We start from the raw sequence: 104,207 nt of genomic DNA, 5'->3' as shown, positions 1-104,207 counted from the left end.
GTGGGCCCAGGAGATCAGCCGGGACCACCCCGCAGCGAGCTCGACCAGGTCGCCCGCGTCCTGCCCGGCCGGGGCCACGCCCGCCAGCACGACCGCGAGGTCCATCCCCACCAGCTCACCGGCCCCCTCCACCACCGCGCCCACCCCACTCGCGGCGGGCACGGCGGCACCGGCCGGGTCCGCACCGGCCGGGTCTGCGTCGGCCGGGTCTGCGTCGCCCGGGTCTGCGTCGACCGAGGCGTCGGGCACACGGGCACCGCGCATGTCGGCGTCGGAGGTATCGACACCGGCCGGGTCGGCCTGGTCCGGGTCCGCACCGGCCGGGTCGGCGGCGCCCGCCGTAGCCGCAGGCTCGGGCGGGGCGCTTCCCGCCTGCGCGTCCGGGGCGGCGGGCGCGGTCCCGGGCGCGGCGGCGTCGCTCGGACCGTGCCAGCCGGGGCGCGGCAGCACGAGGTCGACCACGGACCCGGTGGTGCGCCCGACCGGGGCGCCGTCCGCCACCCGGGCCACCCGGGCCGCCTGAAGGAACACCGACAGCACCGCCTCCAGGGCCCCCGCCCCGGCACGCGGCCGGGCCCCGGGGGCCTCACCCCCGGCCGCGCCCCCACCCGCCGCAGTATCGAACATGTGTACGAGTCTATCACGTGTGACGGACACCACAAGAGGTAGCGGGGATGTGCACAAGGGCAGTCACGCGACCTGCCACCGACGGTGAGGTGGCGCGCGGCGTGTAGGGCGAACCGCTGTGACGCGCCACGTGCGGGGAGTCCGTACGCGCACGCCGCGACGACGAGGGCAGCCCCGGCCGACCCGCCGAACGTCCGCGCGGCCTGGTCATCACCACCTGCCCGCGCCACCGCCTCCGGGGCGACGTCATCGTCAGCGGGGCGTTCCTGCCGCGCTGCAGTACCGCCGCGCCACCCGGACTGTACGGACGATGGTGGGGAGGAGGACCACCAACCGTGGCACCGCCCACGACCACAGCCCCATGGCAAGCAGCCCGACGTTGCACCCCCATCGTGACTTCCCATAGCCGCTCGAGCGGTTCTGGGGCGCCCATCCACTCGCCGAGGCCGGCGTAGGGGTCTGACGCCACCACGATGAGGATCGTGTCGAGGCCGGCGCCGCCGACCACTATCGCGCCGGCTACCCGGGCGACGCGTCCGGGCCACGCGGGCTCGGCCCGTGCGAGGCGGGTGCGGTCGAGGGTGGTGGGCATCGCGGCCTTCTGCAGTGAAGCGTCGACACCCTCACACAAGCAGCGGCCATGCCGTGGACTAAGGGACGAACGGCCCGCTTGCCGCCGGGCAGGCTCGTACGGCCCGGTGTTCGCACCGAGACGGCGGAGGTTCGCGACCGCCTCATCGACATGACCGTGCGGTTGCCCGTTCCGGCCGGCCACGCACCATTGCGGACCGGCCGGCCACTCACGCCTGGCCGGTGGCCTCCAGCCCGACCTCTCGCGCGACCCACGGGGTCAGGAAGCGCACGTAGCTGGCGGTCGCGTGGGTGGCGTCGCGGTGGACGAGGTAGTTGCCCACCACCTCCGGACACCCGTCATCGGTGCAGAACCACCCCAGCGGGTCGACGACGCCGGCACCGGCGGCGGTGACCGCCTCGCGGACGGCCGCCGCGACGTCGGCGTGCGGGGTCGCGGCGGACCGGCCGACGGCGCACGGGTCCACGTCGTCGAGGTTGGCGGCGACGCAGTCCGGGCCCGAGCTGGACCGGACCGGGATATCCTCGATGAGCACCACGCGTCCGGCCGCCTGGGTCAGGCGGGTCGTCGTGGTCGTCATGGCCGCGGCCCACGCGTCGGGATCGTCATCGCCCAGCCCGTACGAGGCGCCCATGACGACGAGGTCGGGCCGGAGCTCGCCGATCTCGGCGAGGACCTCCTCCCGCCACGTGTCGCACTCGGTGTACTCGCGCCCGAGGTCTCCCGAACGGATGGTCATCGTCGCCGGGGTGCAGGCCGACTTCGTCCGGTGCACCACCTTCCACCCCGCCTCGGCGGCGGCGTCATGGATCGCCGGCTGCCACTGGTCCGCGTGGGAGTCCCCGAAGAGGACGACGGTCCGCGCCGCGTCGCCGTCGCCGTACACGCACGGCTGGGCGGGGGCGTCCTCGAGTAGGTCCGCGTGGCAGCCGTCGGCGCGGGACGCGGGCAGGTCCGTCTTGGCCGCCTCCACCCGCGGCGTGAGGTTCTGGGGGACCGGCCCGCCGGCGAGGGCATCCGCGATGACCGGCGCCAGGCTGGAGCCCGCGGTCGCCACGGCGGTGACGTCCACCCGCTCCCCGCGCGGTGCCCCACCCGGGACGACGAGCGCGGTCACCCCGACGAGGGCGACCACGGAGGAGACGGCGAAGCCCAGCGCGAGACCGTCGGCCGGCGAGGAGAGCGACGGCGACAGGCGGACCGGGTTCTCCACGAGGTGGAGCGTGAGCGCGGCCAGCACGAGCGAGAAGGCCGCGGCACCAAGCAGGACGGGCAGCGACGCGGGCAGCCCGAACGCGGCGGGCAGCAGCGTCAGGGCCGGCCAGTGCCACAGGTACCACCCGTAGGACGTGCCCCCCACCGCGGTCAGCGGCCGCAGCGCGAGGAAGCTGGCGATCCCCCGGTCCGAGGCGGCCCCCGCGGCGATGATCGCGGCGGCGCCACCGACCGGCAGCGCGGCGGCGTAGCCCGGGAACGCCGTCGACCCGTCGTAGGTGACGGCCGCGACGACGACGGCGCCCAGCCCCGCCCAGCCCATCGCGACAGCGGCGGGCGCCCACAGCCGCCGCACGGCCGGCAGGCCGACGGCGAGGAGGGCGCCGACGGCGAGCTCCCACGCCCGGGTGTGCAGACCGAAGTACGCCCAGGGCTGGGCGACGCCGGTCTGCCACACGCTCAGCGCAAGGGACGCCGCGACGACGAGGACCAGGAGGACTGCGACCCGTCCCATGCGCACCCGGGCCTGCCCGCCGCGCCGCGCACGGTCGGCGGCTCCCCCGCCGAGCACCGCCGACCGCGCCCGCCGGACCGCGAACGTACCTGCCGCGGCGACGAGCAGCACCGGCCACAGGAGGTAGAACTGCTCCTCGACGGCCAGGGACCAGTAGTGCTGCAGCAGGGAGGGCGCCTCCTGGGCGTTCAGGTAGTCGGTGCCGTCGGCGGCGAGCTTGATGTTCAGCGCGTAGACGAGCGTCCACAGCCCGTCGACGGCGACCTCCTTCCCGGCCAGCGGGGACTGCAGGAACCACGCGCCGACGACGGTTGTCACGACGACGAGCACGGCCGCCGGCAGGAGACGGCGCACCCGCCGGGCGTAGAAGCGCGGCAGGTCAACCCGCCCGGTCCGGGCGACCTCGCGCAGCAGCAGCGAGGTGATGAGGAACCCGGAGATGACGAAGAAGATGTCGACCCCGACGTACCCGCCCGGAAGGAACGGCACCCCGGCGTGGCCGAGGACGACGAGGCCCGCGGCGACCGCGCGCAGTCCCTCGATGTCGGGCCGGAAGCCGTCCCTCGGTGCGGTGCGAGACCTGTGCACCGCCGGCGCGGGGGCGGCGATCGCGGGGGAGGCCATGGGCACCTCCGGATCAGTGGGTCGGCGCTGCCGAGAGCTGGGTCGCCGGGGCGGGCCACGAGGCGCCTGCGATGAGCCGCTGCATGGGCGCGGGGATGGTCGCCGTCGGCGCCGGGCGGCCCATCCCGCGGTACGCCCACCCGGCGTCCGCCCACCGCTGCGGGTCGAGGACGTTGCGGGCGTCGACGATGCGTCGATAGGCGACCTGCTGCCCCAGGTGGCTCGGGTCCAGCGAGGTGAACTCCTCCCACTCGGTGGCCAGGACGATCACGTCGGCGCCGGCGACGGCGTCCGCGGTCGTCGGGGAGTAGGTCAGGGTGGGGAACCGGGCCGCGGCGTTCGCGTTGGCCTGAGGGTCGTGCACGACGACCTGCGCCCCCGCCAGGTGCAGCGTGGCAGCGACGTTCAGCGCCGGGGAGTCGCGGACGTCGTCCGTGTTGGGCTTGAACGCCGCTCCGAGGACCGCGATCTTGGAGCCGAGCACGGACCCGCCGAGCAGGGACCGGACGAGGTCGACCACCCGGGTGCGGCGGCGCATGTTGACCTCGTCGACCTCCCGGAGGAAGTTCAGGGCCTCGTGCGCACCGAGCTCGCCGGCCCGGGCGGTGAAGGCCCGGATGTCCTTGGGCAGGCACCCGCCGCCGAACCCGAGGCCGGCCTTGAGGAACTTCCCGCCGATCCGCTCGTCGTGGGCGAGGGCCTGCGAGAGCTGGACGACGTCGGCGCCGGCGGCCTCGCAGACCTCGGCCATCGCGTTGATGAATGAGATCTTCGTGGCCAGGAAGGAGTTCGCGGCCACCTTGACCAGCTCCGCCGTCGGCAGGTCGGTCACCACCAGCGGGGTGGCGACCTGCAGGACGGAGGCGTAGACCCGCTCGAGGACGGCGGCGTCGACGGCGTCGCGGATCCCGAACACCAGGCGGTCCGGCCGGAGGGTGTCCTCGACGGCGAAGCCCTCCCGGAGGAACTCCGGGTTCCAGGCGACGTGGACGTCCTCCCCCGCGGGGGCCGCCGCCGCGACCCGGGCCGCGAGCTGCTCGGCGGTGCCGACCGGGACGGTGGACTTCCCGGCGATGAGGGCGGGCCGGTGCAGGTGCGGGGCGAGGGCATCGATGGCGGCGTGCACGTACCGGAGGTCCGCTCCCCCGCTGCCCGGCTGCTGCGGGGTGCCGACGCAGAGGAAGTGGACGTCGCCGAACTCCGCCGCCTCGGAGAACGAGGTGGTGAACCGCAGCCGCCCCGACCCGACGTGCTCGGCCAGCAGCGGTTCCAGGCCGGGTTCGAAGAACGGCGCCCGGCCGTCGTTCAGCGTGGCCACCTTGTGCTCGTCGACGTCGACGCCCAGGACGTCGTGCCCGAGCTCGGCCATGCCTGCGGCGTGGACGGCGCCGAGGTAACCGGTGCCGATGACGGTGATGCGAAGTGCCATGTCAGATCCTTCGGTGTTCGAGCCGGTGTCGGTCTCTGGGGCGTGGTCGGGTCGGTCGTCCGGGGTCGTCATCGGGCACCTCCGGTGGTCGCGAGCTGCGGTGACCGCGGCGGCGTCGGATCGCCGTCGTCGGCGACCGTCCTCCGGGCCGCCGGGGTGGTCGGTCCCTCCGTGGGCTGGTCGGTGGGTATGGGTTGCGGGGCGGGCGTCGGCTGCGCCATCGGCTCGTCCGTGGGCTGGTCGGTGGGGGTGGGTTGCGGGGCGGGCGTCGGTTCCTCCGTGGGCTCCGCCGTCGGCCCAGGCGTCGGCTCATCCGTGGGCTCCGCCGTCGGCTCCTCCGTGGGCAGGGGCGGCAGCGCCGGCTTCGGCTGGACCGGGCGGCCCTCCCCGAAGCCGCCGTTGCGCAGCCCGTGCCGGGCGACGAGGGTCACCTCGGGTGAGGAGGTCAGCCGCCAGTCGTTGGTGACGGCCTTGGACTCGCCGATCGGGATGGCGGTCACCTCGCGCTGGAACCACGTGAACCCGATGATGTCCGGGTTCTGCGCCAGGGCCTCGAAGAAGCTCGTGACCCAGTCGACCTTGTTGCCCCCCTCCTCGGTGGCCCCGACCTCGGTGAGCCAGATCGGCTTGCCGGGCGCGAGATCCCGGAGCGCGGCGAGGGACTTGCCGTAGGTGTGCTGGAACGACGCCTCCTTGCCCTCGATCGGCTTGCGGTAGTAGCCGACGAGGCCGGCGATGTCCACGTACTCGTCGCCGGGGTAGAGCTCGTCGAGCGGCTGCGCCTGGGGGAACTCGATGACGTTCGGCGACCAGATCCACAGCACGTTCTCCGCGCCTGCCTCGGTGAAGATGTCGTGGACGTGCTGCCAGGCGGCGACGTACTCACCGGGCTTGTTCCCGTTGACCTGCTCGGCCCACGGGTACCAGATGCCGTTCATCTCGTGGTTGAGCCGGATCCCGACCGGCAGGGCGAACTCCGCGACGTCGGCGGCGTATGCGCGCAGGTAGTCGTCGTACGTGCCGTCGATGATGTCGGCCAGCTGGTAGTCCGGGTTCACGGAGTTCTTGCTGTCGGGGCTCATGTCGGTCTCGTTCGGGCGTGCCTCCCACGCGATGATCGGCAGCATCCCGCGCGTCCAGGCGCTCGTGGCCGCGTCGGTGCGGAAGTCCTGGTCCCAGCCGGAGAAGTAGGTCACCGAGCTCGGCATGTGCCCCAGCGTTCCGGCCACGTCGTCCACCTCACCGAAGTGGTACGGCGACTCCTCCGTGAAGATCCCGAAGAACTGGTTGGCGGGGCGGAGCAGCTCGTCGGCGGGCGGTGCGGTCGGGACGAACGGCCACACGGGCTCGCTCGCCGGCCGACGCGGGTCGTCGAGCAGGTCGCGGCAGGCGATGCCGTCGTCGTCCCGCGGACCCGGGTTGCCGTCCAGGCCGTGCGGGTCGGTCGGGTCCGCCGCGTAGGCAACCTGGGCGTCCTGCTGCCAGGTGAACTCCCAGCACTTCGTCGGCGCCTTCGGCGTGCTCGGCACCCAGCCGGCCGGGGCGGGGTCGTGCTCGGTGCTGTCGGGACCGGCCTGCCCCGACGTGCCGTCGCCCGCCACTCCCATGCCGACGGCGCCCGCGCGGTCCCCCGACCCGCCGGAGCCGCCGGAGCTGCCGGAGCCACCAGAACCGCCGGAGCCGCCGTCGCGCGAGCCGCCGCTCCCGGACGCACCCGAGCGGTCACCGGATGTACTCCCGGACCCGCCGCCGGAGCCGGTCGAGCCGGAGCCGGCCCCGCCGGAGCCGCCGGCCGCGCTCCCGGATCCCCCGCCGTCCCCGCTGGTGGGCCGGGAACCGGCGGGCACATAGCCGGTCTCCGCGAGCAGCTCGTCGAACGACCGGGCCGAGCCGGAGCCGGCGATCCGCCACAGCTGGTCCACGGTCAGGTTGATGTCGGCGAGCATCTCGCCCAGCATCGGGTCCTCCCGGGAGATCTCGAGGACCTGGCGCGCCAGCCCGGCGGCCGTCTCCCGGTCTGCCGCGGTGAGCGCCTGGGCCAGGGCCGTCAACGCCGCGCGGGTCTCGGCACGCTGCGTGCGCAGCTGCTCATCCTGGGTGGCCGCGGCCGCCGGCGGGGCGGCCATGGCGCTCACCGCCCGGGTGACGGGCTCGCCGACGCTCGCCCGCAGCGACGGGGTGCCCCAGATGACGAGGGTGGTGGCCACCATCGCGGCTACGAGGCCGACGGCGATGAGCCCGGTCCGCAGGCTGGTCCTGCTCGCTGCGGCAACCGCGGCGCCGAAGACGTTGGCCGGGCCGGACCACGTGTTCCTGCCCTGGGTCAGGTCAGACAAGGTAGATCCCCTCGATAGCGAAGACGGTCAAGCCGATCAGGTACGGGATGGCGGCCAGCGGGTTCAGGCGCCGCCGGGTCGAAGGTGCGGGCGCGGTCCTGACGGCGACGGCCGGCCGGGTGCGGGTCGTGACCGCCCCGTGCTCCGCCGTCGTGGTGGCGGGGCCGCCGGCGGACGGCTTCGGGAACTCGTCCGTTCGGTCCACGACGTCCACGGGTCCCGCGTCGCCGGTCGCCTCGAGCTCGGCGATGAGGTCGTCGGTGGCGTCGTCCGTGCTGGTCCCCGCGTAGGCGTCCTTGCGGGTGCCCCACCCAGCGACGTGCGCCATCCGGAAGAAGCCGAGCAGCCGGATCGGCATGAGGAACACCGTGGAGAACACCACGTACAGCGGCATCCGCCACCAGTCCCCGGGGACCTCGACCAGGTGGCGCAGGTGCCGGACGCCCATGGACAGCCCGGTCGCCAGCAGGGTGAGGACGACCACGGACGCGACGCCGATCGTGGAGCCGTACTCGCTGATCAGCGCGCCGTAGAAGTTCACGCCGGTGCCGGTGACCACCCGGTGCACCGCGCCGATGACGGCGCCGGCCAGGAGGAAGGGCAGGATGATGTCGGTGAGGAAGAACATGGCCAGCACGGGAGTGTTGGCCAGCATCCAGGGCAGCATCCGCAGGGTGTTGTACTGCGACCCTCGCGCCCACCTGAGCTGCTGCTTGGCGAGCTTGCGGATGTCGGTTGGCGCGTCCGTCCACACCATGGACGTGGACTGCAGGACCGTGCGGTAGCCCTGCTTGAGGGTGAGGTTGGTCAGCGTCCGGTCGTCGCTGACCTCCAGGAACACGCCGAGGAAGCGGGCGTGCATGAACTCGTCCATCACATCGAGGACGATCTGGCGACGGAACGCGATCGTGCGTCCCGGCAGGCAGCCGATCTGCCCCAGGGCGGACTGCGCCGGCATCGAGTACTTGACCCGGCTGTTCTCCAGCCAGTCGGCCCACCGGGTGACGAACGCCCGGGACGGGTCGAGGATCCGCTGCGAGGTGCTCGCCCCGCCGATGCGCGGGTCCGCGAACGGCTTGACCAGCTCGGTCAGCGTGTCGCGTGCCCAGATGGTGTCGGAGTCGACGAGGACGAGGATGTCGCCGGTGGCCATCTCGGTCCCGACCTTGACCGCGTTGCGTTTGCCGGGGATGGGCGTCCACGTGAACACCACGCCGTCGTCGGCGAACTCCGCGCACACCTGCTCCAGCTCGACGTTGCGGGGCCCGTTGATGACCACGATCGTCTCTGTCGGTGACTGCGCGCAGATCCGCATCAGGACGTCCCGGAACAGGTCGAGCGGTTCGTCGACCACGGGGATGACGACGCTCGTCGTCGTCACGTGCGGCTTTGTCCACGGCCGGTACCGGCGTGAGAGGAGGATCTTGATCAGCCACAGCGCCCACACGATCGCTGAGAAGACGGCGAACAAGTAGACGGTGCCGTCCTCGACGAAGGCGTGGCGCAGCATCAGAAGGAATACGAACATGTAAAAATCTCCTGACGGGCGCGCGGCGCCCACGTCAGCGGTCAATGGCAGCACCACGCGCACCTTTTCAATAGGCGCTGCTCACGCCGAGGCGCCAGCCTTGTGCGCGTGGTGAAAAAGCCCCGAGGCGCGGTGCGCCGGAAATTTGGGGCGGTAGGGCTCAGCGCGACGCGCCGGTATCCCCAGTCTTGCGGCGTCGGCAGCAGAATGGCCATCTGTAGCGCATCTGGTCGTTCACGGCACCCCCCTCACGTGCTTGGCGCGTTCGGGGTCGGGCCCCTCAAGCGGACAGCCGATCTAAGATACTGACTGTCCGTAACTTGTTATCGAAACGTAGCAAAGTCACTCGGGAATGTGAAATGCGAGACGGTTGCCGGAGCATGAACTCTTCGTGAACGCGATTTCATCAGCGCTCGTCGCTGAATTCTCGGAAATCGGCTGCAGCCGTCGCCAATAGTTTTTCGGCGCCGCCGGCAGCCGTCGCAGAGGTCGGCCGGAATGCACGGTCGTCGGCGCCCGCCCCCTCCTCGACGAGCCCACCTCGGGCCTCGACCCGCCTCATGGAGGCCGTCTTCACGGACGAGGAGGTGCCAGCCCGATGACAGCGACCACCCCCGTCAAGCGTCCCTCGACCGGGCGGCGCGTCCGCGGCACCACCCAGGCTTGGGAGGCACCGGGTCCCTGTTGCGCCTCTACCTGCGCCTGGACCGCATGCGGGCGGTCGTGTGGGCGCTGGCGATCTGCGTCGTCGTGGCCGGTTCGGTCGCCTCGCGTCCGCGCGGTCCCCCTGCTCCTGATGGGTCTGGGGCGACCCTCGTCGGCGTGGGCCTCGTGGCCTACCGGCGCCGGGACGTCGTGCCGGGCTGAGGTCAGCCCTCCGCGAGGAGGGCGTCGAGCTGCTCGTAGCCCTCGATCACGCCCTGCTCCATCCCGCTGGCGATGATCGAGTCGCGGCCCTCCATCGTGTCCATGACCGAGAGGGAGGCGACCCGGCTGCGCCCGTCGCCGAGGTCCTCGAAGGAAATCGTCTCGAGCATGACGCCGTCGGGCACGTCCACGTAGGTGAACGTCCACACGATCCGCTCGTCGGGGCGCACCTCGTGGAACGAGCCGTAGAAGCCGGCGACCTCACGGCCGCCCTGCCACGCCGTGTAGCGGTAGCTGCCGCCGGTGCGCGCGTCCCAGGTCTCGATCCGCATGTCGCCGTCGCGCGGGCCCAGCCACCGGACCACCAGGTCCGGGTCGGTCCAGGCCCGGAACACCCGGTCGCGGGGCGCCTCGAACTCGCGGACGATGGCGATGGTCGGCAGGTGCGGATCGGCGTCGATCCGCGTCTTGTTGGTGCTGGTCGAGGTCATGATGCCGCTCCTTGATGGTCGCTGGTCCCGTCGTCCATCGCCGCCAGCACGCCGTCGAGGCGGGTGAACCGCTCCTCGGCCTGCTGGCGGTACCGCTCGATCCACTTCGTCATGAGGTCGAACACCCCCGCCTCGAGATGGCAGGGGCGGCGCTGGGCGTCCCGCGTGCGGCTGACCAGGCCGGCCTCCTCCAGCACCTTGATGTGCTTGGAGACGGCCTGGGCGGTCACGTCGTAGGACTCGGCCAGCCTGCCGACCGTCTCGTCGCCGACCGCGAGCCGGGCCACGATGTCCCGCCGTGTCGGGTCCGCGAGCGCCGCGAAGACCTTGGAGAGCTCGTCGTCGTCCATCGCCCACCGCGCATCCACAACCGATCGGTTGCCGACGACGGTACGCCGCCGTCGTCCCAACCGCAACCAGTTGGTTGTGGACGGACACACGTCCCGTCGGGCTACAGCTGGGCGGCGAGCGCGTCGATGAGGCCCCGATCGGCGTCGCGGTCGACGACGGTGCGGGCGCGGGCGAGCGGGACCCACCAGAGCCCGTCGATCTCGTCGTTCGGCACGAACACACCGTCGTCGCGCACGGCCATGCGCCAGTAGTGGGCGACCTTCGGGGCGTCCGTCTCGTCGAGGTAGGTGACCTGGCCGAGGGACGCGACCAGCTCGCAGCTCAGCGCGGTCTCCTCGCGCACCTCGCGCAGCGCGGCGTCCGCGAGCCCCTCCCCCGGATCCACCTTCCCCTTCGGGAAGGACCAGTCGTCGTACTTGGGCCGGTGCACCAGCACGAGGTGGTCGGCGTCGCCCACCCGCCGGACGACCAGCCCTCCCGCGGCGAGGATGGGCGAGGGCGCGGCGTCATGGGTCATGGCGGCGAACCTCCCTCCGGCAGAGAATCGGTGCCGTGCTCCAGGATGCCGCGCCCGCCGTCGCCCCGCGCCCCGCCGGCCGGGTCCGGGACGCCGCCGGTACGCACCTACGGGCGCGCTCGTCGGGTCGACGGGCGAAGTTGCCGATCGGTGTCGATCCCGGCGCCGCCCGTTCGTCTCGATGGTGAGGACCGGCGCGCACCGATGTGGGCGGCGGCCGACATACTCGAACCCGGGAGGCAGTGATGAGGCAGTACCTGCTCAGCGTCTACCAGCCCGACGGCGACGCCCCGCCGCCGGAGGTGCTCGACCCGATCATGGCGGACCTCGCCCGGGTCGCCGAGGACATGAGGGCCGCCGGCGTATGGGTGTTCAGCGTCGGGCTGCACCCGCCCGGCAGCGCCACGGTCGTGCGTGCGACGAGCGACGACGTGCTGGTCACCGACGGCCCCTACGCCGAGGGCAAGGAGCACATCGGCGGTTTCACCATCATCCGGGCCCCCGACCTGGACGTCGCGCTCTCCTGGGCGGGGCGGATCGCGCGGGCCGCCACGCTGCCGGTCGAGGTGCGGCCGCTCGCCGGCGAAGTCGTGGCGTGAGGCGCCCGCCGTGACTGTCGTCCTCGCCGAGGAGATCGCAGGCATCTTCCGCGCCGAGCACGGCCGCGCGGTGGCCGTCCTCGTCCGCGTCCTCGGTGACATCGACGCAGCCGAGGATGCGGTCCAGGACGCGTTCACCACGGCGGTGGAACGGTGGCCGGTGACGGGCCTGCCGCCGAGCCCGGCCGGCTGGATCATCACGACCGCCCGCAACAGGGCAATCGACCGCATCCGGCGGGAGTCGTCCCGCGCGGACAAGCAGACGCGGGCCGCCCTCATGTACCAGGCCGGCCCGGAACCACCCCCGGAGGGTCCCGTGCACGACGACCGGCTGCGGCTGATCTTCACGTGCTGCCATCCTGCGCTCGGCAGGGCCGCGCAGGTCGCGCTCACGCTCCGGCTGCTCGGCGGCCTCACCACCGCGGAGGTCGCGGGCGCCTTCCTGGTGCCCGAGGCGACCATGGCCCAGCGCCTCGTCCGGGCGAAGCGCAAGATCCGCGACGCCGGCATCCCGTACCGCGTGCCGCGGGAGGCCGAGCTGCCGGACCGGCTCGCGCCGGTACTCGCCGTCGTCTATCTCATCCTCAACGAGGGCTACACCGCGAGCGCGGGCGACCACCTGGTCCGGGCGGACCTCTGCGCCGAGGCGATCCGGCTGGGCCGCCTCCTGGCCGAGCTGATGCCGGACGAGCCGGAGGTGCTCGGGCTCCTCGCGCTCATGCTGCTGCTCGAGTCCAGGCGCACCACCCGCACGACGCCGGAGGGTCAGCTCGTGCCGCTGGCCGAGCAGGACCGCCGCGGCTGGGACCGAGCGCTCATCGCCGAGGGGCACGAGCTGGTGCGCCGCTGCCTCCGGCTCGGCGCTCCGGGCCCGTACCAGATCCAGGCGGCGATCAACGCCGTCCACGCCGACGCCGCCACGGCGTCGGCCACGGACTGGTCGCAGATCCTCACGCTCTACGACCAGCTGCGGGCCGTCGCGCCGAGCCCGGTGGTCGAGCTGCACCGGGCCGTGGCTGTGGCGGAGGTCCACGGCCCCGGCGCGGCCCTCGCGATCGTCGACACCCTCGACCTGCACCGCTACCACCTCCACCATGCCGTGCGGGCCGACCTGCTCCGGCGCCTCGGCCGTGACGACGAGGCGCTGGCCGCCTACGACGCGGCCTCCGCGCTGGCCGGGAACGCCGCCGAGCGCGCGTTCCTGGAACAACGGCGCCGCGAAGTGACCCGGGGCATGGCACGGCACCCGGCGCGTGAGCCGCCGGCTCCGTGCACGGCGGGTGAGCCCCGAGGCTCGGCGCCCGACGGGTGAGCCGCCGGCTCCGTGCACGGCGGGTGAGCCGCCCGCTCCGTGCACGGCGGAGGGGCCCGGCGATCGCTCGCCGGGCCCCTCTGGTCACCCGCGGGTCGTGCCCGCGGGGGCGGTCAGGCTCAGACGCCCGCCATCACCGCCTCGGTGTCGAGGCCGACCTGGGGGTCGCCCTTGCCGGCGTGGACGGCCGCCTGGATGCGGTCTCCGATGACCTTGTCGACGTTCTTCCAGTACTGGAAGGCGTTCTGCAGGACGACGTCGTGCTCGATGCCCATCAGGGCGCCCGCGACGGTCTCGACGAACTGCTCGCGCTGGGCGTCGTCGAAGACCTCGCGCACGAGGGTGCCGGCCTGGCCGAAGTCGTCGTCCTCGGCGTGCAGGGCGTAGGCGCTGCGGACCAGCTCGCCGTCAGCCTCCCAGCCGTCGGAGACCGGACCGGTCTCGTCCGACCACGGGCGGCCGAAGGAGTTCGGGGCGTAGACCGGCGCGCCACCGGAGTGCTCGAAGGTCATGTTGCCGTCGAAGGTGTAGTTGTTGCTCGACGCGACGATCGGCTTGTTGACCGGCAGCTGCTGGTAGTTCGTGCCGATGCGGGCGCGCTGGGCGTCGGCGTAGGCGAACACGCGACCGAGCAGCATCTTGTCCGGGGAGACGCCGATGCCCGGCACCGTGTTCGACGGCGCGAACGCGGCCTGCTCGATCTGGGCGAAGAAGTTCTCCGGGTTCCGGTTCAGCGTCATGGTGCCGACCTTGATCAGCGGGTAGTCCCGGTGGGACCACACCTTCGTCAGGTCGAACGGGTTGTACCGGTAGGTCTTGGCGTCCTCGTAGGGCATGACCTGGACGGAGAGCTCCCATGAGGGGTTCTCGCCGCGCGCGATGGCGTCGAAGAGGTCGCGGCGGTGGTACTCGGCGTCCGAGCCGGCGAGCTGCTCGGCCTCCTCGTTGCTGAGGAACTCCATGCCCTGGTTGGTGTGGAAGTGGTACTTGACCCAGAACTTCTCACCGGCGGCGTTGATCCACATGTAGGTGTGGGAGCCGTAGCCGTTCATGTGGCGCCACGTCTTGGGCAGGCCGCGCTCGCCCATGAGGTAGGTGACCTGGTGGGCGGACTCGGGGTTCTGCGTCCAGAAGTCCCACTGCATGTCCGCGCTGCGCAGCCCGGAGGAGGGCAGGCGCTTCTGCGAGCGGATGAAGTGCGGGAACTTCATGGGGTCGCGCACGAAGAAGACCGGGGTGTTGTTGCCGACGAGGTCGTAGTTGCCCTCGGGCGTGTAGAACTTCAGCGAGAAGCCGCGGACGTCGCGCCAGGTGTCAGGCGAGCCCTGCTCGCCGGCGACGGTGGAGAACCGGGCCAGCATGTCGACCTTGGCGCCGGGCTGGAACATGGCCGCCTTGGTGAAGCGGGAGACGTCCTCGGTGGTCTCGAACGTGCCGAACGCGCCGGCCCCCTTGGCGTGCGGGTTGCGCTCCGGCACCCGCTCGCGGTTGAAGCTGGCGAGCGTCTCGACCAGGTGCACGTCGTGCAGCAGCAGCGGGCCGTTGGAGCCGATGCTCAGGGAGTTGCGGTCAGAGACGGCAGGGGCGCCGAACTGGGTGGTCGAGGGCGCCGCGGCGCCGTTCGTCTCGGTCAAGAGATCTCCTTCGATGGTGCGGATCCGGACAGGCAGGAGGGGCAGGTGCCCCAGTAGATGACCTCGGCGGTGTCGATGACGAAGCCGTGGTCCTCGCTCGCGTGCAGGCACGGGGCCTCGCCGACGGCGCAGGGCACGTCGACGACGGCGCCGCAGCTGCGGCACACGAGGTGGTGGTGGTTGTCGCCGCGGGCGAGCTCGTAGCGGCCCGGGGAGCCCGCCGGCTCGATCCGGCGCAGGAGGCCGGCCGTGGTGAGGGCGTGGAGGACGTCGTACACGGCCTGCGTGGAGACGGCGCCGAGGCGGGCGTGCACCCCGGCGCGGATGCTCTCTGCGTCCGCGTGCGGATGCGCGCCCACCTCCGTCAGCACGGCCACCCGCGGCGCCGTCACGCGCAGGCGCGCGTGTCGGAGAAGCTCGGGATACGCCAATGACATGTCCGCAATTAAACCACTCTTTCTGGAGTCATTCAAGTTTAGGAACCGTTCACCATCCAGATGTCTTCGCGTCCCCAACCTGCCGCGATGCGGTGGCACCGCTTCCGCGGGCGCAGGCGTCGGCACAACCGGGCGCACTCGCGATGCCGCGCGCCCCAGATGCCGGGTGCGCTCGGGACGCCGCACGCCCCAAGTTCGGCGCGCCCTCCAGAACGCCGCGAGCCCGCAGCCGGTGGCTGCGGGCTCGCGGGGCGGATCGGTCGCGGTCAGGCCCTGGGGGCGACGGCGATGCGCGCCGACATCGTGTGCGACTGGCCGGCCGGGAGCGTGACGGCGTCGTCGAGGGCGTTGGCGGTCTCGACGCAGACCATCGCGGGCCACTCGGCGTCGTCGTAGTCCGGCATCGCGGCGGCCTTGGCGGTCCAGGGGTTCCACAGCACGGTGTTCGCCGAGGAGCTCTTGGCCACCGTGATGATGCGCGCGCTGCCCGGGTCCACGGCCGTGACGCTCGCGGCGGAGTGGTAGACGCGGTCGGTCTCCCCGGTGAACGTGACCGGCCCCTCCTGGGTGACCAGGTCGGGCCCGGCCCCGGGCGCCTTGTCGAGGTACCGGACGCCGTCGAGCCCCTCGACGGTCACGGCGGTGACGTCCTTGACGTGGAGGTAGGTGTGCAGCGCCTCCTCGAAGGAGTACTCCTCCTCGCCGGTGTTGCGCACGGTGAGCTCGAGGCCGAGCTCGGCGCCGAAGGTCACGGTGTAGGTGGCCTCGAAGGGGTGCGCCCACGCCTGGACGCCGGGCAGCCCGGAGACGTCGGCGTCGGTGAGCCGCAGGGTCAGGGTGACGACGCCGTCGGCGTCGTCGGCGCCGACGAGGGACCAGTCGGCCAGGCGGGCGAAGCCGTGCGCGGGCGCCATGCCGGGATCGCGGCCGCCGCCGAACCACGGGAAGCAGATCGGCACGCCGCCACGGATGGGCTCGGCGGGGGCGAACATGCTCTTCCTGCTCATCCAGATCACGGGGTCCGCGTGGGCCGGGGTGTAGGCGGAGACGTGGGCGCCGTGGAGGTACACCTCCCCCGACGCGACAGCGCTGGACACGCGCAGCACGGGCAGGCCGCCGCCGCCCTCGGCGAGGGTGACGGACGTGGGCAGATCGACGGTGATCGAGTCTTCGGGCATGCCATGACGCTAGCCCGGACCAGCTGGAGGCTCACACCCGTTGCACGATATTGCCACCACACCGGCACAGTGCGGCACGCGCCCTTCCTCCGCCGGGCGCGAATGCCGGGGTGCGGGGAGGTGGGGGTTTGCGCCGGTGGGACGTGCGGACGCCCCGTGGGTCGTGGTGACGAATTGGCCCACCGTTCACCCTGTCTACAGGTGTCGTTCAGTGACTACCCTGGGAACCCCCAGCAATAGCGGGGCCGTTCGAGCGCGGGGGCTTCCTCATGGCCAGTGTCCTGCTCACCGGCGTGGCCGGGTTCATCGGGAGTCACGTCGCAGAACAGCTCCTCGCACACGGGTGGCGCGTGCGCGGCATCGACGCCCTCACCGAGAACTACGACCCCCGGATCAAGGTGCGCAACCTCGACCTGTTCGCCGGCGACCCGGCGTTCACGTTCGTGCGCGACGACCTCGTCACCGCGGACCTCTCCCCGCTGCTCGACGGTGTGGACGCCGTGGTCCACCTCGCGGCCGAGCCCGGGGTGAGCCGGTCCTGGGGCGAGCAGTTCCCCATGTACGTCCACCGCAACGTGCTGGCGACCCACCGCCTCCTCGAGGCGGCCACGGCGGCTGCCGTCCCGCGGTTCGTCTACGCCTCGAGCTCCTCGGTCTACGGCCCGACCTCCGACGCGATGCGCGAGTCGAGCCGGCTCGCGCCACTGAGCCCGTATGGGGTGAGCAAGCTCGCCGGCGAGTGCCTCGTCGCCTCCTACGCCCACGAGCGGGGGCTGTCGACGGTCGCCCTGCGGTTCTTCTCCGTCTACGGGCCCCGCCAGCGACCGGACATGGCGCTGCACCGTTTCATCGAGGCGCTGCTCGACGGCGGGGAGGCGGTGGTCTACGGCGACGACGTCCAGATGCGCGACTTCACCTACGTCACCGACGTCGCCGAGGCGGTGTCCGCCGCGCTGACCGCGCCCGTCCCCACTGGGACCGTGCTCAACATCGCGCACGGGACGCCCGTCTCCGTCCCGGACCTGCTCCGCATGGCCGAGAAGGAGGTGGGCAGGGAGCTGCCCGTCTCGCGGGAGCCGCACAGGGCGGGCGACACCGCGCGCACGCACGGCGACACCACCGCGGCGGCCGAGCTGCTCGGGTGGCGCGCGACGACGGACCTTCGCACCGGGATCGCCCGCCAGGTCGCGTGGCACCGCAGCCTGCGCGAGCCCACGGCGACGGCGCCCCTGGCGGTCCCCGCCCGGGTGGGCCGGAGGCCGCGGTGAGCACCCACGAGCCCCGCCTGCTGATCTACTCCCAGGACGGGCTCGGGCTCGGGCACATGCGGCGCACGTCCCTCCTGGCGGCCGAGTTCCTGCGCCAGCTCCCGGGCGCGAGCGCGCTGACGCTCTCGGACTCCCCCCTCGGGCAGTTCTTCACGACGGCGGCCGGTCACGACTACCTCAAGCTGCCGAGCATCCGGAAGGCCGGCCCCGGTCAGTGGGACGCGGTCTCCCTCCAGGCGTCGTTCCAGGACGTGCTGCGGCTGCGCAGCGACGTCATCGCCCGCGTCATGGAGGACTACGACCCGGAGGTGCTGCTGGTCGACCACATGCCGCACGGCGCGATGGGCGAGCTGGTGCCGGCGCTGCGCACCCCGGGCGGCCGGCGTACGAGGGTGGTGCTCGGGGTGCGCGACATCATCGACGCCCCCGAGACCGTGCGCCGGCGGTGGGGCGCCGAGGGCGCCTACGACGCGCTCGAGGAGTTCTACGACGACGTCCTCGTCTACGGCACCCGGGACGTCCTGGACGTGGCCGCGGAGTACTCCTGGCCCGCGGGCGTCGCCGACCGCGTCACCTACTGCGGGTACGTGTGCGTGCCGCCCCACAAGGGCGCCCGCTCGGCCGCGCCCGGGCCGTGGGTGCGCCCCGCGGGTCCGCCGCGCGTGGTCGTGATGGCGGGAGGCGGCGCCGACGCCTACCCGATGTTCGACGCCGTCCTGGGCGCCGTCGACGGTGTGCACGCGCAGACCGGCGCCGAGTTCCTCGTGGTGACGGGCCCCTTCATGCCCCGCGACGACGTCCGGGCGCTCAGGCGCCGGGCATCCCGCCTCACCGCCGTCAGCGACGTGCGCCGGAAGGTCCACGGCCGCGGCCGGGTGGCCCGCGCCGACCTCGTCGTGTCGATGGCGGGGTACAACACCACCGTCGAGGTGCTGGGCGCCGCCACCCCGGCGCTGCTCATCCCGCGACGCGGGCCGAGCGCCGAGCAGCGTATCCGCGCGCGTCTGTTCGCCGAGCGGGACTGGGTGCGCTGGCTCGACCCTGAGCTGCTCGACCCTCCGACGGTGGCGGGTGCCATCGTCTCGGCGCTCACCGAGCCGCCTGTGCCGGCCGCCCGGCCAGACCTGCGGGGGCGCGAGGTCGCCGTCGGGCACCTCGCCGCCCGGCTCGAGATGGGCTCCCGGGCCCAGCGCGGCTCCCTGGTGACATGACCGGCTCACCGGCAGCCGGCGCCGCGGGGACCGTCGGCGGGGTCCAGGCGCTCATCGACTGCCGCCGGGGGGCGCCGGCGGTCGAGCAGTTCCTTGCGAAAGACGGCCCCCAGCTCGTCGCCGGAGCCCTGCGGGCCGTGCTGCCGGACGGCGCCCGCGACGTCCGGTGCGAGGTCACCCGGTCACGGTTGCTGCCCCACCGGAAGCTGAGCGCGTACGTCGACGTCCACGTCCCGGGCGCCCCCGCCCGGCCTGCGGCGGTGGTCTGGACGGGCGACCCCGGGAGGATGGAGGTGCTGGTGGCGCCCGTCGACCCGGCCTTTCCGCAGCTGGCGAGCCTCTACAACCTGGCACACCTCGCCGAGCTGCTCACGGGGGCCGGCCAGCGGGGGTTCGACAAGGGGCTCGCCGTCAGGGCCCTGCGGTACCGACCAGGGCAGCGGCACGTCCTGCGGATCGACGGCACCGACCCGCAGGCGAGCCTGTACGCCAAGTGCTACCGGGACCACACGGGTGCGCGCGCGGTCGCAGGCAGTCACCAGGTCGCCGCGGCGCTCGCGTCATGGGGCGGTCCGGCTCGGGTCGCACACGCCCGGGCCTACCTCGGTCCAGAACGCGTCGTCCTGTGGGCCACCGCGGACGGGGCCCCGCTCTCCCAGCTCGTCGCCCACGACCCGACGCTCGCCCGCGCCGCCGGCGCGGCGCTGCGCGCCCTGCACGACGCCGGGGGGCGAGCGGGCGGGGCGTCGAGCCCCACCGCCGAAGCCGCCGCCACCCGGCGGGCCTGCGCGCACGTCATCGCGCTGCACGAGAGGAGCGGGTCGCGTCTGCTCCAGCTGCTGGAGCGCACGGTCGCCGACCTCGAGGACATGCCCGCGGAGACCGGGTATCAGCTGCACGGCGACTTCAAGTGCGACAACATCCTCGTCGACGGGGACATCCTGACCATCCTGGACTTCGACCGGGTCACGACCGGAGACCCGGCGCTCGACCTGGGCAAGCTCCGCGCCGACCTCCGATGGTGGGCGCTCGCCGGCGGGACCGACGGGGACGGCCTGGTCGCCGCCCTCCTCGACGGATACGGGCCGATGCCCCGCCCGCGCGCCGCCCGGGCGGCGCGCTACGACGTCCTGTTCCAGCTCCGGTCCGTGGGCCGGCGTGTGCTGCTCCACCAGCCCCGCTGGGCCGAGACGGTCGACGCCTGCCTCACGCTCGCGGCGCGCACGGCCAGGAGCGGACGATGACGACCACCTGGCCCCCGGCCGCGAGCGCGGTGGACTGGGGCGGGATCGACCGCCTCGCCGGCCAGGCCGGCCGGGTGGTCGACGCCGAGAGCCGGCGCGGTGGCGTGCACCAGGTGCGCTGGGACCCGGACCGCGGCACCCGCGTCGCGTTCGACCGCCCCGACGGCGAGGTCGTGGTGCTCGAGGTCACCCCGGCCGCGACCACCCGCAGCACCCTCGCCGAGGACCCGGCGCTGCCCGGGCTCCGGGCGATCCTCGACCCCGAGCACGCCAAGGACCGGTTCGGGCAGCTACTCGGAGAGCCGGTCCGGCGCTGCGTCACGTCCACGGCGAGCTACCGCCCGGGCTCACGCTGTGTCGTGCGCGCCGCCGTCGAGACCGGCGTGGGAACGCGGGACGTCTTCGTCAAGGTCTTCGCCGGCGGCGTCGAGGAGTACGTCGAGAGCCACGAGTCCCTGGCCGGCGCCCGCGGCACGCCCGTCGTCCCGCCGCTCGTGGGCTGGTGGCCCGACCTGAGCGCCGTCGTGACCGCGGCCGTGCCCGGACCGACCGCCTCGGCCGTGCTCGGCGACAACGCCGTCCCGGCCGGGGAGCGGGGCGAGCTGGCCCGGTCGGTCGGGTCCCTTCTCGCGCGCGTGCACGAGGTGCGGCCAGGGCGCCGCACCGCGACGCACGTCCATACCGCGCACGAGGCGCTCGACGAGCTGGCGGGATACCTGCCGGCGGCCTGGCACGCCGACCCCGCGGTGGCCCTGTCGATGACGTGGGCGGTCGGCCTGCTGCGCAGGGCCGTACCGGACAGCACCGAGCCGGCCTTCAGCCACGGCTCCTTCCGGCCCGGCCAGGTGCTGGTGCCGGGCGGTGGCCTGGTCCTGCTCGACCTCGACGGCGCCGGGCTCGCCGACCCGGCCCGAGACCTCGGCAACGCCCTGGCCTACGTCGACTGGCAGCACCTGAGGAATCCCGCTGCCCCGCCCGGCCTCTCGTCGGCGCTGCGTGAGGGGTACGCCGACGGCGGCGGCCGCGTCGCCCCCGGCTCGCTCGACTGGTGGCACGCGGCGGCGCTGCTCAAGATCGCCGGCCGGCGCTACCGCAGCCTCGACACGACCCGCTGGGCACAGGTGGCTGCGCTGGTTGCGACCGCGACCGCGCTGATCCAGCGCCGGGAGGCCCAGGGACGGGGACGGGACGACTATCTGCGGGCCGGCGCCCGGCCCGCGCTCACAGACCCTGTCTCGATGACCGCGCTGCTGCGCCCGCTGCTGGCCGGCCGCGGCGCCGGGCGGGCCACGGTGACCTCGGCACGGACGGTGAAAGTCGCGCCCGGGCGGCGCGTGGTGGCGCGCTGCCACGTCACCTGGGACACCGGCGGGGAGCTCGACGTCATCGCCAAGGCGTACGCCGAGCCGGGGCTCGCCGCGGTGACGCACGAGAACCTCACGCTGCTGCAGGGGGTCGTCGGCGGCCGGGTCGGCACGCCCCGGCCCCTCGGCATGCTCGCCGACCGGGGCCTCATCCTGTGCGCGGCGGCCGACGGCCGCCCCCTGTCCGACCCGTGGTGGGACGACCGGCCGGCGGAGGTGGCCGACGTCGCCCGCCGCTGCGGCGCCTGGCTCCGCGCCGTCCACGCGAGCCCGATCCCGCTGCGCCGGACGCTGGACGTCACGCACGAGGCGGAGAACCTGACGCGGTGGGCGGAGGACATCGGCCGCGCCGACGACCGGCTGCGCGGCCCGGCGCGCGAGCTCGCCAGGCGGTTGCGTGCGGTGGCGGCGGACCTGCCGCTCGTCGTCGGCTCGCCGATCCACAAGGACCTGCACCTCGGCCACGTGCTGGTCGACGTCGACGGGACCGCTACGGTGATCGACCTGGACGAGGCGAGGATGGGAGACTCGGCCCTCGACCTTGCGCACCTGTGCGCCTACGCCGACGAGACGCGCTCTCCCGCGGCCGGGCTGGCGAAGGCCTCGCTCCTCGAGGCCTACGGCCCCCCGTCGGGCCCCGCGCCCCGGCTCCGGCTGGACTTCTTCTACGCGTACTCGCTCCTGAAGATCACCAAGCAGGAGGCCCGCGGCGGCCTCACCGACGCGATGGTCGACCGGGGGGCGTGGCGGCTCGAGCGGGGGGCGTCGTGGCTGGGCGGTTGATGTACGTGACGCGGAGCTGGCCGCGGCTGTCGCAGACGTTCATCGTCAACGAGGTGCTCGCGCTCGAGCGGCTCGGGGTCGACCTGGAGATCTTCGCGATGGCGGCCTCGGGCGAAACCGTCCGGCAGCCCCAGGTGGACGAGGTTCGCGCACCGGTCATCTGCCTCGGCCCCGCGCCGGCGGCGGGCGACCATCGGTTCCTCGCCGCCCGGGAGCCTGAGCGCTTCGCCGCCGCCGCCCGGTTCGCGCGCGCAAACCCCGACCTGGCGAGCGGGTACGCGACGGCGACGACGTCCGAGTGCTTCGAGCACGCCGTGCGGATCGCGGCGCGGGCCCTGCGGGCGGCGGAGGCTGGGGTGCCGGTCGCGCACCTGCACGCGCACTTCGCCCACGACCCGGCGCTCGTCGCCCACCTGGTCCACCGACTCACAGGGCTGCCGTACAGCCTCACGGCGCACGCCCGTGACCTCTACCAGATCCCACCGCGCAGCCTCCGCGTCCGGGCGGACGGCGCGACGAGCGTGCTGACGTGCTGCCGGGCGAACCTGGACTTCCTGGGCGGCCGGCTCGGCGCGGCCACCGCGAGCCGGGTGCGCCTGATCCACCACGGGGTGGACCTGCGGCGGTTCGCGCCCGGGCCGCCCCGGCCGGCGCGCGCCGTCGTGCGGGTGCTGTCCGTGGGCCGGCTGGTCGAGAAGAAGGGTTTCCCCGACCTGCTCCGGGCCTGCGCCGGCATCGCCGCGGACCGCTCCTTCACGCTGACCGTCCTTGGGGACGGTCCGATGCGCACCGCGCTCGAGCGCCTGCGGGACGAGCTCGGGCTCCGCGACGTCGTGGCGTTCGCGGGGGAGCACGACAGCGACGCGGTGGCCCTGGCCATGCGAGACGCCGACCTCTTCGCCCTGACGCCCTTCGTCACCGCCGACGGCGACCGCGACGGTCTGCCCAACGTCGTCGTCGAGGCGCTCGCCTCCGGCCTGCCGGTGGTGGCCACGGCGGCCGGGGGCGTCGGTGAGGCGGTCAGGCACGGGCACAACGGCCTGCTGGCGCAGCCGCGTGACGTCGCGGCCATCGGGGCGAACCTCGCCGCGCTGGTGGACGACCCGGCGCTACGACGCGAGCTGGGCGCGCGGGCCCGGGTGACGGTCGAGGAGAGCTTCGACGTCGACCGGGCGGCCCGCGAGCTCGTCGAGGTCTTCGGTCTCGGGCAGGTGGTCCCGTGACCGGCCCGGCCGCGACCGCCCCCTCGCCGGGGGTGCGCCGCCAGTACGTCCGGTTCCTCGACGCGATCGACCCGGACGTGATGCGGCCCCTGCTGCTCGCCGCACTCGGCGGCGACGCGGAGGAGGGGTGCGAGGTCCTCGACGCGAAGTACGAGCCCGGGAAGCCGGCCGCGGTCCTGTACCGGCTCGGCTCGCGCCTGGTCCGTGGCACGGTCGCGCCGGACGGCGACGCGCCCGGTGTGCCCGTGGCCGAGGGGATCGGCGCCACGTGCTTCCCGGACGACCCGGGGCTGGCGACCCTGCCCGCGGTCGTCGACCCCCGCACGTTCGTGCCCGCCCTCGACGCCGCGCTCCCGGACACGGTGGCCGAGGCGCGGATGGAGCTGCTGCGGTACCGGCCGGGACGGCGCGTGACGTTCCTCGTCACCGCGGCCGTGCGCCACGGCGGCACCACCACGCCGACGCGCTTCGTCGCGAAGGTCTACCACGACCCCGCCAAGGCTGCGGCCGTCGCCGCCGAGGGACGCGCGCTCCTGCAGGCGCCTGCGGACCCCGACCTGACCCTGGCACCGGTGCTCGCGCACCTGCCCGAGCTCGCCGTGGTGGTCCAGGGCTACCTCCCGGGCCACCCGCTCGACGTCGCCGTGAGCCCGGCGTCCGCGGACCCCGGGCTCACGACCGGCGTCGCCCGGGCGGGTCGCGCCCTCGCCGCGCTGCACCGCCGCTCCGTGCCCGCCCCCAGGCCACGCCTCGTGGACAACGAGCTCCGCCGCTTCGTCGCCCGCGCGGGCGCCGTCCGCTCCGTCGACGCCGCCGCCGGGGACACCCTGCTGGGGCTCGCCCGCCGCCTCCTCGGGTGGAGACGACCCGACGGGACACTCTCCGTGGTGCACGGCGACTGCAAGCCCGACCAGTTCCTGCTGCAGGCCGACCACGTCGCGCTGCTCGACCTCGACCACTGCGGGCTGGCCGACCCGGCCTCCGACGTCGGCACCTTCGTGGCCTCGCTGCGCCAGGAGGCGCTCCGCACGGACCACTCGGCGCTGGCCACGGCGGCCCGGCTGGGGACCAGCTTCGTCGACGGGTACACGGGAGCCGCTGCCCCCGCCGGGGTCACGGCCACGGCCCGGCCGGCCGGCGGGCTCCCGGCACGGGCGGAGTTCTACGTGGCCGTCGCACTCATGCGCAAGGCCCTGCGGGCGCACGCGCGCGCACCGCTCTCCCCGCTCACGCGGGACTACGTCGAGGACGCGCACTGGGTTCTCGACCACCTCGACGGGAGGCAACGATGACGGTCGACGCCGAGCAGGGCCCCGACGCCGCCGCCGCTCCCCCCGGGCCGGCCGCGGCCACCGCCACGCAGGAGGCCGGGCATCCCGCCACGCCGGCGGGAGGGCCGCCCACCCCGACACCGGCGGCCAAGCCCAGGGCCACCGCGAAGACCCCGGCCGGGCGGCCCACCAAGAAGAAGCCGGCCGGGGGGACCATGAGGAAGCCGGCCGGGCGGCACAGGGCGACGCGGCGGTCGGACCTCCGCCGCGCCTTCGAGCTCATCCGGACCCACCACGGCAGCAACACGCCGTACATCCAGGCGCTCATCCTGCTGGTGCTCGAGGCCCTCACCGCGGTGCTGGAGCCGCTGCCGATCGCGTACACCGTCGACTTCGTGCAGGGCAGCGTCCCGAGCCTCCGGGAGCACGGGTTCCCGGCACTCCTCGCGTCCGAGCGGTGGGAGACCGTCCTCCTGCTGGGTCTCGGCATCATCGCCATCGCGGCCATCAACACCGGCGCCGACTCCCTCTCGGAGGTCGCGATGGCCCGGGGTGGTCGCGAGCTCGGCTACAACCTGCGGGTCACCATGTACGACCGCCTGCAGAAGCTGTCGATGGCCTTCCACGACAAGCGGCGCACCGGGGACGTCCTCACCCGCGTGACGGGTGACGTCCTCGTGGTGGAAGACTTCATGATCACGTCGCTGAGCAAGATCATCGCCAGCGGCCTGCTCCTCATCGGCTCGTTCGTGGTCCTGCTGGCCCGCTCCCCGGAGGTCGCGCTCATCGCCCTCGTCGTGGTGCCGTCCCTGGCCCTCGTGGCCAACTACTTCTCGCTGCGGCTCAAGCGGGTCTCGAAGGAGCAGCGCTCGAAGGAGGGTGACCTGGCGTCGACGGCGCAGGAGATGCTCTCCTCGATCCGCCTGGTGCAGAGCTACGGCCGTGGCCACGTCAACCTCGAGCAGTTCTCCGCCCAGAGCGACCAGAGCATGCGCGCATCGCTGAAGATCGCCACCATCCAGGCGCAGTTCGGCTTCGTCATCGCGGTGCTCGAGGGCCTGACGATCGCCGGCGTGGTGTGGCTCAGCGTGTGGCTCCTCGACCGCGGCTCCATCTCGGCCGGCACGCTGGTCCTGTTCGTGCTGCTCATCCAGAACATGTTCAAGCCGTCGCGGAAGATCGTCAGCGAGTGGTACAAGGTCGGCAAGGTGCTGGCCAGCACCGACCGCATCGACGAGCTGCTGGAGCGCGAACCGGCGGTCAAGGACTCCCCCGGCGCCCGGCCCGCGCCGCCCCTGAAGGGCAGGCTGACCTTCACCGACGTCACGTTCAGCTACCAGCCTGAGCACGAGGCCCCCGGGGAGCCGCCCCGCACGGTCCTCCACGACGTGACGTTCGCCGTGGACCCCGGCGAGGTGGTGGCGCTGGTGGGTTCCAGCGGCGCCGGCAAGAGCACCATCGCACAGCTCGTCCCGCGCCTGTACGACCCGGACTCCGGGACCGTCGCCATCGACGGAACCGACGTGCGCGAGTTCACCCTCGCCTCGCTGCGCCGGCAGGTCAGCCCGGTGCTCCAGGAGACGCTCCTGCTCACCGGCACGGTCGCGGAGAACATCGGCTACGGGATCGATGACCCGGACCCCGAGCGCATCACGCGCGCCGCCCGGCTCGCCAACGCGGACCGCTTCATCGAGGACCTCCCCGAGGGGTACGCGACCGTCCTCGGCGAACGCGGCTCGACGCTCTCCGGCGGCCAGCGGCAACGGATCGCCGTCGCCCGTGCGTTCGTGCGCGACGCCCCCGTGCTGGTCCTGGACGAGCCGACGACCGGGCTCGACCCGGAGTCGGCCGGCCAGGTCATCGGGGCGCTGCGCACCCTCATCGCCGGCAAGACGACGCTCATCATCTCCCACGACGCCGACCTCATCCGCTGCGCGGACCGCATCCTCGTCCTCGACGACGGCCGGATCGTCCAGGAGGGCCCGCCCGAGACGCTCGCCCGGGTCGACGGCCCCTACGCCGCCCTCTTCGGCTCCCGCGGTGACCCCACCACCGCCACGGTCCCCGCGCCGCACAGGGCGACATGAGCGGCCAGCTGCTCCGCCTCCGCGAGCGGGTCGCGGCGGCCGACCGTGCCCTGGACCCGCGGTTCGCCCGCGCGGTCGCGCAGCAGTGGGTCGACGAGCACCTACCGGGTCGCTCGCTGAGCCGGACCACCACCCACACGGCGCTCTACGGCGAGGACGACGCCGTGTCGGTGCGCATCTCCGTCGAGCTCGACACCGACACGCCGGACATCGGCGGCCTGACGCTCCTGGTGCGCGTGCGCGCCGCGGACCTGTCCGTCACGGCATTCCCCGACGACCCCACGCTGCCCACCCTGCCGGCCATGCTCGACCCGGGCCTTGCGGTGAAGATCCTCACCGCCCACCCGGGACTCGGCCACGTGGACGCAGCGTCAAGCTGCCGGGTCACCGTCGTGCATCACCCGCGCACCGGCGCGTGCGTGCTGCGCTACGACCTCGTCCCCCTGCGCGCCGGGACACGGCCCCGGCAGGTCTATGCCAAGGTCTACCCCGGCCGTGAGGAGGCGGTGGCGACGGCGCGCGCGGTGCGGGCGCTCGGCGCCATCGCGATGCCCGGGGAGCCCGGGATCCGGGTGCGCCTGCCCCGGCTGCTCGGCCTCGCCCCCGAGCGGCACACGATCTTCCTCGAGTCGCTGTCACCGCCGCCGGAGGCACCCCGCGCGGGCGCCTACCGTCCCGTGACGGTCCACGAGGCGGCTCAGGCCCTGCGCGCGCTGCACCGGCACGCCCCGCGTGGCGCCCTGCCAACCGGCTCTCCGGCCGCCGAGCTACGACGGGTCGACGCCGAGCTCGCCGTCGTCGCCGGCCCGTGGCCAGACGTCGCCGACCACGTGGCGCAGGCACTCGGGCGAGCTCGCCGCACCCTCCAGGAGGAGGACGGCGGCGCGCTCGTGCTCTCACACGGCGACTTCACACCCAGCCAGCTGGTGCGCCTTCCCCGTAGCATCGGGCTCGTCGACCTCGACACCGTGTGCCTGAGCGAGGCCGCGTCCGACGTCGGGCGGTACCTCGCCTACCACGACCTCGCGGCCGCCCGCCGGCACGACGCGAACGCCGTGGCGGCCCGCACCGAGTTCCTTGCCGCGTACGCGCGGGCCGACGCCGCCTTCGCCGCCCGCGTCGACGCCTACCGCAGGCTCAGCCTGGGGCTGCACGCCCTGCGTGCCGCACGACGCTTCAAGGACGACCGCGTGATCCGTGCGCTCACCATGCTGCAGGACGACGCGACCGGGGGGAGCCGCCCATGACCACCACGACCGATGAGGTTGTCGCCGCGCTGGAACGGTTCGCCACGCTGCCCGACTGGCTCGCGGCGCCGATGCGCCCGCACGCGCTCGAGAAGTCGCTGCGCCGGCACGTGCCCGAGATCGCCGACGGCACGCTCGAGCTCCTGGCCTGCGAGATGGACCGGCTGCGCGCCAAGGGCGCGCAGTGGCCCGCCCGCTGCCACGTCCGCGTCGTCGCAGGCGCCGAGGCCCGCGACGTGGTGCTCGCCGGCCTCCTCTACCCGCCCGACGTCCCGCTGCCGGCCTCCCGGTCCTCGGTCCCGTTCGGCCGGCCCGGCTACGACGTCGTCCTGCCCGACCTGCGCCTGCACCTGGCCCCGGCGACGGCCGATCCCGGGCTGCCCGCCCTCCGTGACCTCTCGGACCCCGCCGCATCGGCCCGGGTCGTCCAACGGGTCCTGCGGGCGGGCAGGCACCCCGACGCGACGGTCACCGCCGCCACCCCGTGCATCGCCCAGTACAAGCCCGGCAGCCGGTGCACCATCCTCTACGACGTCACCTACGGCTCGGGTCCCGCGGCGCCGCCACGCCGGGTCGTCGCCAAGACGTACCACGGGGACAAGGGCGCGGTGGCCCACCAGGCCATGACTGCCCTGTGGGACACGCCGCTCGCAGCCGGTGACGTCGTGCTCCTCGCCGAGCCCCTCGGCTATCTCCCCGGCGAACGCATCCTGCTGCAGGCGGCCGTCCCGGAGGACCGCACCCTGAAGGAGCTCGTCCGCGAGGCGTTCACGGGCATGGAGCCGGCCGCGCTGGACCGGCTGCGGACCGAGCTGCGGCGCACGGCCACGGCGCTGGCCGCGCTCCACCGCAGCGGCGCCGTCTTCCGGGACACCTTCACCTGGACCGACGAGGTCAGCGAGACCCGCGAGATCTTGGGCCGCCTCTCCCTGACCATCCCCGGGCTGCGTTCCGCCGCCGAGCCGGTGCTGACCATGCTGGAGGCGCTGGACCGGGCCGTGGGGGCGGACCCCGTCGTCAGCGCGCACCACACGTTCCGCCCCGCGCAGGTTCTCCTGAGCTCCGGCACCGTCGCGGTCATCGACTTCGACGGCGCGGCGATGGCGGAACCCGGCCTCGACGTCGGGCGCTTCCGGGCCGTCCTGCGGGAGATCGGCGCGACCGCTCCGTGGGGCGACGAGCCGTGCGAGGCGGACCGGCTTGCGGCGCGCCTGAAGCTGCTGGACCAGCTCTGCGACCTGTTCCTCGTGGAGTACGAGCGGCACGCCCCGGTCACGCTCGAGCGGGTGCTCCTGTGGGAGACCCTCGACCTGCTCACCGAGGTCGTGCACGCGTGGTCGAAGGTGCGGCTGACGAGCGTCGGGCCCAGGCTGGCCGTCCTGCGGCACCAGCTCAGGACGGCGGCCCTCGCGACGTGACCGGCCGGCCCGCCGGTCAGGGCTCGATGGTCCGCGCGTCCTCCTCCTGCTCGTCGATGTAGGCGGAGAGGATCTGCTCCGAGAGTGCGTCGATGCGCGCGTCGACGTGGCGCTCCTCCTGCGCCGCCTTGTGCCGGCTCATGGCGCTGAGCAGCGGCAGGGAGGCCTCGAGCTTGTCGAGCTGGCGGCGCCACTCGGCGGCGCGCCGGCGCTCGCCGTCGTCGTCGGCGGAGGCGGTGAGGTAGGCGACCTGGTCGCGCAGGACGCCGAGGCGGCGACGCAGCGCCTCGGGCCCCCTCGCCTCGCGCCGGGTCGTCGCCAGCCGGGAGACCTGGTCCGAGATGAGGCGGTAGACCTCGGGGTTCTCCTGGCGCAGCCGCTCCAGGACCGGCCCGTAGCGACGGACCGCCTCCCAGACGGCGGGCCCCGCCGCGACGGCGATCTTCATCAGCGTTCCGACCTTTCCCACGCGTCTCCCCACCTCTCGTGAACGGCACGCGCCCGCACCATCGCCAGCGTGCCACGAGCGGGGTGCGGGCGCCTTTCGCGGTGGCGCCGCCGTGGCGTGCCCTCCCGAGGGCCACGCGGGCGCCCTCGCCGCCGGCTGGACGTGGCCATCACCACATCCGCGGCGGGCCGCCGTCCGCCTACCCTGGGAAGAGGACCATCCCCGACGACCCGAGGCGAGCCCACCCATGACGTCCACCACATCCGGCACCACCCTGACCACCACCGCCGTCGCCGACGCCGACGAGGCGTGGCTGCGCCCCACGGCGGTGCTCTTCGACCTCGACGGGACGATCACCGACTCCGGCGGCGCGGTCACCCGGTCCATCGCCGAGGCCCTCGCGCACTTCGGCTACCCCGAGCAGACGCAGGAGGAGCTCCTGCGCTTCGTCGGCCCGCCGACCCGGATCGGGTTCCGTGAGTTCGCCGGCGTCGCCCCGGAGCAGCTCGACGAGGTCATCGCCTGGTACCGCGCGGCGTACCTCACCCGCATGCTCGACGTCAACCTCTACCCCGGCGTCCCCGAGCTCGTGCGGGCGCTCCACGCCGCCGGCGTGCCCCTGGCGATCGCCACCTCGAAGATGCGCCACCTGGCCGTGGAGATCCTCGAGCACGACGGCCTCGCCCAGTACTTCACGGTGATCTGCGGGGCGACCCGCGACGAGAGCCGCAGCGCGAAGGCCGACATCGTCGAGGACGCGCTCACCGGGCTTCGGGAGGCCGGGGTCGACGTCTCCGGGGCCGTCATGATCGGCGATCGGCACCACGACGTCGACGGCGCCACCACCCACGGCGTGCCGGCGGTGCTGGTGCGCTGGGGCTACGGGCGGCCCGGCGAGGAGGACGGCGCGGTCGCGACCGTCGACGACGCCGCGGAGCTCGCCGCGCTCCTGGGCGTGACGCTGCCATGACGACGCGGCGGCCGTCCGCGCCGCCGCGGGCCCGGCCGTGCTGACTACCGGGCCCGACGCCGTCACCGTCCCGGACGGCCTGCGGCGGGAGCTCGGCGCCACCGCCGACGGCGCAGCCTGGCTGAGGCGTCTGCCCGCGCTGGTGGACCGCGCCCGCACCCGCTGGGGCCTTCGCCTGGACGCTCCGTTCCTGTCCGGCCGGGCCGCGTGGACCGCGCCGGCCCGGACGCGGGACGGCGAGGACGCGGTCGTCAAGATCGTCTTCCCGCACGACGAGGCGGCCGGTGAGGCCACCGCGCTGCGCACCTGGGCCGGCACCGGCGCGTCCGCCGAGCTGCTCGACCACGACGGCGAGGCGTGGACGCTGCTCCTTCGCCGATACCGGCCGGGGCACGACCTGGAGGAGGACCGCGGCCTGCGCGATCAGCGCGTCGCGGTCCGGCTGAGCCTCGCCGGCGAGCTGCTGGCGCAGCTGCACGCCGCGGGCACCCGTGCCACGACGCCCGGCGCCGGCCCGGCGGGCGCCCCGGGCTCCGCCGTCGGGCAGGGCTCCGCCGTCGGGCAGGGCTCCGCCGTCGGGCAGGGCGACGCGAGTGACGGCGCCGGGGCCGACGCGCCCGTGATCCCGTACCTGACCGCCCGCGCCGCCGGCTACGCGGATCTGCTGCGGGAGCGCACCCAGCGCCACGCCGCCACGCTGGACGCGGACCGCGGCCTCCTCGACGAGGCGGCCGGGCTTCTCGAGGACCTCCCGGCCACAGGCGCGCGCACCGTGCTCCTGCACGGGGACTACAACCCCGGCAACCTCATCGCCGCCGACGACGGCGCGCGCCGGCGCTGGGTGACGATCGACCCCAAGCCCCTGATCGGGGACCCCGCGTTCGACCCGTGGCCGCTGCTGTCCCAGGTGGGCGAGCCGTTCTCGGAGGACAACCCGACCGCCGTGCTGCGCGCGCGCCTCCGGGCGCTGTGCGCCGCCGCGGGGCTCGAGCCCGACCGCGTCGCCGCCTGGTCGATGGCGCGGGCCTGCGAGTCGGCGCTCTGGCGCGCCGCCGAGACCGGCGACCGCGACGGCGCCCTGGACGAGCTCGCCCAGGCCCGGACCTGGGCCCGGCTGTCGGGCTGACGCGGGGCGCGCGCGACGCGTCGCCACTGGTAGGGGCGCCCGGATGGTGCAGACTTGGCCGCGATGGCATCTGTGGGCGATCGTTCGAGAAAGCTGCTGGGCCGGATCGGTCGGCAGGTGAGCGGGCGTGTCACGAGGCGGATGCGTCCGTCCAGCCCGAGCATGATCGACCAGATCATCGCGCAGCGTCAGGCGGCACCGCCCCCGGACAAGGAGGCCGGCGCCCGTGGGATGCGCCCGTCCACCGCGGGCCGGCTCGCCGTGCGGCGGATGCCCGAGCGGGCCGTCCGTGCGGAGACCTACGCCGACGGCGTGCCGCGGTGGATCCGCAGGTACGGGATGCTCGCGTGGCTGCTCATCGGCATCGTCATCGTCATCGGGATGGTGGTCTTCGCGACCACCCGCATCCAGGTGGTCTTCATCGCGGTGTTCATCGGCCTCGTCGTCACGTCGTTGCTGGACCCCTTCGTCACGAGCCTCGCGCGGTACATGCCCCGCCCGCTCGCGACCGTCCTGTGCCTGCTCGGGGGCTTCGCCGTCGTCGCGGGCCTGCTGACGTACGTCATCAGCTCGGTCGCCGGCCAGTGGGCCACGCTGGCCACCCGGTTCAGCGACGGCATCGACACGATCCTGCAGTTCTTCGAGACCGGACCGCTGCCGTTCCACTTCACCCAGGCCGAGATGAACACGGCGATCAACGAGCTCGTCACCCAGGGCTCGCAGTATGTCCAGGAGAACGCCGGCAACCTCGCGGGCCAGGTGCTCAACAACGCCGGGGCGGTCGCGCTGGTGTTCACCGTCCTCGCGCTGAGCCTGTTCGTGACCATCTTCTTCCTCGCCCGCGGACAGTCCATGTGGCGCTGGTTCCTCAACCAGCTGCCGGCGCGCAACCGCGAACAGGTGCACCAGGCCGCCGGGGCGGGCTGGTACACGTTCTCCGGGTACGCCCGCGGCACGATGATCGTGGCGCTCTCCGACGGCGTGCTCGCGTTCATCCTGCTCGAGATCGTCGGTGTCCCCCTCGCCGCGCCGCTCGCGGTGCTGGTCTTCATCGGCGCGTTCATCCCGCTCGTCGGCGCCCCGGCGGCGATGATCATCGCCGCCGTCGTGGCACTGGCCGCCGAGGGGTTCATCGCGGCGCTCATCGTGACGGTCGGGGTCGCGCTCATCGGCCAGGTCGAGGGACACATCCTCCAGCCCCTGGTCATGGGCAAGCAGGTCTCCCTCCACCCCGTCGTCGTGGCCCTGGGCGTCACCGCCGGCACGTTCCTCGGCGGCCTGCTGGGCGCGGTCATCGCCATCCCGGTGATCGCGGTCGTCTGGGCGGTCTACTCCACGCTGCGCCAGCAGGACCCCCCGATCGAGGGCCCGCTGCCGCCCACCCGGGCCCTCGCGCACCGGACCAAGGAGATCGTGGACTAGCCCTACCGGAAGTCGCGAGAGGCGGAGGGCACCACCAGGCTCAGCGGGGAGACCTTGTCCGCCACCAGGTTGGTCACGCCGTCGGCCCGCTCCAGCGTCCCGCGGACCACGAGCGCGGCGCTCGTCCGGGCCACCCGCCGGTAGCGGGCCCACAGGCCCGCCGAGCAGACCACGTTGAGCAGCCCGGTCTCGTCCTCCAGGGACAGGAAGGTCACGCCCCCGGCGGTTCCCGGGCGCTGGCGGTGCGTGACCACGCCGGCCACCTGGAGGCGCTCCCCCGGTTCGTGCCCGGCCAGGTCGGCCACCGCGCACACCCCGCCCGCCGTGAGGTCCGGCCGGCGGAACTGGGTCGGGAAGGAGTCGGTGGAGACCCCGGTGGCCCACACGTCGGCCACGGCCGTCTCGACCTCGTCCATGCCCGGCAGGTCGGGCGCGTCGGCGCCCACCGCCGTCCCGGGCAGGGGCGGCTGGTACCAGACGGCGCCCGCCTCCTCCGGGGCGGCCGCGCCTCCTCGCCCCGACGCCACCGGCGGGCGACCACGACGCCGGCCGGTGTGCCGGGTGCCGTGCTCGCCGGCGAGCACCCCGGCGGCCCACAGGGCCTCGCGACGCTCGAGCCCGAAGCAGCCCAGCGCCCCGGCGGTGGCCAGCGCCTCGAGCTGGGCCGCGGTGAGGTCCACCCGCCGCGCCAGGTCGGCCAGGTCGCGGAAGGCCCCGGCCCGCTCGCGCTCAGTGACGATCCGCTCGGCGACCTTCGTCCCCACCCCGCGCACGGGGTCCAGCCCCAGCCGCACGGCGAGGTCGGCGCGGGCGTGGACCAGGCGCGCGACCTCGGGGACGGCCGTGGGACGCTCCGCGGTGCGTCCGGCCAGCGCCGCCGGCCGTGCCGCCGCGAGCGCCGCCAGCCCCCTTCCCGCCAGCTCGGCCCCAGCCGGCGGCACCCTCTCCACCTGCGCCTGCGCCGCCGAGGCGTTGACGTCGGCGCGCAGCACCGACACCCCGTGCCGGCGCGCGTCGGCCACGAGGGACTGCGGGGAGTAGAAGCCCATCGGCTGGGCCGCGAGCAGCGCCGCGTAGAAGGCCTCGGGGTGATGGACCTTGAGCCAGGCGCTGGCGTAGACGAGGTAGGCGAAGGAGAAGGCGTGGGACTCGGGGAAGCCGAAGTCCGCGAAGGCTTTGAGCTTGTCGTAGATCGCCTCGGCCACCTCCGTGGCGATCCCCTTCTCCTTCATCCCCGCCAGGAGCCGCCCGTGCAGCGCCTCCATCCGCTCGGTCGACCGCTTGGACCCCATGGCCTTGCGCAGCTGGTCCGCCTCGGCCGCGCTGAACCCGGCGACGTCGATCGCGATCTGCATCAGCTGCTCCTGGAACAGCGGCACGCCGAGGGTCTTGGACAGCGCCGGCTCGAGCAGCGGGTGCAGGTAGGTGACCTTCTCCCGGCCCAGGCGCCGGTTGATGTAGGGGTTGACCGAGTCGCCCTGGATGGGGCCGGGCCGGATGAGGGCGACCTCGACGACGATGTCGTAGAAGCACTGCGGCCGCAGGCGCGGCAGCGTGGCCATCTGGGCGCGGGACTCCACCTGGAAGACCCCGACGGTGTCCGCCGCGCACAGCAGCTCGTACACCGCCGGGTCCTCCTGCGGCAGGGAGTGCAGGCCGAGCTCTCCGGCCGGCGCGCCGGCGGCGCCCGCGTCGCCGCCCGCGCCGCCGGCCCCGGCCGCCGCTTGGCGCTGGGCGTTGATCGCGTCGAACGCCAGCCGCAGCGCGGTGAGCATGCCCAGACCGAGCAGGTCGAACTTGACCAGGCCGGCGTCGGCGCAGTCGTCCTTGTCCCACTGCAGCACGGTGCGCCCGGGCATCGTCGCCCACTCCACGGGGCACACCTCGATCACGGGCCGGTCGCACAGCACCATGCCGCCGGAGTGGATCCCCAGGTGCCGGGGCAGGCGCAGCATCTGCTCGGCGACGTCGAGCACCTGGTCGGGGATGCCGCCCAGGTCGTCCGCCGGCAGGGTCGCCCGCCCGTCGCGGGTGGTCAATGCCGCGCCGGACTGGCCGTCGTCGGCGCTGCGCAGGCTCCCCCACCGCTCGATGCTCTTGGACCACGCGTCCTGCTGGCCGACGTCGTAGCCGAGCGCCCGGGCGGCGTCGCGGACCGCGGAGCGCGGCCGGTAGGAGATCACGTTGGCCACCTGCGCGGCGTGCTGGCGCCCGTAGCGGCCGTAGACGAACTGGATGACCTCCTCGCGCCGCCCCGACTCGATGTCCAGGTCGATGTCCGGCGGGCCGGAGCGCCCGGGCGAGAGGAAGCGCTCGAAGAGCAGGCGGTGCTGGACGGCGTCGACCGCGGTGATGCCCAGCGCGAAGCACACCGCCGAGTTCGCCGCCGAGCCGCGGCCCTGGCACAGGATGTGCTGGTCGCGGCAGAACTGCACGATCTCGTGGACGATGAGGAAGTACCCGGGGAAGTGCAGGTCGGTGATGATGCGCAGCTCGTGCTCGATCATCTCGTACGCCCCGGGCACCCGCTCCGCGCCCGGCCGCCCGTACCGCTCGGCGGCGCCGCGGAAGGTGAGCTCGCGCAGCCAGCTCGCCTCGGTGTGCCCGGCGGGCACGGGGTGCGGCGGCAGGTCGGGGGCGACGAGCTGCAGGTCGAAGGCACACTCGGCGGCGAGCGTGACGGAGGTGGGCACGGCGCCGGGGTGACGGCGGTGCCGGGCGGCCATCTCGGCGGCGGAGCGCAGGTGGGCGGGGGCTGCGGGCAGCCAGCCGTCGATCTCCTCCAGGCTCGCGCGGGCGCGGGTGGCGGCCAGGACGTCGGCGAGCATCTGGTCGCCGGGCCGGGCGCAGTGCACGGCGCCCGTGGCCACCAGCGGCAGGCCCGCGCCGCGGGCCAGGCCCGCGAGCGCGTCGCCCAGCGCGGAGTCCAGGGGCGAGCCGGTGTCGGTGATCTCCACCGCGACGTTCTCCCGCCCGAACAGCGCGGCCAGCCGGTCGAGCTCGGCGCGGGCCGCGCCCTCGCCGTCGGCCGCGAGCGCCTGCCGCACCGCCCCCTTGCGGCACCCGGTGAGCACCAGCCAGTGCCCGTCCGCCTGGGCGGCGAGGTCCTCGAGGTCGTAGTCGGCCCGCCCCTTCGCCCCCGCTGACAGGTGCGCCAGGGCGATGGCGCGCGAGAGCCGGTGATACCCCTCCGGCCCGCGGGCGAGCACGAGCAGGTGCGAGCCGTCGGGGTCCATCTGCCCGCCGCCCCCCGCGGCCGTGCCCCCGCCGGCACGCCCCGTGGTGCCCAGGTTCAGCTCGGCGCCGAGGACGGTCGGCAGGTGGAGGGCGCGGGCCGCCTCGGCCAGGCGGACGACGCCGTAGAGGCCGTCGTGGTCGGTCAGCGCCAGCGCCTCCAGCCCCAGGCGGGCGGCCTCGGCGGCGAGGTCCTCGGGCTGGTTCGCGCCGTCGAGGAAGCTGAAGGCCGAGTGCGCGTGCAGCTCGGCGTATCGGGGTGTCCCCACAGGTGGCTCCCCCTCTCGTGCGCGACCCGCGACCCGCGGGATTGCACTCCGACGCCATGCCCAGCTGTCGTGTCTACGAACGTACGTTCGAGCAATACGTTACCTTGTTGCACGTGACTCACGGCGCAGTGGCAACGCATTGGCCCCCGCCGCCGAGTAGGAGCCGAGCAGGTACAGGGTGACGCACTGGTCGAGCCGATTGCTGGGCCGGCGGGGATCAGCAACGGCACGATCGCCAAGGCGGGCGTGAGTACGGGGTCCAGCGGTGGCGCTCGTAGACGTCCAAGTTCTCCACCGATCCCATGCTGCTCGCCAAGGTCACCGACGCCGTCGGGCACTACCTGGCGCCACCGGGAACGCGATCGTGCTGTGCGTGGACGAGAAGTCCCAGATCAGGCGCTGGACCTGACCGCACCAATATCGCCGATGCGGCCCGGGCTGGCCGAACGGCGCGCCCACGACTACGTCTAGCACGGGACCTCCGACGCTCTTCACGGCCCTGGAAATCACCACCGGCACCGTGACCGCGGCGTGCAAGTCAGCCACCGATACCGCCACCAGAAGTTCCTCGCCTTCCTCAAACAGGTCACCCGCGCGTATCCCGAGGACGGGACCGGGCGCGATCTGCATCTGGTGAGGGATCACTAAGTCGCCCACAACACGGCCGAGGTCCGCGTCTGGCTCGCCCAGCACCCGCGCCTCCACGTCCACTTCGTCCCGACCTTGGCCTCCGAGCCCAACCTCGTCAACGTCTGGTTCTCCATCATCGAACGCCAAGCCATCCACCGCGGCAGCTTCGCCTCCGTCAAGGACCTCAACGCGAAGATCTGCGCCGTCATCGACGACTGGGACGACCGCTGTCATATCTTCGTCTGGACTAAGACCGCAGACGAGATCCTCAAGAAGGCGAACCGTCAGACCACTTCAAACGCGGACCACTAGCGAACTCCGCAATCGTCGAGCTTACGTAAGAGCAACGACACGAGCGCAAGGTAGTCCAGAGCTTCGTCCGGGTTATCGACAAGGTCTACCTCATGGCCCCGAGGGTTCCGTATCCCTGCCACGGCTCCCGCAAACAGGTGCCTGAAGCCCGACTGTTCGTCCACCTCTGACTCCGTCTGCAAGTCGTTCAGCTGAATTTTTGGTGCGTTCTCGTTGAACGCATCCATCATCAGTGGGAACCCCGTCTTTCGCACGCCACTCAGACGCTTGATCTCTTTCTCGATGTACTTGAAAGCTTCGAAGACCGCATGGTTCGGATGCCCGTCGTCAAACAGCTTCCGAACTTTGATGGGAAGATCGGGATGGATGTTGCGGGTCTCGAAGGGGTGTGTCTCCGCCGGGTCTAACAGTTCAGAGTCTCCCTGTCTCGCCTCCGTGGCGGGGAACTGTCGAACTATACGCTCGAACTGAGCGAGTAATGAGGTCACGACATCAGATGCTTCCTGATGCTCGCGAAGATGGCGTCGTAGGTGCCGGCGTCCCCTCCAGCGGGAAGGTTGACCTCGATCCGCACTGTGAGGCCCACTCCGGCCTGATGACTCGGAGCTGCGAAAAGTTCGCTTTTGATGGCTCCTGTCTCGGACTGGTTGGGGCTCTGAACCGATGCCTTCGCGGTGGCGCGGCCGTTAGAGGGTGGACTCTTCTTTGTGGAGCCGTTTTGCCCCTTGGGTGTGCTCACTCTGACTGCCGGCAGGTCTCCATGGCCGGCGAGAGCGGCGAGCGTGCCGAACGTTGTGGCCTGACGCTTCCCGACCAATTCAGACGTCTTGTCTGCCCCACGAAACCACTTACTGAGAGGCTCGCGCGTGTTGCCGAGCGCGTCGTCTCCCATCTCCGCGAAGAGTTCCGAGTAAACCTCGCGGAGAAGCTGCTCGAGGCCGGACTGAAACGCCTCGTCGTCACTGTAGAAGAAGCCCGTCTTGTCATCACTCTTGCGTCCGTCCTCCCCGATGAGGCCTAAGAACCGCAAGATGTTGATCACGTAGGACTCGTTGCCTGGGGCCAGGTTGAACCGCTGAAACCACCCAGCGTCCACCTTGTTTGGGACCTGCTTCCTCAGTTGCTCGAAGGTGTCAACGATGACTTTTGAGCCGGAGACGTACGGATAGGTCGCCATGGTGGACTTTCTCTCGACGGTCGGGACATCCATACAATAGCGCCGATCACTCTCGGTAATCGACACCCACGCAGCAGCCTCCTATTGCCCCACTTGCGTCACACTCCAGCCATGTATCTCAGTCCGATGGAAAGCGCTCGGGCGGGCCTTGGACACCATCGTGCTCATCCAGGTCTAGGGCCAGGCGAGCCACAATCCCGGCCAACTGCTCGTCGGGATCGCTCCTTCTGCAAACCGGTCAACTCCGAAGTCGAGCCGGATGCGTGGACAGAGAGTGAACGACGCGGAGTTGTTGTTAACTAGCCGCCAGGTCGCGCCCCAGATGAGGATGGTGAGCGCAGCCATAACCTCGGTTTGAGATGGGCACCGGCCAGGAGCGTGAGCGTCGCCCGCGACGAGGTTGGTCAACCAGTGCGCCCGCGTGACGTACTTGCGAACGTTCACACCCCCGGTGATGCCGTGTTGTTAGGACGATGCCATGCCCCGCTGCCTTCGTCGGGACTAAACAGCGTCCACCACCAACGCCGTGCAGGCCCGTCACGTCTCGTCGTCGTGGTCCCCGCGCACCCAGGCCATGTGCCGGTCCGCCGAGCGGCGCACGGCGGCCCGCGCGTCCATGTCGATGACGCCGCCGAAGTTGCCGTAGACCCGGTCGAAGTCGAGCTGCTCAAGCGTCCGGGCGATCCGGTCGACCACCGGCGCCGACATCGGGATCAGGTTCGGGTAGCTCCGCATGAACCCCACGGTGGCCCGGTCGGGGTTCGGGAACACCGTGTCGCCGCTGAGCAGCGCGCCCGCGCCGGCGGCGCCGGCCGCCCACCACGCCACGGCGCTGCCCGGGAAGTGGCCGCCGACCTGGTGCAGCACGATCCCCGGCACCACCTCGACCGAGCCCGACCAGTGCTCGATGACCGAGTCCGTGCGGGCCACCCAGCGCGCGTCGCCCGCGTTGACCAGCACGGGCACCCCGCCGAGCGCGCGGCTCCACTCCACCTGGACGCCGAACATGTGGGGGTGGCTCGCGGCGACCGCCACCACGGGACCGAGGTCGCGGACCTGCCGGGCACCGTCGTCGTCGAGGTAGCCGGTGGGGTCCCACAGCAGGTTGCCGGCGCGCGAGCGCACGAGGAGGGCACGCTGCCCGATCCCCACCCGGGGCTCGACGCTGATCCCGAACAGGTCCGGCTCGACCTCCTCGACCACCATCCGGCGACCGTCGGCGGCGAGCTCAGCCAGCGTGGTCCACTGCTGCCCGGCGGCGGGCACGTACTGGCGCTCGTCGGCGCAGATCGCGCACACCTCGGGCGGGCGGTCGGTGTCGGGGTGCTCGACGGCGCAGGTCCGGCAGATCCAGGCGGTCATGACGCGATCCTGGCACGGCGCGGGTCTATCGTCGGGAGCACGGGATGTCGAGAGCGTCTTGGGGACCAGCCATGGACCGTGCAGCGGGGCTCGATCCGCGTGAGGCCAGCCCGGTGCTGGACCTCACCCAGGTGGACGCGGACATGGGCCCGATGGTGGGCGGCAAGGGGGCGAACCTCGGGGCGCTCCTCGCCGCCGGCCTGCCGGTCCCGGACGGCTTCTGCCTCACGACGACGGCCTACCGCGTGGCCGCCGTCGGGGCCAACCTCGGGCCCGTCCTCGCGGCCCTGGAGGTGACGTCGGCGGGCACGGACCGGGGCGCCTCGGCCGGGGCGACCGCCTCCCTGGCGCGGCTCGCCGGGCAGGCCCGCACCGCGCTGGAGGGCGCCCCCGTCCCGGCGACCATCGCCGAGGCGGTCCGCGCCGCGTACGCGCGGCTCGGCGCCGACGTCCCGGTCGCCGTGCGCTCCTCGGCCACCGCCGAGGACCTGCCGGAGGCCAGCTTCGCCGGCCAGCAGAACACGTACCTCAACGTCGTCGGGGCGGACGCGCTGCTGGACGCGGTCCGCCGGTGCTGGGCGTCGCTGTGGACGGAGCGGGCGGTGGCCTACCGCAGCGACAACGGCGTCGGCCACCGCGCGGTGAGCATCGCCGTCGTCGTCCAGGAGATGGTGGACGCCGAGGTCTCCGGGGTGCTGTTCACGGCCAACCCGGTGACGGGCCGGCGCGGGGAGGCCGTGATCGACGCCGCCCCGGGCCTCGGCGAGGCGCTGGTCAGCGGCGCCGTCAACCCGGACCAGTTCGTCGTCGACGTCGCGACGGGCGAGATCCTCCGGCGGACGCTCGGCGACAAGCGGGTGGAGGTCAGGGCGGTTCCCGGCGGGGGGACAGAGGTGCGGGAGCGGCCGGCGGCGGGCGGGCCGTGCCTGACGGACGCGCAGGTCCTCGCCCTGACGGCGCTCGGTTCCCGGGCGGAGGAGCACTTCGGGCAGCCGCAGGACCTGGAGTGGGCGATCGAGCCGGGCGGGCGGATCCTGCTGGTGCAGTCCCGCCCCATCACCACCCTGTACCCCCTGCCGGAGCCGAGCGGCAACGACGACGGGACACGGGTCTACCTGTGCGCCAGCCTGATGCAGGGGCTGGTCCGGCCGCTGACGCCCATGGGGCTGTCCGTGTTCGACGTCCTCATCACCAGCAACGGCGCCGCCCGGTGGGGCACGCCCCCGCTGGGGACCTACCGGTACGCGCAGCCGGGGCTGCGTCTCTTCATGGACATCACGGACTCGCTGCGCAACGCGGGCGGCCGCAGGATGTTCTCCACCGCGATGACGGTCGGGGACGTCCGCGCCGTGGAGGTGCTGCGCTACCTCATGGACGACCCGCGGTTCTCCGTGAACCAGAAGGCGGACCTGCACTCCTTCGCCCGCACGTACCGCGCGGTGCCCCAGCTCTCGGCCGTGCCCGACGTCGCCCGCGCCATCCTCCGCCCGCGGGCCGCGCTGGAGCGCAGCCGGCGGGCGGAGCAGGAGCTGCGCCGCGCCCTGGCTCGGCCGGAGCCGGCCACCGCCGCGGCGCGGCTGGACCTGGTCGAGCGCATGATCTCCCGCGAGCTCATGCGGGCCGTCATCGCGCAGCTGCCCCCGGCGGCCGCGGGCTACGTCTGGTTCGGGATCGCCCGGTGGCTGCTGGGCCCGCTGGCCCGCCCCGGCGAGCTGCCGAGCGTGCTGCGCGGGCTGCCGAACAACGTGACCACCGAGATGGACCTGGAGCTCTGGCGCTCCGCCACCCTGATCCGTGACGACCCCGAGTCCGCGGCCACCCTCCGCGACGGGGACCCGCAGGACCTCGCCCGGCGCTACGCCGAGGGGTCCCTCCCCGCGACGGCGCAGCGCGCGCTGAGCGACTTTCTCGCCGCGTACGGCCACCGTGCCGTGGCCGAGATCGACCTCGGGGTCCCGCGCTGGTCCGAGGACCCCGCGCACATCCTCAACGTCCTGGCCAACTACCTCCGGCTCACCGACCCGGACCAGGCCCCGGACCGGCAGTTCGCCCGCGCCGCCCGGGAGGCGGGGGCCATGGCCGCGGAGCTGGCCCGCCGGGCCCGCGCCCGGGGCCGGCTCCGCGGGGCGCTGGTGGGCTACGGGCTGCGGCGCGCCCGCGAGTCGGCCGGCCTGCGGGAGCAACCCAAGTTCGACCTCATCCTGTTCTTCGCCGCGCTCCGCCGCCAGCTCCACCGGGTCGGCGAGGAGCTGGCGGCGGCCGGGCGGATCGGCGCGCCGGAGGACGTGTTCTTCCTCGACCTGACCGAGGCCCGGGTCGGGCTGCGCGGCGGGGACCTCCGCGACATGGTGGCCGGCCGCCGCCACACCTACGAGCGGGAGATGCGCCGTCGCCACATCCCCCGGATCCTGCTCTCCGACGGCACCGACGTGGAGGCCGCCATGGCCGCCCGGGAGTCGGCGACGACGACGGCCGGCGCGCCGCTGCCGCCCGGCACCCTCGCCGGGGCGCCCGCCTCCGCCGGCACCGTGACCGGCACGGCCCGCGTGATCCTCGACCCCTCCGGCGCCCGCCTGGAGCCGGGCGAGATCCTCGTCGCGCCGTCCACCGACCCCGGCTGGACCCCCCTGTTCCTGACCGCGGGCGCCCTCGTTATGGAGATGGGCGGCGCGGTCTCGCACGGCGCCGTCGTCGCCCGCGAGTACGGCATCCCCGCCGTCGTCGGCGTCCCCGACGCGACCACCCGGATCAGGACCGGCGACACGGTCACGGTCGACGGCGCCGCCGGGACCGTCACCGTGGGCGTGGAGGAACCCGCGCCCGTCGCCGGTGTTCACCCGTGACGGCCGACCCGGACATACCGGTACCCGTCCCGGATCTCGCGGTTGAAGTAGCGGCCCTTGGAGGGCGCGGCCAGCATGTCGGCGAAGACCTGTTCCGGGACGTCGAAGTACCGGTAGAGGCGCCCACCGGTGAACCGCAGCTCGAGCGTGCGCGACGACGGGTCGTAGCCGACCTCCACGATGGTGGAGGAGACGACACGTTCGCGGTCCATGACCCCTCCTTCGGTCCGCGACCTCAAATCACAAGAGCACACCGGGGCTCGTTCGTAGTGTGTGCGCCGTGACGGGCACCCGCGAGAAGGCGGACCAGCTCGTCGAGGGCCATGCGGACGCACCGCTCGCGCCCGCGGGTGGCCTGCCCGCCTAGTCGTAGACCCCCTCCACCCGCCAGGCCCCGCGCTCGACGGCGAGGAGCAGCGCGGGCGCGCCGTCCGGGACCACCTGGACGTAGGCGCGGCGGCTCGCCTCCGCCGCCCACCAGCGCTCCGTCGCCGGCCACGGGCCGGCCCAGGCGAGCAGCGGGTACTCCCCCGGGTCCACCGGCGCCGGCGCGGCCGGCCGCTCCGCCGCCCCGGGCAGGGGCTCGGGCGCGGGCACGACGACGCGGGCCGGGGCGGCGCTGGCCGTCCCCCGGGCGTCCACCCGCACGGTGGCGCCCGCGGCGTCCAGGAGCAGGATCGGCAGCGGCTCGGTGGGCACGGTGGCCGGCCACGGGGGCGGCACCCGGCCGGGCCAGGGGGCGTCCGTGCGGCGCAGCGGCGCCGGCTCGTCCCCCCAGGCCACGAGCCGCGCGGCCGCGCGCGGGTTCCGGCCACCCTGGAGCACAGGGACGAGCACCCCCTCCGCGCCGAGCAGGCCCTGCACGCGCAGGGCGGCCCGCTCGGCCTGGACCTGCCCGCGCCGGGAGTGCCCCCACAGGCCGTCCTGCACCGCGCCGGCGGGGCCGACCTCCTGCGCGGTCAGCTCGAGGTGGGTCAGCGGGGCCGACGGCGGCCGGCCGCTGCGCCCGGACAACCAGCCCTCGAGCTGCCAGCGCACCCGGTCGGTCAGCTCGGCGGCGGTGGGCGCCCCGTCGATGCTCCAGGTCCGCGCCAGCTCGTTGCCGTCCTCGGTGCGGGCCGTCACCTGCAGGCGCGCGCAGACCACCCCGCGCCGGAGCATGCGCTCGGAGAGCTGCTCGGCCAACGCGCGGGCCGCGAAGGCCGCGACGTCGGCGCGCTCGGCGGGCGGGTCGAGCTCGGTGGCGGCGACGACGTCGTCCTCGGGCCGGCGCGCGACCGGGGGGCGCATGTCCAGCCCCCGGGCCAGGCTGTGGGCGGCGAGCCCCCGCGTGCCGAGGCGGGCGGCGACGTCCCCCGTCTCCAGCCGCGCGAAGGCTCCCAGGGTGCGCAGGCCCAGCCGGCGCAGCAGGTCCACGAGCTCGGCCGTCTCGACGCCCGCCTGGCGGGTGCTGGCCGCCAGCGTGAGCGCGGCGACATCCTGGCCGGCGAGGAAGGTCGTGGTGGCGCCGGGCCCGGCGGGCACGAGCACCCCGGCACGCGCGGCGAGCATGGCGGTCAGCAGCCCGTCACCGATGCCCACCTGGCACTCGGCGCCGGTCTCGGTGGCGACCGTGCCCACGAGCAGCTCGGCCAGCGCGTCCTCGGAGCCCACGTGACGCACCGGGCCGCGGGCGAGGAACACCACCATGCCGGGGCGGACCACCAGGACGTCGGCGACGACCGTCTCCACGGCCTGCACGAGTGGCTCGAACGCCCGGGCGTCCCGCACCGGGTCGACGCCCAGCAGCACCAGCTCGGGGCAGAGCTGCTGGGCGCTGCGCCGGCGCATGCCGCGGCGCACGCCGGCCGCGCGGGCCGGGGCGGAGGCGACGACGACGCCACGCCCGTCGTGCACCGCGACCGGGACCTGGGGGTCGGCCAGGCCCTCGGCGACGGCGGCGGCCACGGGCCAGTCCGGGACCCACAGCACCCCTCGTCGCGCCGCCTGCCCCGGTTCCTGCCGGGCCACGTCACACCACCCGCAGCAGCGGCGCGGTGGGCCCGGCGGCCTCCCCGTGCCCGGCCTCGCGGTGCCCGGTCTCCCGGTGCCCGGCCTTCTGGTGCACGGTCTCCTGAGGCGCGCGCATCCCGTCCGGCCCCATCTGGACCCGGACCTCTCGCACCCGGCTGGCGCCGCCGCGTCCGGTGGCCAGCACCGTCAGCTGCTGCTCCATCAGGCGTCCCCACCCCTGGCCGAGCCCGTCCCAGACCGGCTGCGTCGCGCGCAGCACGAGCTGGGCGCCGGGCCACGGGTGCGTGCTCAGGAGCACGGCGCCCCGGGTCCGCAACCGGGCACCGAGCTGTCGCCGGTCCCGCTCGCCCAGGGCGGGGCACCGGCCGACCACGAGCACGTCGTACCCGTCGACCAGGGCCCCGACCACCCCGGCGGCGCCCGGACCGGGCCGCGGCACCACCGCCACACGGTCCAGGGCCAGTCCCGCCCCGGCGGCCGCGCGCCAACCGACGTCGGGCATGGCCACGAGCGCGCACCACGCCCCGTCCACGCTCGCCGCCGCAGCCAGGCCGAGGAGCAGCGAGGTGGAACCGGCCACCTGGACCACGCTGCCGCGGGCCAGGCCCCCACCTGGGAAGAGCGGGACGAGGACGTCGGGCACCGGGAGGAACTGGTCGGCGCCCTGGCCGACGCCCCGATCCGGATCCGTGGCACCGTCCGCGGCGCCCGCGAGGGCGGTCACCGCATCGCCTCCGGTACCCGGGACGACTACCAGAAGCGGGCTGGTGGCCAGGCGCGGCTCCGCGGCAGTCATCGCTCCCGACACCGGGACCGTCGTCCCCGGGACCGTCGCCGCGCCGGCCGTCGCCGCGCCGGCCGTCACCGCTGCGCCTGTTCTACCCGTCACCGAGCCTGTCGACGTCGGGCCGGCGAGGTGGGTGCGCAGGCCCGCCGCGAGCTCCGCCTTGACCAGCGCCGCACGCGCCGCGGCGAGTCGCGCCTGCGGGTCGAGGGCCCGGCCGGGCGGACGGGTTCCCCCGGCCGGAGCCCGGACCGCGACGGGCTCGGAGGGCCGGGCACCGGCGTCATGGGGGTGTGCGTGGAGGTCGTCATCGAGAACCTCGTCGTGGAAGGCGGTGAGCACGCTCCCCCTCCTTCGCCGGCGTTTGCGGTGCCCTGAAGAGCACCCTGTCGAACAGGCGTTCGATATTTCTTTCTAGTCTTCTTCCGCCGTCCCAACTTGTCAACCGAGCGACACCTCGGCGCGTGTACGGCGGGGACCGCGGCGGCGGCAGAGGCGGCGGAGGCAGCGGCGCCCACCGCCGGCGTGGCGGCGCGCACCGCAGGCGTGGCATAGGTTTGTCACCAGGGACGACGCCGTCCGTCGGCCCTTACCGTCGCCGCTCATCGGAGGACTGAAGTGAACCTTGACCGCCCGCTCGCCCAGGACCCGTACGAGAAGCTTCCCGCCGTCCCCTCCTTCACGCTGGCGTCCAGCGACATCACGGACGGCAAGCCGATGCGCGCGACGCACAGCGCCAGCGGCGGGAACGTCTCCCCGCAGCTGTCGTGGTCGGGCTTCCCCGAGACGACGCGCGGCTTCGTGGTCACGTGCTTCGACCCGGACGCGCCCACGCCGTCGGGCTGGTGGCACTGGACGGTCGTCGACCTGAGCGCGGACCTCACCGAGCTGGAGCAGGGCGCCGGCCAGTCCGACCTCATGCTGCCGGGCGCGGGCCTCCACCTGCGCAACGACGACGGCGAGCACGCCTACACCGGCGCGGCGCCGCCCCGCGGGGACCGGGCGCACCGCTACTACTTCGTGGTGCACGCGCTGGACACCGAGACGCTCGAGCTGGAGGAGGACGACTCCTTGGCCAAGGCCGCGATGCGGACCCGCGGCCACACCCTGGCCCGGGCCGTCCTGGTGGCCACGTTCCAGAGCTGAGCGCGGCATGACCGAGCAGACCCCCGCCACGCCCCCGGCCCGCTCCCTCGCGGAGGAGGTGGCGACCGAGCCGACGGCGGTGCTCGGCGAGACGGACGCCGTCGCCCTCGGCACCCTCGTGTGGGAGCCGGCCCTGGACCGCCCAGACCTGCTGGCGGAGCCGGTGCGCGACGCCGTCGCCGACCTCGCCCTCCGCGACCCCGACGCCGCCTCGCAGGTGCTGGTGGCCGAGATCGATCCCGACCTGGCCGACACGGCCGCCATGACCGAGGCCTACGAGCTGCCGCCGGAGGCCTCCGCCAACTGCGTGCTGGTGGCGGGCAGGCGCGCGGGCGAGGAACGCGTGGCGGCCTGCGTGGTGCGGGCGACCACCCGCACGGACGTCAATACCGCGGTGCGCCGGATCCTGGACGTGCGCAAGGCCTCGTTCTGGCCCATGGAGCAGGCGGTGGCCGCCTCGGGGATGGAGTACGGCGGCATCACGCCCGTGGGCCTGCCGGCCGGGTGGCGCCTGCTGGTCGACAGCCGCGTGGCCACCGGGCACGCGATCATCGGCTCGGGCGTCCGCCGGTCCAAGCTCCTGGTGCCCGGCGAGGTGCTCGCCGCCCTGCCGGGCGCCCAGGTGGTCGAGGGCCTCGGGCAGCCCGTGGGCTGACCCGCGTGCTCACCGCCGTCGCACCCGCCGGGCCGCGCCCGTGGGCGTTGGCGTCGACCGGCGTCGCCCGGCGCCTCACGTCCGGACGCCGTCGAAGGCCACCCGCAGGTGCCGTGGGCCGCGCAGGAAGGCGTTGCGCCGGTACGGCGGCGGGTCATTGACCAGCCGCGGGTTCTCCAGCCGCCGGAACAGCTCGCTGAGCGCGACCTGGGTCTCCATCCGGGCGAGCGGGGCGCCGAAGCAGTAGTGGATGCCGCCGCCGAAGCCGAGGTGCTGGACCTCCGCGCGGTCCGGGTCGAAGCGGTCGGGGACGGTGAAGTAGCCGGGATCGCGGTTGCCGGAGCCGAGCACCAGGGTGACCGCGGCGCCCTTCGGGATGGTCGTCCCGGCGACCTCGACGTCGGCGACGGTCGTGCGGAAGGGCACGAACTGCACTGGCGTGTCGAACCGGATCAGCTCCTCGAAGACCCGTGAGATCAGCTCCGGCTCCCGGCGCAGCCGCTCCACCACCTCCGGGTGGCGCAGGAGCGTGAGGGTGCCGTTGGCGATCATGTTCACGGTCGTCTCGTGCCCGGCGACGAGCAGGAGGACGGCGGTGCTCAGCACCTCGTCCTGGGACATCCGCCCCTCGGGCCCGTCGTCGGTCACCAGCCCGGAGAGCATGTCGTCGCGCGGTTCCCGGCGGCGCGCCTCCGCCAGCTCGGCGAAGTAGTCGCGGGCCTCGGAGATCGCCTGCTCGGCCCGCTGCCGCCGCTCCTCGAGGTCGTCCGGGCCGGTCGCCTCGCCGGGCTGGATGATGCCCTCGGCCCACTCGTGGAAGAGCGGCTCGTCCTCCTGCGGCACGCCGAGCACGTCGCAGATCACGGTGACCGGGAAGGGGTAGGCGAGCTCGTCGACGATGTCGACCTCCTGCCGGCCGGCGAAGCCGTCGATGCGGTCCCGGACGATCCGGGCCATGTCCGACCGCAGCCCGTCGAGGAAGGCGGGCCTGTGCGGCGGCCCGAACTGCCGCATCGCCAGCCGACGGAGCACGTCGTGCTGCGGAGGGTCGAGCAGGATGAAGCTGAGCGGCAGGCCGTCGCCCTCCTCCTCGCGGGCGGGGCCGGGGTCGGGCCGGTTCCGGACGTCGGAGCTCAGCCGCGGGTCGTGGAGCAGCTGGACGATCTCCCGGTAGGTGCCGACGAGATAGGAGCCGTCCTCCTGACGGCGCACCGGCGTCGTCCGCAGCTCGTCGTAGAGCGGGTACGGGTTGGCGCGGTTGGCGTAGTCGAGCATCTGCTGCAGCAGGTCGGTCTCGGTCATGACTGCCTCTCCTGGGCCTCGACGGCTTCCGGCTCCGGTGCCGCGACGGCTCGCGGTCCCGGCGCCGCGGGGGTGCGCGGGCGCCACACCGCCTGCCACTCGCTGGGCTGGTGACCGGTCACGGCGAGGGTGGCGTCCTCGGTGGCCCGCCACGGCACGACCGCGGCGGGCATCGCCGCGGGCACCGGCCGCATGCCGTCCGGCTTGTCGGCCGCGTCGTGGGGCGGGAAGGGCGCGCCGTCGGCGATGAGCCTCTGGTAGTACTCCAGCCACTTCGACTGGTTGACCGTGACGGCGGCGACGATGCGGCCGCGGTGGCCGTAGGCGGCGACGAACGACCGGTCCTCGACCGAGCCCTGCGTCAGCACCACCTCGTCGGCGAGGGCGGAGACGCCGGCCGACTTGATCAGGTGCCCGAACTGGATGGACCAGAAGATCGGCACCGAGAGGTGCGGCCAGCGACGCGCCTGGCCGCTGACCATGTTGTGCGCGGCGATCTCCGCCTGCGCGACGGCGTTGCCCCAGTGCTCGAGCGCGAGGAACTCGAACCCGAACATCGGGTGAGGGAACCGGGCCACGTCCCCGGCGACGAAGACGTCGTCGGTCACGAGGCCGTTGAGGTCGAAGGCGCGGCATCCCGCGTCGCACGCCACCCCCCACTCGCCGGCGGCCAGGCCGGAGCCGCGTAGCCACTCCACGTTGCGGAGGGCGCCGAGCGCCACCACCGCGACGTCGGCGTCGACGACGCCGCCGTCGGACAGCCGGGCCCGGCGCAGCCGTCCGCCGGGATCCCCCTCCAGCGCCGTCACCGTGACGCCGGTGCGGAGGTGGACGCCGTGCTCGCGCTGGATCTGGCCGGCCACGCGCCCTACGACGCCGCCGAGCGCCGCGAAGAGCGGCGCCGGTCCCCGCTGGACCACCGTCACGGGCACGTCGAGCTCACGGCAGGCGGAGGCGACCTCCGAGCCGGTGAACCCCCCGCCGATGACCAGGACGCGCCCGGGCCTCGCCGCGAGCCGCTCCCGGAGCCGTCCGGCGTCCTCACGCGTGCGCAGGGTGAGCACCCCGTCCAGGCGCGCCTCGGCCCGGTCGGGCCAGGGGCGGGCGCGGGTGCCGGTGGTGATCAGCACCCGGTCGAAGCCCACCTCCTCACCGTCGGCCAGCCGCACCCGTTTGCCGGCCAGGTCCAGGCCCGTGGCCGCCGCCCCGAGCTTCCACTCGGCGTCCAGCGCCTCGAGGCGAGGCAGGGCCGTGTGCTCGACGGGCATCAAGCCCTCCAGCACCTCCTTCGAGAGGGGCGGGCGGTCGTAGGGCTCGGCCGCCTCGTCACCGATCAGCGTGAGCCGGCCGGCGAACCCCTCCCGGCGGACCGCCTCCGCGGCCCGCAGCCCGGCGAGGGAGGCGCCCACGATGACGATGCGGCCGTCGGCGCGGGGGGAATCTTCGGGTCCCGCGACGGCGCGAGGTGCCCGAGTGGCCGGGGACGCGAGAGCGCCCCCCGGCTCCTCCGGCGGGGGCGGCGCCGGGCGGTTCTCGAGGCGCTCGAGGCGCTCGACGAGGATTGCCTGGACCGGGCACGCGGCAGCGGCCTGCAGGATCTTGTCCCGCTGCGCGTCATCGGGGCACGAGTCGTAGACGAGGGCCTCCTGGCCCCGCAGCGTGAACGTGTCAGGCGCAAGGAAGCAGCACTGGGCGTAGCTCTGGCATCGGGTCATGTCGACGACTAGGCGCATCTAAGCCTCCAGCAGCGGCGCCGACGCGCGGCGCCCTCACTCCTCGGAACAGGAGGCGCTCCGCCGCCCACCTTCGTTCGCCCATCAGTGGCCCCAGGAAAGACCGGCAGGCTGAAGGAAGGCTGACCGTGCGCGGACGCCCACGTCACCGACGCCGACGCCGGCGCGGCCACCTCATCGACGATAGTCGCCGAGCGTGCCCGCCACCACGCTCGCCGTCAGCCAGCGACTGATCATCGCGGCGGGCTCGCCAGCGCTGCCGGCGGCCCCGGACGGGCAACCGCGCCCCGGCCCAGGACAGCCGTCCCGGGGCGGCCGTAGCCGTCGACCGGCCCCCGGCGCTAGCGTGGCCACCATGACCGAGACGACGACGTCCGAGTTCCTCCGCCTGCTCCACGAGCAGGTGGGCCACGAGTTCGACGCCCACCAGCAATACATCGCGATCGCGGTGTGGTTCGACACCCACGACCTCCCCCAGCTCGCGCGGCACTACTACCGCCAGGCCCTGGAGGAGCGGAACCACGCGATGATGATCGTCCAGTACATGATCGACCGGAGCCTCGAGGTCCAGATCCCCGCGGGCTCGCCGGTGCGGAACGACTTCGCGGGCGTCACCGAGCCGCTGGGTCTGGCGTTGCGGCAGGAGCAGCAGGTCACCGCCCAGATCGAGGCGATCTTCCGCGCGGCCCGGGCAGAGAACGACGCCCTCGGCGAGCAGTTCATGCTCTGGTTCCTCCAGGAGCAGGTCGAGGAGGTGGCTGCGGCGACGACGCTGCTCACGGTGGCCGAACGCGCGGGCGCGAACCTGTTCGACCTGGAGAACTACGTCGCCCGGGAGCAGATCGGCGACCAGGGCGTCTCGCCCGGCGCGCCGTCGGCCGCGGGCGGGGTGGTGTAGGCCCGGCATGCCCCGCGGGCGTGACGGGCCGGGCCGGAGGGGCCAGTGGTGGCACCGGCTGGACCGGTGGCTGTACCGCGGCGGACGCCCGAGCCTGGTCGCGAAGGTGCTCAACCGGCTCGCGGCGGCCCAGTACTCCGCGGGGCTCCTGACGATGGGCCGCGGGGTGACCCTGGAGGTGGTCGGCCGGCGCACCGGCCGGCGGGTCGCGTTCCCGCTCGTCCTGACCAGGCACGACGGCGAGCGCTATCTCGTCTCGATGCTGGGTGAGGGCACGAACTGGGTGCGCAACGTCCGCGCCGCCGGTGGCCGCGCGGTCCTGCGGCACGGCCACCGGGAGGACGTCGTCCTCGAGGAGGTCGATCCGGGCGTCCGGGCGCCGATCCTCAAGCGTTACCTGGCGCTCGCGCCGGGAGCCCGGGCGCACATCCCGGTCGACCGGCACGCGCCACTGAGCCAGTTCGAGGAGATCGCGACGCGCTTCCCGGTCTTCCGCATCACGCGCGTCAGCTAGGGCGCAGCCGTGGTCGACGGCGGAGAAGACCGTCTGGTGGTTTCGCGCCGGCGTATCGGCCGATCAGGCGTCGTACTCAGCGACGAGCTGCGCCGACTGTGGCGTGCCGATGTGCCCGGCCTCCTGCAGGATCGCCGGGACGCCCGGGTCCGAGACGAAGTTCTGCCAGCCGTCCGCGTCCCAGCTGAAGAGCACCCAGACCCTGGTCTCATCGGCGGGATCACGGAAGACGGTCGCCCCCTTGGAGCCGTGCTGCCGTCGCTTCTCGGCGCCCTTGGTCGAGAAGATCCTCAGGAAGCGGTCCACGTCCTCGACCTTCGTCGTTGCCAGGATCATGTCGGTACTCCCGTCCGCCGCGTTGGCACTCCCCCCGCGCCGCGACTCGACGCGGATGCCGGTCAGGGTACGCCTCGTCCGTGCGCGCAACGCCGCGCGCTCCGCGCGCTGTTCCCGTGGGCCGACGCGGCCCGTGGGATCATCGACCCTCGTGTTCCACGTCATCTTCTACGAGCCCCGCATCCCCCCGAACACCGGCAACGCCATCCGCATGGTGGCGTGCACCGGCGCCACGCTGCACCTGGTCGAGCCGCTCGGCTTCGACCTGTCCGACGCGCAGCTGCGCCGGGCCGGCCTGGACTACCACGACCTGGCCCACGTCGTCGTCCACGCCGACCTCGACGCCGCGCTGGCCGCCGTCGCGCCGGGGCGGGTGTACGCCTTCACCGGCCATGCCAGCCGCAGCTTCGCCGACGTCGCCTACGCGCCGGGCGACGCCCTGCTCTTCGGGCCCGAGCCGACCGGCCTCCCGGCGGAGGTCCTCGCCGACCCCCGGATGACCGACTGCGTGCGGATCCCGATGATCCCCGGCGTCCGGTCGCTCAACCTGTCGAACTCGGCGGCGGTCGGCGTCTACGAGGCCTGGCGCCAGCACGGGTACGCCCGCGGCGTCTGAGAAGCACCCGGCCGGGCCGAACGGCCCCGCTGTAGGTTGTAGACCATGCGAACGCCCCGTTCGATCGTGCGGGTCTATCTGGTGCTCATGCTAGGCAACACCCTGGCCGCGTCGCTGATCTGGGGCATCAACACGATCTTCCTGCTCGACGCGGGGCTGACCAACCTCGAGGCGTTCTCGGCGAACGCCTTCTACACCCTCGGGATGGTCCTCTTCGAGGTCCCGACCGGCGTCGTCGCCGACACCGTCGGGCGCCGCTACTCCTACCTGCTCGGCACCGTCACGCTGAGCCTGACGACCCTGTTCTACGTGCTGCTCTGGTACACCCACGCGCCGTTCTGGCTCTGGGCGGTCGCGTCGGTCCTGATCGGCCTGGGGTTCACCTTCTTCTCCGGCGCCGTCGAGGCGTGGCTGGTCGATGCCCTGACCGCGACCGGCTACACGGGCGAGATGGAGCCGGTGTTCGGACGCGGCCAGGTCGTGTCCGGGGCGGCGATGCTCGTCGGCTCGGTGGCGGGCGGCGTCATCGCCCAGCACACCAACCTCGGGGTGCCGTTCGTGGTCCGCGGGGCCATCCTGCTCGTGATGTTCGCCCTGGCCTTCCGGCTCATGCAGGACATCGGCTTCACGCCGCGCAAGGGCGCGCGGCCGGCGGCCGAGGTCCGCAGGATCGTCCGCGAGTCGGTCGACAACGGGTGGCGCGTGCCCGCGGTCAAGTGGCTCATGGTCGAGGCCTTCTTCACCGGCGGCGTCGGGATCTACGTCTTCTACGCCCTCCAGCCGTACCTGCTCGAGCTCTACGGCGACCCGCACGCCTACCAGGTCGCCGGCCTCGTGGCGGCCATCGTCGCCGGCGCCCAGATGCTCGGCGGCATGTCGGCGCCGTGGATCCGCCGGCTGTTCCGCCGGCGGACGTCGGCGCTGATCGCGGCGGCGGCCGTCAGCGCGACGGCGCTCGTGCTGATCGGGGCGATCGAGCACTTTTGGGCGGTCATCGCGCTCATCGTCGTCTGGTCGCTGCTGTACGCGGCGGCCCTGCCGATCCGCCAGGCCTACATCAACGGCCTGATCCCCTCGCAGCAGCGCGCGACCATCCTCTCGTTCGACTCCCTCGTGAACTCCGGCGGCGGGGTCTGGGCGCAGCCGGTGCTGGGCCGCGCCGCCGACGTGTGGGGCTACGGGCCCTCCTACGTCGTCGGCGCGGGCATCTCCCTCCTCGCGCTGCCGTTCCTCGCCCTGTCCAGGCGGCAGAACGCGCCCGCGGACGTCCAGGTGGCCGCGCGGCCGGGGGAGCCGGCGGGCGAGCCCGGGCCGGGGGAGCCGGCGGCGGGCGAGCGGGCGGCGGAGGAGTGACCGTCAGCCGGGCAGCTGCTCCGCCACGGTGTCGAAGAGCAGGTTGAGCCCCTCCCCCATGGTCGGGTGGGTGATGGCGGCGTCCCGGACCTGGTGGTAAGTCAGATTGCCGAGCATGGCCATCTGGACCGCGGCGACGACCTCGCCCGACTCGTGGCCCAGGAGCGCGACGCCGAGGATCTCGTCCGTGCGCGCGTCGATGACGGCCTTCCAGTGCCCGGTCGTCTCGCGCAGCGTCTTGGCGCGCGGGATCGCCGCGACGGCGAGGCGGGCGACCGTGACCTCGAAGCCCTGCTCGCGGGCCTGCGTCTCCGTCAGGCCCACGCGCGCGAGCTCCGGGGTGACGAAGACGGTGTAGGGCACGAGCCGGCCCGCGGTGGAGGCGTCCCCGCCGGTCAGGATCTTCTTCAGGACCCGGAAGTCGTTCCAGGAGGCGTGGGTGAACTGCGGGCTCCCGGCGACGTCGCCCGCGGCCCAGACGTGGTCGGCGCTGGTGCGCAGGTGGTCGTCGACGCGCACGAAGCCGCGCTCGTCGAGCTCGACGCCGGTGGCCGCGAGGTCCAGGTCCGCGGTGACCGGGGTGCGGCCGGTCGCCACCAGCAGGTCCTCGGCGCGTACCTGGGTGCCGTCGTCCAGGGTGACGACGACGTCGCGGTGGCCGCCCTCCCGGCGCACCGCCGTCGCCCGCACGCCGAGCCGGACGTCGACGCCCTGGGCCGTGAGCACGTCGGCGACGGCCGCGGCGACGTCCCGGTCCTCCCGGGGCAGCACCTGGTCGCGGCCCTGCAGCAGAGTCACGCGGCTGCCGAAGACCGCGAGCATGGAGGCGAACTCGCACCCCACGTAGCCGCCCCCGAGGACGACGATCGACTCGGGCAGGCTCTCCAGCCGCAGGATGCTCTCGGAGTCCCACGCGTCCGCCTCGGCGAGGCCGGGCAGGTCCGGCGTCGCCGGCGTCGTCCCGGTGTTGACGAGGACGTCCCTGCCGCGCAGCACCCGGGTGCCGCCGTCGTTCACGGCGACCTCGACGGTGCGCTGCCCGACGAAGCGGGCCGTGCCCATGATGAAGTCCATGCCGGAGTCGTGGAACATCGTCCGGTGCGCGCTGACCATGCCGCCCACGACGCCCTCCTTGTGCGCGCGAAGCTTCTCCAGGTCGACGGCCGGCTCGCAGTCGATGTCAATCCCCATCTCGGCGGCGCGGCGAGCGTCGAGGAGCGTCCGGGCGGAGGCGACGAGCGCCTTCGTGGGGATGCAGGCGACGTTGATGCAGGTCCCACCGACCTTGTCGCGCTCCACCATCGCGACCGTCCAGCCGGCCTTGGCGCGGTCCATCGCCAGGGACTTCCCGGCCTTGCCGCCGCCGATCACCAGCAGGTCGACGTCCTCGATCTCGTTCATGCTCAGCTCCTCCTCGCGGGCACGACACGTGCCGAGGCAACCCTGCGCGCCCGACCCGGCAGAAGCAACGACCCGCCCAAGCGACTTAGTGACTTGATAGAGTCATCAAACCACTACTCGCACAGAGACCGGACCACGCCGTGCCCGAGCCCGCATCCATCGAGACGCCCCTCTACGAGATCAAGGCGGAGCTGTTCAAGTCCCTCGCCCACCCGGTGCGTATCCGCACGCTGGAGCTGCTCAGCGAGCGCGACCGGGCGGTGAGCGAGCTCCTCGCCGACATCGGCATCGAGGCCTCGCACCTGTCCCAGCACCTCGCGGTCCTGCGCCGCGCGGGCACGGTCACGAAGGTGCGGCGCGGCAACACGGTGACCTACACGCTGGCCGACCCCTCGGTGGCGCAGATGCTCGGCGCCGCCCGCGGCTTCCTCGTCCACCGCCTCGGGCACGCGGCCGGCGCCCTGGCCGGACTCGCCGACGGCGCGGTCACCCGCGCGACGCCGGACACCGGCACGACGCCGGCCACGGCCGACGACGCGACCACCGCCCGATGAGCGCCATCCCGGCGCTGCAGCCGCGACCGACCTGGCGCGGCGCCGGCCGCCGGCTCGCCTACCTCTCCCTGCCGCGCCGCTCGGACTACGCCGACCTGCCCAGGTCGTGGCGCCGAGACCTCGTGGCCGGCGTCACCGTCGGCATCGTCGCGCTCCCGCTCGCGCTGGGATTCGGCGTGGCCTCCGGCGTCGGGGCCGGCGCCGGGCTCGTCACGGCGGTCGTCGCCGGGTTCGTCGCCGCCGTCTTCGGCGGGTCCCACCTGCAGGTGTCCGGCCCGACCGGTGCGATGACGGTCGTGCTCGTCCCCGTCGTCGCACGCTACGGCGTCGAGTCCGTCTTCGCCCTGTCGATCCTCGCCGGGCTGCTCATCATCGTCATGGGGCTGGTGGGCATGGGCAGGCTGGTCTCGGTGATCCCCTGGCCGGTGGTCGAGGGCTTCACGCTGGGCATCGGGCTGATCATCTTCCTCCAGCAGGTGCCCCTCGCCCTGGACACCCCCAAGGCCGAGGGCGAGAACGCCGCGGTCGTGGCGGCGCGCACACTTGCCGCGGCCGACTGGTCCCGTGCCGTGACGCCGCTGGCCATCACCGTCGCCGTCATCGTCGGCATGCTCCTGCTCGCCCGGGTCCGCCGGTCCCTGCCGGGCTCGCTGATCGCCGTCGTCGTGGCGACGGTCGTCGTCGAGGGCGCCGGCCTCGACGTCGCCCGGATCGGTGCGCTCCCGGCGGCCCTGCCCTCCCCCGGTTTGCCGGCGTGGGACAGCTCGGCCATGGCCGCGATGTTCCCCTCGGCCCTGGCCATCGCCGCGCTGGCGGCCCTCGAGAGCCTGCTCTCGGCCCGGGTCGCCGACGGCCTGGTCGAGGGGGTGCCTCCCACCCACGCGAACCGGGAGCTCGTCGGTCAGGGGCTGGCGAACGTGGCGAGCGGGATGTTCGGCGGCATGCCGGCGACCGGGGCGATCGCGCGGACCGCGGTGAACGTCCGGGCCGGCGCGCGCACGCGCCTGGCCGCGGCCAGCCACGCGGTCGTCATCCTCCTCGTGGTGCTCGTCGCGACGCCGGTCGTCGCCCTCATCCCGATGTCGGCGCTGGCGGGCGTGCTCATCGTCACCGCCCTGCGCATGATGGACCTGTCGACCGCACGGTCCATCCTGCGGGCCACCCGGTCCGACGCCGCCGTCTATCTGGTGACGGTGGCCGTGACGCTCGTGTTCGACCTCGTCGTCGCGGTCCAGGCGGGCGTGGCGGTGGCCGCCTTCCTCGCGCTGCGCGCCATGGCGCGGGTCTCCGGGCTCGACCACGAGCGCGTGCCGCTCGACCTGGGCTCCGCGGAGCCGGACCTGCTCCTGCACGAGCACATCGTGATCTACCGCTTCCACGGCGCCATGTTCTTCGGCGGGACTAAACAGTTCCTCGACGAGACGACCGCCGCCAAGGACGTCCACGTGGTCATCCTCGCGCTGACCGACGTCCGCGTGATGGATGCCTCGGGGGCCAACGCCCTGGCGGAGATCGTCACGGACCTGCGCCGCCGGAGCGTCACCGTCCTCCTCAAGGGCCTCGACGCCGACCAGCTGAGGATGGCGGGCTCCGTCGGGGTCCTGCGTGCCCTCGGGCCGCGGGAGCACTACTTCCGCGACCTGCCGGCCGCCGTTGCCCACGCCCGCAACCACGTGCGTCACGAGCTCGGCGAGCTGTGGATGCTGGAGTGCGCGGCCCGGCCCGTCCGGTAGTCCCGCGGCGCCCGGCCGCGCGTGGCGCACGGGCCGACGGCGCGCCCGCGGGTGGCGCACGGGCCGACGGCGCGCCCGCGGATGACGGCGCACGGGCCGGGCGTCCTACTCTGGAGGCGGCGGCGAGGACGCCGCCGGAGCCGGAGGAGCGCGATGAGCCCGTTGCCTCGCAGTGTCGCCCGCGCGAACCGCGTGTTCCTCAACCGCGTGCTGGGGCTGGTCGCCCCCCGCCTGCCCGGGTTCGCCATGCTCACGCACCGCGGCCGGCACTCCGGGCGCGAGTACACGATCCCGGTCAACATCTTCCGGGAGGGCGCCGGCTACCGGGTCGCCCTGACGTACGGCCGGCACACGGACTGGGTGCGCAACGTGCTGGCGGCCGGGGGCTGCACCGTGGTCACGCGGGGCCGCCGCGTCGAGCTAGTCGACCCGCGGCTCGTCCACGACCCGTCGGTCCCGTGGGCGCCTCCCGTGGTCCGCCAGATCCTCCGGCTCACCCGGACGACCGACTCGATCGTCTTCGCCGTCAGACCCGGGGGCGCCGGCTAGGTCCGCCGTCGACGGCCGGGCGGCCCGCCACTGACCCGGCCGGCCCGCCTCGCCGCCGCGCCAACTTGCCACGGCGCCTACCGGCCCTGGTGAGGATTTGACGCTCATATGCCAGCGATCCCTCACCGCAGCGGCTGGCGCAGCGCCCTAGACCCGGGTGGCCCAGAAGGCGACGGCGGAGGCGGCCGCGACGTTGAGCGAGTCCACGCCGCCCGCCATCGGGATGCGCACGACGGCGTCGGCGACCTCGACCGTGGCGCGCGCCAGCCCGTCCCCCTCGGTGCCGAGCACCAGCGCGAGCCTGGAGTCGGGCGCCGTCACCTGCGGCGACGCGGCGAATTCGTCCAAGCTCACCGAGTCGTCCGACAGGGCGAGGGCCGCGACGGTGAACCCGACCTGGTGCAGCTTCTCGATCGCCCCGGGCCAGGTGGTCAGGCGGGTCCACGGCACCTGGAACACCGTGCCCATCGAGACGCGGACCGACCGCCGGTACAGCGGGTCCGCGCAGCGGGGCGTCACCAGCACGGCGTCGACGCCCAGCCCGGCCGCGCTGCGGAACATGGCGCCGACGTTGGTGTGGTCGACGATGTCCTCGAGGATCGCCACGCGCCGCGCCCCCGCGCCGCCGCGCGCGCCGACCAGCAGCTCCCGCACCCCCGCCAGGGGCGGGCGGTGCATCGCCGCGAGTGCCCCGCGGTGCAGGTGGAAACCGGTGATGGCGCGGAGCACGGGCTCGTCGGCGACGAAGACGGGCACGTCCGGGCCGCCGTCCGCCGCGCCCCCGCTGGCGGGGGCCGCCGCGATGACCGGGCCCATGGAGGTCAGCCACTTCTCGGCCATGAGGAACGAGCGCGGCCGGTGCCCCGCCTCGAGGGCGCGGCTGATGACGTTCGCGCTCTCGGCGATGTACAGGCCCTTCTCGGGCTCGTGCTTCGAGCGCAGCGCGACGTCGGTGAGGCCCAAGTAGTCGCCGAGCCGGTCGTCGTGGGGGTCCGTGATGCGGATCAGGCTCATGCGCCGTCGGCCGCCACGGGCGCCGCGGGCGCCGCGAACTGGGACTCGTACAGCCGGGCGTACGCCCCGCCCGCCTCGAGCAGGTCGGCGTGCGTGCCCTGCTCGACGATCCGGCCGTTCTCCATGACGAGGATGAGGCCGGCGTCGCGGATCGTGGAGAGCCGGTGGGCGATGACGAAGCTCGTGCGGCCCTTGCGTAGCTCGGCCATGGCCTGCTGCACGAGCACCTCGGTGCGGGTGTCGACGGAGCTGGTCGCCTCGTCGAGGATGAGGATCTGCGGGTCGGACAGGAACGCCCGGGCGATGGTGATGAGCTGTTTCTCGCCCGCGGAGACGCCGCCGCCCTCGTCGTCGATGACCGTGCCGTAGCCGGCCGGCAGGGAGTGCACGAAGCGGTCGACGCTGGTGGCGCGCGCCGCCGCGAGGACCTCCTCCTCGGTGGCGCCCGCGCGGCCGAAGGCGATGTTCTCGGCGATGGTGCCCTTGAACAGCCAGGTGTCCTGGAGCACCATGCCGATCTGGTCGCGCAGGTCGTGCCGGCTCATCTGCCGGGTGTCGACGCCGTCGAGGACGATCGCCCCGCCGTCGATCTCGTAGAAGCGCATGAGCAGGTTGACGAGCGTCGTCTTGCCGGCGCCCGTGGGGCCCACGATGGCCACCGTCTGCCCCGGCTCGGCGACGAGGTCCAGGCCTTCGATGAGCGGTGTGTCGGCCTCGTACCGGAAGCTGACGCCGGAGAACTCCACCCGGCCGCGCACCGGACGCGGGTGTGCCGCGTCCGGCGCGTCCGCCGACTCCTCCTCGGCGTCCATGAGCGCGAAGATCCGCTCCGCCGAGGCGACGCCCGACTGGACGAGGTTCGTCATCGACGCCAGCTGCCCCAGGGGCTGGCTGAACTGGCGCGAGTACTGGATGAACGCCTGGACGGCGCCGAGAGAGAGGGCGCCCGAGGCCACCTGCAGGCCGCCGACGACGGCGACGAGGACGTAGTTCAGGTTCGATACGAAGCCCATGGCCGGCATGATCGTGCCCGAGATGAACTGGGCCCTGAAGCTCGCCCGGTAGAGCCGGTCGTTCTCGGCGTCGAACGTCTCGGTGAACACGTCCTGGGTGTTGAAGGCCGTGACGAGCTCGTGGCCGGTGAAGGCCTCCTCGACGTGCCCGCTGAGGTCGCCGGTGGCCTTCCACTGCGCGACGAAGTGCGGCTGGGCCCGCTTCGCGATGACCATCGTCATCACGGCGGAGACGGGGACGGTCACCAGCGCGATGAGGGCGAGGTGCCAGGACAGGTAGAACATCATGACGAGCACGCCGATGACCGTGAGCAGCGACGTGATCAGCTGGGAGAACGTCTGCTGCAGGCTCTGAGTGACGTTGTCGATGTCGTTGGTGGCGCGTGAGAGCACGTCCCCGCGGGACTGCGAGTCCAGGTGGCTGAGGGAGAGCCGGTCGATCTTCGCCTGGACGTTCGTGCGGAGGCGGAACCCGGTGCGCTGGACGACGGAGGCCAGGATGAAGCCCTGCGCCCACATGAGGACGGCGGCGACGAGATAGACCGCCAGCACGGTCACGGCGATCGAGCCGAGGGCGTGGAAGTCGACGCCCTGCCCCGGCACGACGTCCATGCCGCTGAGCATGTCTGCCTGCCGGTTCTCGCCGGCGGCACGCAGCCCCGCGACGGCCTGGGCCTGGGTGGTGCCCGCGGGCAGCATCCGCCCGACGACGCCCTCGAACACGATGTTCGTGGCGTCGCCGAGGAGCTTGGGGCCGAGGACCTGCAGCGTGACGCCGGCGGCGCCGAGGAGGACCACCAGGACCATCCAGGCACGCTCCGGCCGCAGGACCGTCAGCAGCCGGCGCAGCGAGGCGCCGAAGTGGGCCGACTTCTGGCCGGGCGGCATGCCCGGCCCGCCGAGGCCGCCGGGCCCGCGCCCCCCGGGTCCGTGCCCGCTCATGCCGCCTCCTCCGCGCTCAGCTGCGAAAGCACGATCTCCTGGTAGGTCTCGTTGGTCTCCATGAGCTCGTGGTGGGTGCCGGTGCCGACGATCCGTCCGTCGTCGAGCACCACGATCTGGTGCGCGTCGCGGATGGTGGCGACCCGCTGGGCGACGATGAGCACGGTCGCGCCGCCGGTCGCCCTCGGCAGGGCGGCCCGCAGCCGGGCGTCCGTCGCGTAGTCCAGGGCCGAGAAGGAGTCGTCGAAGAGATAGACGTCCCCCCGGCGCACGAGCGCTCGGGCGATCGCCAGGCGCTGGCGCTGCCCGCCGGAGAAGTTCGTGCCGCCCTGCTCCACCGGCGCGGCCAGACCGTCGGGCAGCGCCTCGACGAAGTCGCGGGCCTGGGCGGCCTCGAGGGCCTCCCACAGCTCCTCGTCGGTGGCGCCGGCCCGGCCGTGCCGCAGCGTCGAGGCGATCGTGCCCCCGAACAGGTAGGCCTTCTGGGGCACGAGGGAGATGCGCTCGCGCAGGTCCCCCGGCTCGAGGTCGCGCACGTCGAGGCCGCCGACGCGGACCGTCCCGCCGGTGACGTCGAGGAGCCGGGGCACAAGGTTGACCAGCGTGGACTTGCCCGAGCCGGTCGCGCCGATGACCGCCGTCGTCCGTCCCGGCTCCAGGCGCAGGTCGACGTCGTGCAGCACGGGCGCCTCGGCCCCGGCGTATCCGAACGTCGCCCCGTCGAGCTCGACGACGAGCCCCCGGGTGCCGTTGCCGCTGGGCTCGCGCAGGGCCGCGGGGGCGGTCGGCGCGACGATCTGTGGCTCGGTGGCGAGGACCTCCCGGATCCGCCCTGCGCTGACCTCGGCGCGGGGCACCATGACGAACATCATCACGGCCATGAGCACCGACATGAGGATCTGCATGAGGTAGCTGAGATAGGCGATGAGCGAGCCGACCTGCATGTCCCCCGCGTCGATGCGCACGGCACCGAACCAGACCACCGCGACCGAGGAGGCGTTGATGATGACCTGAACCGCGGGGAACATCAGCGCCATGAGGCGCCCCACCCCCAGCGCGGTGGTCATGAGGCGGGTGTTCGCGTCCGCGAACCGCTCGCGCTCCGTGGGCTGCCGGTTGAAGGACCGGATGACGCGGACGCCCGCGATCTGCTCGCGAAGCACGAGGTTGATCCGGTCGATCCGCTCCTGCATCTGCTGGAAGAGCGGGCGCATCCGGACGACCACGAAGCCCATGACGGCGACGAGCACCGGGATGATGACGACGAGCAGGCCGGAGAGCTCGACGTCCTGGCGCAGCGCCATGATGACGCCGCCGACCATCATGATCGGCGCCATCACCATGATCGTGAAGGTCAGCAGCGTGACCATCTGGACCTGCTGGACGTCGTTCGTCGACCGGGTGATGAGCGACGGGGCGCCGAAGCGGCCCATCTCCGCCAGGGAGAACCGCTGGACGCGGTCGAACACCGATGCGCGCATGTCCCGGCCCACCGCCATGGCGGTCCGGGCGCCGAGGTAGACGGCGGCGATGGCGCTGGCCACCTGGACCGCGGTGATGGCGAGCATGACCCCGCCCGTGCGGAAGATGTACCCGGTGTCGCCGGTGACGACGCCCAGGTCGATGATGTCGGCGTTCAGGCTGGGCAGGGAAAGCGCGGCGATGGTCTGGACCATCTGAAGCACCACCACGAGCGCGACGTCCCGCCGGTAGGGGCGCAGGAAGTGCCTCAGGACTTTCAGGAGCATGGGACCTACCAGTCTCGCCGGCCGCACCAGAGCGGGCGACTGTCCATTCTAGGCGTCACCGCCCCGGCCGGTCACCACACGGCGAGCGGGCTCCGCGCTCATGAGCGGGAGCCCGCCGGCCCGGACGGCCGGTCGCGGGGATCGGCCCCCGACCGGGCGGTCGGGGATGCGGTGTGCCGGAGCCTCCAGGCGGTCAGGGACGCGGCGCGCCGGGCCCGTCCGGGCCCGCGCCGCCGGGGGCGTCGTCGGTCGGGCCGGGCTCGGGCGGGGCGAACCGGGAGGTGTCCGGCTGCTGCTCGCTGAGCTCGTCCGCCTTGCGCCGGACCTCACGCCGGGCCTGGTCGCTGCCCGCCGCGAGTGCCTCGTCGATGCGCGCCCGGGACGCAGACCGGCGCTCCTCGGGGGTGGCCTCCTCCTCGGCGGGGCGCTGACCGCGGGCGGCACTCCTCGAGAAGGGCACCCCGGATGCCACACCCGCACTGGTGGCCTCGGACGTCGCCCGCTCGGCCGAGCTGCGGGCCTCGGCGAGGGCCTCGTTCGGGTCCTGGAGGCTGGTCTCGCGCAGGCCCTCGGCCAGCTCGTCGGCCTGCCCGACGTCGGCCCGTGCGCCCGTCGGGCCGTCGCCCCGGCCGTTGCCCGGGCGCGCCATGCCGTCCGGGCCGCCGAACGCCGACGTGATCTGGCTGAGCGCCGCGGTGAACTCGGTGGGGATGACCCACATCTTCGAGGCGGTCCCGTCGGCGATCTTCGGCAGGGTCTGGAGGTACTGGTAGGCCAGCAGCTTGGGGTCGGCGTCGCCGCGGTGGATGGCGTCGAAGACCTGGAGGATGGCGCGGGACTCGCCCTGCGCCTTGAGGATGGTGGCCTGGGCCTGCCCCTCGGCCCGCAGGATGGCGGACTGCTTCTCGCCCTCGGCGGTGAGGATCTGGGACTGCTTGACGCCCTCGGCGGTGAGGATCGCCGCGCGGCGGTCGCGCTCGGCCCGCATCTGCTGCTCCATCGACCCCTGGATGCTCTGGGGCGGGTCGATCGACTTCAGCTCGACACGGTTGACGCGGATGCCCCAGCGGCCGGTGGCCTCATCGAGCACGCCGCGCAGCTGCCCGTTGATCTGGTCGCGGCTGGTCAGCGTCTGCTCGAGGTCCATCGAGCCGATGACGTTGCGCAGCGTCGTCACGGTCAGCTGCTCGATGCCGGTGATGTAGTTGGCGATCTCGTAGGTCGCCGACTTCGGGTCGGTGACCTGGAAGTACAGGACGGTGTCGATGCTCACGACGAGGTTGTCGGAGGTGATCACCGGCTGGGGCTGGAAGGAGACCACCTGCTCGCGCAGGTCGACGCCCGCCCGGACGCGGTCCACGAAGGGGATCAGCAGGTGCAGCCCCGCGTTCAGGGTGGTCTGGTACTTGCCGAGCCGCTCCACGATCAGGGCCACGGCCTGGGGCACGATCCGCACCGACCGCCAGATGGCGGTGATGACGAAGATGGCCAGCAGGATCAGGATGATCGTCAGGACGATCCCGCCCACGCTCTCGAACATGGTTGCCTCTCGTAGATGGCCGGTCAGCTGAACAAAGAGGTGTCCGCGGTGGCCTCGACGACGGCGGTCGCGCCGTCGATGCGGACCACCCGCACCGTGGTGCCCACCGGCAGGACGGTCCCCGGGTGCGCCGCGCGCGCGGTCCAGACCTCGCCGACGAGCTTGATGCGACCCGCCCGGTCGGTGACGTCCATCAGCACGGTGGCCTCGCGCCCGATCTGCGCGTCGACGTTCGTGCGCGTCTCCGGCGTCGAGCGCTCGAGCATCCGCTTGGCCCACGGCCGCACGCCGAGCAGGAGCACCATCGAGACGCCCGCGAACACCAGGGCCTGCATCCACGGCGGCGCGCCGAGCAGGGCGACGGCCACGCCGGCCAGCGCCCCGCCGGCGAACATGAGGAAGATGAGGTCGACGGTGAGCAGCTCGACCACGCCGAGCACCAGCGCCGCCCCGAGCCACCAGAGCCAGGCCATCGGTCCACTCTCCTCGCCCGGACGCTCCCGTCACGCCTGCGACGTGCGCCGATACAGATGTTGTGAGATTGATCCTACCGGCTGGCGGCACGCGGGACGGACACTTCCCGCCGTTCCGGCGGGTGCAGGGCCGATACCTGCGGCGTGGCGCCCGGTCCTCAGACCGCCGGCAGCGCGGCGTGGCTGGCGCGGGCGCTGAACCGGTCGCGGTGCCGCTCCACCTCGAGCTCGAGCCCGAACGCGCGCGAGAGGTGCTGCGGCGTGATGACCTCCTCGATGGGGCCGGCGGCCTCCACGGTGCCGCCGCGCAGCAGCAGCGCGTGGGTGAAACCGGGCGGGATCTCCTCCACGTGGTGGGTCACCAGGACCATGACCGGGGAACGACGGTCGCCGGCCAGCTCGGCCAGGGCGCGCATGAGCTCCTCGCGGCCCCCGAGGTCCAGCCCCGCGGCGGGCTCGTCGAGCAGGAGCACCTCGGGGTCGGGCATGAGGGCGCGGGCGATCTGCACGCGCTTGCGCTCCCCGGAGCTCAGCGTCCCGTAGGTCCGGTCGGCGAGGTGGCCCACGTCGAAGGCGTCCAGCAGCGCCTGGGCGCGCCCGGTGTCCATCTCCTCGTAGCGCTCCCGCCACCGCCCGGTGATGCCGTAGGAGGCGGTGACGACGACGTCGAGCACCTTCTCGCCGGCGGGCAGCCGCTGGTCCAGCGCCGCCGAGGCGAGGCCGACCAGCGGGCGCAGCTCGCTGACGTCGATCTTCCCGAGCCGCTCGCCGATGATCGTCACGGCGCCCGACGTGGGGTGCAGGCGGCCGGCGACGAGCTGGATCACGGTGGTCTTGCCGGCGCCGTTGGGGCCCAGGACCACCCACCGCTCGCCCTCGTTGACGGACCAGTCCACCCCGTCGAGGATGGTCTTGGCTCCCCGGCGCACGGAGACCTCGGCAAGTTCGAGCACATCACCCATACCCACGACCCTAGAACACCTGGCTGCCCGTCCGGCGCGCGCACGCCGACGGGCGGGTCCTGGCGCGTGCGCACCGGCGCCAGGACGGGCGTTCACCGACGTGGTCACCTCGTATCGTGGTGACCATGTCCGGTCCTGCCATCCTGGAGCTCCCGGCGTCGATCACGCTGGCGCTGTGGCTCCCCGCCGTCGGCGACGGCGCGAGCGCCCAGCGCGCCGCCGCGGCGGTGACCGGCACCGACGAGCCGCACCTCGTGCACCGGCGGGGCCCGGCACCGACGGCCGCCGCGCACAGCGCCGGCGAGTCCCTCGCCGACGTGCTGGCCATGCTCGTCCCGGTCGAGGAGGCGGCGGCGATCCTGCCGCGTCCCGGCGACCCGATGGGCGCCCCGGCGATGCGCTCGGCGGACCTGCTCGACGCCGGCGAGGGCGTGCTCGTGCGCCGCCCGGTCGGGGGCTCGGAGGCCTGCGGCGTCCTCGTGCCCACGCGCCTGCGCTACGGCAGCTTCCTGGAGCCGGGCGAGCTGGTCACGTGGACCGTCGACGACGACATCACCGACCTCCTGCCCGCCCCGAGCCTCCTGCTCGCCGGGGTGGACTCGTTGTCCAGCGCCCGGCGGGAGATCCAGTGGGCGCTCACCGAGGCCGTCGAGGTGCTCGAGGCGCTCGACGTCGCCCGCGACCGGCCCGACGTCGCCGACCATCTCCTCGACCTGTCGCTCGCCACCGTGCCGGACCGGCTGCTGCCGCAGGGTCTGGACCCGCGCCGCCTGGACGTCCTGGAGCGGGCCGCGCGCGTCCTGGCGATCGTCGACCTCGCGATCGGCGACGACGGCGGCGCGGTGACGGCGGCGCAGGCGCACCAGCGCCGCGCCGCCCTCTCCCGCGTGGAACGCTCTGCGCGGCACGCGCTGTGCGCCGCGAGCGCGACGCGCCCCGCCTCCTGACCGGCCCGGCACCTGATGGACCGGTCAGCCGCCTGACCGGCCCGGCACCCGACGGACCGGTCAGCCGCCTGACCGGCGGCGTCCCGCTACCGGTTCAGGACCGCCTCGTAGACCTCGATCGTGCGCTGGCCGATGGCGTCCCAGGAGAAGTGGTCCTCCACGCGGCGCCGCGCCGCCTCGCCCATCCGGGCGGCCCGCTCGGGGTCGGACACCATCGCGGTGAGCGCCTCGGCGAGGTCGTGCTCGAACGCCTGCGGGTCCAGCGGGGTGCCCGTCCCGTCGGCCAGCTGCTCGAGCGGGACGAGGGTGCCGGTGACGCCGTCGTCGACCACCTCGGGGATCCCGCCGGTCGCGGACCCCACCACCGGCAGGCTCACGGCCATGGCCTCCAGGTTGACGATGCCGAGCGGCTCGTAGATCGACGGGCAGACGAACACGGTGCCCGCGGCGAGGACCGCGACCAGCTCGGGGCGCGGCAGCATCTCCTCGATCCAGACCACGCCGTTGCGCTTGTCCTGCAGGGCCTCGACGAGCCCGGTGACCTCAGCGGCGATCTCGGCCGTGTCCGGGGCGCCCGCGCAGAGCACGAGCTGGACCTCGGGCGGCAGCAGCTCCACGGCGCGCAGCAGGTAGGGCAGCCCCTTCTGGCGGGTGATCCGGCCGACGAAGACGACGGTGGGGCGGGTGGGGTCGACGCCGAGCCGGGCGAGCGTGACCTCGGCGGCCGCCTTCTCCTCCTCGGTCTCGGGCCGGCGCCAGCCGGTGAGGTCGATGCCGTTGTGCACCACGTGCACCTTGGCAGGGTCCACCTGCGGGTAGGAGCGCAGGATGTCCGCCCGCATGCCCGCGGAGACGGCGATCACCCCCGCGGCGCCCTCGTAGGCGGTGCGCTCGGCCCAGCTCGACAGGGCGTAGCCGCCGCCGAGCTGCTCCGCCTTCCACGGCCGCAGCGGCTCGAGGGAGTGGGCGGAGAGGACGTGGGGCACGTCGTTGAGCAGGGCGCCGAGGGTGCCGGCGAGGTTCGCGTACCAGGTGTGCGAGTGCACGAGGTCCGTGCCCTTGAGGTTGGCCGCGATCTGCAGGTCCACGCCGAACGTGCGCAGGGCGGCGTTCGCGTGCTGGAGCTCGGGGAGGTAGTCGTACCCCGTGACCGGGACCTCGGCCGCGTTGGTCGAGTCGCCGTTGAGCCGGGGCCCGTCGAAGGCGTGCACGCACACGTCGATGCTCTTGCGCAGCACCTGTGCCAGCTCCGTGACGTGGACGCCGGCGCCGCCGTAGACATGCGGTGGATATTCACGGGTGAGCAGGTCGACCCTCATACCTGGTCCTCTCGTCTCGACCCGGCGAGCCGGGCTGCCGCTTCGGTGCGACGCCTCAGCATGCCCTGCCGGGCGTGATCTCCCTAACATCGTGCAACTTGTTGCCGTTCGCTCGCCGGTTACGGCGCGCGGCAATATGGTCAGGGGATGGTAGCCCCACGCGTACTGGCCATCGTCCTCGCGGGTGGCGAGGGCAAGCGGCTCATGCCGCTCACGGAAGACCGCGCCAAGCCCGCGGTGCCGTTCGGAGGTATCTACCGGCTGATCGACTTCGCGCTGTCGAACCTCGTGAACTCCGGGTACCTCCACATCGTGGTCCTGACGCAGTACAAGTCGCACAGCCTGGACCGCCACATCGCCAAGACGTGGCGGATGTCCAACCTCCTGGGCAACTACGTCGCTCCCGTACCCGCGCAGCAGCGGGTGGGCAAGCACTGGTACCTGGGCAGCGCGGACGCCATCTACCAGTCCCTCAACCTCGTCCACGACGAGCGCCCCGACATCGTCGTGGTCGTGGGCGCGGACAACATCTACCGCATGGACTTCTCCCAGATGGTCGAGCAGCACCTCGACTCCGGGTTCCCCCTCACCGTGGCGGGCATCCGGCAGCCGGTGTCGATGTCCGACCAGTTCGGGGTCATCCAGGCCGACGAGGCCAACCCGCACAAGATCGGCGCCTTCATCGAGAAGCCGAAGGACACGCCGGGGCTGCCCGACTCGCCCGAGGAGTTCCTCGCCTCCATGGGCAACTACGTGATGGACGCCGACGCGCTGATCGACGCCGTCAGCCGGGACGCCAAGGACGAGGGCTCCAAGCACGACATGGGGGGCGACATCGTGCCCGCCTTCGTCGCCCAGGGCGCCGCCGGGCTGTACGACTTCACCTTCAACGACGTCCCCGGCTCGACGGACCGCGACCGCAACTACTGGCGGGACGTCGGCTCGGTCGACGCCTTCTACGAGGCGCACCAGGACCTCATCTCCGTCTTCCCCGTCTTCAACCTCTACAACGACGCGTGGCCCCTGTTCACCGGCTACACCGGGCTGCCTCCGGCGAAGTTCGTCTACGGCCACCGCGAGCGCCTCGGGCACGCGCTCGACTCGCTCGTCTCCCCCGGCGTGATCGTCTCGGGTGGTGAGGTGGTCGGCTCGGTGCTCTCCCCCGGCACGCGCGTGAACTCCTGGTCCTCGGTGCGTGACTCCGTGGTCTTCGACGGCGTGGACATCGGCCGGAACGCGACAGTCTCGCGGGCCATCCTCGACAAGAACGTGCGCGTCGAGGAGGGGGCGCAGATCGGGCTCGACCGCGCGCGCGACCTGGAGCGCGGCTTCACCGTGACGGAGTCCGGCATCACCGTCGTGCCCAAGGGCAAGGTCGTCACCCGCTGAGCCGGCGGGCGGGCGCGCGCCGTCGTCGCGCCCGCCCGCCGCCCCGCGCCGCCGCGGACGCCGCCGTCGTCGCCCACGCCCGAGACCGTAGGCTGCCGCGCGTGACCTTCCCCGACACCGTCCTCCGCGCGGGCCTCGTCTCCCCACGCCCGGTCCCAGAGACGCTCGTGCGCCACGCGCTCGCACTCGTCGGACGCGTCGCCGACGGCGTCGTCGTCACCGACACCTCGCGGGAGGGCTGGTTCGGCCTCGCGGTGACCGGCTCACCGCGCCCCGGCGCGCGGGTGGAGGCGGTCGGCGCCGAGCTGCGCGGCCCGGCCACCGCCCTGGGCGTGGACACGGCCGTGACGGCGGGCCCGCTCGCCGCCGCCGGGCCCGGGCTGCTGGTCATGGATGTGGACTCCACCCTCATCACGGCCGAGGTCATCGAGCTGCTCGCGGAGCATGCGGGGACCCGCGCGGAGGTCGCCGAGGTGACCGAGCGCGCCATGCGCGGCGAGCTCGACTTCGCGGCGAGCCTGCGCCACCGGGTCGCGACCCTGGCCGGGCTGGACGTGGCGGTCCTCGCGGACGTCCGCGCCGCCGTGCGGCTGACCCCCGGCGCGGCGGAGCTGATCGTGGGCGTGCACGCCGCGGGCGGCCGGGTGGGCGTCGTCTCCGGCGGGTTCGCCGAGGTCGTCGCCCCCCTGGCGCAGTCGCTGGGCATCGACCACATGGTCGCGAACGTCCTGGAGGTCGACGGCGGACGACTCACCGGCCGCACGTCGGGCGCCGTCGTGGACCGCGCCGCCAAGGAGTCGCACCTGCGCGAGTGGGCAGCCGCGGACGGCGTGCCGCTGGAGCGGGTGGTCGCCGTCGGCGATGGTGCGAACGACCTCGACATGCTGGGGACGGCCGGCCTGGGCGTCGCCTTCTGCGCGAAGCCGGTGGTGCAGGCCGAGGCCGACGCCGCGGTCACCTTCCCCCGCCTCGACGCCGTGCTCGGCCTGCTGGGGCTGTAGCCGGCGCCCCGCCGGCCGCAGCAGCCCGGGCGGGTCAGTGCGAGGGGCGCACCAGCCGCGCCAGGTGGGCGGCGGACCGGTCGAGGTCGCGCCACGCGCCGGGCACCTCGAGGACGCACGCGGTCGCGGTGGGCACGCCCAGGCTCACCTGCTGGGCCAGGTCGTCGCGGGTGTCGTGGAGCAGGAACGCCAGCCCGGAAATGGTGGGCTCGTGCCCGACCACGAGCACCGTCCCGGCGGCCTCGTCGACCTCCTGGAGCATGGCGAGGACCTGCCGGGGACCGGCGTGGTAGAGGTCCTCGACGACGGTCTGGTCGCGCACCGTCAGCGCACCCCGGACGAGCTTGAGCGTCTCGGTGGCGCGCAGCGCGGAGGACACCAGCGCGACGTCGACCGCCCCGGTCACGTCGCCGAGCGTCGCCCCCATCTTGGTGGCCTGCTTGCGGCCCTTGGCCGCGAGCGGACGCAGCGCGTCACCGAGCTCGCCCTCCGGCTCGGCCTTGGCGTGCCGGAGCAGTACCAGGGTGTGGCTCATCACACGCCCATGGCGTGCACGCCGCCGTCCGCGTGGACGATCTCGCCGGTGGTGGCGGGCAGCCAGTCCGAGCACAGGGCGACGACGGTGCGGGCCGTCGGCTCCGCGTCCGTGACGTCCCAGCCCAGCGGCGCCCGCTCGCCCCAGCCGCTCTCGACCTGGTCGAAGCCCGGGATGGAGGTGGCCGCCGTCGTGCGGATCGGGCCCGCGGAGACGAGGTTGACGCGGATGCCGTCGCGGCCGAGGTCGCGCGCGAGGTACCGCGACGTCGACTCGAAGGCGGCCTTGGCCACGCCCATCCAGTCGTAGACCGGCCACGCGAAGCTGGCGTCGAAGGTCAGGCCGACGACGGCGGAGCCGGCGCCCATGAGGGGCTTGGCCGCCACGGCGAGGGACTTCAGGGAGAACGCGGAGACCTCGATGGCGGTGGCCACGTCCTTCCACTCGCCGCTGAGGAAGTTCCCGCCCATGACGGACTGCGGGGCGAACCCGATGGAGTGCACGACGGCGTCGAGGTGGTCGGTGTGCTCACGCACGGCATCCGCCAGGCCGTCGAGGTCGTCCTGGCTCTGCACGTCGAGCTGGACCACGGGGGCGGTCTCGGGCAGGCGCCGCGCGGTGACCTCGGTGAGCCGGAACTGCCGGCCGAAGGAGGAAAGGATCACCTTGGCGCCCTGCTCCTGCGCGATCCGCGCCACGTGGAAGGCGATCGAGTTGTCCTTGAGGACCCCGGTCACCAGGATCGTCTTGCCCTCGAGCAGTCCCATTGTTCTCCTAGCTGTGTCGTGCGTGGGTGGATGGCGCGGCCGCGCCCCGGCGAGCGGGTGCGTCAGTGGCCCATGCCGAGGCCGCCGTCGACGGGGATGACGGCTCCGGTGATGTAGGCGGCGTCGGGGCCGGCGAGGAACTGCACGGCCGCGGCGACGTCGTCCACCGTACCGAACCGGCCGGCGGGGATGGCGCCGAGGTAGGCGGCCTGCTGCTTCTCCGGCAGGGCCTGCGTCATCGCGGTGTCGATGAAGCCCGGGGCGACGACGTTCGCGGTGATCCCCCGGCCGCCCAGCTCGCGGGTCAGGGAGCGCGCCATGCCGACCAGGCCGGCCTTGGACGCGGAGTAGTTGACCTGGCCGGGGCCGCCGTACAGGGCCACGACCGAGGAGATCAGTACGATGCGCCCGCGGCGGGCGCGGATCATGCCCTTGCTGGCCCGGCGGGCCACACGGAACGCGCCGGTGAGGTTGGTGTCGATGACCGTCTCGAAGTCGTCGTCGCTCATGCGCATGAGGAGCTGGTCGCGCGTGACGCCGGCGTTGGCGACGACGACCTCGACGGGGCCGTGCTGGGCCTCGATCTCGGTGAACGCGGCGTCCACGGACGCGGTGTCCCGCACGTCCCCCCGGGCGCCCAGGACGCCGTCGGGCAGCTCGCCCGAGCGGTAGATCGTGGCCACCCTGTCCCCGGCGGCCACGAACCGCTCCGCGATGGCGCGGCCGATCCCTCGGTTCGCCCCGGTCACCAGGACGCTGCGCCCGCTCTGCTCACTCACCCGACATCTCCTCTTCACGTCCGTGTCGCTGCGGGGAAACCGTAGCCGACGCGGCGGTCGGCCGACGACGAGACCTGGCGGGCGCCCGCCGCCGGGCGGCGTGGCGGGCGCGATCCCGCGGCCCGGGGCGGCCCCCGCGACGGGCCCGGCGTAACCTGGAGGGGTGAGCAGACGCGGCCGTCGCGATCGGCGCTCGCCGGTCCAGGCCATCACCTCGGCCCCGCGGGCCCTGGCCGAGGACGTCCACGACCGCACCGTCCGGTACCTGATCTCGATGGGGATCCGGACGGCGTGCATGCTCGCGCTCCTGTGGGTCCCCGGCCCCTGGAAGCTGGTGTGCGTGGTGGGCGCGGCCGTGCTCCCGGCGGTCGCGGTGCTCATGGCGAACGCCGGCCGTGAGCGCAGCGAGGTGCCGCCGACGCTCCTGCCCATGCCCCTCGTGGGCCCGGACCACCAGCTGCCGCCCGGTCCAGCGCCCCTCCCCTACGACCCCGACACGGAGTACCTCAGATGACCACGGACGCCACCGCACCCCCGGAGGACGTCCGCGACCTCACGTGCAGCGCCAAGGGGTGCCGCGCCACGGCCGTGCACGCCCTGGTGTGGAACAACCCCCGGCTGCACACCGCCGGCCGGCAGAAGGTGTGGCTGGCCTGCGAGGATCACCGCGAGCACCTGAGCCAGTTCCTCTCCGCGCGGTCGTTCCTGCGCGAGGTCATCGGCGTGGACGCGCTCGACGAGACGCACGGGTGAGCCGCCCGGAAGCCCGACGCGGGCGCTACGCGTTCCTCACCACGGGCCGGTGGCTGCGGCTCATCGGCGCGATGGTCGTCGTCTCGGTCGCCTGCGTGTTCCTCGGCATGTGGCAGTGGGGCCGGTACGAGACCAGGTCCGCGCAGGCCGCCCAGGTGGCCGCCGCGTACGACGCCGAGCCCGTGGCGCTCACGGACCTCCTTCCCGCCCCCGCCGGGCCCGTGCGGGCCGCCGAGGAGTGGCGGCCCGTGCAGCTCACCGGCCACTACGCCCCGGGCGGCACCGTGCTGCTGCGCAACCGCCCCGTCGACGGCACCCCGGCCGTGCACGTCATCGCCCCGTTCGTCGCCCGCGCCGGCGGCGAGGACGTGCTCGTCGTCGTCGACCGCGGCTGGGCCGCCGCCGAGGACGGGGAGGCCGCCCGCGCCGACCTGCCGCAGCCCCCACCCGGTGACGTGACGGTCACGGGCCGGCTCCGGGTGGCGGAGCAGCCGTTCGACCGTGCCGCACCGACCGGTCAGATCTACACCCTCGCGCCCACCCAGGTGCTCGCCGGCGTCGCGACGGTCACGGACCTGGCCGAGGTCGCCGCGCTGCCCGTCCTGGACGGCTATGTGCAGGCCGTGTCCGAGGACCCCGCGCCGCAGGTGGCCCTGGGCGGCTACACCCGACCCGAGTCGAGCTACGGCACGAACCTGTCCTACGCGTTCCAGTGGTGGTTCTTCGCGGCCGGCGCCCTCGCGGCGATCGTGATCCTCGCCCGGCGCGAGGCGGCAGAGAACGCCGGGCACGCGCCCGTGCGGCGCGCGCGCAGCGCCGAGGTGGAGGAGGACGCGCTCGTCGACGCGCAGCTCGCCGCCGCCCCGCGGCCAGAGGACACGCCGGCGGCGGACGGCGCGGCCGCAGGGCAGGCCGGGGCGGGCCAGGCCGGCACGAGCGTGCCGGCGGTCGACGGGGACGCGTCCACGACCCCGCCAGCGGACGCCCTGCCACACCGGGGCTCGGCGGCGAACGCCGCACCGGCCCCCGGCTCGCCCGTCAGGCGAGGGTGACCAGCTCGAGGTAGGTGTCGCTCCACAGGTCCTCGTCGGCGTCCGGCAGCAGCAGGACGCGCTCGGGGTTGAGCGCCTCCACCGCGCCCTCGTCGTGGGTCACCAGGACGACGGCGCCCGTGAAGGTGCTCAGCGCACCGAGGATCTCCTCGCGGCTGGCCGGGTCGAGGTTGTTCGTGGGCTCGTCCAGGAGCAGCACGTTGGCGGACGAGACCACCAGAACCGCGAGCGCCAGGCGGGTCTTCTCCCCGCCGGAGAGCACCTTGGCCGGCTTGTCCGCGTCGTCGCCCGAGAAGAGGAACGAGCCGAGCACGCTGCGCACGCCCGTCTCGTCCAGGTCCGGCGCGGCCGAGCGGAGGTTCTCCACCACGGTGCGCTCGACGTCGAGGGTCTCGTGCTCCTGGGCGTAGTAGCCGACCTTGAGGCCGTGGCCCGCGATGATCTCGCCGGTGTCGGGGTCCTCGACGCCGCCGAGGATGCGCAGCAGCGTCGTCTTGCCCGAGCCGTTGAGCCCGAGGATGACGACCTTGGAGCCGCGGTCGATCGCGAGGTCGACGTCGGTGAAGACCTCGAGGGAGCCGTAGGACTTGCTCAGGCCCTCCGCCATCAGCGGGGTCTTCCCGCAGGGCGCCGGGTCCGGGAACCGCAGGTGCGCGACCTTGTCCGCCTGGCGGACCTCGTCGAGGCCGGAGAGGAGCCGCTCCGCGCGGCGGGCCATGTTCTGCGCCGCGACGGTCTTGGTCGCCTTCGCGCGCATCTTGTTGGCCTGCGCCATGAGCGTCCCGGCCTTCTTCTCGGCGTTCATCCGCTCGCGGCGCCGGCGCTTCTCGTCGGCCTCGCGCTGCTTGACGTAGAGGTCCCACGTCATGTTGTAGACGTCGAGCACGCCACGGTTGGCGTCGAGGTAGAAGACGTGGTTGACGGTCTCGCGCAGCAGCTCGACGTCGTGGCTGATGACGATGAAGCCGCCCGAGTAGTTCCGCAGGTACTCGCGCAGCCACAGGATCGAGTCGTGGTCGAGGTGGTTCGTGGGCTCGTCGAGCAGGAGGGTGTCCACGCCGGAGAAGAGGATCCGGGCGAGCTCGACGCGTCGGCGCTGCCCGCCCGAGAGGGTCTCCAGCGGCTGCTCCAGCACGCGGGTGGGCAGCCCGAGGTTGGAGGTGATGCGCGCCGCCTCGGACTCGGCCGCCCACCCGCCGCGGGCCTCGAACTCCGCGTCCAGGCGTCCGTAGCGCGCGATGGCCTTCTCCTGCTCGGCGCCGGTGGCCGTGGCCATGGTCTGCTCGGCCGCGCGGATGCGGGTCACGATCTCGTCGAGGCCCCGGGCCGAGAGCACCCGGTCCCGGGCGAGCACGTGCAGGTCCCCGGTGCGGGGGTCCTGCGGGAGGTAGCCGATCTCGCCGGTGCGCACGATCTCACCGGTGTGCTGGACCACCGAGGAGGTGGCGTCCTGCCCCGAGAGCAGCTTGGTGAGGGTGGTCTTGCCGGCGCCGTTGCGCCCCACGAGGCCGATGCGCATTCCCGTGTCGACACGGAAGGAGGCCTCGTGGAGGAGCTCCCGGGCGCCGATGCGCATGGAGACGTCGTGGGCGGTGATCACAGGCAGACCTCAAGACATGGTGAAGAAAGGGGGGAGCGCGCCGGCGCGCACCCACCAGTGTACGGCGGCCCCCCATTCCGGCAGAGGAAGATGCGTCACACGGACGACCGCCGGTGCCCGGGCCGCCCGCGCGCTTCCCGAGACGCTCCCCCGCAGGGCCATCCCCGATCTCCTCACCAGGTCGCCCTCGAGGTGGCGCCGACCCTGACGGCGACTAGGTTTGTCGACCATGACGTTCAACGAGGGCATCCGCACCGACCCCAACCGGGTGCGCCGCTCCCGCGGCGGCAAGGGCGCGGCCGTCGGCGGCGGGCTGGGGCTCGTGGTGCTCGTGGTCTACCTCCTGACCGGAACGAACATCTCGGGCCTCGTCGGCGGGGACACGCCCGCGCAGGAGGGCGGCGCGGCGTCCGGGGAGTGCGTCGGCGCCGAGGCCGCGAACACCAACGTGGAGTGCCGCATGGTGGCCACGGCCGAGGCCCTGGACGCGTACTGGGGCGCGGCCCTGCCCGAGCAGGCCGGCATCCAGTACGCCCAGCCGGCCTTCCAGACCTTCACGGGCTCCGTCACGACCGGGTGTGGGGACGCCACCTCCGCCGTCGGGCCCTTCTACTGCCCGCCCGACACGAGCGTCTACCTCGACACCGGCTTCTTCGACCAGCTCGAGCAGCTCGGCGCCGAGAACGCCCCGCTGGCGCAGGAGTACATCGTGGCCCACGAGTGGGGCCACCACATCCAGAACCAGGTCGGCACGATGGCCACCATCGACCGGCAGGGCACCGGGGCGAGCTCCGACGGCGTGCGCCTGGAGCTGCAGGCCGACTGCTACGCCGGGCTGTGGGTGGGCCACGCCGCCAACGTCGTCGACCCCGAGACCGGCGTGACGTTCCTCCAGCCGCCCACCCGCCAGCAGGTCCAGGACGCGCTCGGCGCCGCGGCCGCCGTCGGTGACGACCGCATCCAGGCCGGCGCGGGGCAGCAGGTCAACCCGGACACGTGGACGCACGGCTCCGCGGAGCAGCGGGTGCGGTGGTTCAGCACGGGGTACGAGCAGGGCACGATGGCCGCCTGCGACACGTTCGGCGCTGCCCAGCTCTGAGCGGCTCACGAGGCCCCGCGCCGGCGGGACGCCGCAGGCCGTGCCGGCGGGACGCCGCAGGCCGTGCCGGCGGGACGCCGCAGGCCGCGCCGGCACGCGGACGGGCCGCGAGCCGGCACGCGGACGGGCCCCGCGCCGCGTCTGCGGGAGACGCGGGGCGGGCCCGTCCAGGCCTGCCAGCTCTAGATGTTGAAGCCGATGGCGCGCAGCTGCTCGCGGCCGTCGGGGGTGATCTTCTCCGGCCCCCACGGCGGCATCCACACCCAGTTGATGCGCATCCCGGCCACGAGGCCCTCCAGAGCCATGGAGGCCTGATCCTCGATGACGTCGGTCAGCGGGCACGCCGCCGAGGTGAGGGTCATGTCGATGACGGCCTCGCTGTTCTGGTCCACGGTGATGCCGTAGACCAGGCCGAGGTCGACGACGTTGATGCCCAGTTCGGGGTCGATGACGTCGCGCATCGCCTCCTCGACGTCGGCCGCCGTGGTCGGCGAGGCGTCGGCCGTGGCCGGCGAGGGGTTGATGGTCTCGCTCATGCGGTCTCCTTGGTCTGTTCCTGCGGCTCTGCCGTCAGGGCGTGGGCGAGTGCGTCCCGCAGGGCCATCCAGCCCAGCAGTGCGCACTTGATGCGGGCGGGGTACTTGGCCACCCCGACGAAGGCCGCGGCGTCCTCGAGGGCGTCCTGCTTGTCGGCCCCCAGCTCCTTGCCGCGGTTGTGCATGAGCTCGCGGAACGTCTCGTTCAGGCGGTCCACCGTGGCGATGTCCTGCCCCGTGACGAGGTCGTTCAGCACCGAGAGGGACGCCTGGGAGATCGAGCACCCCTGCCCCACCCAGCCGACCTGCGCGACGGTGGGGGCGCCCGCCGTGTGCTCGAGCCGTACCCGCAGGGTCACCTGGTCGCCGCACGTGGGGTTGACCTGGAACGACTCGGCGTCGAACGGCTCGATCTCCCCGGCGCCGTGGCGCGAGCGCGAGTGGTCGAGGATCACCTGCTGGTAGAGCTGCTCCATCGCGTCAGCCATGGTCCACCCCGAAGAAGCGGCGGACCCCGCCGAGCCTGTCCACGAACACCTCGATCTCCTCTGCTGTGGTGTAGACGCCGGCCGACGCCCGCGCGGAGGCGTTGACCCCCAGGCGCCGGTGGACCGGCTGGGCGCAGTGGTGGCCGACGCGCACGGCGACGCCGGCGTCGTCGAGAACCTGCCCCACGTCGTGGGGATGCACCCCGTCCACCTCGAACGCGACGACGGCGAGCCGGTCGCGCGGGTCCGCCGGGCCGAGGACCCGCACGCCGGGGACCGAGGCCATCCCCTCGAGCAGCAGCGCGGTCAGCTCGGTCTCGTGCGCGGCGACCGCGTCCATGCCGAGCTCGGCGAGGTAGTCGACGGCCGCGTGCAGCCCCACGGTCTGGGCGACCATCTGGGTGCCGGCCTCGAACCGGGCGGGCGGCTCGGCGTAGGTCGTCGCCTCCATGGTCACGACCTGCACCATCGACCCGCCCGTGAGGAACGGCGGCATGGCCGCGAGCAGCTCGCGCTTGCCGTACAGCGCGCCGACGCCCGTCGGGCCGAGCATCTTGTGCCCGGAGAACACGGCGAAGTCCACGTCCAGCGCCCTCAGGTCGAGGGGCAGGTGCGGGGCGCTCTGGCAGGCGTCCAGCACCACCAGCGCGCCGGCCCGGCGGGCCAGCGCCACGACGTCGGCCACCGGGCTGACGGCGCCGGTCACGTTGGACGCGTGGGTCAGGGCCACGACCTTGGTGCGCTCGGTGATGACGTCGAAGGTGCCCGGGTCCAGGCGCCCCTCGTCGGTCAGGCCGATCCAGCGCAGGCGCGCGCCGGTGCGCGCGCACAGCTCCTGCCACGGCACGAGGTTGGCGTGGTGCTCGGCCTCGGTGACGACGATCTCGTCCCCGGGCCCCACGCCGAAGAGCTCGCGGGCCCGGTCGCCGCCGCGCCCCAGCGCCGCGTTGGACATCGCGTACGTGACGAGGTTCAGACCCTCCGTCGCGTTCTTGGTCCACACGATCTCGTCGTCGCCCACCCCCACGAACGCGGCGACAGCCGCGCGGGCCGCCTCGTAGGCCTCGGTGGCCTCCTCCGCGAGCTGGTGCGCGCCGCGGTGCACGGCGGCGTTGGTCCGCTCGTAGAAGTCCGTCTCGGCGTCGATGACGCACTGGGGCTTCTGCGACGTCGCGGCGGTGTCGAGGTAGACCAGCGGCCGGCCGTCACGCACGGTGCGCCCCAGCAGGGGGAAGTCCGCGCGCACGGCCGCCAGCTCCGCCGCGCTCAGCGAGCGGGCGGGGCCGGCGGGCCGCTGGGCGGCCACCGCTGGGGACGTTCCGGCAGCAGTCATGCGTGTGTGGCCTCTCAGACCGTGGTGGTCAGGTAGCGGTCGTAGCCCTCGGCCTCGAGCCGGTCGGCGAGCTCGGGGCCGCCCTCGTCGGCGACGCGGCCGTCGACGAAGACGTGGACGAAGTCGGGCTTGATGTAGTTCAGGATCCGCGTGTAGTGCGTGATGAGCATGACGCCCAGCCCGGAGTCCGCGTGCACGCGGTTGACGCCCTCGGCGACGACGCGCAGGGCGTCGACGTCCAGGCCGGAGTCGGTCTCGTCCAGCACGGCGAAGCTCGGCTTGAGGAGCTCCATCTGGAGGATCTCGTGGCGCTTCTTCTCGCCGCCGGAGAAGCCGTGGTTGACGTCGCGCTGGGCGAACTCGGGGTCCATGCGCAGCTTGGCCATGGCGCCCTTCATGTCCTTGACCCAGGTGCGCAGGGCCGGGGCCTCGCCGGAGACGGCGGTCTTCGCGGTGCGCAGGAAGTTCGACACCGTGACACCGGGGACCTCGACCGGGTACTGCATGGCCAGGAACAGGCCGGCGCGGGCGCGCTCGTCCACGGTCATCTTGAGGACGTCCTCGCCGTCGAGGAGGATCTGGCCCTCGGTGGCGGTGTACTTCGGGTGCCCGGCGATGGTGTACGCCATGGTGGACTTGCCCGAGCCGTTGGGACCCATGATCGCGTGGATCTCGCCGGAGTTCATGGTCAGGTCGACGCCGCGCAGGATCTGCTTGGGGCCGTCGTTCGTCTCGACGCTGACGTGCAGGTTCTTGATCTCAAGGGTGGACATCAGAGGGTTTCTTCTCTTCCTTCAGGAGGCGGGGGGACGGGGGCGTCAGCTGGGGACGTCGGCGGTGGCGTCGACGTCGACCAGGACGCGCTCCCCGTCCAGGGTCACGGCGTAGACGGGGACGGGCCGCGTGGCCGGGAGGCTCAGCGGCTTGCCGGTGCGCAGGTCGAAGGTCGACCCGTGCAGCCAGCACTCGATGGTGCAGCCCTCGACCTCGCCGTCGGAGAGGTTCACCTGCCCGTGCGAGCAGATGTCCGAGATGGCGTGGAACTCCCCCTCCTCGTCGCGCACGAGCGCGACGGGCAGGGGCGAGCCGTCCGCCGTCTCGAGCTCGAGGCGCATGGCCTCGCCGGGCTCGAGGTCGGCGGTGTCGCAGGCGTGCTGGGCGCTCATCGGGACGCCGACTCCATCGTGCGGTCGAGCTCGACCTCGATGGCGGCCATCAGCCGCTCCTGGACGAGCGGGACGCCGATCTGGTTGATGAGCTCGGCGAAGAAGCCGCGGACCACCAGGCGACGGGCGTCGGCCTCGGGGATCCCGCGCGAGCGCAGGTAGAACAGCTGCTCGTCGTCGAAGCGACCGGTGGCGCTGGCGTGGCCGGCCCCCTCGATCTCCCCGGTCTCGATCTCCAGGTTCGGCACCGAGTCCGCGCGGGCGCCCTCGGTCAGGACGAGGTTCCGGTTGAGCTCGTAGGTGTCCGTGCCCTCGGCCTCGTGGCGGATCAGGACGTCCCCCACCCACACCGAGTGCGCGTCCTGGCCCTGCAGGGCGCCCTTGTAGGTGGCGCGGGACTTGCAGCTGGGCACGGCGTGGTCGACGAAGAGGCGGTGCTCCTGGTGCTGTCCGGCGTCGGTGAAGTACAGGCCGAGCAGCTCGACGTCGCCGCCGGGGGCCGCGAAGGCCACGTCCGGCGTCAGGCGCACGATGTCCCCGCCGAGCGTGACGACGATGTGCTTGAGGTGCGCGTCGCGGCCCACGCGGATGCGGTGGTTGCCCACGTGCACGGCCCCGTCCGCCCAGTCCTGGACGGAGACGAGCGTGAGGTGCGCGCCGTCACGGACGTCGATCTCCACGGTCTGCGCCACCTCGGCGGTGCCGCGGTGGTCCAGGACCACGAGGGACTCGCTGAGCTCCTCGGCGACCACCAGAAGGTGCTGGGCGGCGGGCGCGGCGGCGGAGAGCTCGTCGCCGTTGATGGCGACCATCGTGTGCTGCGCGCCCACGTGGTTGCGCGGCACGGTGATGACCGTCGCCTCGCCGAAGGACTCCCACGCGACGGCGGAGATGCGGTCCCCGGGCGCTCCGACGGTCCCCAGGCGGGGGTCGTCGCGGCCGACGCGCTCGACGCGCACGGCGTCGTCCTTCTCCACCGTGATGCTCGGGCCCGTGCCCGTCAGGCCGCCCGCGAAGAGCCGCTGGAGGCGGTCGACCGGCGAGAACCGCCAGTCCTCCTCGCGGCCCGTGGGGACCTTGAACGCGGCCAGGTCGAAGGACGTCGCGCGGTCACCGCGGGAGGCCTCGGGCGTGCCGCCCCGGCCATGGGTGTGCGCGCCGTCCGCGGTGGCGCGGGAGTGGTCGGTGGACATGTTCGTTGTGGCGGCGGTCATCAGCCGACGGCCCCTTCCATCTGCAGCTCGATCAGGCGGTTGAGCTCGAGGGCGTACTCCATCGGCAGCTCGCGCGCGATGGGCTCGATGAACCCGCGCACGATCATCGCCATGGCCTCCGTCTCGGGCATCCCGCGGGACATCAGGTAGAACAGCTGGTCCTCGCTCACCTTCGAGACGGTGGCCTCGTGGCCCATCTCGACGTCGTCGACACGGACGTCGACGTAGGGGTAGGTGTCGGAGCGGGAGATCTGGTCCACCAGCAGCGCGTCGCACAGCACGTTGGACTTGGAGTGGGTGGCGCCCTCGAGCACCTGCACCAGGCCGCGGTAGGACGCGCGCCCGCCGCCGCGGGCGACGGACTTGGACACGATCGAGGAGGACGTGTTGGGCGCCAGGTGCACCATCTTGGAGCCGGTGTCCTGGTGCTGCCCCTCACCGGCGAAGGCGATGGAGAGCGTCTCCCCGCGGGCGTGCTCGCCCATGAGGTAGACCGCCGGGTACTTCATGGTGACCTTGGAGCCGATGTTGCCGTCGACCCACTCCATGGAGCCGCCGGCCTCGACCGTGGCGCGCTTGGTCACCAGGTTGTAGACGTTGTTCGACCAGTTCTGGATCGTCGTGTACCGGACGCGGGCGTCCTTCTTGACGATGATCTCCACGACCGCCGAGTGCAGCGAGTCGGACTTGTAGATCGGCGCGGTGCAGCCCTCGACGTAGTGCACGTAGGAGCCCTCGTCCGCGATGATCAGCGTCCGCTCGAACTGGCCCATGTTCTCCGTGTTGATGCGGAAGTAGGCCTGCAGGGGGATCTCGACGTGCACGCCCTTGGGGACGTAGACGAAGGAGCCGCCCGACCACACGGCGGTGTTGAGCGAGGCGAACTTGTTGTCCCCCGCCGGGATCACGGAGCCGAAGTACTCCTCGAAGATCTCCGGGTGCTCGCGCAGGCCGGTGTCGGTGTCGAGGAAGATCACGCCCTGCTTCTCCAGGTCCTCGCGGATCTGGTGGTAGACGACCTCGGACTCGTACTGGGCGGCGACGCCCGCGACGAGGCGCTGCTTCTCCGCCTCGGGGATGCCCAGGCGGTCATAGGTGTTCTTGATGTCGTCGGGCAGCTCGTCCCAGGTGGTGGCCTGCTTCTCCGTGGAGCGCACGAAGTACTTGATGTTGTCGAAGTCGATACCGCTCAGGTCCGCACCCCAGCTGGGCATGGGCTTCTTGTCGAAGAGGTTCAGGGCCTTGAGGCGGCGCTTGAGCATCCACTCCGGCTCGTCCTTCAGGGCCGAGATGTTGCGCACCACATCGGCATCCACCCCGCGACGGGCGTTGGCGCCCTTGTCGTCGGCGTCGTGCCAGCCGTAGTTGTAGTTGCCGATCGAGGCGATCGTCTCGTCCTGGGTCATCGGCGCGCCTTGCGCCTTGACCGCCTGCTGGGTGGGACTTGTCATCGGTTTCCTTCCGTGACGTCGCCCGCGGGCGACGTGGTGGTCTGGGAACGGCGGCCCGGGGCGCCACGCAGCTGGGTGGCGCGCGGGACGGGGACCGTGGAGAGAGGGATGTGGGTGGTGCAGACGTGCTCGCCGCCGCTGATGGTGGCCAGACGCTGCACGTGGACGCCGAGGAGGCGGGAGAACGCCTGGGTCTCGGCCTCGCACAGCTGGGGGAAGGCCTTCGCGACCTCCTGGACGGGACAGTGCCCCTGGCACAGCTGCAGCGCGAAGCCCTCCGGGCCCACGGTGCGCGTGGTCGCGGCGTAGCCGTCCGCGGTCAGGGCCACGGCGAGCGCGCGGACCCTGTCCGCCGGCGCCGGGCCGGCCACCTCAAGGAGCGGGGCGTACCGCCGCTCGACCTCGCCGACCCGCGCCTCGGCAAAGGCGTCCAGCGCGCCGGGACCGGCGGCCTGGACGAGGAAGTCGAGGGCGTGCGTCGCGAGGTCCGAGTACGCGTCGGTCAGGACCGCGCGGCCGGCGTCGGTGGCGACGTAGTGCCTGGCGGGGCGCCCACGACGGCGCGCGCCGGCTCCGGCCGGCTCGTGGACGACGATCTGGCCCTGCGCCTCCAGGTGCCCGATGTGGCGGCGCACGGCGGCCGGGGTCAGCTCGAGCACCCGCGCCAGCGTCGCCGCGCTGACGGGGCCCTGCTCGACGACGAGCTCGAGCACGCGCTCGTGGGTGGGCGGCTCCGCCTCAGGGTTGACGACCGCTCCCCGTCGACCGATGGTGACCGGTACGGACGTGCTCATGGGCGTGGACCTCCCTCCTGCCGTGGTGGTTCGTGCGCGCGGGCCCTGCCCGCGGGGTGCTCACGAGGCCGAGATCGCGCCCCGTCTTTAGGTAACATTGTCGTTCCCTAAATCCTTCCCCGCAAGGAAGGACACACTTACCTGGCTGTGAGGAGCGGCACGGCGCCACCTACGCTGTGCTGGTGCCTGCCCTTCCTGTCGACTCCCCCGCAGCCTCCCACCGCGCACCCACACCGGCGCCCGCGGGTCCCGCCCTGGCGGTGCGGGGGCTGCGCAAGGCCTACGGCCCGCGGGAGGTGGTCCGCGGGCTGTCCCTGACGGCGGAGCGCGGGCGGCTGACCGCCGTCCTCGGTCCCAACGGCGCGGGCAAGACCACCACCATCGAGTGCTGCGAGGGGCTGCGCCGCCCCGACGCCGGCACCGTCGAGGTGCTGGGCACGGACCGCTCCGCCCGCGGCGCGGACGCCTACCTGCGCGAGCGCGTCGGCGTGATGCTCCAGGAGGGCGGCCTGCCGATGGCGCCGAGGGCGGGCGCCGTGCTGGAGCACCTCTCCCGCCTGCACGCCCGGCCGCTCGAGCCGGCCGCGCTGCTCACGCGCCTCGGCCTGGAGGACGTCGCGCGCACGTCGGTGCGCCGGCTCTCCGGCGGGCAGCGCCAGCGCCTGGCCCTCGCCGCGGCGGTCATCGGCCGTCCCGAGCTGGTCTTCCTCGACGAGCCGTCCGCGGGGCTGGACCCGCAGTCGCGCCTGGCGGTCTGGGACCTCCTGCGTGAGCTCCGCGCGCAGGGCACGTCCCTGCTGCTCACCACCCACCTCATGACCGAGGCCGAGGAGCTCGCGGATCAGGTGGTGATCATCGACGCCGGCCGGGTCATCGCCGAGGGCACGCCGCAGGCGCTGACCGGCGGCACCCGGGTCCAGGTCGCACCGCCACCGGGCACGACGGCGGAGGCGGTGGCCGCGGCCCTGGGCGCGGGGCTCGGCCGCGCCGGCCAGGCCGCGCTGGCCGTCGTCGCCGCCGACGACCGGGTCGAGGTCGCGACGCCCGCGGGGGTGGTCGACGGCGGCACCCTCGCCGCCGTCGGGGCCGCCCTGACCGGGGCCGGGTATGCCGGCGCTCAGGTCTCCCTGCACCGGCGGACCCTGGAAGACACGTTCCTCGAGCTGACCGGGCGGGCGCTGCGGGTGGCCGGGGAGGAGCAGGCGTGAGCCGGGCACGGACGGACGACGAGAGGGACGGCGCACAGATGGCCAACGAGAGGGACGGCGCACAGATGGCCAACGAGGTGAACGGCGCGCGCACGGGTGCCGCGACGCAGCCCTCCCCCGCCCGCACGGTCGGCCGCCGGGTGGCCGCCCAGGCACGGTTCGAGACCGTGGCGGTCCTGCGCAACGGTGAGCAGCTCCTGCTCACCCTGATCCTGCCGGTCATCGCCCTGGTGGTGCTGGTGCGCGTCGACGCCGCCCCGCTGCCGGGCGCCGACCGCACGCCGGCGGCCCTGGCCGGCGTGCTGTCGCTCGCAGTGGCCTCGACCGCCTTCACGTCCCAGGCCATCGCCGTCGCCTTCGACCGGCGGTGGGGCGTGCTGCGCATGCTCGCGACCACCCCGCTCGGACCGCGGGGCCTGCTGGCGGGCAAGTTCGGCGCCGTCGTGGCGGTGCTGGTGGTGCAGACCGTCACGCTCGTCGCGGTCGCCGCGGGGCTGGGGTGGCGCGGGCACGGGGCCGGGCCGGGCGTGGCCCTGGGGGCGGGCGTCCTGATGCTGCTGGGCGCCGCGGCGTTCGTGGCGCTGGCCATGCTCGTGGGCGGGACGCTACGGCCGGAGGCGGTGCTCGCGGTCGCGAACCTGCTGTGGGTGCTCATGGCCGCCGTCGGGGGCCTGCTGCTGCCGCTGAGCTCGCTGCCCGGGCCGCTGGCCGCCGTCGTCTTCCTGCTGCCCTCCGGCGCGCTCGGGGAGGGGATGCGGGCCCTGGCCACGACGGGGTCCCTAAACCTGGCCGCGGTCGCCGTGCTCGCCGTATGGGCCGCCGGGGGCGCGTGGCTCGCCGCCCGGTTCTTCCGCTGGGACTGAACCTGCTCGTTTCCCCGGTGTCTCCGGGCGCCCGTACCCTGGGGGCGTGAGCACGACGACGAAGGCGGGGCGGCGCCACGGGCCCCAGGACCAACCCAGCACCGGCGCCACCGCGGGCGCGACGAGGCCGGCCGACCGCGTGGACCGGCTGACCTGGGCCCTCGCCGTGGCCAACCTCGTCGCCCAGGTCGGGATCATCGTCACCGGCGGGGCCGTGCGCCTGACCGGTTCGGGGCTGGGCTGCTCGAGCTGGCCGATGTGCGAGCCGGGGTCCTTCACGCCCGAGCTCCACGCCGCCACGTCGATCCACCCGTACATCGAGTTCGGGAACCGCACCCTCACCGGGGTGCTGACCGTCATCGCCGTCGCCCTGGTGTGGGCGGTCTACCGCCGCCGGCCCACGGCCGCGCGCCCCGCCGCGCTCCGGCGGCTGGCGTGGCTGCCGCTGATCGGCATCGTGCTCCAGGCGGTCATCGGCGGCATCACCGTCCTGGTCGAGCTCGCACCGGCGATCGTCGGCTCGCACCTGCTCATCTCGCTGGCGCTCGTGGCCGTCTCGACGTATCTCCTCGTGCGGCTGCGCCAGGCCGACGGCCCGGCGGTGCCGGTGGCGGCGGGCGGGCTTCGGGCCGCCCCGTGGGTGCTGACGCCGCTCGCCGCGCTGGTCGTCACCCTCGGCACGATCGTCACCGGCGCGGGCCCGCACTCCGGCGACGCGGACGCGGCGTACCGCTACGCCCTCGACCCGCTCGTGGTGACCCGCATGCACTCCGGTTCGGTGTGGCTGTTCGTGATCGCCGCCGCCGTCGTGGCCGTGCTCCTGCGCCGCAGGGCCGGCGACGCCGCTCTGGACCGCGCCCGCGGCGCCTGGCGGTGGCTCCTGGCGGTGGTGGTCCTCGAGGGCGTCGTGGGATACACGCAGCACTTCCTCGGCCTGCCCGAGATCCTGGTGGGCGTGCACATGCTCGGCGCCGCCCTCGTGGTGGTCGCCACGACATACGCCTGCAGCGCCTTCTACACGCGCCGGGAGCCCTGACCACGCGTCTGGCGCGCAGGCCTCCCCCGCATCGTGCGGGTCGTGAGCGGTCCCCCATCTTGGGGCGGTGAGCGGTCAAGTCCTCGCAACTGCTAGGACTTGACCGCTCACCACCTTCGGGGCACTCGAGGATGCTCACCACCGTCGGCGGCGCTCACCCCTGCTCTTCCCGGCGTCAGCGCATCCACTCGGCGCCGGCGGGACGCAGCGGCGCCCAGCCGCGCGCGCGGGCGCTGGCCGTGGCAAGGATCCCGACGACGGCGCTGGGGTTGTGCACCCGACCGGCGTGCACGGCCGCGACCGCGTCGTCGAGGGGCACCCACCGCGTGGGCATGTCCCGCTCCTCGTCTTCGCGCTCGTGCCGCTCGTGGTCGTCGACGTCGGTGATGTCACGTGCGAGGTAGATCCGCAACGACTCGTCCGAGCCGCCCGGCGAGGTGAAGTAGTCCACGAGCACGTCCCACCGCCCGGCACGGACGTCCGCCTCCTCGTAGAGCTCGCGAGCGGCCGCCGCGGCGTAGTCCTCGCCGTCGACGTCGAGGAGCCCCGCGGGGATCTCCCAGAGCAGCGCGCGCACCGGGTGCCGGTACTGCTGGATGAGCAGCACCTCCTCCCCCCGCGCGCCGTCCCGTAGCGCGACGACGGCGACCGCGCCGGGGTGGGCCAGGTACTCGCGGACCACGGGGGCGCCGTCGTCGGCGGAGAGCCGCACCCGGTCGGAGACGAGGTCGAAGACCTTGCCCTCGTGGAGCACGGTGTGCGAGACGACCTCGCGGGTGGTGTCCTTGGCGTCGGCCGGGCTCACTCCTCGGTGCCCGCCTCGCCGCGGCCGTCGGCGACGGCCCCGACCGGCTCGGCGTGCTCGAGGCCGATGTCCTCGGGCTCGTCGAGCTCGAGGAGCCGGGTGGCGCGCTGGCGGTCGAGCGCCGCGCCGACGAGGCCGGCGAACAGCGGGTGGGCGCGGGTGGGCCGGGACTTGAACTCCGGGTGCGCCTGGGTGGCGATGTAGTACGGGTGCAGGGACCTGTCGAGCTCGACGAACTCCACCAGGGAGGAGTCGGGCGAGCGGCCGGAGATCTTCAGCCCGGCCTTCTCGAGGGAGTCGCGGTAGGAGTTGTTGACCTCGTAGCGGTGGCGGTGCCGCTCGCTGACGCGGTCGGCGCCGTAGACCTCCTCGGCCAGGGAGCCGGGGCTGAGCACGGCCTCATACCGGCCAAGGCGCATGGTGCCGCCCAGGTCGCCCTCGCCGCCGACGATCGCGAGCTGCTCCTCCATGGTGGCCACCACCGGGTCTGGTGTGCCGGGGTCGAACTCGGTGGAGCTCGCCTCGTCCAGGCCCAGGAGGTTGCGCGCGACCTCGATGACCATGCACTGCAGGCCCAGGCAGATGCCCAGGGTGGGGATCTGGTTCTCGCGGGCGTGGCGCAGCGCGCCGAGCTTGCCCTCGATGCCGCGGATCCCGAAGCCGCCGGGGACGAGGACCGCGTCGACGCCGTCGAGCGCCTTGCGGGCGTCCTCGGGGGTCTGGCACGTGTCGGAGGCGACCCAGCGGATGTGGACCTTGGCGCGGTGGTGGAACCCGCCGGCGCGCATGGCCTCGGTCACCGAGAGGTACGCGTCGGGCAGGTCGATGTACTTGCCCACCAGGGCGATCTCGACGTGCTCCTTGGGGTGGCGGACCCGCTCGAGGAGGCGGTCCCACACGGTCCAGTCGACGTCGCGGAAGCTCATGCCCAGGCGGCGCACCACGTAGGCGTCGAGGCCCTCGGCGTGCAGGACCGCGGGGATCTCGTAGATGCTCGGCGCGTCCTGGCAGGTGATGACGGCCTCGCGGTCGACGTCGCACATCAGCGCGATCTTCGCCTTGAGGCTCTCGGGGAGCTCGCGGTCGGATCGGCATACGACGGCGTCGGGCTGGATGCCGATGGAACGCAGCTGAGCCACCGAGTGCTGCGTGGGCTTCGTCTTGAGCTCACCACTGGCGGCGAGGTAGGGCACGAGGGAGACGTGCAGGAAGAACACGTTCTCGCGGCCGATGTCCTGACGGACCTGGCGGGCGGCCTCGAGGAACGGCTGGGACTCGATGTCGCCGACGGTCCCACCGATCTCGGTGATGATGACGTCCGGCGGCTCCTGCCCGTCGCTGGGCTCCGCCTGGGCCCGCATGCGGGTCTTGATCTCGTCGGTGATGTGCGGGATGACCTGCACCGTGTCGCCGAGGTACTCGCCGCGGCGCTCCTTGGCGATGACCGTGGAGTAGACCTGCCCGGTCGTCGCGTTGGCCCGGCCCGAGAGCTCGGTGTCGAGGAAGCGCTCGTAGTGGCCGATGTCGAGGTCGGTCTCGGTCCCGTCGTCGGTGACGAACACCTCGCCGTGCTGGAACGGGTTCATCGTCCCGGGGTCGACGTTGATGTACGGGTCGAGCTTCTGCATCACCACCCGCAGACCTCGTGAGCGGAGGAGACGGCCGAGGCTCGAGGCCGTCAGCCCCTTCCCCAGCGAGCTCGCGACCCCGCCGGTGACGAAGATCTGGCGGGGGATGCTGGCCTGGTTCCCGGGAAGCCGGGTCTGTTGGGTGACCACGGATTTTTACCCTAGCATCCCGGTCCCTCGACACGCCCAGCCGGCCTGCCGCCCCGGGTGTGGGATCACCCACCTGCGGTGCGACGCCGCCCGGGGGCCACAGCTCCTGTGTGCCCGGGCCGCCGCGCCGGGAGGGTCCGAGCCCTTTCGTGCCACTCGACGCCCCCACCCGAAGTCAGCAGTTTCGCCGCGGGCGACATGGGCGGGGCCCGCGAGCTCTGCGCCCAGATGCCGTGCCTGGGCGCCCCCTAGGGGCGGGCGTACACCGCGGTCAGCTGGGCGAGCACCTCCGCGGGGCCGGGCAGGGTCGCGGCCCGCTCCCGTGCCGTCACGCGCAGCCCCGCGCGCCGGTCGTCGTCGTCCAGGATGGCGCGCACGGCCGCGGCGAGTGCCTCGGCGTCGCCGCCGGGCACGAGCACGGCGGCGTCCCCCGTGACCTCCCGGGTGCCGCCGACGTCCGTGGCGACGACGGGCGCGCCGGCGCGCAGCGCCTCCTGGACCGCGATGGGCTGCCCCTCCCACGTGGCGGTGGAGACCACGACGTCGGCGGCCGCGAGCAGCGCCGGGACGTCGTCGCGGCGGCCGGCCAGGTGGACGGGCAGGCCCTCGGCGCGCACCCGCTCGGCGAGGTCCTCGCGCAACGGCCCGTCGCCCACGACGACCCACCGCCACGCGGCCGCCCCAGGGGCGGCGCGGTCAGGAGGGTCGGCGCGGTCGGTACGGTCGGCGCGGTCAGTGCGGTCAGCAGGGTCGGCGCGGTCAGCAGCGTCGGCGCGGTCAGCAGCGTCGGCAGGGTCGGCGCGGGCGAGAAGGCCCGCGGCGTCGGCCAGGAGGTCCAGGCCCTTCTGCGGCGCGAGCCGCGCCACGGTCAGGATGAGCCGCTCGCCCGGCGCCAGGCCCAGGTCGCGGCGCACGTCCTCCGGCGCCGTTCCGGGGACCGGACGCGCCGGCGCCGGCACGAGCGCCCGCCGTACGTCGCGCGCGCCCCGGGTGCGCATGCGGGCCACGAGGTCGCCGCTGACGGCGAGCACGGCGTCGGCCCCGCGCGCGACGACCTTCTCGAGCACGCCCGCCACGGCCTGCACGCGCGGGCCCCCGACGGGCAGGTTGTGCACGGTCACGACCAGGCGCGGCCGCGCGACCCCGAGGGTGCGCACGGCGAGGACGGCCATCGCGCCGGCGCGCAGCCCGTGGGCGTGAACGACGTCGGCCCCGGCCGCGAGCTCGCGCACGCGGGCGACGGCTCGCGCGTCCTGGGGCTGGGGGCGGTCGGCGATCTCCACGACGGTGGTGTGCACCGACCGGGCGCCGGGGAGGTCCTCCTCGGCCATGGGCCCGACCACGTCGGCGGGGCCCGCGAGGATCACCTCCGCCCCGCGGTCCCCGTGGCGGGCGGGCCCACCGGGCACCGGCCCAGCAGGCTCCGGCCCACCAGGCACCGGCCCAGCAGGCTCCGGCCCACCGGGCACCGGCCCGGCGGCGAGCAGCGCGCTGATCTCACGGGCGTGGCGTGCCACCCCTCCGGCGCTCGACCCGGTCAGCTGCAGCACCCGCATGCGTCCTCTTCTCGTGGCTGGCGACGAGCCCCAGTATCGCTCAGGCCGGGACGATCGCTCAGGCCGGGACGGCGGCGTCCCGCGCCCAGGAGCCGACGCGCCAGGTCCCCCGGTCGAACGCCAGGACCGCGACGGCGGTCAGGCCGGCGGACACCAGCGCCCCGAGCAGCGCCGCGACTACCGCCGCCACGAGGCCGTCGCCGAGCCCGCCGAGCAGCGCGTCGACCACCAGGCGGCCCAGCACGGCCCCCGCGGCGGCGCCCACACCGGCCACGACGACGGTGCGCCCCAGCCCGGTCAGCGCCCCGGCGCCGCCGACCCGGCGCACGGCCAGGACGAGCAGCACCCCGGCGACGACCATCCCGGCGCTCGAGCCCGCCGCCAGGCCCACCAGCGTGCCGGGCCCGTTGCCGCCGTCCGGCGCGAGGAGCTCGACGGCCGCCCAGGACGCCAGCGCCACGCTCACCCATCCGGTGGCGGTCGCCGCCACGGCGGCGCGACCCTGGTCCACGGCGTACAGCGCGCGGGAGAGGTGGAAGATCAGCGCGTAGCCCACGATGCCCGGCGCGAGGCCGGTGACCGCGGCGGTCATGCCGCTCATCTCCTGGCGCAGGGAGAAGACGGCCGTGGCGGCCGGGGCGACGGCGACGAGCAGGGCGAGGCCGACGAGGGCGGCCGCGACGACGGCGCGCGTGGAGCCGGCGGCCATGGCGGCGAAGCCGGTGCGGTCGGCGGCGCGGGCGGCCAGGCGGGGGAAGACGGCGGTGGACAGCGGGACGGCAAGGACCGCGTAGGGCAGGTAGTACACGGCCTGGGCGTACTGGAACACGTTAAAGGTGCCGTCGACGCCGTGACCGTTGGCCAGGCGCAGGACCACCACGACGCTGACCTGCTGCGCCAGGAGGGCGCCGATGCCGGCCAGGGCCAGGTGCCCGGCCCGCCGCGCCACGCCGGGCGGGAAGCGCAGGGCGGGGCGCAGCCGCACCCCGGAGCGCAGCACCGGAACGAGCTGGGGCAGGCTCATGGCGGCCACGCCCGCGGTCGTCCCCCAGGCCAGCCAGGCGACGGCCGCGCCCGCCAGGGCGCCGGGGTCGTCCTGGTGGCCCTCCGCGAGGGCGCCGAACGCGAGATAGCTCCCGATGACCACGGCGGAGGAGAGCAGCGGGGCGACGGCGGGCCAGAAGAACTTCTTCTGGGCCTGCAGCACCCCGGACAGGACCACGCCGACGCCGTACAGCGGTGCCTGGAGCGCGAAGACCCGCAGCAGGGACGTGGTGAGGTCGTGCTGGGCCCCGCCGGCGCCGGGGCCGAGTAGCAGCGCGGCGACGGGCCCGGCCAGCGCGACGACGGCGGCCGCCAGGGGCACCAGGATGAGCAGGGTCCAGCCCAGCAGGGCCGAGGCGGTGCGGTCGACGTCGCCGCGCAGGTGCCGGGCGAGCGGGACGGCCAGCAGCGGGACGACGGCGCCGGCGAGCGCCCCGCCGGCGGCGACCTCGAACAGCACGTTGGGCACGGTGTTGGCCGTCGCGTAGGCCGTGGAGGTCGCCGAGGCGCCCAGCGTCCACGACTGCACGAGCCAGCGGACGAAGCCCACGGCCCGGGAGAGCAGGGTGAGAACCGCGATCATGCCGGCGGCGCCGAGGACACCGCCGAGGGCGGCGCGCAGTCGGGGGGTCATCGACGCGTGCCTGGCCTGGTCAGCGGGCCCGCCGGCCCAGTGCGTCCAGGCGGCGCAGCACGGGGTTGGACTCGATGACGCCCGAGAAGCTCACCTGCTCGCTCAGCAGCGTCAGGGCGACGACGGCGGTGAGCGCGCCCGCCCGCAGCGCGCGGGAGGGGTGCGCGGCGAGGGCGGTGCCGACCAGGGCGCCGACGGCGTTGGCGCCGGTGTCGCCGAGCATGGTGCGTTCGGCGAGGTCGTCCGGGAGCCCGGCGCCGGCGATGCCGAGCGCCGTGGCGGCGAGGGTCCCGTGCCGGGAGCCCGGCGCGGCGAGCGCGAGCGGCGCGCTGATGCCGGCGGCGACCTTCAGGCTCCGGCCGGGCCGGAGGTCGAAAAGGTTGTGCAGGTTCGCGGTCCCGGCGACGAGGGCGGCGCCGGCGAGCGTCTCGAGGGCGCGCGCGGTGCCGCCGCGCCCAGGCGGTGTGACCATCGCGGCGGCGACGAGGGCGCCGGCCCCGATCCCCGCGATCTTCCAGGTGCCGGTGGTGACGCGCCCCTGGCGCAGCGCGCCGAGGTGCCCGCGCAGGCCCTTGGCGGGACCCGCGTCGGCGGGCCGCTCACCCATGTCGTCGAGCAGGCCCATGGCCGCCCCGGAGCCGGCGGCGACGGACGCCGCGACCGCGGCACGGCCCGTGGTGGCCACCGCGGCGAGCGGAGCGGTCAGCGCGGCGGCACCAACGGCGGCGCCGCCGAGGAGGCTGACGGTGCGCCCGGAGAAGTTCGTCCGCTCCCACCGGGCGCGCCCGCCGGGTGGGCGGCGCTCCAGGGCGGAGGCGGCCAGCGCGGTGCTCGCGGCGCCCACCGCGGCGGGCAGCGCGAGATCGAGCAGCCGGCTCATGCCGCACCGTCGGTGGCCGGCTCCTCGGTGCTCGGCTGGCCGGCGTCCGCGGACGCCGGGGCCGCCGGGGCGAGCTCCACCCGCGGGGGCACGGCCTCGACCGCGCCGCGCTCGAATCCGTAGTGGTCGTGACCCCCCGAGAGCGCGACGGCGACGGCGAGGGGCGTGCTGATGGCGGCGGTGATCTCCCCCACCGAGTCCACGGTGGTGACGACCCCGGCGGCGCCGTCGTCCGCCCGCACGGCGCCGACGAGGTCCAGGTCCGACGCGGCGGCGCCCACGGTCACGGACCCGGACACGGTCGCCAGCGCTTCGGCGAGCTGCACCCGGCTGGCGAGGACGTTCTTCGCGGCGTCGGAGTCCTTGGGCGAAACATCCTCGGCGGGCTGCTCGGCGGCTCGGGGGCCGACGAGGATGGTGGCGTCGGCGGGCCCGGAGGGTTCGGTGGTGACCGAGACGAGCGGGGCGTCCGCGGAGGTCAGCAGGTCCAGGAGCGTCGACGCGTTCGGCGTGAACGCGCCCCCCTCGCCGTCGGTCAGCGCGTGCGCCAGGGCGAGGCCGAAGATCGACTCGGTGCTGGCGTCGGCGGCCGGCGCCGGGGCGAGGTAGCCGAGCATCTGGCCGGCGAACGTCTGGCGGAACGACTGGCTCTTCGGGTCGGTCCACGCGTCGGTCACGGCGACCTGGCTCACGAGCCGGGCGCCCGTCTGGGCGAGCCGGTCCCGGACCGCCTGGACGTCGTCCTCGCTGGTGCCCGGCAGGGTCACGAGGGAGACCGACCGGTCGGCGAGGGTGCCCGCCAGGAGCACCGGCGCGGAGTCCTCGAGGTAGGTCGTGCGCTCGGCGGCGTCCGTCTCGGCGGCCGCGAGCTCGCCGCGCAGCCGGTCCCGGTCGGCGCGCAGGTCCTGCACCTGACCGGTGAGGGTGTCACCGATGGTGTCCCGCAGCGGCCCGGCACCGAGGACGATCCCGACGGCGAGGGCCAGGAACACCGCGATGAGCGAGACGAGGTGGTAGCGGAAGTCGATCACGACGGTCCAATTCTCCTTCTGGTCAGGACGCCGGCGCCGTGGGGGCGAGCCCCACCAGCGACCGGAAGAAGTTCACGAGGTCGTCGAGCCAGGCGCCGGACAGCCCGAAGATGGTCTGGCCGACGTTGGTCGCGGCCAGGGCGACGAAGAGCGCCAGCAGCCCGGCGAGGGCGAGGAGCACCAGCTGCCAGGTCGAGATGCGGGTGCGGTACAGGCGGGAGACGCCCTTGGCGTCGATGAGCTTGCTGCCCACCCGGAGGCGGGTGAGGAAGGTCGAGGCCATGCCCGAGCGGCCCTTGTCGAGGAACTCGACCATGGTGTCGTGCGTGCCCACGGCGACGATGAGCTCGGCGCCGAGGTCGTCGGCGAGCAGCATCGCGATGTCCTCGCTCGTGCCGGTGGCCGGGAAGACGACGTGCTCGACGCCGAGGTCCTGGACGCGCTGCTGCCCGGGGGCGCGGCCATCCCGGTAGGCGTGCACGACGATCTCGGCGCCCGAGCGCAGCGCCTTGTCGGAGACGGAGTCCATGTCCCCGACAATCATGTCCGGCTTCATGCCGGCCTCGAGGATGGCGTCGGCGCCGCCGTCGACCCCGACGAGGAGGGGCCGGTACTCCCTGATGTAGGAGCGCAGCATGGCGAGGTCCTCCTTGTAGTGGTACCCCCGCACCACCACCAGCGCCTGACGGCCCTCGAACGACGTGCGGACCTCGGGCACACCGACCCCGTCGAAGAGCAGCTCGCGCTCCCGCTGGACGTAGTCCATGGTGTTCGCGGCGAACGCCTCGAGCTGGACGGAGAGCCCCTCACGGGCCTCGGCCATGTTCTTCTCGATGGTCTCGGGGTCCTGGGCCGTGCCCTCGGCCACGAGCTCGTCGCCCGCCCGGACCTCGTTGCCGCTGACGTCGAGGTGCTGCCCCTCGCGCACCGACATGACCGCGGGGCCGAGGTCGTCCACGAGCGGGATGCCGGCGTCGACGAGGATGCCCGGCCCGAGGTTCGGGTACCGCCCCGAGGTGGAGCGGGCGGCGTTGAGCACCGCGACCGGCTTGCACGCGACGAGCGCCTCGGCGGAGACCCGGTCGAGGTCCTCGTGGTCGATCACCGCGACGTCGCCCGGCTGCAGACGCTTGGTCAGGTTCTTGGTCCGGGCGTCGACGCGGGCGGGCCCGGACGTCCCGGACCCGCTCTCGAGCACGGCACGGCGTCGTCGGAAGAGGGCAGTCACCGGCTCATGGTCGCACGCTCGCCCGTTCGAGAAGCTCAGCGGCGTGCCGGAGGGCGGTGTCGGAGTCGTCCTGCCCGGAGAGCATCCGGGCGAGCTCCCGCAGGCGATCCGGGCCCTCCACGCTGGTCACGTCCGTCGCGGTGACGACGGCCTCGTCGCCCGGGGTGTTCTTGCTCACGACGAGGTGCCGGTCGGCAAACGCGGCGACCTGGGCGAGGTGCGTGACGACCACGACCTGGGCGCCGCGGGCGAGCTGCGCGAGGCGCCGGCCCACCTCGACGGCTGCCCGTCCGCCCACGCCCGCGTCGACCTCGTCGAACACGAAGGTCCGCATCTCGGCGGCCCCCGTCCCGGCGTCGGAGAGGGCGAGCGCGACCTCGATCGCGAGCATGACGCGGGAGAGCTCGCCGCCCGAGGCGCCCTGCCCCAGCGGCCGCGCGGGGGCGCCCGGGTGCGCCGCGAGGAGCAGCTCGACGGCCTCCGCGCCGTGGGGGCCCGCCGCCTCCAGCGGGGTCAGCCGGGCGCTCAGGTGCGCGCCCGTCATGGCCAGGCCGGCGAGCTCGCCGTCGACGGCGCGCGAGAGGGCGTCGCCCACTCCGCGGCGGGAGGCGGTCAGGGCGCCCGCCGCGCGGGCCGCGGCCTGCTCGGCGCGGTCCAGGCGCTGGCGCAGCACCTCCGCGGTGTCCTCGGGGCCGTCGAGGTAGGCGAGGCGGGCGCGGGCCTTCTCGGCCCAGGCCAGGGCGGCGTCGACGTCGGGCCCGTACGTGCGGGTGATCTCCCCCAAGGCGGCGCGTCGCTCGTGGACGGCGGCCAGGCGGGCGGGGTCGGCGTCGAGGGAGGCGAGGTAGGCCGCGAGCTCGGTGGCGACGTCGGAGAGGAGGTAGGACGCCTCCGCGAGGCGGGCCGCCCAGCCGTCCAGGGCGGGGTCGTTCTCGGCGGCGTGCTCGAGGCTGCGGCGTGCGTCGTCGACGAGGGTGGTCGCGTCGGGCACGTCGGCCGCGTCCATGTCGCCCGTCAGCGCCTCGTGCGCGCGGCCCGCGGCCACCCGCAGCTCCTCGACGTGGCCGAGCCGCAGGGCCTCCTCGCGCAGGGCGCGGTCCTCGCCGGGCTCGAGCTCGAGGGCGTCGATCTGGTCCAGCCCGGTGCGCAGCGCCGCGATCTCGTGCTCGCGCTCCCCGGCCGCCTGCTCCCACGCGGCCAGCTCGGCGCGGACGGCGACGAGCTCCGCGTACGCCTGCCGGTAGGCGGCGAGCAGGGCCGCGTGCCCGGCGCCGCCGAACGCGTCGAGGGCCGCCCGCTGCTGGGAGGGCGCGCGCAGCCGCAGCTGCTGCGACTGGCCGTGCACGGTGACCAGCTGCTCGCCGATCTCGGTGAGGACCGCCGTCGGGACGGTCCGCCCGCCGAGGTGGGCGCGGGACCGCCCCGTGGCCGGCACGGTCCGGGCGACGAGCAGCTCGCCGTCCTCGACGGCGGCACCGGCCTCCTCGGCGCGCGCGGCGGCCGCGGGCGGCACGGTGAAGGCACCCTCCACCACCGCCCGGTCGGCGCCGCGGCGGACGAGCGCAGGATCGGCCTTGCCGCCGAGCAGCAGGTCGAGGCTGGTCAGCACCATGGTCTTGCCGGCACCGGTCTCCCCCGTGATGACGGTGAAGCCGGGGGCGAGGTCAAGCTCGGCGGCGGCGATGACGCCCAGGTTCTCGATACGGACCTGCTCGATCACGACGGCTCCCGGTTGCCCCGCCACCCGTGCACGGGGAGGTTGAACTTGGCGACCAGCCGCCCGGAGAAGGGCGCCTGGCTCAGGCGGGCCAGCCGCACGGGCTGCACGCCGCGGCGCACCTCGATCCGCGAGCCGGCCGGCGCGTCGAGCCGGCGTCGCCCGTCGCACCAGACGACCGCGTGGGTCTCCTCGTACGGGAGGATCTGGACCTGGAGCTCGGAGCTGGTGCTCACGACCATCGGCCGGGCGAAGAGCGCGTGCGCGGCGATCGGCACGACGAGCAGCGCCTCGACGTCGGGCCAGACCAGCGGCCCGCCGCCGGAGAAGGCGTAGGCGGTCGAGCCCGTCGGCGTGGCGAGGATGATGCCGTCGCAGCCGAAGGTGGACAGCCCGCGGCCGTCGACGCCGATCGTGGCCTCGACCATGCGGGCGCGCTCGCCCTTCTCCACCGCGGCCTCGTTGATGGCCCAGTCGTGCTGCTCGCGGCCGTCGGGGGTGCGGATGGTGACGTCGATTGTCATCCGCTCCTCGACGGTGTACTCGCGGGCCACGACGTGGGCGACGACGCTCGGCAAGGCCTCGGGCTCGGCCTCGGCCAGGAAGCCGACGTGCCCGAGGTTCACGCCCAGCAGCGGGACGTCGTAGGCGCGGGCCACCTCGGCGGCGCGCAGGAGGGTGCCGTCACCGCCCAGGACGATGACGAGCTCCGCGCCCTCGGCGCTGCCGTTGCGCACCGTCTCGATGCCGTGCCCGCGCAGGGCCGTGCTCACACGGTCGGCGGCGGTGACGGCGTCGGCGCGGCCCTCGTGGCAGACGACGAGGATCCGGCGGCTCACGGCGCCTCCTGCCCGCGGGCCGCCGGGCCGGCCGGTCCGGTCCGGACGGCCTCCGCGGCGGCGTGCTCGAGCGCCTCGCCGCGCAGGGCCCGGGGATGGTCCCGGCGCAGGGCGACGAAGTACTCGACGTTGCCCGAGGGCCCCGGCAGGGGGCTCGGCACGACGGCCCAGGTGTCCAGGCCCTGCTCGGCCGCGGCGGCGGCGACGGTGAGCACCGATTCCACGTGCAGCGCGGTGTCGCGCACGACGCCGCCGTGGCCCAGGCGTTCCTTGCCCACCTCGAACTGGGGCTTGACCATGAGCAGCAGGTCGGCGTCGGGCGCGGCCGCCCGCGCCAGGGCCGGGAGCACGAGCGTGAGGGAGATGAAGGACATGTCCCCCACGACGAGACCCGGGGCCGGGGCGACCATGTCCGGGGTCAGGGTCCGCACGTTCGTGCGGTCCAGCACCGTGACCCGCGGGTCGGTCTGCAGGGACCACGCGAGCTGGCCGTAGCCGACGTCGACGGCCACGACCTGGGCGGCCCCCCGGCGCAGGAGCACGTCGGTGAACCCGCCGGTCGAGGCTCCGGCGTCGAGGCAGCGCCGCCCCGCCACCACCGGTGCGTGCGCGCCGAGGGCGTCGAGCGCGCCAGCCAGCTTGTGGGCGCCGCGGGAGACGTAGTCGTCGCTCGCGGGCGCGTCCACCCGCAGGGCCTGCGCGGGGTCGACCTGCCGCGCGGGCTTGGTGACGACCTCGCCGTCCAGGAGCACATGGCCCGCGGCGAGGAGCTCGCCGGCATGCTGGCGCGACCGTGCCAGGCCCCGGCGGACCAGCTCGGCGTCGATCCGTACGCGGCGGGCCACGTCAGCTCTCGGCGCTCGACAGGCGCGCCGACAGGTGCGTGTGGATGGCCTCGAAGACGGCGACCTGGTCGGCCGGGGCGATCTGCTCGAGATCGTCGAGGCGTGCCAGCGGGTCCTCCGCCGGGTTCGACCCGGACGCCAGGTCGGCGGGCGTCACGTTCATCGTCGTCTCCTTCCCGCCGCGGTGGTGGTGCCGTAGAGAGGCTATCGCGGCGCGACGACCTCGAGCGCAGGCACCTGCTCCGGCGTGAGCGGGCGACCGGCGTCGGCCGCGGCCCACGCCGCCGCGGCGAGGCAGCGCCACGCGTCGAGCGAGACTGTCACCGGCTCGGTCCCGGCCTCCAGCGCCAGCGTCCGCTCCCCCGCCCGCACCTCGAGGTGCGGCTCGGGGCCGGCAACGCGCGCGGCCGCGGCGGCGCAGCGCCACCAGCCGTCGCGGTCCTGCCGCGGCACGGGGTGGGGCTCGGCCAGGCCGCGCAGGTCGACGGCGAGGAAGCTCGGCCGCTCCCCGGGGACGGCGAGGACCACGTCCCGTGCGTCGCTGACGCCGGTCAGCACGTGCAACCCGGGGACGCCGGCCGCGCGCGCGCCGGCGAGGTCGGTGTTCAGGCGGTCGCCGACGGCCAGCGGTCGCTCGCTGCATGCCCGTGCGACGGCCTGCCGGAAGATCTCTGGCTCCGGCTTGCCGGCCGAGACCGGCACGACGCCGGTCGCGTTGGTGACCGCGGCGACGAGCGAGCCGTTCCCGACCGCCATCCCACGTTCCGTCGGGAGCGTGGCGTCGAGGTTCGTGGCGACGTACCGGGCGCCGGCGTTGATGGCGAAGGCGGCCTCGCAGAGCTCCCGCCACCCGATCTCGGGGGCGAAGCCCTGCACGACGGCCACCGGGAGCTCGAGCGCCGTCTCGGCGAGCCGGAAGCCCGCCTCCGACAGCGCCGCGCGCAGCCCGGCGCCGCCGATGGGCAGCACCAGGGAGCCCGCGGGCAGGTCCTCGGCGAGGATCGCCGCGGCGGCCTGCGAGGAGGTCATGACCTCCTCCGCGCGGGTCGGGATCCCGAGCGAGGTGAGCTGGTCGGCCACCGTCTGCGGCTCGCGAGCCGCATTGTTGGTCACGAACATCATCCGCTGGCCGAGCGCGCGGGCGCGGTCGACGGCCTCGTCCGCGTGCTCGACCGGTTCGGGGCCGCGGTAGCACACGCCGTCCAGATCCATTAGGGCGACGTCGTACGCCTCGGCGAGGGGCCGCTCGCTGCCCCGCAGCGTGACCGGTGCCTGGCTCACTCGTCATCTCCGCGCTCGGGGGTGGGAGCGGGGTCGGTGGACCTCCGCCCGGTGCCCGTCTCGGCCCCGAGCGGGGTCTCCGGCTCGTCGGCGACCTCGTCGGCCTCAGGGGCCTCTGCCTCGTCGGCGACCTCGTCGGCCTCAGCGACGTCGTCAACCTCAGCCCGCGACGACACCGTGGTGTCGTCGTCCCAAACGCCGTCGGAGTCCTCGTCGAAGTCGTCCGCGAGGTCGACGACGATAATCTCCTCGTCCTCTTCGTCGGCGCCGGCCGCCTCGCGAGCCTGGTCGGCCTCGTCCACGCGCCCCAGCTCCTCGAGCCTCTCGGCCTTGACGAGCGTCAGACGACGGAGCAGCTCGGGCTCAGTCACGGGGTCCACGAGCCCGGACTCCAGCACCAGCAGGCCGGCCTCGTGCTCGCCGAGCTCGGCGCGGGCGCCGCTGGCGACGATCGCGAGCTCGACCCGTTCCTCGTGCGAGAGCGTCGCAGGATCGGTCTCCGCGACGATGGCCAGCGCACGCTCGGGACGCCCGAGACCGCGTTCGCAGTCGGCTTCCATCGGGCGGTGCGCGTCGATGCCGGAGAGGCGACGCACCGTGCGGAGCTCGCGCAGCGCCTCGGCGAACCGACCGGTCGCGTAGGCGGTCAGCGCCAGCGCCTCCCGGACGACGTCGACGCGGCCTGCCCGCCGCATGGCGGCCTGGGCGTGCTCGTATGCCGTCTGCGGGTCTGTGTCGATGAGCCGGCCAGCCATCACGAGATGGCGAGAGACGAGGTCCGAGTTGTTCTTCCCGAGCGTGCGCAGACGCTGGCGCGCCGTGCGGTCGAGCATCTGGGGCTCGACCTCGTCCGGGATGTGCGGCTCGGCCGGCCGCTCGTCCCGCTCCTCGCGCCTGGGCCGTTCGTCGCGCCCGGTCGAGGGCCGTGACGAACCTCCACGGTCGAAGCCACCTTCGCGACGGTCGGAACCGGCACCGCGGGACTGGTAACCACCCTCACGACGGTCCGAGCTGCCACCGGAACGCGGCTGGTAGCCGCCCTCACGACGGTCGGAACTCGCACCGCGGGACTGGTAACCACCCTCACGACGGTCCGAGCTGCCACCGGAACGCGGCTGGTAGCCGCCCTCACGACGGTCGGAGCTCCCACCGGAACGCGGCTGGTAGCCGCCCTCACGACGATCGGAGCTGCCACCGGAACGCGGCTGGTAGCCACCCTCACGACGATCGGAACTCGCACCGCGGGACTGGTAACCGCCCTCACGACGATCGGATCTCGCACCGCGGGACTGGTAACCGCCCTCACGACGATCGGAGCTGCCACCGGAACGCGGCTGGTAGCCACCCTCACGACGATCGGAACTCGCACCGCGGGACTGGTAACCGCCCTCACGACGGTCGGAACTCGCACCGCGGGACTGGTAACCGCCCTCACGACGGTCCGAGCTGCCACCGGAACGCGGCTGGTAGCCACCCTCACGACGGTCCGAGCTCCCACCGCGGGACTGGTAACCGCCCTCACGACGGTCCGAGCTCCCACCGGAACGCGGCTGGTAGCCCCCCTCACGACGATCGGAGCTGCCACCGGAACGCGGCTGGTAGCCGCCCTCACGACGGTCAGAACTCGCACCGCGGGACTGGTAACCGCCCTCACGACGATCGGAGCTGCCACCGGAACGCGGCTGGTAGCCCCCCTCACGACGATCGGAGCTGCCACCGGAACGCGGCTGGTAGCCGCCCTCACGACGGTCAGAACTCGCACCGCGGGACTGGTAACCGCCCTCACGACGGTCCGAGCTCCCACCGCGGGACTGGTAACCGCCCTCACGACGATCCGAGCTCCCACCGGAACGCGGCTGGTAGCCACCCTCACGACGGTCCGAGCTCCCACCGCGGGACTGGTAACCGCCCTCACGACGGTCCGAGCTCCCACCGGAACGCGGCTGGTAGCCACCCTCACGACGGTCCGAGCCCGCACCGCGGGACTGGTAACCGCCCTCACGACGGTCCGAACTGCCACCGGAACGCGGCTGGTAGCCACCCTCACGACGGTCCGAACTGCCACCGGAACGCGGCTGGTAGCCACCCTCACGACGGTCCGAGCTCCCACCGCGGGACTGGTAACCACCCTCACGACGGTCCGAGCCACCGCGCGACTCGTTACCTCGCCGTTGTGTCCGCTCACGGAAAGCTTCGGCGCCCTGGCTCGCAGGCCGAGAAGCTCCTCCGCTGAGCGGTCGGTCGGCACCTGACCTGCGGTCTGAGCGGCCGGCGCCCCCGTGGTTGTCACCGCGGCGCGGGCGCTCCGCGCCACGCCCATCATGCTCGGTTGACATAGTTTCCTCTACTCCTTCGGGGGCGCCGATCGAATCGTCGGCGCATGGTGATGCAACTAAATTGTCCAAAAACGACAAGGAGGCCGCAACGCTGGGTTGCGGCCTCCTTGTGAAGGGTGTTCGGCGGTGTCCTACTCTCCCACACAGTCTCCCGTGCAGTACCATCGGCGCTGAGGGGCTTAGCTTCCGGGTTCGGAATGGGACCGGGTGTTTCCCCCTCGCTATGACCGCCGTAACTCTGTGGAGATATCGGCCCAACCCTTTGTGAAGGGTTGTGGGGCGTATCTCGGGAACCGTACAGTGGACGCAGCATTGTCTTTGATGCCCTACCACCGAAGTGGTGTGTGGCAAGTTGTCGGCCAATTAGTACCGGTCAGCTTCACGAGTCGTTAGTCCTCGCTTCCACGTCCGGCCTATCAACCCAGTGGTCTGCTGGGGGCCTTCCCACCCGTGGGTGGTGGAAA

91 protein-coding genes, 2 rRNA genes and 1 pseudogene are annotated in these 104,207 nt (G+C 73.7%); 36 read left to right on the top strand and 58 right to left on the bottom strand.

All coding sequences use genetic code 11. The features are described 5' to 3' along the window. The 5 genes and pseudogenes from EJK16_RS03165 to EJK16_RS03145 form a co-directional block, all read right to left on the bottom strand. Positions 1–627, bottom strand: a pseudogene (locus EJK16_RS03165) (hypothetical protein); the annotation flags it as partial. An 800-nt stretch (positions 628–1,427) separates the two neighbouring features. Next, the gene (locus EJK16_RS03160) at positions 1,428–3,572 is read right to left on the bottom strand and encodes an acyltransferase family protein (protein WP_127126261.1); all 2,145 of its coding nucleotides are present in this window, start codon (positions 3,570–3,572) and stop codon (positions 1,428–1,430) included. A gap of 13 nt (positions 3,573–3,585) precedes the next feature. After that, complete coding sequence (locus EJK16_RS03155) at positions 3,586–5,001, bottom strand: UDP-glucose/GDP-mannose dehydrogenase family protein (protein WP_127126259.1); 1,416 nt, start codon at positions 4,999–5,001, stop codon at positions 3,586–3,588. Positions 5,002–5,069: 68 nt separating this feature from the next. After that, positions 5,070–7,337, bottom strand: coding sequence for a glycosyl hydrolase (locus EJK16_RS03150; RefSeq protein ID WP_127126257.1), 2,268 nt, complete (start codon positions 7,335–7,337; stop codon positions 5,070–5,072). After that, a complete protein-coding gene (locus EJK16_RS03145; protein WP_127126254.1) occupies positions 7,330–8,865 on the bottom strand; it encodes a glycosyltransferase in 1,536 nt (511 codons plus the stop codon). Before EJK16_RS03145 ends, EJK16_RS03150 begins: the two co-directional genes overlap by 8 nt. 663 nt (positions 8,866–9,528) lie before the next feature. On the opposite strand from EJK16_RS03145, the gene EJK16_RS03140 reads away from it, so the two are divergent. Next, complete coding sequence (locus EJK16_RS03140; RefSeq protein ID WP_127126252.1) at positions 9,529–9,732, top strand: hypothetical protein; 204 nt, start codon at positions 9,529–9,531, stop codon at positions 9,730–9,732. Positions 9,733–9,734: 2 nt separating this feature from the next. Here the strand turns inward: EJK16_RS03140 and EJK16_RS03135 are convergent, their stop codons facing one another. The 3 genes from EJK16_RS03135 to EJK16_RS03125 all read right to left on the bottom strand — a co-directional run bounded on the left by EJK16_RS03135 (position 9,735) and on the right by EJK16_RS03125 (position 11,091). Next, positions 9,735–10,223: an SRPBCC family protein gene (locus EJK16_RS03135; RefSeq protein ID WP_127126250.1), complete on the bottom strand. Its 489-nt coding sequence runs from the start codon at positions 10,221–10,223 to the stop codon at positions 9,735–9,737. Further along, positions 10,220–10,573: a helix-turn-helix transcriptional regulator gene (locus tag EJK16_RS03130; protein WP_127126248.1), complete on the bottom strand. Its 354-nt coding sequence runs from the start codon at positions 10,571–10,573 to the stop codon at positions 10,220–10,222. Before EJK16_RS03130 ends, EJK16_RS03135 begins: the two co-directional genes overlap by 4 nt. 101 nt (positions 10,574–10,674) lie before the next feature. Then, positions 10,675–11,091 (bottom strand): NUDIX hydrolase, encoded by a 417-nt coding sequence (locus EJK16_RS03125; RefSeq protein ID WP_127126246.1) that lies wholly within the window; start codon positions 11,089–11,091, stop codon positions 10,675–10,677. A 245-nt stretch (positions 11,092–11,336) separates the two neighbouring features. Here EJK16_RS03125 and EJK16_RS03120 point away from each other — a divergent pair, with 245 nt between their 5' ends. Beyond that, complete coding sequence (locus EJK16_RS03120) at positions 11,337–11,690, top strand: YciI family protein (protein WP_127126244.1); 354 nt, start codon at positions 11,337–11,339, stop codon at positions 11,688–11,690. Between the two features lie 10 nt (positions 11,691–11,700). Beyond that, the gene (locus EJK16_RS03115; protein ID WP_127126242.1) at positions 11,701–13,002 is read left to right on the top strand and encodes an RNA polymerase sigma factor; all 1,302 of its coding nucleotides are present in this window, start codon (positions 11,701–11,703) and stop codon (positions 13,000–13,002) included. Between the two features lie 119 nt (positions 13,003–13,121). Here EJK16_RS03115 and EJK16_RS03105 read toward each other — a convergent pair whose 3' ends face one another. The 3 genes from EJK16_RS03105 to EJK16_RS03095 all read right to left on the bottom strand — a co-directional run bounded on the left by EJK16_RS03105 (position 13,122) and on the right by EJK16_RS03095 (position 16,251). Next, on the bottom strand, positions 13,122–14,636 hold the full coding sequence (locus tag EJK16_RS03105; RefSeq protein ID WP_205739572.1) for a catalase: 1,515 nt from the start codon (positions 14,634–14,636) through the stop codon (positions 13,122–13,124). Further along, complete coding sequence (locus tag EJK16_RS03100; protein ID WP_127126238.1) at positions 14,633–15,073, bottom strand: Fur family transcriptional regulator; 441 nt, start codon at positions 15,071–15,073, stop codon at positions 14,633–14,635. Before EJK16_RS03100 ends, EJK16_RS03105 begins: the two co-directional genes overlap by 4 nt. Positions 15,074–15,339: 266 nt before the next feature. Then, complete coding sequence (locus tag EJK16_RS03095; protein WP_127126236.1) at positions 15,340–16,251, bottom strand: D-hexose-6-phosphate mutarotase; 912 nt, start codon at positions 16,249–16,251, stop codon at positions 15,340–15,342. A gap of 269 nt (positions 16,252–16,520) precedes the next feature. On the opposite strand from EJK16_RS03095, the gene EJK16_RS03090 reads away from it, so the two are divergent. The 9 genes from EJK16_RS03090 to EJK16_RS03050 are packed head-to-tail and all read left to right on the top strand — an operon-like array spanning position 16,521 to position 29,367. Then, the gene (locus tag EJK16_RS03090) at positions 16,521–17,519 is read left to right on the top strand and encodes an NAD-dependent epimerase/dehydratase family protein (protein ID WP_127126234.1); all 999 of its coding nucleotides are present in this window, start codon (positions 16,521–16,523) and stop codon (positions 17,517–17,519) included. Then, the gene (locus tag EJK16_RS03085) at positions 17,516–18,730 is read left to right on the top strand and encodes a glycosyltransferase family protein (protein WP_127126232.1); all 1,215 of its coding nucleotides are present in this window, start codon (positions 17,516–17,518) and stop codon (positions 18,728–18,730) included. The genes EJK16_RS03090 and EJK16_RS03085 overlap by 4 nt, the downstream gene beginning before the upstream one ends. Then, complete coding sequence (locus tag EJK16_RS03080) at positions 18,727–19,974, top strand: phosphotransferase (RefSeq protein WP_127126230.1); 1,248 nt, start codon at positions 18,727–18,729, stop codon at positions 19,972–19,974. Before EJK16_RS03085 ends, EJK16_RS03080 begins: the two co-directional genes overlap by 4 nt. Next, complete coding sequence (locus EJK16_RS03075; protein WP_164737181.1) at positions 19,971–22,121, top strand: phosphotransferase family protein; 2,151 nt, start codon at positions 19,971–19,973, stop codon at positions 22,119–22,121. Before EJK16_RS03080 ends, EJK16_RS03075 begins: the two co-directional genes overlap by 4 nt. Beyond that, a complete protein-coding gene (locus EJK16_RS03070; RefSeq protein ID WP_127126226.1) occupies positions 22,121–23,344 on the top strand; it encodes a glycosyltransferase in 1,224 nt (407 codons plus the stop codon). Before EJK16_RS03075 ends, EJK16_RS03070 begins: the two co-directional genes overlap by 1 nt. After that, on the top strand, positions 23,341–24,636 hold the full coding sequence (locus tag EJK16_RS03065; RefSeq protein ID WP_127126224.1) for a phosphotransferase: 1,296 nt from the start codon (positions 23,341–23,343) through the stop codon (positions 24,634–24,636). Before EJK16_RS03070 ends, EJK16_RS03065 begins: the two co-directional genes overlap by 4 nt. Next, positions 24,633–26,702, top strand: a complete 2,070-nt coding sequence (locus EJK16_RS03060) for an ABC transporter ATP-binding protein (protein ID WP_127126222.1) — start codon at positions 24,633–24,635, stop codon at positions 26,700–26,702. Before EJK16_RS03065 ends, EJK16_RS03060 begins: the two co-directional genes overlap by 4 nt. Beyond that, positions 26,699–27,949: a hypothetical protein gene (locus tag EJK16_RS03055; RefSeq protein ID WP_127126220.1), complete on the top strand. Its 1,251-nt coding sequence runs from the start codon at positions 26,699–26,701 to the stop codon at positions 27,947–27,949. Before EJK16_RS03060 ends, EJK16_RS03055 begins: the two co-directional genes overlap by 4 nt. Then, entirely contained in the window at positions 27,946–29,367 is a 1,422-nt protein-coding gene (locus EJK16_RS03050) for a hypothetical protein (protein WP_127126218.1), read from the top strand. Before EJK16_RS03055 ends, EJK16_RS03050 begins: the two co-directional genes overlap by 4 nt. Before the next feature lie 16 nt (positions 29,368–29,383). Here EJK16_RS03050 and EJK16_RS03045 read toward each other — a convergent pair whose 3' ends face one another. After that, complete coding sequence (locus EJK16_RS03045; protein WP_127126216.1) at positions 29,384–29,836, bottom strand: hypothetical protein; 453 nt, start codon at positions 29,834–29,836, stop codon at positions 29,384–29,386. Positions 29,837–30,062: 226 nt separating this feature from the next. Between EJK16_RS03045 and EJK16_RS03040 the strand changes: the two genes are divergently transcribed. The 3 genes from EJK16_RS03040 to EJK16_RS03030 all read left to right on the top strand — a co-directional run bounded on the left by EJK16_RS03040 (position 30,063) and on the right by EJK16_RS03030 (position 33,333). Continuing rightward, positions 30,063–30,785 carry an HAD hydrolase-like protein gene (locus EJK16_RS03040; protein WP_127126214.1) on the top strand — a complete coding sequence of 241 codons (723 nt, stop codon included), beginning with the start codon at positions 30,063–30,065 and terminating at the stop codon, positions 30,783–30,785. Positions 30,786–30,822: 37 nt separating this feature from the next. Beyond that, positions 30,823–31,911, top strand: coding sequence for an aminoglycoside phosphotransferase family protein (locus EJK16_RS03035; protein WP_127126212.1), 1,089 nt, complete (start codon positions 30,823–30,825; stop codon positions 31,909–31,911). A gap of 141 nt (positions 31,912–32,052) precedes the next feature. Continuing rightward, positions 32,053–33,333: an AI-2E family transporter gene (locus EJK16_RS03030; protein ID WP_240645743.1), complete on the top strand. Its 1,281-nt coding sequence runs from the start codon at positions 32,053–32,055 to the stop codon at positions 33,331–33,333. A gap of 2 nt (positions 33,334–33,335) precedes the next feature. Here EJK16_RS03030 and EJK16_RS03025 read toward each other — a convergent pair whose 3' ends face one another. Together EJK16_RS03025 and EJK16_RS03020 are read right to left on the bottom strand one after the other, a co-directional pair. After that, positions 33,336–36,836: an error-prone DNA polymerase gene (locus EJK16_RS03025; RefSeq protein ID WP_304999935.1), complete on the bottom strand. Its 3,501-nt coding sequence runs from the start codon at positions 36,834–36,836 to the stop codon at positions 33,336–33,338. Between the two features lie 318 nt (positions 36,837–37,154). Then, positions 37,155–37,547, bottom strand: coding sequence for a hypothetical protein (locus tag EJK16_RS03020; protein WP_127126206.1), 393 nt, complete (start codon positions 37,545–37,547; stop codon positions 37,155–37,157). 12 nt (positions 37,548–37,559) lie between these two features. On the opposite strand from EJK16_RS03020, the gene EJK16_RS03015 reads away from it, so the two are divergent. Next, positions 37,560–37,778, top strand: coding sequence for a hypothetical protein (locus EJK16_RS03015; RefSeq protein WP_127126204.1), 219 nt, complete (start codon positions 37,560–37,562; stop codon positions 37,776–37,778). Here EJK16_RS03015 and EJK16_RS03010 read toward each other — a convergent pair. The 3 genes from EJK16_RS03010 to EJK16_RS03000 all read right to left on the bottom strand — a co-directional run bounded on the left by EJK16_RS03010 (position 37,775) and on the right by EJK16_RS03000 (position 40,317). Beyond that, positions 37,775–38,266: a TIGR02391 family protein gene (locus tag EJK16_RS03010; protein WP_127126202.1), complete on the bottom strand. Its 492-nt coding sequence runs from the start codon at positions 38,264–38,266 to the stop codon at positions 37,775–37,777. The two genes, EJK16_RS03015 and EJK16_RS03010, sit on opposite strands and share 4 nt — an antisense overlap. Further along, positions 38,263–38,988 carry a DUF5343 domain-containing protein gene (locus tag EJK16_RS03005; RefSeq protein ID WP_127126200.1) on the bottom strand — a complete coding sequence of 242 codons (726 nt, stop codon included), beginning with the start codon at positions 38,986–38,988 and terminating at the stop codon, positions 38,263–38,265. The genes EJK16_RS03010 and EJK16_RS03005 overlap by 4 nt, the downstream gene beginning before the upstream one ends. Positions 38,989–39,492: 504 nt before the next feature. Further along, positions 39,493–40,317 (bottom strand): hydrolase, encoded by an 825-nt coding sequence (locus tag EJK16_RS03000; protein WP_127126198.1) that lies wholly within the window; start codon positions 40,315–40,317, stop codon positions 39,493–39,495. Between the two features lie 71 nt (positions 40,318–40,388). Here EJK16_RS03000 and EJK16_RS02995 point away from each other — a divergent pair, with 71 nt between their 5' ends. Further along, positions 40,389–43,160: a PEP/pyruvate-binding domain-containing protein gene (locus tag EJK16_RS02995; protein WP_127126196.1), complete on the top strand. Its 2,772-nt coding sequence runs from the start codon at positions 40,389–40,391 to the stop codon at positions 43,158–43,160. Here the strand turns inward: EJK16_RS02995 and EJK16_RS02990 are convergent. The 3 genes from EJK16_RS02990 to EJK16_RS02980 form a co-directional block, all read right to left on the bottom strand. Further along, complete coding sequence (locus EJK16_RS02990; RefSeq protein WP_127126194.1) at positions 43,151–43,372, bottom strand: KTSC domain-containing protein; 222 nt, start codon at positions 43,370–43,372, stop codon at positions 43,151–43,153. The two genes, EJK16_RS02995 and EJK16_RS02990, sit on opposite strands and share 10 nt — an antisense overlap. 151 nt (positions 43,373–43,523) lie before the next feature. Continuing rightward, complete coding sequence (locus EJK16_RS02985) at positions 43,524–45,170, bottom strand: DNA polymerase Y family protein (protein WP_127126192.1); 1,647 nt, start codon at positions 45,168–45,170, stop codon at positions 43,524–43,526. Position 45,171: 1 nt separating this feature from the next. Next, entirely contained in the window at positions 45,172–46,299 is a 1,128-nt protein-coding gene (locus EJK16_RS02980) for a hypothetical protein (RefSeq protein WP_127126190.1), read from the bottom strand. Between the two features lie 276 nt (positions 46,300–46,575). Here EJK16_RS02980 and EJK16_RS02975 point away from each other — a divergent pair, with 276 nt between their 5' ends. Further along, on the top strand, positions 46,576–47,103 hold the full coding sequence (locus EJK16_RS02975; RefSeq protein ID WP_127126188.1) for a YbhB/YbcL family Raf kinase inhibitor-like protein: 528 nt from the start codon (positions 46,576–46,578) through the stop codon (positions 47,101–47,103). Between the two features lie 7 nt (positions 47,104–47,110). Continuing rightward, positions 47,111–47,758 (top strand): YbaK/EbsC family protein, encoded by a 648-nt coding sequence (locus EJK16_RS02970; protein ID WP_127126186.1) that lies wholly within the window; start codon positions 47,111–47,113, stop codon positions 47,756–47,758. A gap of 75 nt (positions 47,759–47,833) precedes the next feature. Here EJK16_RS02970 and EJK16_RS02965 read toward each other — a convergent pair whose 3' ends face one another. Further along, a complete protein-coding gene (locus EJK16_RS02965) occupies positions 47,834–49,060 on the bottom strand; it encodes a cytochrome P450 (RefSeq protein ID WP_127126184.1) in 1,227 nt (408 codons plus the stop codon). After that, on the bottom strand, positions 49,057–50,793 hold the full coding sequence (locus EJK16_RS02960; RefSeq protein WP_127126182.1) for an FAD-dependent oxidoreductase: 1,737 nt from the start codon (positions 50,791–50,793) through the stop codon (positions 49,057–49,059). Before EJK16_RS02960 ends, EJK16_RS02965 begins: the two co-directional genes overlap by 4 nt. A gap of 355 nt (positions 50,794–51,148) precedes the next feature. Here EJK16_RS02960 and EJK16_RS02955 point away from each other — a divergent pair, with 355 nt between their 5' ends. Continuing rightward, the gene (locus EJK16_RS02955; protein WP_127126180.1) at positions 51,149–51,691 is read left to right on the top strand and encodes a ferritin; all 543 of its coding nucleotides are present in this window, start codon (positions 51,149–51,151) and stop codon (positions 51,689–51,691) included. A 7-nt stretch (positions 51,692–51,698) separates the two neighbouring features. Continuing rightward, positions 51,699–52,205, top strand: a complete 507-nt coding sequence (locus EJK16_RS02950) for a nitroreductase/quinone reductase family protein (RefSeq protein WP_127126179.1) — start codon at positions 51,699–51,701, stop codon at positions 52,203–52,205. A 63-nt stretch (positions 52,206–52,268) separates the two neighbouring features. Here EJK16_RS02950 and EJK16_RS02945 read toward each other — a convergent pair whose 3' ends face one another. After that, positions 52,269–52,541 carry a hypothetical protein gene (locus EJK16_RS02945; RefSeq protein WP_127126177.1) on the bottom strand — a complete coding sequence of 91 codons (273 nt, stop codon included), beginning with the start codon at positions 52,539–52,541 and terminating at the stop codon, positions 52,269–52,271. A gap of 151 nt (positions 52,542–52,692) precedes the next feature. On the opposite strand from EJK16_RS02945, the gene EJK16_RS02940 reads away from it, so the two are divergent. Continuing rightward, positions 52,693–53,157 carry a tRNA (cytidine(34)-2'-O)-methyltransferase gene (locus EJK16_RS02940; RefSeq protein ID WP_127126175.1) on the top strand — a complete coding sequence of 155 codons (465 nt, stop codon included), beginning with the start codon at positions 52,693–52,695 and terminating at the stop codon, positions 53,155–53,157. A 45-nt stretch (positions 53,158–53,202) separates the two neighbouring features. Continuing rightward, positions 53,203–54,510 (top strand): MFS transporter, encoded by a 1,308-nt coding sequence (locus EJK16_RS02935; protein ID WP_127126173.1) that lies wholly within the window; start codon positions 53,203–53,205, stop codon positions 54,508–54,510. Positions 54,511–54,513: 3 nt separating this feature from the next. Here EJK16_RS02935 and EJK16_RS02930 read toward each other — a convergent pair whose 3' ends face one another. Then, entirely contained in the window at positions 54,514–55,911 is a 1,398-nt protein-coding gene (locus tag EJK16_RS02930) for an NAD(P)/FAD-dependent oxidoreductase (protein ID WP_127126171.1), read from the bottom strand. 140 nt (positions 55,912–56,051) lie between these two features. Between EJK16_RS02930 and EJK16_RS02925 the strand changes: the two genes are divergently transcribed. The 3 genes from EJK16_RS02925 (at position 56,052) to EJK16_RS02915 (ending at position 58,747) form a co-directional block, all read left to right on the top strand. Further along, on the top strand, positions 56,052–56,465 hold the full coding sequence (locus EJK16_RS02925; protein WP_370275901.1) for an ArsR/SmtB family transcription factor: 414 nt from the start codon (positions 56,052–56,054) through the stop codon (positions 56,463–56,465). Then, positions 56,462–58,198, top strand: a complete 1,737-nt coding sequence (locus EJK16_RS02920; protein ID WP_127126169.1) for a SulP family inorganic anion transporter — start codon at positions 56,462–56,464, stop codon at positions 58,196–58,198. Before EJK16_RS02925 ends, EJK16_RS02920 begins: the two co-directional genes overlap by 4 nt. Positions 58,199–58,351: 153 nt before the next feature. Then, a complete protein-coding gene (locus EJK16_RS02915) occupies positions 58,352–58,747 on the top strand; it encodes a nitroreductase family deazaflavin-dependent oxidoreductase (RefSeq protein WP_127126167.1) in 396 nt (131 codons plus the stop codon). Positions 58,748–58,894: 147 nt separating this feature from the next. Here EJK16_RS02915 and EJK16_RS02910 read toward each other — a convergent pair whose 3' ends face one another. The 6 genes from EJK16_RS02910 to EJK16_RS02885 all read right to left on the bottom strand — a co-directional run bounded on the left by EJK16_RS02910 (position 58,895) and on the right by EJK16_RS02885 (position 66,439). Further along, complete coding sequence (locus tag EJK16_RS02910) at positions 58,895–59,761, bottom strand: RNA methyltransferase (RefSeq protein WP_127126165.1); 867 nt, start codon at positions 59,759–59,761, stop codon at positions 58,895–58,897. Beyond that, a complete protein-coding gene (locus EJK16_RS02905; RefSeq protein ID WP_127126163.1) occupies positions 59,758–61,716 on the bottom strand; it encodes an ABC transporter ATP-binding protein in 1,959 nt (652 codons plus the stop codon). Before EJK16_RS02905 ends, EJK16_RS02910 begins: the two co-directional genes overlap by 4 nt. Further along, the gene (locus EJK16_RS02900) at positions 61,713–63,464 is read right to left on the bottom strand and encodes an ABC transporter ATP-binding protein (RefSeq protein ID WP_127126161.1); all 1,752 of its coding nucleotides are present in this window, start codon (positions 63,462–63,464) and stop codon (positions 61,713–61,715) included. The genes EJK16_RS02905 and EJK16_RS02900 overlap by 4 nt, the downstream gene beginning before the upstream one ends. 193 nt (positions 63,465–63,657) lie before the next feature. Further along, positions 63,658–65,004 carry an SPFH domain-containing protein gene (locus EJK16_RS02895; RefSeq protein ID WP_205739571.1) on the bottom strand — a complete coding sequence of 449 codons (1,347 nt, stop codon included), beginning with the start codon at positions 65,002–65,004 and terminating at the stop codon, positions 63,658–63,660. 23 nt (positions 65,005–65,027) lie between these two features. Further along, on the bottom strand, positions 65,028–65,477 hold the full coding sequence (locus EJK16_RS02890) for an NfeD family protein (RefSeq protein WP_127126159.1): 450 nt from the start codon (positions 65,475–65,477) through the stop codon (positions 65,028–65,030). A 158-nt stretch (positions 65,478–65,635) separates the two neighbouring features. After that, on the bottom strand, positions 65,636–66,439 hold the full coding sequence (locus EJK16_RS02885; protein WP_127126157.1) for an ABC transporter ATP-binding protein: 804 nt from the start codon (positions 66,437–66,439) through the stop codon (positions 65,636–65,638). 125 nt (positions 66,440–66,564) lie between these two features. On the opposite strand from EJK16_RS02885, the gene EJK16_RS02880 reads away from it, so the two are divergent. Continuing rightward, a complete protein-coding gene (locus EJK16_RS02880) occupies positions 66,565–67,386 on the top strand; it encodes a hypothetical protein (protein WP_127126155.1) in 822 nt (273 codons plus the stop codon). Positions 67,387–67,472: 86 nt separating this feature from the next. On the opposite strand, the gene glgA is transcribed toward EJK16_RS02880, so the two are convergent. Beyond that, positions 67,473–68,705 (bottom strand): glycogen synthase, encoded by a 1,233-nt coding sequence (gene glgA, locus EJK16_RS02875; protein ID WP_127126153.1) that lies wholly within the window; start codon positions 68,703–68,705, stop codon positions 67,473–67,475. 147 nt (positions 68,706–68,852) lie between these two features. Here glgA and EJK16_RS02870 point away from each other — a divergent pair, with 147 nt between their 5' ends. Next, on the top strand, positions 68,853–70,094 hold the full coding sequence (locus EJK16_RS02870) for a glucose-1-phosphate adenylyltransferase (protein WP_127126151.1): 1,242 nt from the start codon (positions 68,853–68,855) through the stop codon (positions 70,092–70,094). A 101-nt stretch (positions 70,095–70,195) separates the two neighbouring features. After that, entirely contained in the window at positions 70,196–71,095 is a 900-nt protein-coding gene (gene serB / locus EJK16_RS02865) for a phosphoserine phosphatase SerB (RefSeq protein WP_370275899.1), read from the top strand. A 34-nt stretch (positions 71,096–71,129) separates the two neighbouring features. Here serB and EJK16_RS02860 read toward each other — a convergent pair whose 3' ends face one another. The 3 genes from EJK16_RS02860 to EJK16_RS02850 form a co-directional block, all read right to left on the bottom strand. Further along, a complete protein-coding gene (locus tag EJK16_RS02860; RefSeq protein WP_127126149.1) occupies positions 71,130–71,630 on the bottom strand; it encodes a histidine phosphatase family protein in 501 nt (166 codons plus the stop codon). Next, positions 71,630–72,397: an enoyl-ACP reductase FabI gene (fabI, locus tag EJK16_RS02855; protein WP_127126147.1), complete on the bottom strand. Its 768-nt coding sequence runs from the start codon at positions 72,395–72,397 to the stop codon at positions 71,630–71,632. The genes EJK16_RS02860 and fabI overlap by 1 nt, the downstream gene beginning before the upstream one ends. A 62-nt stretch (positions 72,398–72,459) precedes the next feature. Continuing rightward, positions 72,460–73,176 carry a beta-ketoacyl-ACP reductase gene (locus EJK16_RS02850; protein ID WP_127126145.1) on the bottom strand — a complete coding sequence of 239 codons (717 nt, stop codon included), beginning with the start codon at positions 73,174–73,176 and terminating at the stop codon, positions 72,460–72,462. A 163-nt stretch (positions 73,177–73,339) separates the two neighbouring features. On the opposite strand from EJK16_RS02850, the gene EJK16_RS02845 reads away from it, so the two are divergent. From EJK16_RS02845 to EJK16_RS02835, 3 genes are read left to right on the top strand one after another with little or no spacing between them, the layout of a single operon-like run. Beyond that, positions 73,340–73,690 carry a DUF3099 domain-containing protein gene (locus EJK16_RS02845; RefSeq protein WP_127126143.1) on the top strand — a complete coding sequence of 117 codons (351 nt, stop codon included), beginning with the start codon at positions 73,340–73,342 and terminating at the stop codon, positions 73,688–73,690. Further along, positions 73,687–73,929 carry a hypothetical protein gene (locus tag EJK16_RS02840; RefSeq protein ID WP_127126141.1) on the top strand — a complete coding sequence of 81 codons (243 nt, stop codon included), beginning with the start codon at positions 73,687–73,689 and terminating at the stop codon, positions 73,927–73,929. Before EJK16_RS02845 ends, EJK16_RS02840 begins: the two co-directional genes overlap by 4 nt. Continuing rightward, positions 73,926–74,981: an SURF1 family protein gene (locus tag EJK16_RS02835; RefSeq protein ID WP_240645742.1), complete on the top strand. Its 1,056-nt coding sequence runs from the start codon at positions 73,926–73,928 to the stop codon at positions 74,979–74,981. The genes EJK16_RS02840 and EJK16_RS02835 overlap by 4 nt, the downstream gene beginning before the upstream one ends. On the opposite strand, the gene EJK16_RS02830 is transcribed toward EJK16_RS02835, so the two are convergent. Then, complete coding sequence (locus EJK16_RS02830) at positions 74,968–76,557, bottom strand: ABC-F family ATP-binding cassette domain-containing protein (RefSeq protein WP_370275905.1); 1,590 nt, start codon at positions 76,555–76,557, stop codon at positions 74,968–74,970. The two genes, EJK16_RS02835 and EJK16_RS02830, sit on opposite strands and share 14 nt — an antisense overlap. Before the next feature lie 253 nt (positions 76,558–76,810). On the opposite strand from EJK16_RS02830, the gene EJK16_RS02825 reads away from it, so the two are divergent. Next, positions 76,811–77,680: a neutral zinc metallopeptidase gene (locus EJK16_RS02825; RefSeq protein WP_127126137.1), complete on the top strand. Its 870-nt coding sequence runs from the start codon at positions 76,811–76,813 to the stop codon at positions 77,678–77,680. Positions 77,681–77,862: 182 nt separating this feature from the next. Here the strand turns inward: EJK16_RS02825 and EJK16_RS02820 are convergent, their stop codons facing one another. From EJK16_RS02820 to EJK16_RS02785, 8 genes are read right to left on the bottom strand one after another with little or no spacing between them, the layout of a single operon-like run. Then, positions 77,863–78,216: a metal-sulfur cluster assembly factor gene (locus EJK16_RS02820; RefSeq protein WP_127126135.1), complete on the bottom strand. Its 354-nt coding sequence runs from the start codon at positions 78,214–78,216 to the stop codon at positions 77,863–77,865. After that, the gene (gene sufU, locus EJK16_RS02815) at positions 78,213–78,704 is read right to left on the bottom strand and encodes a Fe-S cluster assembly sulfur transfer protein SufU (RefSeq protein WP_127126133.1); all 492 of its coding nucleotides are present in this window, start codon (positions 78,702–78,704) and stop codon (positions 78,213–78,215) included. The genes EJK16_RS02820 and sufU overlap by 4 nt, the downstream gene beginning before the upstream one ends. Next, on the bottom strand, positions 78,697–80,037 hold the full coding sequence (locus EJK16_RS02810; protein ID WP_127126131.1) for a SufS family cysteine desulfurase: 1,341 nt from the start codon (positions 80,035–80,037) through the stop codon (positions 78,697–78,699). Before EJK16_RS02810 ends, sufU begins: the two co-directional genes overlap by 8 nt. Positions 80,038–80,051: 14 nt before the next feature. Next, entirely contained in the window at positions 80,052–80,810 is a 759-nt protein-coding gene (gene sufC, locus EJK16_RS02805) for a Fe-S cluster assembly ATPase SufC (protein ID WP_127126129.1), read from the bottom strand. Positions 80,811–80,855: 45 nt separating this feature from the next. Continuing rightward, positions 80,856–81,203, bottom strand: a complete 348-nt coding sequence (locus EJK16_RS02800) for a non-heme iron oxygenase ferredoxin subunit (protein WP_127126127.1) — start codon at positions 81,201–81,203, stop codon at positions 80,856–80,858. Continuing rightward, complete coding sequence (gene sufD, locus EJK16_RS02795) at positions 81,200–82,417, bottom strand: Fe-S cluster assembly protein SufD (RefSeq protein ID WP_127126125.1); 1,218 nt, start codon at positions 82,415–82,417, stop codon at positions 81,200–81,202. The genes EJK16_RS02800 and sufD overlap by 4 nt, the downstream gene beginning before the upstream one ends. Next, complete coding sequence (sufB, locus tag EJK16_RS02790) at positions 82,417–83,823, bottom strand: Fe-S cluster assembly protein SufB (protein WP_127126271.1); 1,407 nt, start codon at positions 83,821–83,823, stop codon at positions 82,417–82,419. The genes sufD and sufB overlap by 1 nt, the downstream gene beginning before the upstream one ends. Before the next feature lie 41 nt (positions 83,824–83,864). After that, complete coding sequence (locus EJK16_RS02785) at positions 83,865–84,662, bottom strand: metalloregulator ArsR/SmtB family transcription factor (RefSeq protein ID WP_127126123.1); 798 nt, start codon at positions 84,660–84,662, stop codon at positions 83,865–83,867. Positions 84,663–84,844: 182 nt separating this feature from the next. Here EJK16_RS02785 and EJK16_RS02780 point away from each other — a divergent pair, with 182 nt between their 5' ends. The 3 genes from EJK16_RS02780 to EJK16_RS02770 are packed head-to-tail and all read left to right on the top strand — an operon-like array spanning position 84,845 to position 87,769. Beyond that, positions 84,845–85,870 (top strand): ABC transporter ATP-binding protein, encoded by a 1,026-nt coding sequence (locus EJK16_RS02780; protein WP_205739569.1) that lies wholly within the window; start codon positions 84,845–84,847, stop codon positions 85,868–85,870. Next, a complete protein-coding gene (locus tag EJK16_RS02775; protein WP_240645741.1) occupies positions 85,867–86,733 on the top strand; it encodes an ABC transporter permease in 867 nt (288 codons plus the stop codon). Before EJK16_RS02780 ends, EJK16_RS02775 begins: the two co-directional genes overlap by 4 nt. Before the next feature lie 46 nt (positions 86,734–86,779). After that, on the top strand, positions 86,780–87,769 hold the full coding sequence (locus EJK16_RS02770) for a heme A synthase (RefSeq protein ID WP_240645740.1): 990 nt from the start codon (positions 86,780–86,782) through the stop codon (positions 87,767–87,769). Between the two features lie 175 nt (positions 87,770–87,944). Here the strand turns inward: EJK16_RS02770 and EJK16_RS02765 are convergent, their stop codons facing one another. The 15 genes from EJK16_RS02765 to EJK16_RS02700 all read right to left on the bottom strand — a co-directional run. Then, positions 87,945–88,574, bottom strand: a complete 630-nt coding sequence (locus tag EJK16_RS02765; RefSeq protein WP_127126121.1) for an NUDIX hydrolase — start codon at positions 88,572–88,574, stop codon at positions 87,945–87,947. After that, a complete protein-coding gene (locus tag EJK16_RS02760) occupies positions 88,571–90,352 on the bottom strand; it encodes a CTP synthase (RefSeq protein ID WP_127126119.1) in 1,782 nt (593 codons plus the stop codon). The genes EJK16_RS02765 and EJK16_RS02760 overlap by 4 nt, the downstream gene beginning before the upstream one ends. Positions 90,353–90,600: 248 nt before the next feature. Then, a complete protein-coding gene (locus EJK16_RS20005; RefSeq protein WP_127126117.1) occupies positions 90,601–91,908 on the bottom strand; it encodes a glycosyltransferase family 4 protein in 1,308 nt (435 codons plus the stop codon). A 58-nt stretch (positions 91,909–91,966) separates the two neighbouring features. Continuing rightward, positions 91,967–93,586: a murein biosynthesis integral membrane protein MurJ gene (gene murJ, locus EJK16_RS02750; protein WP_127126115.1), complete on the bottom strand. Its 1,620-nt coding sequence runs from the start codon at positions 93,584–93,586 to the stop codon at positions 91,967–91,969. Positions 93,587–93,605: 19 nt separating this feature from the next. Further along, positions 93,606–94,466 carry a hypothetical protein gene (locus EJK16_RS02745; protein ID WP_127126113.1) on the bottom strand — a complete coding sequence of 287 codons (861 nt, stop codon included), beginning with the start codon at positions 94,464–94,466 and terminating at the stop codon, positions 93,606–93,608. Next, on the bottom strand, positions 94,463–95,497 hold the full coding sequence (locus tag EJK16_RS02740; protein WP_127126111.1) for a copper transporter: 1,035 nt from the start codon (positions 95,495–95,497) through the stop codon (positions 94,463–94,465). The genes EJK16_RS02745 and EJK16_RS02740 overlap by 4 nt, the downstream gene beginning before the upstream one ends. Positions 95,498–95,519: 22 nt before the next feature. Then, positions 95,520–96,725, bottom strand: a complete 1,206-nt coding sequence (gene steA / locus EJK16_RS02735; protein WP_127126109.1) for a putative cytokinetic ring protein SteA — start codon at positions 96,723–96,725, stop codon at positions 95,520–95,522. A gap of 4 nt (positions 96,726–96,729) precedes the next feature. Beyond that, positions 96,730–98,445, bottom strand: coding sequence for a DNA repair protein RecN (gene recN, locus EJK16_RS02730; protein WP_127126107.1), 1,716 nt, complete (start codon positions 98,443–98,445; stop codon positions 96,730–96,732). Then, positions 98,442–99,281 carry an NAD kinase gene (locus EJK16_RS02725; protein ID WP_127126105.1) on the bottom strand — a complete coding sequence of 280 codons (840 nt, stop codon included), beginning with the start codon at positions 99,279–99,281 and terminating at the stop codon, positions 98,442–98,444. Before EJK16_RS02725 ends, recN begins: the two co-directional genes overlap by 4 nt. Continuing rightward, the gene (locus EJK16_RS02720; protein ID WP_127126103.1) at positions 99,278–100,126 is read right to left on the bottom strand and encodes a TlyA family RNA methyltransferase; all 849 of its coding nucleotides are present in this window, start codon (positions 100,124–100,126) and stop codon (positions 99,278–99,280) included. The genes EJK16_RS02725 and EJK16_RS02720 overlap by 4 nt, the downstream gene beginning before the upstream one ends. A 1-nt stretch (position 100,127) precedes the next feature. Beyond that, the gene (locus EJK16_RS19450) at positions 100,128–100,289 is read right to left on the bottom strand and encodes a hypothetical protein (RefSeq protein ID WP_164737180.1); all 162 of its coding nucleotides are present in this window, start codon (positions 100,287–100,289) and stop codon (positions 100,128–100,130) included. A gap of 41 nt (positions 100,290–100,330) precedes the next feature. Continuing rightward, entirely contained in the window at positions 100,331–101,407 is a 1,077-nt protein-coding gene (locus EJK16_RS02715) for an HAD-IIA family hydrolase (protein WP_240645739.1), read from the bottom strand. Continuing rightward, positions 101,404–102,240: a hypothetical protein gene (locus EJK16_RS02710; RefSeq protein ID WP_127126101.1), complete on the bottom strand. Its 837-nt coding sequence runs from the start codon at positions 102,238–102,240 to the stop codon at positions 101,404–101,406. Before EJK16_RS02710 ends, EJK16_RS02715 begins: the two co-directional genes overlap by 4 nt. A 1,621-nt stretch (positions 102,241–103,861) precedes the next feature. Beyond that, positions 103,862–103,978: ribosomal RNA gene (gene rrf / locus EJK16_RS02705) — 5S ribosomal RNA — on the bottom strand. Between the two features lie 108 nt (positions 103,979–104,086). Beyond that, positions 104,087–104,207 (bottom strand): 23S ribosomal RNA (locus EJK16_RS02700); the annotation flags it as partial.

This window comes from Georgenia sp. SYP-B2076, assembly GCF_003991205.1.
GTDB lineage: Bacteria > Actinomycetota > Actinomycetes > Actinomycetales > Actinomycetaceae > Georgenia.
The sequence above is the reverse complement of the archived record's forward strand: the minus strand, read 5'-3'. Positions and strand labels throughout refer to the sequence as shown.

Excerpts from the sequence above, each read along its gene's own strand:
- EJK16_RS02810 (WP_127126131.1), bottom strand. The coding sequence starts at position 80,037 with ATGACTGCTGCCGGAACGTCCCCAGCGGTGGCCGCCCAGCGGCCCGCC.
- EJK16_RS03080 (WP_127126230.1), top strand. The coding sequence starts at position 18,727 with ATGACCGGCTCACCGGCAGCCGGCGCCGCGGGGACCGTCGGCGGGGTC.
- EJK16_RS02825 (WP_127126137.1), top strand. The coding sequence starts at position 76,811 with ATGACGTTCAACGAGGGCATCCGCACCGACCCCAACCGGGTGCGCCGC.
- EJK16_RS02970 (WP_127126186.1), top strand. The coding sequence starts at position 47,111 with ATGACCGAGCAGACCCCCGCCACGCCCCCGGCCCGCTCCCTCGCGGAG.
- EJK16_RS02915 (WP_127126167.1), top strand. The coding sequence starts at position 58,352 with ATGAGCCCGTTGCCTCGCAGTGTCGCCCGCGCGAACCGCGTGTTCCTC.
- EJK16_RS02785 (WP_127126123.1), bottom strand. The coding sequence starts at position 84,662 with ATGAGCACGTCCGTACCGGTCACCATCGGTCGACGGGGAGCGGTCGTC.
- EJK16_RS19450 (WP_164737180.1), bottom strand. The coding sequence starts at position 100,289 with ATGAACGTGACGCCCGCCGACCTGGCGTCCGGGTCGAACCCGGCGGAG.
- EJK16_RS02960 (WP_127126182.1), bottom strand. The coding sequence starts at position 50,793 with ATGCGCCTAGTCGTCGACATGACCCGATGCCAGAGCTACGCCCAGTGC.
- EJK16_RS02905 (WP_127126163.1), bottom strand. The coding sequence starts at position 61,716 with ATGAGCGGGCACGGACCCGGGGGGCGCGGGCCCGGCGGCCTCGGCGGG.
- EJK16_RS02870 (WP_127126151.1), top strand. The coding sequence starts at position 68,853 with ATGGTAGCCCCACGCGTACTGGCCATCGTCCTCGCGGGTGGCGAGGGC.
- EJK16_RS02995 (WP_127126196.1), top strand. The coding sequence starts at position 40,389 with ATGGACCGTGCAGCGGGGCTCGATCCGCGTGAGGCCAGCCCGGTGCTG.
- EJK16_RS02945 (WP_127126177.1), bottom strand. The coding sequence starts at position 52,541 with ATGATCCTGGCAACGACGAAGGTCGAGGACGTGGACCGCTTCCTGAGG.
- EJK16_RS02920 (WP_127126169.1), top strand. The coding sequence starts at position 56,462 with ATGAGCGCCATCCCGGCGCTGCAGCCGCGACCGACCTGGCGCGGCGCC.
- EJK16_RS03055 (WP_127126220.1), top strand. The coding sequence starts at position 26,699 with ATGAGCGGCCAGCTGCTCCGCCTCCGCGAGCGGGTCGCGGCGGCCGAC.
- EJK16_RS03145 (WP_127126254.1), bottom strand. The coding sequence starts at position 8,865 with ATGTTCGTATTCCTTCTGATGCTGCGCCACGCCTTCGTCGAGGACGGC.
- EJK16_RS03060 (WP_127126222.1), top strand. The coding sequence starts at position 24,633 with ATGACGGTCGACGCCGAGCAGGGCCCCGACGCCGCCGCCGCTCCCCCC.
- EJK16_RS02955 (WP_127126180.1), top strand. The coding sequence starts at position 51,149 with ATGACCGAGACGACGACGTCCGAGTTCCTCCGCCTGCTCCACGAGCAG.
- EJK16_RS02820 (WP_127126135.1), bottom strand. The coding sequence starts at position 78,216 with ATGAGCGAGACCATCAACCCCTCGCCGGCCACGGCCGACGCCTCGCCG.
- EJK16_RS03135 (WP_127126250.1), bottom strand. The coding sequence starts at position 10,223 with ATGACCTCGACCAGCACCAACAAGACGCGGATCGACGCCGATCCGCAC.
- EJK16_RS02910 (WP_127126165.1), bottom strand. The coding sequence starts at position 59,761 with ATGAGCCTGATCCGCATCACGGACCCCCACGACGACCGGCTCGGCGAC.
- EJK16_RS02895 (WP_205739571.1), bottom strand. The coding sequence starts at position 65,004 with ATGTTCGAGAGCGTGGGCGGGATCGTCCTGACGATCATCCTGATCCTG.
- EJK16_RS02830 (WP_370275905.1), bottom strand. The coding sequence starts at position 76,557 with ATGCGCATCGGCGCCCGGGAGCTCCTCCACGAGGCCTCCTTCCGTGTC.
- EJK16_RS03070 (WP_127126226.1), top strand. The coding sequence starts at position 22,121 with ATGTACGTGACGCGGAGCTGGCCGCGGCTGTCGCAGACGTTCATCGTC.
- EJK16_RS03050 (WP_127126218.1), top strand. The coding sequence starts at position 27,946 with ATGACCACCACGACCGATGAGGTTGTCGCCGCGCTGGAACGGTTCGCC.
- EJK16_RS02885 (WP_127126157.1), bottom strand. The coding sequence starts at position 66,439 with ATGGGTGATGTGCTCGAACTTGCCGAGGTCTCCGTGCGCCGGGGAGCC.
- EJK16_RS03120 (WP_127126244.1), top strand. The coding sequence starts at position 11,337 with ATGAGGCAGTACCTGCTCAGCGTCTACCAGCCCGACGGCGACGCCCCG.
- EJK16_RS03125 (WP_127126246.1), bottom strand. The coding sequence starts at position 11,091 with ATGACCCATGACGCCGCGCCCTCGCCCATCCTCGCCGCGGGAGGGCTG.
- EJK16_RS02935 (WP_127126173.1), top strand. The coding sequence starts at position 53,203 with ATGCGAACGCCCCGTTCGATCGTGCGGGTCTATCTGGTGCTCATGCTA.
- EJK16_RS03130 (WP_127126248.1), bottom strand. The coding sequence starts at position 10,573 with ATGGACGACGACGAGCTCTCCAAGGTCTTCGCGGCGCTCGCGGACCCG.
- sufC (WP_127126129.1), bottom strand. The coding sequence starts at position 80,810 with ATGTCCACCCTTGAGATCAAGAACCTGCACGTCAGCGTCGAGACGAAC.
- EJK16_RS02930 (WP_127126171.1), bottom strand. The coding sequence starts at position 55,911 with ATGAACGAGATCGAGGACGTCGACCTGCTGGTGATCGGCGGCGGCAAG.
- EJK16_RS03100 (WP_127126238.1), bottom strand. The coding sequence starts at position 15,073 with ATGTCATTGGCGTATCCCGAGCTTCTCCGACACGCGCGCCTGCGCGTG.
- sufD (WP_127126125.1), bottom strand. The coding sequence starts at position 82,417 with ATGACCGCCGCCACAACGAACATGTCCACCGACCACTCCCGCGCCACC.
- EJK16_RS02890 (WP_127126159.1), bottom strand. The coding sequence starts at position 65,477 with ATGGCCTGGCTCTGGTGGCTCGGGGCGGCGCTGGTGCTCGGCGTGGTC.
- murJ (WP_127126115.1), bottom strand. The coding sequence starts at position 93,586 with ATGACCCCCCGACTGCGCGCCGCCCTCGGCGGTGTCCTCGGCGCCGCC.
- EJK16_RS02840 (WP_127126141.1), top strand. The coding sequence starts at position 73,687 with ATGACCACGGACGCCACCGCACCCCCGGAGGACGTCCGCGACCTCACG.
- EJK16_RS03155 (WP_127126259.1), bottom strand. The coding sequence starts at position 5,001 with ATGGCACTTCGCATCACCGTCATCGGCACCGGTTACCTCGGCGCCGTC.
- EJK16_RS02900 (WP_127126161.1), bottom strand. The coding sequence starts at position 63,464 with ATGCTCCTGAAAGTCCTGAGGCACTTCCTGCGCCCCTACCGGCGGGAC.
- EJK16_RS03005 (WP_127126200.1), bottom strand. The coding sequence starts at position 38,988 with ATGGATGTCCCGACCGTCGAGAGAAAGTCCACCATGGCGACCTATCCG.
- EJK16_RS02710 (WP_127126101.1), bottom strand. The coding sequence starts at position 102,240 with ATGCTCGACCGCACGGCGCGCCAGCGTCTGCGCACGCTCGGGAAGAAC.
- fabI (WP_127126147.1), bottom strand. The coding sequence starts at position 72,397 with ATGGGACTGCTCGAGGGCAAGACGATCCTGGTGACCGGGGTCCTCAAG.
- EJK16_RS02860 (WP_127126149.1), bottom strand. The coding sequence starts at position 71,630 with ATGAGCCACACCCTGGTACTGCTCCGGCACGCCAAGGCCGAGCCGGAG.
- EJK16_RS03030 (WP_240645743.1), top strand. The coding sequence starts at position 32,053 with ATGCGTCCGTCCAGCCCGAGCATGATCGACCAGATCATCGCGCAGCGT.
- EJK16_RS03040 (WP_127126214.1), top strand. The coding sequence starts at position 30,063 with ATGACGTCCACCACATCCGGCACCACCCTGACCACCACCGCCGTCGCC.
- EJK16_RS03160 (WP_127126261.1), bottom strand. The coding sequence starts at position 3,572 with ATGGCCTCCCCCGCGATCGCCGCCCCCGCGCCGGCGGTGCACAGGTCT.
- EJK16_RS02745 (WP_127126113.1), bottom strand. The coding sequence starts at position 94,466 with ATGAGCCGGCTGCTCGATCTCGCGCTGCCCGCCGCGGTGGGCGCCGCG.
- glgA (WP_127126153.1), bottom strand. The coding sequence starts at position 68,705 with ATGAGGGTCGACCTGCTCACCCGTGAATATCCACCGCATGTCTACGGC.
- EJK16_RS02990 (WP_127126194.1), bottom strand. The coding sequence starts at position 43,372 with ATGGACCGCGAACGTGTCGTCTCCTCCACCATCGTGGAGGTCGGCTAC.
- sufB (WP_127126271.1), bottom strand. The coding sequence starts at position 83,823 with ATGACCCAGGACGAGACGATCGCCTCGATCGGCAACTACAACTACGGC.
- EJK16_RS03095 (WP_127126236.1), bottom strand. The coding sequence starts at position 16,251 with ATGCCCGAAGACTCGATCACCGTCGATCTGCCCACGTCCGTCACCCTC.
- EJK16_RS20005 (WP_127126117.1), bottom strand. The coding sequence starts at position 91,908 with ATGCGGGTGCTGCAGCTGACCGGGTCGAGCGCCGGAGGGGTGGCACGC.
- EJK16_RS02965 (WP_127126184.1), bottom strand. The coding sequence starts at position 49,060 with ATGACCGAGACCGACCTGCTGCAGCAGATGCTCGACTACGCCAACCGC.
- EJK16_RS02800 (WP_127126127.1), bottom strand. The coding sequence starts at position 81,203 with ATGAGCGCCCAGCACGCCTGCGACACCGCCGACCTCGAGCCCGGCGAG.
- EJK16_RS02880 (WP_127126155.1), top strand. The coding sequence starts at position 66,565 with ATGTCCGGTCCTGCCATCCTGGAGCTCCCGGCGTCGATCACGCTGGCG.
- EJK16_RS03075 (WP_164737181.1), top strand. The coding sequence starts at position 19,971 with ATGACGACCACCTGGCCCCCGGCCGCGAGCGCGGTGGACTGGGGCGGG.
- EJK16_RS03090 (WP_127126234.1), top strand. The coding sequence starts at position 16,521 with ATGGCCAGTGTCCTGCTCACCGGCGTGGCCGGGTTCATCGGGAGTCAC.
- sufU (WP_127126133.1), bottom strand. The coding sequence starts at position 78,704 with ATGGCTGACGCGATGGAGCAGCTCTACCAGCAGGTGATCCTCGACCAC.
- EJK16_RS03000 (WP_127126198.1), bottom strand. The coding sequence starts at position 40,317 with ATGACCGCCTGGATCTGCCGGACCTGCGCCGTCGAGCACCCCGACACC.
- EJK16_RS02950 (WP_127126179.1), top strand. The coding sequence starts at position 51,699 with ATGCCCCGCGGGCGTGACGGGCCGGGCCGGAGGGGCCAGTGGTGGCAC.